The 115,343-nt window shown below is 44.5% G+C and carries 102 protein-coding genes, 4 pseudogenes and 1 riboswitch (2 of these 107 running past the window's edge); of the genes and pseudogenes, 65 read left to right on the top strand and 41 right to left on the bottom strand.

Annotation, left to right across the window (positions count from 1 at the left end; all coding sequences use genetic code 11):
* The 5 genes from DCMF_RS19640 to DCMF_RS19660 all read right to left on the bottom strand — a co-directional run.
* Positions 1–3,452 carry the 5' portion of an S-layer homology domain-containing protein gene (locus DCMF_RS19640; protein WP_148135993.1) on the bottom strand. The gene continues 232 nt to the left of window position 1, outside the view, so the window shows 3,452 of its 3,684 coding nt (coding positions 1–3,452); its start codon is at positions 3,450–3,452; the stop codon falls past the left edge of the window.
* Between the two features lie 970 nt (positions 3,453–4,422).
* Positions 4,423–5,697, bottom strand: a complete 1,275-nt coding sequence (locus DCMF_RS19645; protein ID WP_148135994.1) for a GHKL domain-containing protein — start codon at positions 5,695–5,697, stop codon at positions 4,423–4,425.
* Positions 5,694–6,437, bottom strand: a complete 744-nt coding sequence (locus tag DCMF_RS19650; protein WP_148135995.1) for a LytR/AlgR family response regulator transcription factor — start codon at positions 6,435–6,437, stop codon at positions 5,694–5,696. Before DCMF_RS19650 ends, DCMF_RS19645 begins: the two co-directional genes overlap by 4 nt.
* Positions 6,438–6,441: 4 nt before the next feature.
* A complete protein-coding gene (locus tag DCMF_RS19655; protein WP_148135996.1) occupies positions 6,442–6,669 on the bottom strand; it encodes a helix-turn-helix domain-containing protein in 228 nt (75 codons plus the stop codon).
* Between the two features lie 180 nt (positions 6,670–6,849).
* Complete coding sequence (locus DCMF_RS19660; RefSeq protein WP_148135997.1) at positions 6,850–7,386, bottom strand: HAD family hydrolase; 537 nt, start codon at positions 7,384–7,386, stop codon at positions 6,850–6,852.
* 471 nt (positions 7,387–7,857) lie between these two features.
* On the opposite strand from DCMF_RS19660, the gene DCMF_RS19665 reads away from it, so the two are divergent.
* A complete protein-coding gene (locus tag DCMF_RS19665) occupies positions 7,858–8,220 on the top strand; it encodes an NHLP leader peptide family RiPP precursor (RefSeq protein WP_148135998.1) in 363 nt (120 codons plus the stop codon).
* 301 nt (positions 8,221–8,521) lie between these two features.
* Positions 8,522–9,895 (top strand): radical SAM/SPASM domain-containing protein, encoded by a 1,374-nt coding sequence (locus tag DCMF_RS19670; protein ID WP_148135999.1) that lies wholly within the window; start codon positions 8,522–8,524, stop codon positions 9,893–9,895.
* A 229-nt stretch (positions 9,896–10,124) separates the two neighbouring features.
* Here DCMF_RS19670 and DCMF_RS19675 read toward each other — a convergent pair whose 3' ends face one another.
* Positions 10,125–10,781, bottom strand: a complete 657-nt coding sequence (locus tag DCMF_RS19675) for an HAD family hydrolase (protein ID WP_214658746.1) — start codon at positions 10,779–10,781, stop codon at positions 10,125–10,127.
* 522 nt (positions 10,782–11,303) lie between these two features.
* Here DCMF_RS19675 and DCMF_RS19680 point away from each other — a divergent pair.
* From DCMF_RS19680 to DCMF_RS19690, 3 genes and pseudogenes are all read left to right on the top strand, one after another.
* On the top strand, positions 11,304–12,080 hold the full coding sequence (locus DCMF_RS19680) for a DUF169 domain-containing protein (RefSeq protein ID WP_148136001.1): 777 nt from the start codon (positions 11,304–11,306) through the stop codon (positions 12,078–12,080).
* A 200-nt stretch (positions 12,081–12,280) separates the two neighbouring features.
* A pseudogene (locus tag DCMF_RS19685) lies at positions 12,281–12,403 on the top strand (PEP/pyruvate-binding domain-containing protein); the annotation flags it as partial.
* Positions 12,404–12,581: 178 nt separating this feature from the next.
* Positions 12,582–13,136 carry a helix-turn-helix domain-containing protein gene (locus tag DCMF_RS19690; protein ID WP_148136003.1) on the top strand — a complete coding sequence of 185 codons (555 nt, stop codon included), beginning with the start codon at positions 12,582–12,584 and terminating at the stop codon, positions 13,134–13,136.
* A 168-nt stretch (positions 13,137–13,304) separates the two neighbouring features.
* On the opposite strand, the gene DCMF_RS19695 is transcribed toward DCMF_RS19690, so the two are convergent.
* The 7 genes from DCMF_RS19695 to DCMF_RS19725 form a co-directional block, all read right to left on the bottom strand.
* Entirely contained in the window at positions 13,305–14,369 is a 1,065-nt protein-coding gene (locus DCMF_RS19695) for an Ldh family oxidoreductase (RefSeq protein ID WP_148136004.1), read from the bottom strand.
* Between the two features lie 73 nt (positions 14,370–14,442).
* Positions 14,443–15,153: an ABC transporter ATP-binding protein gene (locus DCMF_RS19700; RefSeq protein WP_148136005.1), complete on the bottom strand. Its 711-nt coding sequence runs from the start codon at positions 15,151–15,153 to the stop codon at positions 14,443–14,445.
* Positions 15,154–15,156: 3 nt separating this feature from the next.
* Entirely contained in the window at positions 15,157–15,921 is a 765-nt protein-coding gene (locus DCMF_RS19705; protein WP_148137992.1) for an ABC transporter ATP-binding protein, read from the bottom strand.
* Positions 15,921–17,126: a branched-chain amino acid ABC transporter permease gene (locus DCMF_RS19710; RefSeq protein WP_148136006.1), complete on the bottom strand. Its 1,206-nt coding sequence runs from the start codon at positions 17,124–17,126 to the stop codon at positions 15,921–15,923. The genes DCMF_RS19705 and DCMF_RS19710 overlap by 1 nt, the downstream gene beginning before the upstream one ends.
* 30 nt (positions 17,127–17,156) lie before the next feature.
* Positions 17,157–18,080 carry a branched-chain amino acid ABC transporter permease gene (locus tag DCMF_RS19715; protein ID WP_148136007.1) on the bottom strand — a complete coding sequence of 308 codons (924 nt, stop codon included), beginning with the start codon at positions 18,078–18,080 and terminating at the stop codon, positions 17,157–17,159.
* Between the two features lie 65 nt (positions 18,081–18,145).
* Positions 18,146–19,375, bottom strand: a complete 1,230-nt coding sequence (locus DCMF_RS19720) for a branched-chain amino acid ABC transporter substrate-binding protein (RefSeq protein ID WP_214658748.1) — start codon at positions 19,373–19,375, stop codon at positions 18,146–18,148.
* Positions 19,376–19,635: 260 nt separating this feature from the next.
* On the bottom strand, positions 19,636–20,604 hold the full coding sequence (locus DCMF_RS19725) for a D-2-hydroxyacid dehydrogenase (RefSeq protein ID WP_148136009.1): 969 nt from the start codon (positions 20,602–20,604) through the stop codon (positions 19,636–19,638).
* Positions 20,605–21,333: 729 nt separating this feature from the next.
* Between DCMF_RS19725 and DCMF_RS19730 the strand changes: the two genes are divergently transcribed.
* From DCMF_RS19730 to DCMF_RS29330, 8 genes are all read left to right on the top strand, one after another.
* Positions 21,334–23,808: a molybdopterin-containing oxidoreductase family protein gene (locus DCMF_RS19730; protein WP_148136010.1), complete on the top strand. Its 2,475-nt coding sequence runs from the start codon at positions 21,334–21,336 to the stop codon at positions 23,806–23,808.
* Positions 23,808–25,949 carry an FAD-dependent oxidoreductase gene (locus DCMF_RS19735; RefSeq protein ID WP_148136011.1) on the top strand — a complete coding sequence of 714 codons (2,142 nt, stop codon included), beginning with the start codon at positions 23,808–23,810 and terminating at the stop codon, positions 25,947–25,949. The genes DCMF_RS19730 and DCMF_RS19735 overlap by 1 nt, the downstream gene beginning before the upstream one ends.
* 24 nt (positions 25,950–25,973) lie before the next feature.
* Positions 25,974–26,104, top strand: a riboswitch (molybdenum cofactor riboswitch).
* A gap of 139 nt (positions 26,105–26,243) precedes the next feature.
* Entirely contained in the window at positions 26,244–27,503 is a 1,260-nt protein-coding gene (locus DCMF_RS19740; RefSeq protein WP_148136012.1) for a molybdopterin molybdotransferase MoeA, read from the top strand.
* Between the two features lie 26 nt (positions 27,504–27,529).
* On the top strand, positions 27,530–27,676 hold the full coding sequence (locus tag DCMF_RS29325) for a hypothetical protein (protein WP_214658749.1): 147 nt from the start codon (positions 27,530–27,532) through the stop codon (positions 27,674–27,676).
* Between the two features lie 4 nt (positions 27,677–27,680).
* Positions 27,681–28,685: a DUF5050 domain-containing protein gene (locus DCMF_RS19745; protein ID WP_148136013.1), complete on the top strand. Its 1,005-nt coding sequence runs from the start codon at positions 27,681–27,683 to the stop codon at positions 28,683–28,685.
* Between the two features lie 244 nt (positions 28,686–28,929).
* Positions 28,930–29,952 (top strand): hypothetical protein, encoded by a 1,023-nt coding sequence (locus DCMF_RS19750; RefSeq protein ID WP_148136014.1) that lies wholly within the window; start codon positions 28,930–28,932, stop codon positions 29,950–29,952.
* A 70-nt stretch (positions 29,953–30,022) separates the two neighbouring features.
* A complete protein-coding gene (locus DCMF_RS19755) occupies positions 30,023–30,721 on the top strand; it encodes a TetR family transcriptional regulator (protein WP_236860071.1) in 699 nt (232 codons plus the stop codon).
* A 146-nt stretch (positions 30,722–30,867) separates the two neighbouring features.
* Positions 30,868–31,023, top strand: a complete 156-nt coding sequence (locus tag DCMF_RS29330; RefSeq protein ID WP_214658750.1) for a hypothetical protein — start codon at positions 30,868–30,870, stop codon at positions 31,021–31,023.
* Positions 31,024–31,094: 71 nt separating this feature from the next.
* Here DCMF_RS29330 and DCMF_RS19760 read toward each other — a convergent pair whose 3' ends face one another.
* From DCMF_RS19760 to DCMF_RS19805, 10 genes are all read right to left on the bottom strand, one after another.
* On the bottom strand, positions 31,095–31,472 hold the full coding sequence (locus DCMF_RS19760) for a hypothetical protein (protein WP_148136015.1): 378 nt from the start codon (positions 31,470–31,472) through the stop codon (positions 31,095–31,097).
* A 246-nt stretch (positions 31,473–31,718) separates the two neighbouring features.
* Entirely contained in the window at positions 31,719–32,009 is a 291-nt protein-coding gene (locus DCMF_RS19765) for a spore coat protein (protein WP_236860351.1), read from the bottom strand.
* 10 nt (positions 32,010–32,019) lie between these two features.
* Positions 32,020–32,238 carry a hypothetical protein gene (locus tag DCMF_RS19770; RefSeq protein ID WP_148136017.1) on the bottom strand — a complete coding sequence of 73 codons (219 nt, stop codon included), beginning with the start codon at positions 32,236–32,238 and terminating at the stop codon, positions 32,020–32,022.
* Between the two features lie 284 nt (positions 32,239–32,522).
* Positions 32,523–32,693 carry a hypothetical protein gene (locus DCMF_RS29335; RefSeq protein ID WP_214658751.1) on the bottom strand — a complete coding sequence of 57 codons (171 nt, stop codon included), beginning with the start codon at positions 32,691–32,693 and terminating at the stop codon, positions 32,523–32,525.
* A gap of 34 nt (positions 32,694–32,727) precedes the next feature.
* Positions 32,728–33,417, bottom strand: a complete 690-nt coding sequence (locus DCMF_RS19775) for a manganese catalase family protein (RefSeq protein ID WP_148136018.1) — start codon at positions 33,415–33,417, stop codon at positions 32,728–32,730.
* Positions 33,418–33,653: 236 nt separating this feature from the next.
* Positions 33,654–34,001 carry a DUF2512 family protein gene (locus tag DCMF_RS19780; RefSeq protein ID WP_148136019.1) on the bottom strand — a complete coding sequence of 116 codons (348 nt, stop codon included), beginning with the start codon at positions 33,999–34,001 and terminating at the stop codon, positions 33,654–33,656.
* 273 nt (positions 34,002–34,274) lie between these two features.
* Positions 34,275–35,108, bottom strand: coding sequence for a DUF5714 domain-containing protein (locus tag DCMF_RS19790; protein WP_349031372.1), 834 nt, complete (start codon positions 35,106–35,108; stop codon positions 34,275–34,277).
* A gap of 131 nt (positions 35,109–35,239) precedes the next feature.
* Positions 35,240–35,455, bottom strand: coding sequence for an ArsR/SmtB family transcription factor (locus DCMF_RS30525; protein WP_148136020.1), 216 nt, complete (start codon positions 35,453–35,455; stop codon positions 35,240–35,242).
* A gap of 325 nt (positions 35,456–35,780) precedes the next feature.
* Positions 35,781–37,976 carry a catalase/peroxidase HPI gene (gene katG, locus DCMF_RS19800; protein ID WP_148136021.1) on the bottom strand — a complete coding sequence of 732 codons (2,196 nt, stop codon included), beginning with the start codon at positions 37,974–37,976 and terminating at the stop codon, positions 35,781–35,783.
* Positions 37,977–38,204: 228 nt separating this feature from the next.
* Entirely contained in the window at positions 38,205–39,683 is a 1,479-nt protein-coding gene (locus DCMF_RS19805) for an ATP-binding response regulator (protein WP_214658753.1), read from the bottom strand.
* 342 nt (positions 39,684–40,025) lie between these two features.
* On the opposite strand from DCMF_RS19805, the gene DCMF_RS19810 reads away from it, so the two are divergent.
* The 5 genes from DCMF_RS19810 to DCMF_RS19830 all read left to right on the top strand — a co-directional run bounded on the left by DCMF_RS19810 (position 40,026) and on the right by DCMF_RS19830 (position 45,917).
* Positions 40,026–40,967 carry a DUF3231 family protein gene (locus DCMF_RS19810; RefSeq protein ID WP_214658754.1) on the top strand — a complete coding sequence of 314 codons (942 nt, stop codon included), beginning with the start codon at positions 40,026–40,028 and terminating at the stop codon, positions 40,965–40,967.
* 400 nt (positions 40,968–41,367) lie between these two features.
* Positions 41,368–43,011, top strand: coding sequence for a dihydroxy-acid dehydratase (ilvD, locus tag DCMF_RS19815; RefSeq protein ID WP_148136024.1), 1,644 nt, complete (start codon positions 41,368–41,370; stop codon positions 43,009–43,011).
* 328 nt (positions 43,012–43,339) lie between these two features.
* The gene (locus DCMF_RS19820) at positions 43,340–44,725 is read left to right on the top strand and encodes a L,D-transpeptidase (RefSeq protein ID WP_148136025.1); all 1,386 of its coding nucleotides are present in this window, start codon (positions 43,340–43,342) and stop codon (positions 44,723–44,725) included.
* A gap of 350 nt (positions 44,726–45,075) precedes the next feature.
* Positions 45,076–45,408, top strand: coding sequence for a PadR family transcriptional regulator (locus DCMF_RS19825; protein WP_148136026.1), 333 nt, complete (start codon positions 45,076–45,078; stop codon positions 45,406–45,408).
* Complete coding sequence (locus DCMF_RS19830; RefSeq protein WP_148136027.1) at positions 45,402–45,917, top strand: DUF2812 domain-containing protein; 516 nt, start codon at positions 45,402–45,404, stop codon at positions 45,915–45,917. Before DCMF_RS19825 ends, DCMF_RS19830 begins: the two co-directional genes overlap by 7 nt.
* A 146-nt stretch (positions 45,918–46,063) precedes the next feature.
* Here DCMF_RS19830 and DCMF_RS19835 read toward each other — a convergent pair.
* Positions 46,064–46,300 (bottom strand): annotated as a pseudogene (locus DCMF_RS19835) (NADP-specific glutamate dehydrogenase); the annotation flags it as partial.
* A 298-nt stretch (positions 46,301–46,598) separates the two neighbouring features.
* Here DCMF_RS19835 and DCMF_RS19840 point away from each other — a divergent pair.
* From DCMF_RS19840 to DCMF_RS19860, 5 genes and pseudogenes are all read left to right on the top strand, one after another.
* The gene (locus DCMF_RS19840; RefSeq protein ID WP_148136029.1) at positions 46,599–47,267 is read left to right on the top strand and encodes a corrinoid protein; all 669 of its coding nucleotides are present in this window, start codon (positions 46,599–46,601) and stop codon (positions 47,265–47,267) included.
* Positions 47,268–47,596: 329 nt separating this feature from the next.
* Positions 47,597–47,887, top strand: a complete 291-nt coding sequence (locus tag DCMF_RS19845) for a DUF1330 domain-containing protein (RefSeq protein ID WP_214658755.1) — start codon at positions 47,597–47,599, stop codon at positions 47,885–47,887.
* A gap of 167 nt (positions 47,888–48,054) precedes the next feature.
* Positions 48,055–48,750 carry an alpha/beta hydrolase gene (locus DCMF_RS19850; RefSeq protein ID WP_148136031.1) on the top strand — a complete coding sequence of 232 codons (696 nt, stop codon included), beginning with the start codon at positions 48,055–48,057 and terminating at the stop codon, positions 48,748–48,750.
* Between the two features lie 55 nt (positions 48,751–48,805).
* Positions 48,806–48,901 (top strand): annotated as a pseudogene (locus DCMF_RS19855) (class I SAM-dependent methyltransferase); the annotation flags it as partial.
* Positions 48,895–49,194: a transposase domain-containing protein gene (locus DCMF_RS19860; protein ID WP_148136032.1), complete on the top strand. Its 300-nt coding sequence runs from the start codon at positions 48,895–48,897 to the stop codon at positions 49,192–49,194. The pseudogene DCMF_RS19855 and the gene DCMF_RS19860, both read left to right, overlap by 7 nt.
* Positions 49,195–49,497: 303 nt before the next feature.
* Here DCMF_RS19860 and DCMF_RS19865 read toward each other — a convergent pair whose 3' ends face one another.
* From DCMF_RS19865 to DCMF_RS19880, 4 genes are all read right to left on the bottom strand, one after another.
* Positions 49,498–50,940 (bottom strand): aldehyde dehydrogenase family protein, encoded by a 1,443-nt coding sequence (locus tag DCMF_RS19865; RefSeq protein WP_148136033.1) that lies wholly within the window; start codon positions 50,938–50,940, stop codon positions 49,498–49,500.
* Between the two features lie 186 nt (positions 50,941–51,126).
* Complete coding sequence (locus tag DCMF_RS19870) at positions 51,127–51,867, bottom strand: cyclase family protein (RefSeq protein WP_214658756.1); 741 nt, start codon at positions 51,865–51,867, stop codon at positions 51,127–51,129.
* Between the two features lie 321 nt (positions 51,868–52,188).
* Positions 52,189–53,760: a BCCT family transporter gene (locus DCMF_RS19875; protein WP_148136035.1), complete on the bottom strand. Its 1,572-nt coding sequence runs from the start codon at positions 53,758–53,760 to the stop codon at positions 52,189–52,191.
* A 115-nt stretch (positions 53,761–53,875) separates the two neighbouring features.
* Positions 53,876–55,312, bottom strand: coding sequence for a trimethylamine methyltransferase family protein (locus DCMF_RS19880; protein ID WP_148136036.1), 1,437 nt, complete (start codon positions 55,310–55,312; stop codon positions 53,876–53,878).
* 556 nt (positions 55,313–55,868) lie between these two features.
* Here DCMF_RS19880 and DCMF_RS19885 point away from each other — a divergent pair.
* The 20 genes from DCMF_RS19885 (at position 55,869) to DCMF_RS19975 (ending at position 78,036) form a co-directional block, all read left to right on the top strand.
* Positions 55,869–56,429: an RNA polymerase sigma factor gene (locus tag DCMF_RS19885; RefSeq protein ID WP_148136037.1), complete on the top strand. Its 561-nt coding sequence runs from the start codon at positions 55,869–55,871 to the stop codon at positions 56,427–56,429.
* A 492-nt stretch (positions 56,430–56,921) separates the two neighbouring features.
* The gene (locus tag DCMF_RS19890; RefSeq protein ID WP_214658757.1) at positions 56,922–59,210 is read left to right on the top strand and encodes an MrcB family domain-containing protein; all 2,289 of its coding nucleotides are present in this window, start codon (positions 56,922–56,924) and stop codon (positions 59,208–59,210) included.
* Positions 59,185–61,611, top strand: coding sequence for a restriction endonuclease-like protein (locus DCMF_RS19895; protein ID WP_148136038.1), 2,427 nt, complete (start codon positions 59,185–59,187; stop codon positions 61,609–61,611). The genes DCMF_RS19890 and DCMF_RS19895 overlap by 26 nt, the downstream gene beginning before the upstream one ends.
* Before the next feature lie 708 nt (positions 61,612–62,319).
* Positions 62,320–62,790, top strand: coding sequence for a toll/interleukin-1 receptor domain-containing protein (locus DCMF_RS19900; RefSeq protein ID WP_148136039.1), 471 nt, complete (start codon positions 62,320–62,322; stop codon positions 62,788–62,790).
* 17 nt (positions 62,791–62,807) lie between these two features.
* Positions 62,808–63,218, top strand: a complete 411-nt coding sequence (locus DCMF_RS19905) for a TIR domain-containing protein (protein ID WP_148136040.1) — start codon at positions 62,808–62,810, stop codon at positions 63,216–63,218.
* A gap of 70 nt (positions 63,219–63,288) precedes the next feature.
* A complete protein-coding gene (locus tag DCMF_RS19910) occupies positions 63,289–63,834 on the top strand; it encodes a hypothetical protein (RefSeq protein WP_148136041.1) in 546 nt (181 codons plus the stop codon).
* Between the two features lie 138 nt (positions 63,835–63,972).
* Positions 63,973–65,247 carry an IS110 family RNA-guided transposase gene (locus DCMF_RS19915; RefSeq protein WP_148136042.1) on the top strand — a complete coding sequence of 425 codons (1,275 nt, stop codon included), beginning with the start codon at positions 63,973–63,975 and terminating at the stop codon, positions 65,245–65,247.
* 250 nt (positions 65,248–65,497) lie between these two features.
* Positions 65,498–65,638 carry a hypothetical protein gene (locus DCMF_RS29340; protein ID WP_214658758.1) on the top strand — a complete coding sequence of 47 codons (141 nt, stop codon included), beginning with the start codon at positions 65,498–65,500 and terminating at the stop codon, positions 65,636–65,638.
* 48 nt (positions 65,639–65,686) lie between these two features.
* On the top strand, positions 65,687–66,172 hold the full coding sequence (locus DCMF_RS19920) for a RipA family octameric membrane protein (protein ID WP_148136043.1): 486 nt from the start codon (positions 65,687–65,689) through the stop codon (positions 66,170–66,172).
* A 462-nt stretch (positions 66,173–66,634) separates the two neighbouring features.
* Complete coding sequence (locus tag DCMF_RS19925; RefSeq protein WP_214658759.1) at positions 66,635–67,549, top strand: DNA-methyltransferase; 915 nt, start codon at positions 66,635–66,637, stop codon at positions 67,547–67,549.
* Positions 67,533–68,393, top strand: coding sequence for a DNA-methyltransferase (locus DCMF_RS19930; RefSeq protein ID WP_148136045.1), 861 nt, complete (start codon positions 67,533–67,535; stop codon positions 68,391–68,393). Before DCMF_RS19925 ends, DCMF_RS19930 begins: the two co-directional genes overlap by 17 nt.
* Positions 68,386–68,916 carry a hypothetical protein gene (locus DCMF_RS19935; RefSeq protein WP_148136046.1) on the top strand — a complete coding sequence of 177 codons (531 nt, stop codon included), beginning with the start codon at positions 68,386–68,388 and terminating at the stop codon, positions 68,914–68,916. Before DCMF_RS19930 ends, DCMF_RS19935 begins: the two co-directional genes overlap by 8 nt.
* Positions 68,913–71,024 carry a DEAD/DEAH box helicase family protein gene (locus DCMF_RS19940; RefSeq protein WP_148136047.1) on the top strand — a complete coding sequence of 704 codons (2,112 nt, stop codon included), beginning with the start codon at positions 68,913–68,915 and terminating at the stop codon, positions 71,022–71,024. The genes DCMF_RS19935 and DCMF_RS19940 overlap by 4 nt, the downstream gene beginning before the upstream one ends.
* A complete protein-coding gene (locus DCMF_RS19945) occupies positions 71,014–71,229 on the top strand; it encodes a DNA modification system-associated small protein (RefSeq protein ID WP_148136048.1) in 216 nt (71 codons plus the stop codon). Before DCMF_RS19940 ends, DCMF_RS19945 begins: the two co-directional genes overlap by 11 nt.
* Position 71,230: 1 nt before the next feature.
* Positions 71,231–73,246: an AAA family ATPase gene (locus DCMF_RS19950; protein WP_148136049.1), complete on the top strand. Its 2,016-nt coding sequence runs from the start codon at positions 71,231–71,233 to the stop codon at positions 73,244–73,246.
* Complete coding sequence (locus DCMF_RS19955; RefSeq protein WP_148136050.1) at positions 73,243–73,602, top strand: hypothetical protein; 360 nt, start codon at positions 73,243–73,245, stop codon at positions 73,600–73,602. The genes DCMF_RS19950 and DCMF_RS19955 overlap by 4 nt, the downstream gene beginning before the upstream one ends.
* Positions 73,603–73,737: 135 nt before the next feature.
* Positions 73,738–74,097, top strand: a complete 360-nt coding sequence (locus DCMF_RS19960) for a helix-turn-helix domain-containing protein (protein WP_257790980.1) — start codon at positions 73,738–73,740, stop codon at positions 74,095–74,097.
* Positions 74,098–74,676: 579 nt separating this feature from the next.
* The gene (locus DCMF_RS19965) at positions 74,677–75,627 is read left to right on the top strand and encodes a DUF4747 family protein (RefSeq protein WP_148136052.1); all 951 of its coding nucleotides are present in this window, start codon (positions 74,677–74,679) and stop codon (positions 75,625–75,627) included.
* A 139-nt stretch (positions 75,628–75,766) separates the two neighbouring features.
* Positions 75,767–76,372 carry a hypothetical protein gene (locus DCMF_RS19970; protein WP_214658760.1) on the top strand — a complete coding sequence of 202 codons (606 nt, stop codon included), beginning with the start codon at positions 75,767–75,769 and terminating at the stop codon, positions 76,370–76,372.
* A 446-nt stretch (positions 76,373–76,818) separates the two neighbouring features.
* Positions 76,819–78,036, top strand: a complete 1,218-nt coding sequence (locus tag DCMF_RS19975) for an IS256 family transposase (RefSeq protein ID WP_148136054.1) — start codon at positions 76,819–76,821, stop codon at positions 78,034–78,036.
* Positions 78,037–78,346: 310 nt separating this feature from the next.
* On the opposite strand, the gene DCMF_RS19980 is transcribed toward DCMF_RS19975, so the two are convergent.
* The 6 genes from DCMF_RS19980 to DCMF_RS20005 all read right to left on the bottom strand — a co-directional run bounded on the left by DCMF_RS19980 (position 78,347) and on the right by DCMF_RS20005 (position 82,395).
* Entirely contained in the window at positions 78,347–78,856 is a 510-nt protein-coding gene (locus DCMF_RS19980) for a type II secretion system protein (protein ID WP_148136055.1), read from the bottom strand.
* 3 nt (positions 78,857–78,859) lie between these two features.
* Entirely contained in the window at positions 78,860–79,225 is a 366-nt protein-coding gene (locus tag DCMF_RS19985; protein ID WP_148136056.1) for a prepilin-type N-terminal cleavage/methylation domain-containing protein, read from the bottom strand.
* A 1-nt stretch (position 79,226) separates the two neighbouring features.
* Positions 79,227–80,471 (bottom strand): hypothetical protein, encoded by a 1,245-nt coding sequence (locus tag DCMF_RS19990; protein ID WP_148136057.1) that lies wholly within the window; start codon positions 80,469–80,471, stop codon positions 79,227–79,229.
* A complete protein-coding gene (locus tag DCMF_RS19995) occupies positions 80,471–80,854 on the bottom strand; it encodes a hypothetical protein (RefSeq protein WP_148136058.1) in 384 nt (127 codons plus the stop codon). Before DCMF_RS19995 ends, DCMF_RS19990 begins: the two co-directional genes overlap by 1 nt.
* Before the next feature lie 57 nt (positions 80,855–80,911).
* Positions 80,912–81,316, bottom strand: coding sequence for a signal peptidase II (locus DCMF_RS20000; RefSeq protein WP_148136059.1), 405 nt, complete (start codon positions 81,314–81,316; stop codon positions 80,912–80,914).
* A 740-nt stretch (positions 81,317–82,056) separates the two neighbouring features.
* Positions 82,057–82,395, bottom strand: a complete 339-nt coding sequence (locus DCMF_RS20005) for a helix-turn-helix domain-containing protein (protein ID WP_148136060.1) — start codon at positions 82,393–82,395, stop codon at positions 82,057–82,059.
* 172 nt (positions 82,396–82,567) lie between these two features.
* Between DCMF_RS20005 and DCMF_RS20010 the strand changes: the two genes are divergently transcribed.
* The 4 genes from DCMF_RS20010 to prfH all read left to right on the top strand — a co-directional run bounded on the left by DCMF_RS20010 (position 82,568) and on the right by prfH (position 86,562).
* Complete coding sequence (locus DCMF_RS20010; RefSeq protein ID WP_148136061.1) at positions 82,568–83,242, top strand: GGDEF domain-containing protein; 675 nt, start codon at positions 82,568–82,570, stop codon at positions 83,240–83,242.
* 53 nt (positions 83,243–83,295) lie between these two features.
* On the top strand, positions 83,296–84,399 hold the full coding sequence (locus tag DCMF_RS20015; RefSeq protein ID WP_148136062.1) for a two-component system sensor histidine kinase NtrB: 1,104 nt from the start codon (positions 83,296–83,298) through the stop codon (positions 84,397–84,399).
* Between the two features lie 497 nt (positions 84,400–84,896).
* Positions 84,897–85,964: an RNA ligase RtcB family protein gene (locus DCMF_RS20020; protein ID WP_148136063.1), complete on the top strand. Its 1,068-nt coding sequence runs from the start codon at positions 84,897–84,899 to the stop codon at positions 85,962–85,964.
* A 4-nt stretch (positions 85,965–85,968) separates the two neighbouring features.
* Complete coding sequence (gene prfH / locus DCMF_RS20025) at positions 85,969–86,562, top strand: peptide chain release factor H (RefSeq protein ID WP_148136064.1); 594 nt, start codon at positions 85,969–85,971, stop codon at positions 86,560–86,562.
* A gap of 84 nt (positions 86,563–86,646) precedes the next feature.
* Here prfH and DCMF_RS20030 read toward each other — a convergent pair whose 3' ends face one another.
* A complete protein-coding gene (locus DCMF_RS20030; RefSeq protein WP_148136065.1) occupies positions 86,647–87,324 on the bottom strand; it encodes an endonuclease/exonuclease/phosphatase family protein in 678 nt (225 codons plus the stop codon).
* 386 nt (positions 87,325–87,710) lie between these two features.
* Between DCMF_RS20030 and DCMF_RS20035 the strand changes: the two genes are divergently transcribed.
* Positions 87,711–88,271, top strand: coding sequence for a hypothetical protein (locus DCMF_RS20035; RefSeq protein ID WP_236860073.1), 561 nt, complete (start codon positions 87,711–87,713; stop codon positions 88,269–88,271).
* 84 nt (positions 88,272–88,355) lie between these two features.
* Here the strand turns inward: DCMF_RS20035 and DCMF_RS20040 are convergent, their stop codons facing one another.
* Positions 88,356–89,111, bottom strand: coding sequence for a LexA family protein (locus DCMF_RS20040; protein ID WP_148136066.1), 756 nt, complete (start codon positions 89,109–89,111; stop codon positions 88,356–88,358).
* Between the two features lie 171 nt (positions 89,112–89,282).
* Between DCMF_RS20040 and DCMF_RS20045 the strand changes: the two genes are divergently transcribed.
* Positions 89,283–89,489 (top strand): helix-turn-helix domain-containing protein, encoded by a 207-nt coding sequence (locus DCMF_RS20045; protein ID WP_148136067.1) that lies wholly within the window; start codon positions 89,283–89,285, stop codon positions 89,487–89,489.
* A 543-nt stretch (positions 89,490–90,032) separates the two neighbouring features.
* Here DCMF_RS20045 and DCMF_RS20050 read toward each other — a convergent pair.
* Positions 90,033–90,341 (bottom strand): helix-turn-helix domain-containing protein, encoded by a 309-nt coding sequence (locus DCMF_RS20050; protein ID WP_214658761.1) that lies wholly within the window; start codon positions 90,339–90,341, stop codon positions 90,033–90,035.
* Between the two features lie 129 nt (positions 90,342–90,470).
* Between DCMF_RS20050 and DCMF_RS20055 the strand changes: the two genes are divergently transcribed.
* The 8 genes from DCMF_RS20055 to DCMF_RS20090 all read left to right on the top strand — a co-directional run bounded on the left by DCMF_RS20055 (position 90,471) and on the right by DCMF_RS20090 (position 103,011).
* The gene (locus tag DCMF_RS20055) at positions 90,471–90,677 is read left to right on the top strand and encodes a helix-turn-helix domain-containing protein (protein ID WP_148136069.1); all 207 of its coding nucleotides are present in this window, start codon (positions 90,471–90,473) and stop codon (positions 90,675–90,677) included.
* A 271-nt stretch (positions 90,678–90,948) separates the two neighbouring features.
* Positions 90,949–91,677, top strand: a complete 729-nt coding sequence (locus DCMF_RS20060; protein ID WP_236860074.1) for an isochorismatase family protein — start codon at positions 90,949–90,951, stop codon at positions 91,675–91,677.
* A 50-nt stretch (positions 91,678–91,727) separates the two neighbouring features.
* Entirely contained in the window at positions 91,728–92,369 is a 642-nt protein-coding gene (locus DCMF_RS20065) for an isochorismatase family protein (protein ID WP_148136070.1), read from the top strand.
* A gap of 180 nt (positions 92,370–92,549) precedes the next feature.
* Entirely contained in the window at positions 92,550–92,780 is a 231-nt protein-coding gene (locus DCMF_RS20070) for a hypothetical protein (RefSeq protein WP_148136071.1), read from the top strand.
* A 91-nt stretch (positions 92,781–92,871) separates the two neighbouring features.
* Positions 92,872–94,398, top strand: a complete 1,527-nt coding sequence (locus tag DCMF_RS20075) for a sodium:solute symporter family protein (protein WP_148136072.1) — start codon at positions 92,872–92,874, stop codon at positions 94,396–94,398.
* Between the two features lie 1,370 nt (positions 94,399–95,768).
* Positions 95,769–100,025 carry a hypothetical protein gene (locus DCMF_RS20080; RefSeq protein WP_148136073.1) on the top strand — a complete coding sequence of 1,419 codons (4,257 nt, stop codon included), beginning with the start codon at positions 95,769–95,771 and terminating at the stop codon, positions 100,023–100,025.
* Between the two features lie 125 nt (positions 100,026–100,150).
* Positions 100,151–102,103 carry an S-layer homology domain-containing protein gene (locus DCMF_RS20085; protein WP_148136074.1) on the top strand — a complete coding sequence of 651 codons (1,953 nt, stop codon included), beginning with the start codon at positions 100,151–100,153 and terminating at the stop codon, positions 102,101–102,103.
* Positions 102,104–102,504: 401 nt separating this feature from the next.
* The gene (locus DCMF_RS20090) at positions 102,505–103,011 is read left to right on the top strand and encodes a GNAT family N-acetyltransferase (RefSeq protein WP_214658762.1); all 507 of its coding nucleotides are present in this window, start codon (positions 102,505–102,507) and stop codon (positions 103,009–103,011) included.
* 75 nt (positions 103,012–103,086) lie between these two features.
* Here the strand turns inward: DCMF_RS20090 and DCMF_RS20095 are convergent, their stop codons facing one another.
* Positions 103,087–103,689, bottom strand: a complete 603-nt coding sequence (locus tag DCMF_RS20095; protein WP_148136075.1) for a pentapeptide repeat-containing protein — start codon at positions 103,687–103,689, stop codon at positions 103,087–103,089.
* Positions 103,690–104,054: 365 nt separating this feature from the next.
* Here DCMF_RS20095 and lepB point away from each other — a divergent pair, with 365 nt between their 5' ends.
* Entirely contained in the window at positions 104,055–104,483 is a 429-nt protein-coding gene (lepB, locus tag DCMF_RS20105) for a signal peptidase I (RefSeq protein WP_335582439.1), read from the top strand.
* A gap of 112 nt (positions 104,484–104,595) precedes the next feature.
* Here lepB and DCMF_RS30145 read toward each other — a convergent pair whose 3' ends face one another.
* Positions 104,596–104,730 carry a hypothetical protein gene (locus tag DCMF_RS30145; protein WP_257790929.1) on the bottom strand — a complete coding sequence of 45 codons (135 nt, stop codon included), beginning with the start codon at positions 104,728–104,730 and terminating at the stop codon, positions 104,596–104,598.
* Between the two features lie 262 nt (positions 104,731–104,992).
* Here DCMF_RS30145 and DCMF_RS20110 point away from each other — a divergent pair, with 262 nt between their 5' ends.
* From DCMF_RS20110 to DCMF_RS20130, 5 genes are all read left to right on the top strand, one after another.
* Positions 104,993–108,793 carry an RCC1 domain-containing protein gene (locus tag DCMF_RS20110; protein ID WP_214658763.1) on the top strand — a complete coding sequence of 1,267 codons (3,801 nt, stop codon included), beginning with the start codon at positions 104,993–104,995 and terminating at the stop codon, positions 108,791–108,793.
* A gap of 19 nt (positions 108,794–108,812) precedes the next feature.
* On the top strand, positions 108,813–109,883 hold the full coding sequence (locus DCMF_RS20115; protein WP_148136078.1) for an Ig-like domain-containing domain: 1,071 nt from the start codon (positions 108,813–108,815) through the stop codon (positions 109,881–109,883).
* Positions 109,884–109,992: 109 nt separating this feature from the next.
* Positions 109,993–110,115, top strand: a complete 123-nt coding sequence (locus DCMF_RS20120) for a bacteriocin (RefSeq protein WP_148136079.1) — start codon at positions 109,993–109,995, stop codon at positions 110,113–110,115.
* Positions 110,116–110,130: 15 nt separating this feature from the next.
* A complete protein-coding gene (locus DCMF_RS20125) occupies positions 110,131–111,231 on the top strand; it encodes an S-layer homology domain-containing protein (protein WP_148136080.1) in 1,101 nt (366 codons plus the stop codon).
* Positions 111,232–111,658: 427 nt separating this feature from the next.
* The gene (locus DCMF_RS20130; protein ID WP_214658764.1) at positions 111,659–112,942 is read left to right on the top strand and encodes a sigma 54-interacting transcriptional regulator; all 1,284 of its coding nucleotides are present in this window, start codon (positions 111,659–111,661) and stop codon (positions 112,940–112,942) included.
* Between the two features lie 18 nt (positions 112,943–112,960).
* Here DCMF_RS20130 and DCMF_RS29770 read toward each other — a convergent pair.
* Positions 112,961–113,614, bottom strand: a pseudogene (locus DCMF_RS29770) (NAD(P)-dependent oxidoreductase); the annotation flags it as partial.
* A 233-nt stretch (positions 113,615–113,847) separates the two neighbouring features.
* Here DCMF_RS29770 and DCMF_RS20140 point away from each other — a divergent pair.
* Both DCMF_RS20140 and DCMF_RS20145 read left to right on the top strand, forming a co-directional pair.
* Entirely contained in the window at positions 113,848–114,258 is a 411-nt protein-coding gene (locus DCMF_RS20140; protein ID WP_148136083.1) for a helix-turn-helix domain-containing protein, read from the top strand.
* 46 nt (positions 114,259–114,304) lie between these two features.
* The gene (locus DCMF_RS20145) at positions 114,305–115,066 is read left to right on the top strand and encodes an REP-associated tyrosine transposase (RefSeq protein ID WP_148136084.1); all 762 of its coding nucleotides are present in this window, start codon (positions 114,305–114,307) and stop codon (positions 115,064–115,066) included.
* A gap of 210 nt (positions 115,067–115,276) precedes the next feature.
* Here DCMF_RS20145 and DCMF_RS20150 read toward each other — a convergent pair whose 3' ends face one another.
* On the bottom strand, positions 115,277–115,343 hold the 3' end of the coding sequence (locus DCMF_RS20150; protein ID WP_148136085.1) for a hypothetical protein. The gene runs 407 nt beyond the window's last position; only the last 67 of its 474 coding nucleotides appear in the window; its start codon lies beyond the right edge, outside the window — the gene reads right to left on this strand; the stop codon is at positions 115,277–115,279.

Here is a 115,343-nt window from a genome sequence, read left to right on the forward strand (position 1 = left end):
ACAATTGGCTTGCCGTTTTCGTAGTACATCCATTTTCCGCTGTCATTCATCACCCAGCCTTGGGCCGTGTCGCTGTTGATGGCAAGCTCAATGAAGCGTTTGAGCACCGCTGAAACCTCGGCGCGGGTGGCATCGCCCTGCGGATCAAAAAAGTTGCCGGTCTTGCCGTTGATGATACCGGACATCTGCACCCGGCGCACGGCATCCTTGGCCCAGCTGCTAATTCTGACGCCGTCAGCAAAGGTGTTTTCCGTATGAACGGCAGGAAGTTGGAAGCCAATCACCGTGGCGTATCGGTCTATCATTACCGCCATCTGCTCGCGGGTGATGATAGCGTCCGGTGCGTATTTTCCACCGCCGATGCCATTCACGATGCTGTTTTTATTTGCCCACTCCACATAGCCCATGTAATAGGCGTCGTCGGAAACGTCGGAAAAGCTGCTCTGCTTGCAACTGCTCACGTCGGCCTGGGCCAGCCGCCCCAGCGCGGTCACAAACATTCCCCTTGTGATGGGCAAATCGGGACCGAACTTGCCGCTCCCGGTGCCGGTGAACAATCCTCTATTCACCACAAACAAAATATCGTCTTTGGCCCAGTGACTGTCAATATCACTGAACGTAGGCGCGCCGGGCTTGTAAGCCACGCCGTAGGTGGAGAAATGGTCGGTGGCGAAGATCGCCAGCTTTCGGGTGGCGTCGTAGCTGGACTGCGTGAGCCAAGTCACCTTGCCGCCCTCGTCCACATAGACCACGGCGATGTTGCCTGTCTGCTCATTTTTACCGAGGGTGTAGGGAATGCCCACATACACATTACCCGTGCCGAAGCTGCTCATGATTCTACCGCCGTAGGTCAGCGTCAGGTCAAACACCGGGCGGCTGCCGATGGCGGCCTTTGCCTCGGCGGACAGCACGGCGGCAGGCTTCGCGGTTATCTGTGCATCCATGCCGGCGGTGCTTTGGATGGCACCGATGGCGGCCTTGTCAAAGCTGATTTCGATTGCACTCGAATTGATCTTTAATTCCACCACGCGCTCTTTCACAAGCGTGTCCTGTACGACCTTTGGGAGGTTGACAGTGAGACTCTTGGTGGCCGCCGGAGTATTCACCGTCAGCTCGGCCACGATGCCGTTTTCTTTAACGCCCTGCTGCGCGGCAATTTGCTGCGCGGTCTTGAGAATTTCGTTTAGTTTGTCCTGCGTGACGGTCATGGTGGCGTTGCCCTTGCTGTCGCTGCTGGATGGGGCTTCCGCCGGCACGGTGACCACCGTTTCCGGCTTGTTATCCACAGGCGGGGTGTAGGAATCGCCGTCGGAATGCGTGCTGCCGCCTGTCTGGATGGTATAGGCTGCCGTCGCCACGCCGCTGTCCTCCATACCGGATTTGGCGGCAATGGCCTGGATGGTGGTCGTGGCGCTCACTGAAATTGGCGTGGTATATTTGATACTGTCTGTGGTGGGCGTGGTGCCGTTCGTTGTGTAGTAAATATCCGCGCCCGTTGTTGCGCAGGAAATTGTGACGTTCTGTGCGGCGGAATAGGTTCCACCCGCCGGGCTGAAGGTCGGGGTGGCGACGCTTTCCATCTCCGCGCCAAAGATGGGATAGCCATTGTTGACGCCGGACTTCATGATCCACGTCTGGTAATCGCCGGGCGCGGCCTGTGCCTCCACCCAGCCGTTGAGGGCGGTCAAAAGATTACTGCCATAGAGCAGGCCGTGTTCCGGATACCCGGTTCCCGCATTCTCATCCGTAGTGGCGGCCAGCGCGCCGGCGGTGTCAAAGATGCCGCAATTGTAAATAAGGCCATTGTACTGCACGCAGGTGTCTGCGGTGCCGGTCTTCCAATAGCTGCTGTAAACGCTGCCGGTGCTGTTACTGCCGACGATTCCGGCGGAAAAGCCGGCGAGACCGGCAGCGCCGGTTACTGTGCCGACGTTATAGCAGTTGCTGATGCGCTCCCAACTGTCGCCGTAATTATTCCCCGCAATGCCGCCCACATTGGCGATGCCCGACGAGGTGGCACTGAGCGTGCCTGAGTTGTAGCAGTTTTCTACCACCGCGTTGATGTCCTCGTGGTTTTCATCACCAGACTTTTGCCCCACAATGCCGCCTAAATAGGCCAGGCCGATTTGTCCATCGCCACCCGTAACATCAGCCGTCAGCGCCCCGGTGTTGGCGCAGTTTTTGATGGAAGAGCTGCCAGTGAGCAGCTCCATATCCCCAACGATACCGCCCGCAAAGGTCATGTTAACTCCATTGACGGTTATCGCGCCGCCGTTGGAGCAACCATCAATTCTTACATTGTCGCCAGCAAAGGCGGCGATTCCCGCGGCGGCGAAAGAGGCCGCAATGTCGGCTGTGATTTGCACCTCACTGTGGCAGTTGGTAATGGTGGTGTCTGATGCCATGCCGACGATGCCTGCCGCGAAGCCGGGGTTCTCCTCCACCCAATCGCTCGCTACTTCCGTTACAGTGATGCTGCCGCTGACCGTGAGGTTTTCAATGACAGCACCGCTGACAGAGCCGAACAGCCCCGCAAGCTGCACATTATTGGCAAAGTTCATGCCGGAAATAGTATGCCCCTGGCCGTCAAAGGTGCCGGAGAAGGGGATAAGGTTACCATCCTCGTCGATAGAGCCGACGGGCGTCCATTGAAAGCCAGAGACATCGATGTCGGCGTCCAGCTTGACGGTGTAGGCAAGATAAGCCTCGCCGCTCGCTGACCAGAACGCAGCGCCCTTGGCGGTTTTGATGGTAAGGGTGGTGCCGTCAATGGTGTAATCGGTGGCGCTGCCTGCATCTGCCGCGTACTCCGCCGCCGTGGGAGGTGTGATGGCCGCTCGCCCCTGTATTCCCACAATCACATTAATTTGCGGCAGCTCTACACCAGTGGCAAGGACATAGCCCTCCGGCAGTTCAGCGGTAAAGATAACATTGCCGTCTTTGTCGGAGTTGAAGTCTTTGTTGCTTTGCCATGAGACGGAGATCGTCTCTGTCTCATGGGTGGTAGCGGTGGATGTCTTTTCCTCCGTTCCTCCCTCGTCCGCGTTGGACGGAGACGCGACCGCGTTTTCGGACACGGAGGTTTCTTCTTCGGTATCTGTCACTTCCTCACTTTCGCTCGGCGTAGCGGTATCCTCGCCCATGATTCCGCCGGAATCCCTTACATCATCTTCGGAGGGTGTTGTAACGGTGCTTGTTCGCTCCATGGTCACACCCAACTCGTCGGGGAGGTTGAGATCCTCCACAGATGTACCCTTCTCAACCGACAAGGCATAGGTATATCCGTCAAACGGAACGGATCTTTCAAAGTTACCGCCCAACTCGTCGAACGCGGTAATTCTGCCGACAGAGCCCACGTTAACGGTATCGCACTCGGCGGCAAAGACGGTGGCCGGCAGCATGGTAAACACCATGCGAACTACCAGCAGTATGCTTAAGAATTTTCGTTCCATTTTTTCCCATTCTCCTTTCGCTTTTTTGGGGGGAGTAGCGCACACCTACATCCAGGGTGTGGGATTTGTCTTGGTGAAAATCCGCATAGATGCAGTACCGACATTCCTTCGCCGTTGCGCCGCCTCTTGGCGTGAACGCCGGATATTGCCGGCGCGGCCACACGTTGCCGTCCCGGTTGCGGGGCGCCAAGAGACCGGTCTTTCTTACGGAACCGCCACAATACGGCCATCTCCATAAGGCTCCTCATACAGGGAAGTGTTCTGTAAATAGCCATCAGTCAGGAAACTTAGCAGGGCGTCGAAGTCCAGCCCCACGTCCGCCTCCAGCACGGGACAGCCGGCAAACATGGAATAGCCGCCGCAGCCCGCAGCGCCCGGCGCAGCGATTTTCTGTCGTTAGCACTGCCGGCGCAGATGACAATGTGCATCGGCAACTCCTCCTTCCGTTTGAAATGGGTGTTTATCTTTTAAATTTGCAAAGGCCCTGCTGGTGAACATCTGGGTTCTCACGATTGAATTGTCCGTATGCGCAGTACCAGCATTGATGGATTTGAATCATGCTGCCATCCCGCGCTCTCCAAAAGGAGCAGCCGTCCCGTGTGTCGATGTGAATCGCTCTGAGTTTCTGCTCAACCTCGCTCGTTCGGTCTGTTAAAATGTTCATATTACAAGCCTCCCGACTTTCTTATAGATGGATCATGAGCCGAACTGTAAACATACTGTGCGCTTGCCTGAACGTGATGATATCTCCATGAGTTTCAATCATTTCTGCAACACTCCTTGTTCCGATCCCGCCGCCGGGCTGGCCGGCGGCAGCCCATAGGCATACTCTGATAAATGCAGGGTAGCATTTTGCGACAAGCCTGCGGACGATCCTGCGTGAAACGTCCTAATTTTTCGTAAAATGTCATTTAAGCACGAAAAAAGCGCCTCTCGACCAAATTGGTCAAGAGGCGCCGTAAGTTCAAGTTTAACTCAGAGGCAAGAACATTTGGGTGACAAACACGTCGCCCTCTTGAAAAAAACGTAGCATTCCGCCGTACCGCTGCACAATGGTGGTGGTACTCCTAGTACCGGTGCCGCCGCCTTCCTTAGTGGTGAAAGGCAGCCCCTTCTCGTCAAAGTCGGTCTGGACCGCCACACTGTTGCGCAGCTCCAGCCGCAGGACTCCGTCGTCCGCCAGCACGGTCAGGGCGATAAAACCGCCGCTACCCACCTTTTCGCAGGACTCGCAGGCGTTTTCCAGGAGGTTTCCAAACAGCTCGCCGGTCTCCGGTGCGGTGAGGGGTAGCTTTTCCGGTACATCGGCATCAGGAGAAAAGGAGACACCGCCGTTCTCCGCCCGGCGGGCATAGAGTCGTAGAACCGCGTTGACCACCGGATTTTTGCAGTATTGCTTCAGTGCTGCCTCTGTGATGTGGGCATCGTGTTGGAGCAGATATTCCTTTGCTCCCTCCACGTCCCCGCGCTCTAGATAGTCCGCCAGCAAGGCGTTGTGGTGCCGCAGGTCGTGGCGGTTCTGCTTGGCCAGATTCACAAAAGCCTCCTGTGAGGACAACTCCGTCTGCAACAGCTCCTGCCGGGCGTCGGAACGCAGCTTTTCCTCCCGCAGGGTATGCTCCTGGGAAATGGTGGACAGGGAATGACAGACCGAGGCGTAGGCGGCAATCGCAATGGCGGTGATCAGTAGCAATGGGATCGCCTGGGTGGTCAGGGTCGCCACAATATCGTCGCTGGTGGCGACAAAATAGGTATAGGTAGCCCACACAGTCAGGGCCACATAGAAGAAGACGCTCCAATGCTCCACCATCTGGCGGTAGAGGGGACGCACCTTGAACCGCAGCAACCAGTAAAAAAGCAAAAACAATACCAGCCGTATCGCTACATTGGCGTAGGGAGGATAGGGCAGATGCCTCGATCCGATAAAGCTGAGCACGATGACCATATCGCTGACGTTCTGAATGGTGATATAGCTGAACAGCCACTGCATGAAGGTATCCTTGAACAGGGGCTTGACAGCGAAGCACAGCACGGCGAACAGCACCATGTCAATCTTGGCCAACAGGGTCAGAGTGCCATTGAGGTAACAATAGACGGCGGTGCCCAGATCGGCGCTCAGGATTCCCAGCATGGCCAAACGGGTCACTTTCTTCCCGTACTTTGGCTGCAACAGAGAGAGCATCAGCACCACGTTTCCGGTCGTACTGACAAGGGCTCTCAGAAAATCCGGTAAAAGCTCGCTCATGTCCGACCTCCTTTGGGAAATAGATAGGCGAAGTATCGATCCGAAAATTCCCGGAAGGCGCCCCGCGCCAGGGGGATCGTCTGGCCGGAGCGCATGATAATTGCCTTGGGCTCCACGGTTCGGATAGCTTTTTGATTGACGATGTAGCCTTTACAAGGGCTGACGAATTGCCCCGGCGACAGCTCCTCCAGCTCGGAGAGAAGCTGCGAGAGGGATTCCCGGGCCTCCTCGCTACCCCCGTCTTTCAAAAAGACGACCTGGGTGTGGTTACGGCTCTCGATCCAGAGAATTTCATTCAGTTCAAGTGCTCGCGTTCCTCCGCCAGTTAGCCTCAGCGCAACCTTTGGAACCTGCCCTGCGGCGAAGGGCACCATGGCCCGGTCCATCGCCTCGCCGAACTGCGCCTGAGTGAAGGGCTTCACCAGGTAGTGAGCTGCCTTGAGGGCGAAGGCCTCCACAGCGAACTCATCGCTGGTGGTCAGGAAGATAATTTCACTTTTGTCCTTGCGCCTTCGGATTTCCGCGGCCACCCGGGTCCCGTCGATACCGGGCATGCACACATCCAGAAGCAAGATATCGAAGCCGCCGGTCTTGTCCAGACTTTCTAGAAAGATAAGGGGGTTGTCGTATGTAAAAATCTCGGTCTGCTCATCTGGATATGCTCCAAAATATTGCTCCGCAGCGGTTTTAATTTTTGCTAGCTGATCTGGTAAATCGTCACAGATTGCGATACGCAGCATAGCTTCACTCCTCACGGCCATGGTCGCGTCCGCTCCCGTTGGCTTCTTTCCTTTTGATGTATCGCTTGGATTTGACTCTGGCATCAGCGGGCTTTTCGGCATTAGCCGGAATCACCCAGCTCCGACCGACCATCTGGGCGTCGGGAATCCGTCCTTCGCTGCAAAGGATCGCAACACGTCTGGGTGAAATTCCCCAAATTTTGGCGGCCTGTTTCGCGCTCATCAGCTCCATACGCTGCCTCCTGTCAAAGCCATAGGCGAGTTTTGGGTCGATAATAGCAGAATTTTATTCTACTAATTATATTCTAATGTCTGAATAATATCAACAAATAATGTCACGGGGACAGGTCCCTTGACATTAATTTGCGATATGCGCGTCATTTGTAATGTCACGGGGACAGGTCCCTTGACATTAATTTGCGATATGCGCGTCATTTGTGCTGTCGGACAGGGCATACAAAAGATCTCTGAGCTCCGACACTTCATGGAAGAGATAGTCAGGATGGGAGTGAGTCAAAACCTCTGCACTGTGCCATCCCCAGGTCACGCCGCTGGTGACATCAACGCCACCAGCGTGAGCTTCCAGAATATCGCCTGAGGTATCACCGATGAAATATGTTTTTTCTCCGGGAAAAAGTGCTTTGACATAACTGATCTTTTTGGCCTTGCTCTTTTCTGCTTCGAATCCAAGGATTTCCCGGATTCCTTCGATTTGGTGGTGTTTCAGCATGGCCGCCACTGCTATGGAGGAATTAGAAGTAACGATATATGAAGGGAACCGTTGTGCCGTTGCCGTCATGATCTCCGGAATCCCGGGAAAAACCGGGATTTGACAGTTCTGTTCCTTAATCGTTTTTTCAAAAATACCTGTGGCAGCCTCAACCTTTTTGAGATCTATTCCGGCTTTCGCACATTCTTCATAGTAATTGCCTTCACAAAGCCTTGCAATGTTATTTCAGGAAAGTCTAAACAGATAAATTTCTGCCGCCATATCCCGTTTGAATAAATTCAAACGATGGATATGTTTCCGCATACGGCACACGTGGAGAGTATAATTCTGATGACGAATAGTGGCTCTAAGGGCAAATAAGGCATGTCAGCCACTATATGTAGTGGTATTTCGTTTAGAATGAATGATGGGGATATGTCGTGGCATGAGATAGAAGATAGCAACATGGTAAAGTTCTCATTTGATTATCCGGAAAACTGGAAATCTAATAAGTACAGGGTTTTTTACATAGGAACAAATTTTTAGCAGGAATTTTATTTGACAAAGAAGAACTTGTTACAGCAAAAATTTTACAGAAAAATTGTGTAATGAAAACCTGCCACAACGTATTAACATTTAGAAAGCCATAAGCCAAAGTAGCCGGAACGAAAGAAAATGAAAAGAAATAAATAAATATGGAGGTAACCAAAAATGAAGAGAAACGAAAAGAAACAAATGAACCGCAAAGATTTTGAGGAACAACTTATCAAGAAGGCGCAATCAGACAAAGAATTCAAGAAAGCATTGGTGGATAATCCCAAAGAAACTCTTGGACAATTAGGCGTTCGGATTTTTGAAGATGTCGAGGTTAAAGTCGTTGAGGAATCGGCTAAGGTTGTATATCTGGTGTTGCCGCAAAATCTTATAGAGTTGACTGACGAACAATTGGAGGGAGTCGCCGGAGGCGGGTGTGGATCATACGTAGCCGGGATGTGCACGCAGAATTTCACGATGGATAGTTGTACGGGTTGGTGGTGTAATTATGCTGGTTGTTTGGTGGGGAATGAAGGATGAAAATGGTTACCGGGTGTTACGTTGAAGCACATAACCGTATGCCGGCCAATCCATAATTCTCGGCAAGCCCTTCGGGTTGTGGATTCCATCAGGTAGCGGACATGATTACTATAATACAAACCGCATTCAGCTTAGACCCATACTTGTCGATAGCCCGTTGAATGGCGTATAGCAAGACATCCCGTCATTAAAGTTTATTTAACATGGACGATCTGTTATTGCAACGGACGGTGATGTGGTAGCAAAATCCTTCCTTGCGATATTTTTTTAATATTATGAAGTTCCTAAGGAGCTGAAATTAATGAAACCATCTATATATAACTTTATTTGGCCCACTGACGATCCCAGGAAGGTAATGCTTTTTAACAGTTTGACCACTTCACTGGCCGAGGTGGAGAATCTTCACATAGATCTGTTGAACCTTCCGCAGTTTGACTATGATAGCTTACCTGTAGACACGAAGCAATTTATCGACGGACTGAAACAGGGAGGATTCGTTCTGGACGACGAAGCTGATGAGCTGAAAATACTGAAATTTACCTATAACAGCAACAAATACAATCGGCTGGGGATGGCTCTTACCATTGCCCCCACCCTGCGCTGTAATTTTGCTTGTACCTATTGCTATGAACAGTCAGGGAAAAGCCAGGACAAGCGGGATGGACAAAATGCTTTCATGCCGGAAAAAGTACAGCAAGGATTACTCAAATATATCGAACGGGCGGCCAAAACAGTAAAAAGCGTATTTATCACCTGGTATGGCGGAGAGCCGCTCTTGGGCAAAGAAATCATCTTCAACCTGACGCGGAAAATAATCGCCATCACCGAAGAAAACAAAATTACTTACTTTGCTGGAATGATTACCAACGGCTACCTGCTTACGAAAGACCCGGACATGGTACAAAAGCTAAAAGACAGCCGTATCAGGTCTTTCCAAATTACGCTTGACGGGCCACCTGAAGTTCATAACAGCCGTAGGATGCTTAAGGGCAATAGCGGCCCAACCTTCGATCAAGTTCTGGAAGGGATCAAGCTGCTAACGGCTAATGAACTGGCAGTATCTCTACGAGTTAATGTAGACCGTTCTAATATGGACGGCGCCTTAAAGATTCTGGATATCCTGGAGGAAAACAATCTAAAGGATATCCCCATCCAACTGGGCCGTATTTCGGCAGACACGGCGGGCTGCAAGTCCATTGAAAGCTCCTGTGCGACTATGGAAGAATTCACCGTATTGAATAAGACTTTCCACGGGACCTTGCGGCAAAGAGGCTTCAAAACAGGTCAAAAGCCTTATTATCCCCATATTGCCCATACCTGTGGAGCTAACCGGATGAACGCTTTTGTACTCGATCCGGACGGCGACATGTACAAGTGCTGGTCGGAAATCGGCCACAAGCCGGCTCGTATCGGTAACATTGTGGACATTGAGCAACGGAGCAAGCAGGAACGTATGAATGAAATCCGCTGGCTGACCTGGGAGCCTTTCGAGTATGAGGACTGTGTAAAATGCAAGATGCTGCCCATTTGCATGGGAAGCTGCGCCTACCGGGCAATGTTCGTCAACAAAGATAGGCCGGATTGCGCAGAGTGGAAATACAGCCTGGAGCATTACATCCGGGCACGGTTTGATTGGGAGAAGGAAATCAAGATGGCTGGTGAAAAATCACAATAATTGTTTTTGACAGTTAAAATACGCTGTAGCCTACTCGTCAGGCTACCCGACAGTATTTGCTGTCTAATTCTGACTTTACCGGCATGCTGCTGTCCCCCAGAGGCTTTCGCATGAGGTTAGTCGGTTGTCTTACATCGCATCGCAGGAGCGATGATTTCTGGAAATATATATGAAGCACACAACGTGCGCACTGAAAGAAGGGAATGTCACGGGGACAGGTCCCTTGACATTAATTTGCGATATGTGCGTCATTTGTGCTGTCGGACAGGGCATACAAAAAATCTCTGAGCTCCGACACTTCATGGAAGAGATAGTCAGGATGGGAGTAAGTCAAAACCTCGGCACTGTGCCATCCCCAGGTCACGCCGATGGTGACATCAACGCCACCGGCGTGAGCTTCCAGAATATCGCCTGAGGTATCGCCGATGAAATATGTTTTTTCTCCGGGAAAAAGTGCTTTGACATAGCTGATCTTTTTGGCCTTGCTTTTTTCTGCTTCGAATCCAAGGATTTCCCGGATTCCTTCGATTTGGTGGTGTTTCAGCATGGCCGCCACCGCTATGGAGGAATTAGAGGTAACGATATATGAAGGGAACTGTTGCGCTGTTGCCGTCATGATCTCCGGAATCCCGGGAAAAACCGGGATTTGACAGTTCCGGTCCTTAATCGTTTTTTCAAAAATACCTGTGGCAGCCTCAACCTTTTTGAGATCTATTCCGGCTTTCACACATTCTTCATAGTAATTGCCTTCACAAAGCCTTGCCAGGTCCTCATAGGTCCGGATTTGTTCGATTCCTGCCTCCTGGCACGCGGCGGTATAATATTTCCCTTCAATCTCCATGGAATTAACCAAAACACCATCATAGTCCCAAAGTATTAGCGCCATTATCTTCATCTCCCGCAATAATTCATATTTTTACCGCTAAAAGCGGCTTTCCTGTCCAAGCAGCCCGTTCTCTAATCGAAACGATAGATTCGGTATGTAAATGACTGTGTTGTTCCACCAGGATCTTAAGGTATTACTTCAACGACAATAAAAATTATCCTGTTTCCGGAAGAATTATCCCGGCAAAATTAGGAGAACCCTCTGGTGTTCTCCCCTGGGAGGGAGGCAGGATAACTTTGGGGAAATAAGCGAAAAATAACGGAAAATATGAGAGGACTGACTTAATCTGGAAGGAGAAAAATAAAGTGACGGAGAAATATGAGGCAGTTATAAATGAAAATAACGCTACATACTTTGCCAAACCATGATCTATCGGGGATCAGGCAGTCAGAATGCACAGATCAGTGACATTGGCATTAAGGAAAGGACAGCAGGTTGAAGGTGAGTTTAACGGATCTGCTGCCGGATCTGATCCGGTTCTAAAACCTTACTATTTAACTAAAAAACGAGGGGTGAATCAAAATGAAAAGTAAGATCGCGGAGGCTGTTAATCTGAGGTATTCTCCTGTCGCTCTCGTATTCACTGATGAGAAACCGGCAGAAGCCCTTCAATTCAAGGAAGGCCGCCGGGGCTGTATCATCAGTATGCTGCAAGCGGCAGGGAAGGGGCGGACGGCTGTTTTTGACCGGAAGACGGTGGGCTGCGGCGGCGGTGGTGTAGGCCTGGGATTCAGCACCTTCAGCAATTTCCCGGGGGGTATTGAATATTTCCTGTCTCACGGCAATAAAGAATTCTGCGCCAGCGAAACGGGCAAAAAAATCCTCGAGAATATGCCTGCCTTGGCTCATGGGGAAGCGTACAAGAAAACTCCCGAATATGCAAAATCATTTGCGGAGGCCCTTCCTTATTGCGATGTTCCTACTGAGTACTTGGTGTTCAAGCCGCTGGAAAAGCTTTTGCCGGGGGAAAAACCGGAAGTCGTGATTTTCTTGGCTGCGCCGGACCAGATTTCCGCTTTGGTGGTGCTGGCCAACTACGCCCGGTATGGCGGCGACAATGTCATCGTTCCCTGGGGAGCGGGATGCCACAGCATCGGCATTATCCCTTTAAACGAAGGGAAAGCGGAGAACCCCAAGGGAGTTATCGGCCTCACCGATATTTCCGCCCGCAAACATGTGGAAAAGGATATCCTTTCCTTCAGCGTCCCTTACCGGATGTTTCTTGAAATGGAAAGCAACGTGGAAGAGAGTTTCCTCACCCGGGAGGAATGGCTGGAAATAAAAGAAAGAAACAAATAGAAGGAGACCTTCCATAGAGAAATATGAGCCGTTTTCAACATAACATTATGTCTTAGGCAATATAGAGGCGGAACTCAAAAGAGAGGACAGTGAGACATTAAGAAAGCAGCGTCACTGTGGACGCTCTCTATTGGCTTTGAACAAGAAAACCACATCGAAACCGGTGTGGTTTTTTGCTGCCCTCAATGAGATGCTCCATTGCCTATGCCGTACGTTCCAGCGCCACAGCGGAGGATCTGCCGGCGGCCTCCTTTGCCGGACAGCAGGAGACGTATTTAAACATGATTGGAAAAGACGCCATCTTGCAGCATATCAGCAAGTGTTGCTATCCTCCTATCCATGGTGACATTTTCTCACGATAATTGAGAGGGTGACAATATCACGCGTTATACATAAAAATATATAACGAATACTGGATTTAAATTAATTGACATGTTAAAATTATTTAAAACTAAATAATTAATGATACCACACGCATAATAAGACCCGGGGGCTGATAAAATGCTGGAACAGACAAGTAAACGCATCCAGGAATTACGCAAAGAAAAAAATATGACCATCACTGCTCTGGCGAATGCCGCCGATACCTCCCGAAGCCTGATCAGCCAGATCGAAGGCGGTTATACCTGCCCTTCTTTACAAACTCTGGAAAAGATCGTCAAAGCGCTTGACACCACCTTAAGCGACTTCTTTAAAGTTGACAGTCAGGAAACGGAAGAAAACGATTTTGTCGTCAAAGCCGATAAAAGGCAAATACGGTACCTGCCTGACTCTCAAAACACTTATTATCTGCTTTCCGAAGCAGTTCATCAGAACATCGAATTCCTTCTGACCGATTATCCGCCCCACTCCGACGTCGATTCCTATGAATATTTCGCTCATGAAGGACTGGAATTTTTCTGGATCGTGGAAGGCCAGATCCATCTCACCGTAGACGGCAAAACCTCGGTTCTGAATAAAGGAGACAGCGGCTGCTTCAATTCCCGGCTCCAGCACCGTTATGTCAATCAAAGCGACACCTGTGCCCAATTAGTTCTTTTCTCCGTAAAAGAATAGGAAGACCCTCCGCCGGAAGGCCCGGGAATAACGATTAGGGATTATCATAATCACCACACAAATGTAATTGAACCAAAAGGCCGCAGGCCTCTCAATTTTGAGAGGCCCGCAGCTTGCTAGGGGTATAAAATTTATAACTTACAAGATTATTTTTGGATAGGGAGCTGTTTAAAGCCTACTTTTGACTGTTAATTCCTGAGCATAGGCATTCAGTTCGTCAATTAAGCCTACCGGCAAAGGAATACCATCTACCAAACGAGTACACTTGGTGTTGTACTCTATTTCCCCGGGCAAGAAGGCTTCTTTAACCCCAGGAGCTACCGGAGCAGTCTTAATTTGTCTGATCAGTTCTTCAACATTAGCCAAAAATTTTTCCAAGTTTGTGAAGGCACTGATATTAATAGCCATAAACATATGCCCCACTTTTTGTTGATTCAGGAAATCATTAAACGGAGATTTAACATCTTCGCCAAAACCCGAACCCATTAGGATGCCGGCCAAAATGTCTACCGCTAAGGCAAAACTGTAGCCTTTAGGACCGGAAAAAGGCAGTAACGCACCACCATCAAGTGCCTCGTTAGGATCGGTAGTAACATTTCCTATTTTATCGGTTGCCCAACCCAGAGGAATACTTTCACCTTTTTTCTGTGCCAATACTATTTTCCCTATCGCTGCGGCGCTCATAGCCATATCTATCACAATATCCGGTTTATTGCCACCTGGGATAGCGATAGACAAGGGATTGTTGCCTACCACAGCTTTGGCCCCGCCAGGAGCAGCCATCAAAGGCTCGGTATTACTGCAAGAGATACCCAGCATCCGCCGCTCTGCCGCCATCATGGAATAGTAGGCTGCCGTACCGAAATGGTTACTGTTGCGCACCCCCACCATACTAATAGTGGATACACCGGCCTTTTCTATGGCCTTTTGCATTGCGTACACACTGGCAGGCTGCCCCATGCCGTTGCCCGCATCTAAAACAGCCATATTATCATTTTCCTTGATTAGGTTGACTCGGGCCAAAGGATCGATCAACCCGGTCTTTACCCTGTTCAAATACATTGGTATCCTAATGACACCATGCGTATTTAGACCGCGCAAATCCGCTTCGATAAGGCTGTCGGCAATCAATTGAGCACTTTCCTCTTCAAACCCCGTACAAAGGAAACACTCCAGAGCAAAACTCAAAAGCTTTTGATGATTGATAGTCACCAAAGTTGCTTTATCCTGCATACTAAAACCTCTATTCTTGAGCAAAATTTAAAACCGGGATGGCAAACTTAAAAAAATCCTATTAATTAAATGCTTAGTCTACACACAAATAAGACTTCTGAACAAAGTCATCGTTATAGAGTTCTTCCGAGGTGCCTTGCACAATGATACTTCCTTTTTGCAGCACATATCCCCGTTCAACTACCGATAATGCTTTTTGGGCATTTTGTTCGATAATCAGCAAGGCAATATTTTTTTCTTTTTTAATATTTTGAATTACTGTAAATACTTCATTAACTGTAGCCGGAGCAAGACCTAAAGAAGGCTCGTCCATAAGCATCACCTGGGGATTCGCTAATAATGCCCTGGCTACACCCAGCATTTTTCTTTCCCCACCGCTTAAGGTACCGGCTTTTTGGTGTATCCGTTTTTCGATCCAGGGGAAAATCTTAAATACCTCTTTCACTCTTTCCTGGATCTTAGCTTTATCCTCTTCATAATAGGCTCCCATGAGGAGGTTGTTTTCCAAGGATAGCTTGGGAAACAAACCTTCCCGTTCGGGGACAATGGCAATACCGGATTTGATGATCTGATGGGGCGGTAATTTACTGATCACCTGACCATTGAATACTACCTCGCCGGAAACAGGTTTTACCATTCCCAAGATCGTTTTCAATAAAGTTGTTTTTCCGGCCCCGTTAGCCCCCAATAAACATACGGCTTCCCCAGCCTCAAGATTAATGCTGACATTCATAAGTATCGGGATTTGTCCATATTGGGTTGAAACATTTTTTAGTTCTAACATTTCTCAGCCTCCTAAGTAAGCCGTACAGACCTTTTCGTTTTGGGAAACCTCCGAAAAAGTACCTTCTGCAATTTTCTTTCCGGCATTCAAACAAACAACTCTGTTGCTGATCTTTGAAATAACGGACATATCATGCTCGATGATAATAATGCTCATTTTATTGCCTTGTGTCCGAATCTTACCGATATCATTAATCATTTGGTGAGTTTCTTCCGTATTCAACCCTGCGGTCGGCTCGTCAAGCAGCAGCAAGTCAGGGTTTCCTACAATTGCCCGGGCTATCTCAATTCTCCGTCTGTCAATCAAAGGCAGAGTAGAAATCAATTCATAGGCATGACTTACCAGTCCAGGATTAAAATAGGACATTACTTCATAACACCGGCTGATACCTTCATGGATCTCCTGCAGGCTAACCGAAGGTCGAAAAACGGTTTGCCACCATTTGGTTTTTTGCTGGCAATACAATCCCAGCAGCATATTATCGATTACACTCAGGTTTAAACATAGACGATTGGTTTGAAAGGTGCGGGCAATCCCTTTACTCCTTACCTGGTTGGGACCCAAGCTGGTAATATCCTCATCATTTAATAACACCTTACCGCTGCTAGCCCTGTAAATACCGCTGATAATATTCAATAATGTTGTTTTGCCGGATCCATTAGGACCAATCAAACCTAGGACCTCATCACCAATTTCGAGATCAACGCTATCGACAGCCTTTAATCCGCCAAAATTAATGCCTACCTTTTCGGTTTTTAATACACTCATCAGTGGCTTCCCCCTCTGTCTACTGCCGAATTTGCCTTGGCATTATTCTCCAACCCCGGTATTCCTTTTTTCGGATATAACCTAATCCTTTTAGGCAATAGTCCCTTGGGACGGAGTATGAGGATGACAATCAAAATAAGCGAATACATCAGCAAACGGAGATTGGCAAAGTCCCGTAATTTCTCGTCCAGCATCGTTAAGAACAGGGCGCCTACGACAACACCGATAACGTTATCGGTACCACCAAGGACAACCATACAAATGATAATCAACGAAACACTAAAGTCAAAGTTTTCAGCCCCAATAAAACTTGTATAATGGGCATATATGCCACCGGCTAAACCGGCAAAAACAGCGCCCAGGCAAAAAGCCAACATTTGGGTACTGGTTAAATTAACACCCTGACAAGAAGCAACAACCGGATCCTGGTCAATAGCATTCCAAGCAATACCTATCCGTGATCTGGCTATCCGGCTGGAAAATACAATAGCTAAAGCTAACAATAGATAAACCAGGTATAAATAATTTACTTGGTATGGCATCTGAAGGCCAAACAGATTTAACGGTGAGCGTAAAGAGTAACCAAAAATTTCGTATGAAGGGATATTGGGAACACCATTAGGCCCACCGATCCAGTCAATATTTACTATGAGTAAGGTAAACATCAACTGCAAGGCCATGGTTACTAAGGATAAATAATATCCCCGGGCTTTTAAAGCCGGATAACCGACAATCAGGCCCAACAAAGTCGCCGAAACCAACGCAAGCAAGGTACCTATCCAGGGAGATACCCCGAATTTTGTAGACAAAATAGCGGTGGTATAGGCGCCAATCCCATAAAAAGCAGCAGTTGCAAAATTGATCTGGCCAATACCGCCAATCTGGAAATTCAACCCTAAAGCCACGATACTGAATATACCTGCCATAATCATAATGTGTAAAGTATAGTTATTCCCTTCCGCCAAAAACGGGAGAAATAGGATAAATAAAACAAATATTAAAGCGCTGATCGCCCTGTTTTTTTCTAATATCTTTATTGCTAGCTCCATCCAGCCTTTTCTTTCAGAAAAGGTGATCATTACCACCGCCAAAGCCAATAAAATGATTGCCAAAAGTAAAGTCGATTTAAGAATGATAAAAAGGAATAAACATGTACCTATAGTGATTAATGCAGCTAAAATTTTGTCATTTAAATTAGTTGCCAAAATACACAGCCTCCTTGCTAATTTCCCGATTTACACTTTTTCAACCGTCTTCTTGCCAAGAATACCTTCGGGTTTGAAAAGGATAAACAGGACAACGATAAAAAATGCGGCAATACTTGCATAGGCAGTTCCGCCAGGGATAAAGGCACTAACACAAACCTCAACTACGGCAATAACTAAACTGCCGATGATGGCACCGTAAATACTGCCCAGGCCGCCGACAACAGCAACACAGAATCCTTTCATGCCATACATGGAACCCATGTCAAACCGCAAAGAACCATAGTAGGAAGCTGTTAAAAATCCGCCGATTCCCAACATGCACCCACCAATAATAAAGGTAAGAATAATCATCCTTTTCCAGTCGATCCCCACCATGATCGCGGCCTCTTTATTTTGCGATATGGCCTGGATAGATAAACCGGTCTTAGTTTTGTTTACAAACCAATAAAGCAGCAGAACAATTAACACCGTCACAGCGATAATGATAATATTGCGGTAGGATAGCATCGTATTGTTAAACATATAGCCTTCCGGCAATAGACTGGGAAATGCCTGAGGGTTACGGCCTTCCGGGTAGAAGATGCCCAACAGTTCACGGATAGCCATCCCGGCGGCAATGGTACTTAACAAAGAAGCATTAATATTTTTGCCTTCAAAAGGTACGATAACCGTACGATACATGAACGTAACCAGAAGGGCAGCAAAAGCGGCTCCAAGAATAATTACAATGATGTTACCTGCAAATTGCGGCAAGAAACCGTTTAATACAGCTGTTATTCCGGAAAGAGTAGCCAAACCCATAATGCAAAAAGCACCGGCAATAGCAATATCACCCAGGCAAAACACCACGATGTCCATAGCCCCAAAAAACAGCGAAAAACCGATCCCCACTAGGGCATATGTACAAGCTAACATTAGAGCGTTTAAAACCTGTGCCCCAATAATTTCCATTTGTTTTCCCCCTAAAATATTGGATGGGAACCGCAAATTTATGCGGCCCCCAACCAAGAAATAATTTATTTTGCTCCGGGAAGTTTTAATTCATTGGTAGCATATTTGGAATCGTCCCAAGCTACAAATTGTCCATCCTGTACCACATAGATCGTGGACAAAGAGTTGGTGGTCTGACCATTTTCGTCAAATGTGGTGGTGCCTAGCAAACCTTCATATTTAGTGGCAGCAATCTTTTCGGCAATTGCTTTACGGTCAGCTTTACCAACTTCTTTAATGGCTTGAATAATGATGTTGGCAGAATCATAGGAATATGCGCCATAAGCGCCGTAAGGATCCGAATATTTAGCGTCTTCGTAAGCTTTGATAAATTCGGGGCCGCCAGGCATTTTTTCGGTAGGCGCACCAGGTTGGGTTACTACAACGCCTTCAGCTGCTTTACCAGCAACTTCAACAAACTTAGGCGATACGATACCGGAAATACCGCACATCATCACGTCCTGTAAACCAACTTCATTCATCTGCTTGCGGATCAGAGCGGCTTCCATAATGTTACCGCCATAATACAAAGCGTCGATATCCTCGTTTTTAATCTTACTTAAAATGGGACGGAAGTCGGTAGAACCGTCGGTAATTTCATCCAAAGAAACGATCGTGCCGCCATCACGTTTTTCAACTTCGCTTCTCCAAGCTTCAGAATTAGCTTTCCCATAAACAGTAGTACTGGAGATAACGGCCCATTTCTTTAAACCAAGTTTGTCAATAACAAACGCGGCCAACGGAACGTTTTCCTGTACGGAAGTGGGGCAAACCCGGGTAATATAAGGCATATTCTCTTTGACAGTAAGCGAAGGTCCAATGGCCCCCCAAATGCAGTCGGCAATACTCGCAGAAATAAAGATCGGGTTAGTAGCTTCGGCACAACCGGTGTTCCAGTGACCGCTGACAGCTACGATAGACGGATCACTGACGATCTTCTGCGCAACAGAAGCAGCGGTTCCAGGGTTGGAAGCATCATCAAAGAATTCAACTTCCAAATTAACAGGCAGATCGCCGGAGGCATTGGCTTGTTTTACAGCCAGGTCAAAGGTATTACGGGGGCCAATCCCCTCGGTGGCGTTAGAGCCGGTCAATGGGCCGATAAAAGCAATTTTGACTGTTTCTTTTTCCCCCTGTGCCGCATTATCCCCGGTTCCTTCATTAGCAGCATCTTTAGAACCACATGCGGTCAAGATAAGAGCCATCATCATCAAAAGGCATACCAGCATAAATATTTTGTTTCTTTTCGTTTTCATAAGCATTTTCCTCCCCCTTTAATACTCCTAATCTACGGTGATACGTTAAACCAACGAAGCAAAACATCCGAAAATTTTTCCAAACATACCCCCTTTCCAATAAATATAATGCTCCCATAAGATGAGACACAAATTGGGGGATTAAGATCATCAATATTTGAATGACAAAAGGCTTCATGTATCTGTTTGCCATCATCGACCGGGACAGTCGGCGCATCATTGACTTTGGGTTTTCCTGCACCATGAAACAACTATTAAATTTAATAACCTTTTATTTTGTCAAACATATACAGCAGCTCCATGCCATTAAGATAACGCTTGATATTTTCTTTCAGTAACCGGCAGGTATATAAAATATCATGATCGCCGGTAGCTGCGCAGTGGGGCGAGAGAATAATATTGGGAAAGTCCCACAATTCACTCGTTGCAGGTAAAGGTTCTTCTTCGAATACATCTATACCGGCAGCGGCTATTTTACCTTGTTTTAAGGCCTGAACCAAGGCACTTTCCCTGATCAGCTTACCGCGGGCCGCATTGATAATAATCGCGCCCGGTTTCATTTGATCAAACTGTTCCGTATCAATGATATACTCGGTTTCCTGCGTACAGGGGAGCATGAGAATTATAATATCGCTATCCTTTAAGAAGGCGTTGAATTCACCCGGAAAATACAATTTGTTTAATTTATCGTCTTTAACATTTAAGGACCGGACATAAGCATTGATCTTAACATTAAAACCGTTCAGTCTTTGGGCAATCTCTTTGCCTATATTGCCATATCCGGCAATACCTACGGTTTTCCCTGCCAAAGAACCCATCAGGTTCCAGGTTCGATCCCGGTCCCAGGCATGTGCTTGTCTGTTGCGCTCCAGATGGGGGATATGGCGGGTTAAAGCCAGTATAAACGCCAAAACATGTTCGGCGACAGAGACGTCCCAAATCCCGGCGCCTTTGGTCAATACTGCCTGATGGGGATAACCGGACTTTAAGAAGGCATCCACACCGGTGGTAGTTGATTGCACCCATTTGATATTCTTGCCCAAATCAAGGACAAGTTTAGCCACTTGCGGGCTATACTTAGTACCCAACATAACTAATATTTCCGCATCCGGCAACTCCTGGGCCAATTCCTCAAGGGTACATGGATAAACAAAATCCACTTGCGGAAACTCTTTTTCCAGATCGTTAAACTGATTGTCCTGCTGATAAAAGCCCATGATAGTTTTCAATGCTATATGCCTCCTTCTAAGAAAAAAAGTGTAATAAATAAGGAAAATTTAATTTATTCCCTAACGGGTAATTATTTTTTTTCAGGCAGAAGGCTAACTGCAAATCAGCAACCAGGGATGCCTGTTTGCTGCCTATGTTATTTTTCGATGTAACACCCTGCTCTTTACCGAACTAGGTATTTATAATATTTTTTATTAGGCCGTCAGTATATATAATGATTTGTTAGCCTAGCTAACAAAAATATACTTGAGAAGTTTGCTTTTGTCAATAATTTTTCCATATTATTATGATTATTTGGGATATTTATAATATTCCCGTCGTCAAGACACAAAGCAAAGATTTTTAAGTAAATTTCCTTAAAAAAACGCTCTATTCTAATATTGTCAAGGGCTCACTATTTTTTCTTATTGATGTTCCTAGTATCACTTATTTTTTCGATTTTGTGTCTCACCTTCTGGCAGCATAGACAAATATCCTAAATTGTCCAATTATATTGTTTTAAAAAATTATTGACAAAAGCGAACCACTCAAGTATATTTTTGTTAGTCTGACTAACAAATTATTATATATACTGACGGATTTATAAGAAAATACCATCAATATCTCTTCTGAATAATTATTGGTTACGGCAGCCGATTCTGTCGCCCAACTAACCTAAAAGATGGTTAAAAAATGCAGGTTATCCGCCTATTAAATAGGGATATTTGACAAAAGAGGAGTGAGTGTACATGGATATGAAATGTAAAACCCAGCACAAAGATGATGGAAGTACTTTTTATACAGCTTGCCGTTGCAATTGTGGCGGCAGCTATCAATGTATTATTAAGGCTAATGTGAAAGATGGCAAAGTTATTTCCGTGGAACCGGATGACCGATACAACTACAACTGTGGCCGTGAAGACGCTTATATGGAGGAGGAAGACCTGCAAAAAGTGCGCATCCAGCGCCGTCCTTGCGTGGTGGGATTAACTTGGCATAAGTATGCTCAGCTGCCCGAGCGTATCCTATACCCTCTTAAACGTAAGGAGGGGACGGAGCGGGGCGCGGGCGAATATGAACGGATTACCTGGGATGAGGCGCTCGACACGATCGCTTCCAAAATGATAGAATCACGGGAAAAATACGGTCCTTTATCGATTATCAGTCCGTATATGCCCAATGAAACTTATGAGCGTATTATGTCCTATTGGGGCGCAGGCGCAGAGGGCTGGGGCTGGTGCTCTTACGACGCTGCCCGTTTGATGGCTCAAATGATAACGGGCGGAGAGGGCTGGGAAGTGCAAAACTGGTCCTCCAGTTCAGGAGCGGATATGCTGACGCACAGTAAAGCGATTGTGCTTTGGGGCTGTGATCCCACCGTAGGTCACCAAGGACCGGCCCATGCTTTCGCTTGGTACATAAAATTGGCCCGGGAGCGTGGTAAGCCGGTTATTATCATTGACCCCCGTTACAGTATGGCGGTTCGTACATTGGCAGATCAGTGGATTCCGATCAAACCGGGTACTGATGTCGCTATAATGATGGGAATGGCGTACACACTCTTTGAGGCAGATACCTATGATAAAAAGTTTATTGAAAAATATGTAGAGCCGGTCGGTTTTCAGAAATTCAAAGATTATATTATGGGCAATGGGGATGATAAAACGCCGAAAACACCGGAATGGGCAGCCGAAAAATGCGGCGTACCTGCTGAAACCATCAGAGCTTTGGCTCATTTTGTTTGGGATAATGAACCTTGCTGGACTTACGCGCATTGGTCACTGAGCCGTAAGAGTCAAGGTGAGCAAGTGATATCCACCTTTGCCGCGCTCCAGGCTATGCTGGGCAATTGGGGCAAGCCTGGCGGCGGTCCCGCCATTCACCCGGGCGGCCAGGTACAGGATCTGCCCATGGGCTATTTTAGCACCACTTATAGTGAACCCGGACCTTATAAAGTGCCGAAGCTTTTCCGCAGCCACTATTGGGCGCAGGCTGTTTTGCTGCTTGACGACTATAAAAGCGGTAAGATCAGCGCTGAGGAATATATGAGTTCCGTCGGTTGGCGGGCGGATAAGAGTCTGGTGGATCAATTCAATCCCCGTTTTCTTTTCTGGGGCGGCGGCAGTAAACCCCATGCTTCTAACCATCTGGTTACTGCATGTGATACTGCCAGCGATCAGATTAAAGCGATCAATAAAATGGATTTTATTATTACCGCCCATAGTATTATGACGCCTACTGTCCGTTATGCAGACATTATTCTTCCGGTACAGGATTGGATCTGGGAAGGAAGCGACGTCAGCCGTACAGCGCCTTATGGTGTATTTGAGGCGGTTCAAGGGAATCCCGGCGTCGTCGAGCCTCCGGGAGAAACAAAGCAATGGGTTTGGATTTATGTAGAGATCTGCAAAAGGTTGGGTGTTGATCCTAAAAACTTCTTTAGATACTATACCGGAAAGCGCAGTTGGGAAGAAGACTGGGAAAACGGATTGCGTGAAATGTACCATGATGTTGAAGAGTATTATAAGGGAAGAGGCAAAACGATTCCGACTTATGATAACTTCCAGAATGGTGAATTTCTCAACTGTGATGAACTGGAAGATCAACCGTTGACCGGTTTTGTGCCTCAGATGAAGGAAAATAAGCCGTTTAAGACTCCTTCCGGTAAGATTGAGTTTTATTACCCCTTGTTTGAAGACGAAAGCCAAAGAGGGAAGAGCGAACACTATACTTTTGACGGCAAGCTGATTGATAACCTGCCGGCGGATTGGAAGGATATGCCCTCGTCCCCCGAGTATAAGGTTGGCCGTCATGGTATGGATGATCCGAAGTCGAAGGAATATCCTATTATGTTGCTTACCTCGCACAGCCGTTATCGTGTTCACTATGTACACTGGATTAATCCTTGGCTGCGCGGACATGTATACAGGCACAGAGTCTGGATCAATGCGGTTGACGCGGCAAAGCGCGGCATCAAAGATAACGATAAGATACTTGTTTACAACGATCGCGGGAAAATAATCATGCCTGCTTATGTTACGAGCCGTATTATGCCCGGGACGGCTTTAATCCATCAGGGCGGCAATTATGAGCCGGATGAAAACGGCATCGATAGGGGAGCCTCGCCGAATACCTTATTAGGTGGGGATAAGGCAAGTAACTTTACACCCGCCCGCGCTACAAATCTGGTGCAGATTGAGAAGTATGAGGAGGCGAATGTGTAATGCAGCAATACGGATTCTTTATCGATACCAGCCGCTGTACCGGTTGCAATGCTTGCGTAATTGCCTGCAAGCAGTATAAAGATGTTCCGCCCGGGCCCGCAAAGCCGATCAGGGTTTATCAATGGGAAAAAGGCGTTTTTCCGGATATTGATGTTCGCGCACTGCCCATTATGTGCTTCCATTGCGCTAAACCGCGTTGTATGGAAGCTTGTGAACATCATGCGATTTATAAGGACGAGACCTACGGCGCCGTACTTGTCGATCCTGCCAAGTGTCAAGGCGACAGAAACTGTTTTAACGCTTGTCCCTATGGTTCGCCTCAGTTTTTGAGCGATGCCCCGTCGGAAAAGATGCTGAAATGTGATATGTGTATTGACCGCCTGAAAGACGGGAAAAAGCCTCTCTGTGTTTTGAGTTGTTCGTTGCGTGCCCTTGACTTTGGCTTAATAAAAGATATGAAAGAAAAATATGGTGAAGGCGCGGGAAAATATATTATTCAAGATGCTCCGGCCCCTTGCCGTGATGCTTGTCCTGCCAGAGTGGACATTGAGAGTTATATGGACTTAACAGAAAAAGGCGAGTACACAAAAGCCCTTGAAGTTTGTCTTGAGGTTACGCCTTTCGCGGGTATCTTAGGCCGGGTATGTACCCATTCCTGTGAAATTGACTGCTTCCGCGGCCGCTTCGATGATGCGACCGCCATTCGGGAAACGAAACGCTTTCTGGCGGATTACGATGCCTCTGCAGGTAAGGCAACGCTGCCGCAATGTGCGCCGGCAAACGGCAAGAATGTTGCCGTCGTGGGCGGCGGACCGGCCGGTCTGTCCTGTGCCTACGCACTTGCACAAAAGGGTTATGGCGTGACCATTTTTGAGCAATCCGAAGAAATGGGCGGTATGATGCGTTACGGGATTCCTGCTTACCGGCTTCCCCGTGCGGTACTAAAACGAGAAATTGATCTCATTAAAGAATTAGACGTAAAGTTCGTAAATAATCACCGTATCAGCGACTTGTCCGAATTTGCCGATTATGATGCCGTTTTTGTTGCTACCGGCGCAGGTAAGGGGATTTCCCTTTCTTTACCGGGAAGCGATAGTAAAGGTATTCGTACCGCTGTCGACTTTCTCCGCGATGTAAATACGGGCATCTTAAAAACCGTAAAGGATGAAGTGGTTGTCATCGGCGGCGGCAGCGTCGCCATGGATGCCGCGCGTACCGCACTGCGCATGGGTGCACCTCACGTTCATCTGGTATGTTTGGAGAGCAGCGACTATAAAGACAAGGAGCCTATGCCCGCGCAAGAGATGGAAGTGAAAGAAGCAAGGGAAGAAGGTATTATCATTCATGATAAGCATGGGGTACAAAGCTTTGATGTGGCTAACGGAGCGGTAAGGGCTGTCAACTGTGTAAGATGTTTATCCGTAATGGATGAAAACGGAAAATTTGCGCCCTGCTATGCAAAGGGAGACGCCGTATTACGATTGTCTGCCGGGCTGGTACTGGTGGCATTGGGACAATGTCCTTCAGAAGCGGCGTATCCAATTGGCTTGCCAAGAGATGAGAGTCAGCGCATTGCGATGCGGGGAAATTTCCAAACAGAGGACCCGCGCATATTTGCAGGCGGCGACTTGCTGACAGGTACTACGGATATTATTACCGCGGTAGCCGTTGGCAACGAGACGGCAGAGAGCATCCATCGCTATTGCCAGGGACTTTCCGTGGATGAAAACCGCCGTATGATTCCCAACAGTTCTCGTTCACACGTGGAGAAAAAGAGCATGTCTTCGAGCTGTCGCGCCGCATCAGAAAGATGTAAAGACTTTGACGAAGTATGCCTTGGCTTTAATGACGCGGAATGTGCCGAACAGAGTGGGCGTTGTCTCCATTGCGGAGAGATGAAACCATCTGCCGTCATTCGCCGGCAGCAACCAAAAAAGAATATCCTTCCCTGGAATAAGGAAGAGGCGATGCAACTTTGGGCAAAACGTCATAGTGAAAACGGAGAAGCGCTGCCGGATGTATTCGAAAGCATCAAGGATGTCCTTGATCCGGAGGAGCTGCCTGCATATGGCCGCGGCCGGCTTATGCTCAGAGTTTCTACCAGTGAGGAAAAGTTGTTCTATACAACGGATGACGAATAATAATTGCCAATATGGAATAAGGATAAACGATAATTTCTCCGAGCCTTATGATCCTAAGGCGGGAGCTATGGATCTAAGGCCTGGGCTCAAGCCCACAGAGTAATAGAAGAAATTCTATTGCTTGCTTTTTGCGAAGGAGGTGCACAAAAGATAGTTTTTCTTGTTAAGATGACTATCTCTTTTGCCTGCATGTCCGTGCAGGCATTTTTTTTGTTTACATTAAGGTTGTCATCTCCTCCCCGGGAAAAGCCTTGAAAAAACGGCCGTTTAGTATTGAGAAAGGAGTGATTTGGGATGCGAATCGGTGTTTCATTGGAAGAAGCTCAGGAGATGCTTCTGCAAAAAGCAAATATGGTAGAAGAAGGCTCTGTTTCATTGATGGGAGCATTGGGGAGAGTACTGAGTCAGAATATCAGAGCAAGGGAAAATCTTCCTGCTTTTCATAAGTCGCCCTTAGACGGTTATGCTTTGATCGCTAAAGATGTAGAACAAGCAAAACCATCTCATCCGGTTGCTCTGGAAGTAATTGAAGAAGTCCGGGCTGGTTTTGTTCCGAAGCAAAAAATAACCCCTGGAACTACAATAAAAGTGATGACGGGATCCCCTCTTCCGGAAGGAGCGGATACGGTCATTAAATATGAAGATGTGAAAAGGACGGGAAACTCAATTTATCTCTCGTTCCCCTTAAAACCGGGAAGCAATGTTATTTACGCCGGTGAAGATGTGAAAAAAGACGAAATAGTCGCCTTAAAAGGAACAGTAATTACTCCCTCTCTGGTAGGTTTGTTGGCCGGATTAGGCATAGCGGAAGTTCCGGTTCTCCGAAAAGTAAGGATTGCTATTATCAGTACGGGGGACGAGTTAATCGATCCGGCTAAAGAACCCTGCCCGGGAAAAATATACAACAGCAGCCTTTATAACCTGGCGGCTTTATGTGGGGAATTAGGAGCCGATCCAATTGTCATGGGCATTGTTCCCGATGAAAAAGAGTTGATTTCCGGACACATTGTAAAGAGCTTGGAAGCCGCCGACATTTTGATTACAACGGGAGGAGTCTCGGTAGGGGACTTTGATGTCGTCCAGGACGCCTTACGGCAAGCGGGGGCAAATATGATTTTTTGGAAAGTATCCATGAAGCCCGGTTCACCTATCCTTGCGGCGGAAAAAGACAAAAAGATCATTATCGGCTTGTCGGGAAACCCTGCGGCGGCTCTTGTTACCTTTGATTTGATTGCAGTGCCGGTGATTAAAAAAATGATGGGCTTAAACCGGCGGATGCCGCCTCGGGTTACGGCAGTCTTAGCAGATAATTTTTTGAAATCCAGCCCCCAAAGAAGATTTTTAAGGGGAAAACTACAGGCTATCAACGGGACACATTACGTAAAACTAACCGGTGAACAGGGAAACGGTATTTTAAAGTCAATGATTAATTGCAATGCCCTGATCGACGTCCCCGCAGGAAGCGGACCGCTGTGTGCAGGCCAAGAAATTTCAGCGATAATTGTGGGAAATATTAGTGACACTTTTTTCGAAATGGAGAAAGAGATTAGCTAGATTGTTAGCTCATAAGGGGCAGAACTGTGGCAATCAGCGGAATAATTCTGTTTTTTTATCCCCATTACAATTACATAAATGCTAAATATTTGAAGAAAATAGCTCGCTATGGTAAAATGAAATATACAAAAACAGCTATGACAGTAAAATCTAGAAAAATGGGAGGGATGTGATTCAATGAAATTACTGAAAAAGAAAAACCATGTACAAAGCATGGCTATTACTGTTCTCTTTTTTCTGCTTGCTTTAAGTACGCAGTTATCTATTTCATTTGCTGATAGCGCGCCTATTAATATGGAGAATAGGGAATTTATAACTCAATTTGATGACTGGATTTACTTTTCAAGTACGTCGGATAAGGGCAGATTGTATAAAATGAAAACAGACTCCTCGAACCGGATGAAGTTAAGTGATGATAGTATAGAAAGTATGATAATACAAAATGACTGGATTTTCTATATTGCAAACGGAAATATATATAAGATAAGCAAGGATGGCAAGTATAGGAGTGTCCTATATAACGAGCACGATGTCATACCTCATAAATTGATAATTAAATATGATAAGATTTTTTTCCAGGATGAGGAGTTTGGTCTATACCAAATGAACTTAGACGGTAAAGAATTAAAAAATATCGTTAATGTGGAAAATATTTCTTCATGGACAATACTTGACCATGTGATCTACTATAGTGTACCTGAAGAGTTTGACGACAACGGAAATGCAATTAAATCGCCAATATACACGGTAAAGCTGGAGGGGTATGGAAACACCCTTAAAGTTGGCGAAACATCAAAGCTGACTGATGATGGCGGTAATTATATAAATGTTATTTGGTTTGGCGACGGACAGGACCGGGTTTACTATAGCAACATTTCGGACAAAGGCAGATTGTATATGATCAAAGCCGATGGAACCGGAAAAACAAAACTGACGGACCATACGGTAAGCAATATCAGGGTCGGTGGATTCTGGATCTACTATAGTAATAATTCTGACAAATCAAAGCTTTATAGGATAACTATCGTCGGCACAGTGAATTCACGGCTGATTCATGCGTACACAAAATATATAAATGTTTATAGCGATAATATTTACTATTTGTCAGATAGTAATTCTTCAAAGATTGATAAGTTATACAGGATAAAGACCGACTTATCCGGCAAGATTGAATTCAAATAGGGATTAACTTACGCCTTAAGAATCACGGAATCACGGGGACGATCCTATTGATTCGATTCATTAGAATCAATAGGACCGTCCCCGTGTGATTCCGTGTACTTGGGCAAATCCGGGTTGACACGGGAGGTTCTGCATGCTAAAATTTGATCAAACGATCAATGATTTATTTAAGTGATCAAAAAAACTACGATAAAATGGTAATCCCTTATTTGTATTGATTATGGTAATAATACGGAGGAGAGTAATGGGAAATAAAATTGCGTCCCAAGACCTATCGAAGCCCGGGGGGAAGCGGTCCGGGCTCTTCCTTCCACGTACCGCTCCCGTACTCGGGCTGTGCTTCCTCGCTCCGCTGGTGGGAGAGTACCTGCTTGGCAACATTTCCATTCAGGATATCTGGGCCTTGCCCTTTCTTGCCCCCATGTACGGAGGCGGTGCGCTTCTCATCCGCGAGACGACGCGCCGTACCGGGCGCGGCTGGCCGACCATCATTTTCCTTGGCCTGGCCTACGGTTTAATCGAAGCAGGCCTGATTGACCAGTCTCTCTTCAACCCGTCTTTCGAAGGTCACGACTTCCAGAGTGCTGCGTACATCCCGGTACTGGGCATTAGTGCTTATAATGGGCTGGCTTTTCTCGCCGGACACGCAGTTTGGAGCATCGGGGTGCCCATTGCCCTGGTCGAGACACTCGTGCCCGGGAGAAGCACAAGACCATGGCTGGGCAAGGCGGGACTGCTAATCACCGGCGGCCTGTATCTCCTTGGTTCTGTTTTCCTCTTTCGTAACATACAGGAAGAAGAACAATTCCTGGCATCGGCGCCGCAGCTGATTGGGGCGGCCGTTGTTGCCCTGGTACTGATCGGCATTGCCTTCGCACTCGGGAGGCGGCCTCACCCGAAGACCGGCGGGCGGACACCCCATTCATGGCAGGTAGGCATACTGTCGTTCGTGATATCCAGCCTCTTCTTCGCGGCAAGCGAAAGCTGGATGGGCGTGGCTATTAAACTCTTCCTGCTTGCCGTAATCACTGCCCTGATCACCCGATGGTCACGGCGTCAGGGCTGGGGGCCGGCCCACCGGCTTGCACTGGCCGGGGGTGCCCTGCTCACCTATGCCTGGGGCGGGTTTATCCTCACGATGCTGCTGGGGCGAACGGAGATTATCCACTTCATCGGCAATGGGATCTTTGCCTCCGGCGCGGTGGTGTTGCTGATCATCGCAGCACGCAGAATCTGTCATATTCAGTCTGAAAACATGGAGTTATGACGGCAGTCTTTGTTCTGGTCACACTGCGAAGTAGGATCGGCAGTTTAGAAAAAACACCCGGGGAGAAGAAATGATGAACGAAAAAAAGACGGATGAAAAACTATCCTTCATTACCGAGGCAAGACGCGCCCAAATCATCGATGCCGCCATTACCACCCTGGATGAAATCGGTTATGTCAACGCCAGTCTTGCCCAAATAGCAAAAAGAGCCGGTATCAGTACGGCGCTGATCTCTTACCATTTTAAAGACAAAAATGATCTCATGGACCATACTTTGATGACGCTGTTAGAGGGCGCCACTTCCTATGTATTGGACAGGACAAAAGCCGCGAACACGGCCCGGGAGAAACTGCATATATACATTGCATCAAGCCTTGCGCACCAGGGCACCCATCCCAAGCACAATACCGCCCTCCTGGAGATTATATTTAATGCCCGCACATCCGAGAACGTTCCTTATTATAAGTTGGGCGACAACGAAGAGGAACCGGTGATCCTTGAGCTTCAGCAGATATTGCGCGATGGCCAAACCAAAGGTGAATTTGGGGAGTTCAATGTTTACGTCATGGCCAATGCCATCCAGGGAGCGATTGGGGAATATCTGTTTAACCGGAATATTGCTGCAAAGGCGGACCTGGAATCCTATTGCGCCGAACTGATCAAAATATTTGATAAAGCAACATCTCCGGACCGATTTATCCAGTCTTACATGGATAGAAGCGATTCTGACAAAGAAAAAAACCGACCCTTCCATCCGGTTCAACGATGAAAAGAGGGGTAAAATCAGACCTGATGTTGCAGGCATAAGGGTACACAGGGAACACGTATATTTAATACCCAAGGGGAGTAATCTGCCTTTTATCCCCAAAGGGAAAGTGTTTTGATTTAGCTAAACTGAAAGTATATGGAGTGGTTATGATGAAGAAGAAAAAAGTTAAATTGGTACAAGGACCAAGAAATTTCTGGACCATTAATCCCAAGACCCGGGTGCATGATAATGACATTAAAAGGAACAAAAAGAAGCTGCGGGAGGAAGGGAAGAAAATAGCCAAGGATTTGGGGGATTCTTAAATTTTGGTTTTTGACTTTGGATATTCTGTTTTGCTGCATTCACCCCAAATATATTAGAAACTGAGCAGCGATCAACTAGGTTCGGAACCTATTTGATGGCCAAGAATCTCTTCGATCCTCTTTTGGATTTTTCCCAGGTCCAGCCCTGCTTCTTTTTTTATACTATTCCTGAGCATGGAGCCAATTTTATCAATATCATCAAGAATATCCTGGAGCAACTCAAAGGCAGCTATCGCCTCCAGGGTTTCCCGAGGGGTTTCAACAATGTTGGAAACAATGGCATTTTCCGTGCGGGACGCAGTGATTGGATATGGGACTTCTTCCACATATACCTTAGTTCTGCGACCAGGACCCCTTTCATCTTCAATTGGTTCCAGTGCGATTATTTTATCTGAACGAACAAATTTACCGTAACCAAGGGGTACAATATAATTTTCTCGAATTTCCAAAAAGATTCCCTCCTTGAGACAAAACTAATTAGTTGGAGCTTTCTAATCCCGTATCAATAAGGACCCACTCACCAGTTTCTGAATTAGAACCACCCACAATAAAAGCGTTTTAAAGCATTAGTATATCTGAATAATTGCTTGAGATGTGGTTGTCATTTGCGATAACTGATTGACCATCTCATTAATCATCATAAGGCCTCCAGTCGAATATTATTAAACGACCCCGGTACAAACCGGGGTGTTCCGTTAAGCGTGTTTTGAGGTAACTTTTGTGGAGTCGGATACTACCTCTTGTAATTGACTCTTTGGGTCGCCATAAGCTTGATACCAGCCGCGTTCAATTGCAAGATTTGTCAGAGCCTCATGGGATTGGGTAATTTGTGTGCAGAACCCTGAAAAAAGGTGGCGCACTTCCGGTGTGGCTGATTCCAACGTTGCCATTAAGTAACCGGATGCAGATGCTTTTGAACTCCCCATCATGCTTAAAGCTACATACTTGTCATCAGTTAATGAATTATTTCCGAAAAGGTCTTTCATCGGTCCCAATTTATTGCACCTCCCCAAGAGAAACTACTTGATTTTCCTGTAGAAACTGTTGCATAGATCTAATCCTTGCTTCAGCAGTCTGGATTCCGGACTCACAGGCACTTTTCAGTTTTTGATCGGAGATCAGCGGTTGCATAGTTTTTAGGCTAACCAGTCCAGTAGTTTCAGCTGTTAACATTTCTCTAAGAGAAAGCATTTCTCCCGGTGTTAAATCACGCATAAAATTCCTCCCTAATCATGATGAAGATATTTTTCCCTTCAAACCATAAACCATTCTATACAATTTTTGGAAGGCAACGACTCTATTTTAATAAAAAATCTAAAGTTTTAGTTACCATGTTCTTAAAATCACTAACATGCTTGATGATTGGCATGCTCAAAAAATATAATATTTTCATATTATATTTTTATATTAATTACCTCGCCTCCCTATAAATAAGAAGTCCCCGTGATCAAACGGAGACTTCCTTTTTATTACCTTACCAATTAAATCGGCTAACCTTATTAATAATCCTCGTTGGACCCGTCCACTAGCTTACAGGAATCAGTATTGCAAGAATTACCACAAACAGGACAGGTGGAATTTCCGTTGTCCTCCGGCTCAAACATGCGACCGCATTTGGAACATTTGTAAAATAGCTCAGTATTATCCGCTATTTCGTACTGGTCCGCCATCTCGTACCTCCCTCAACGGGTCTTAGCAGAATCTCTAATGTTGGGGCGGGTTCTGGGGCTCGTTAAAGGAAGGATGCTGGGGGTTATGCAATTGATTTCCAATGAAATTTCCCGGGGTGGATAGATTAAAGTATAACCGGGCATCCTTATCAACGCCCCAGTCCCGGTTAGAACCGGTATCCTCGATCTTTTGGAAACAATCCCGGAACATGGTATTGTGGGCTTCTTCTCTGTTAAGTAAGAAATCGATCATTTGCCGGACATGTTTGTCATTTATTTGCCTGTGCAGATATTCATAAACCACCTTTGCCCTTTGTTCCGCAGCAATGTTGGAGAGCAAATCGGCCGGGAGGTCACCGGTAACATTTACGTAAGCCGCCGTCCAAAGTTCTCCTGAAGCATTCGTAAGCATGGGATTTAAACCTGATAAGACGTGTGCTTCAATATTGCCGATAGAAGCAGCCGGCGCTTGAAGATCATGACCGTTTAACATGTTAATGGCGGTAGCAACCATTTCCATGTGGCTCAGTTCTTCGGACGCAATGTCTAAAAAAATGTCCTTGATCGCCTGATCCTTGATGCGGAAGCTTTGGGAAATATACTGCATCGCTGCTTTCAGTTCACCCTGAGGTCCACCCAGCTGCTCTTGAAGCATGACAGCATACGTGGGGTTCGGCCTCTCAACATTGACAATCTCCAAAAGCTGTTTTTCATGTTTAAACATCCAAATTACCTCCTGCAGTCTTTTTAGATAGAATCCTCTATCACTGGTATCCGGGACTTAGAGAAATAGGTGCCCTCGACCAGGCACCTATTCCTCAAAAACAGAGAAGTATAACTTGCACCACGTTATTATTTTTACTCAAAATAATTTAGTTATGCAAAAAATTCAGCCGGAAAAAGTACAAAACCTGCAAGGGGCACTTGCAGGCCTTGTAAACTGAAAGGAGACAACCAGATCTATTTAGCCGATAAAAAATTTGGAACAAGTTTATGGAAAAACCATTCCCCTGCAGCCAGAACCAGGGCTGCCAGTGCTGCATCAAAAAAGGAAATTTCCGCGTTTCTGTATACCCAATCAAAGGCATATATTGTGACCAGTGCCAGACCAAAATCTGCGACGGTAGCAATTGTATTGTTTGACATGGGAAGAATCAAAAGATCCCCTATTAGGTAGGCCAAGACCGTGACAACTACACTGACGATAAGAATCTGCCCAAAAGTTAAATCAGAAAGTAAGTTCAATACTATCTCCAGAGCTATAGCAATGATGCCAAATTTGATTAAGACCGCGGTAAGATGTTTCAATCTACTTTTCACCTCCTAATTCTTGGGTATAAGTTACCCTGAGAAAAAGAATAATATTCAGGGAAAACAAATAACCCCCCAAAAAGGAGGTGAAATATGCATGCCGTCCCAAAACTTAGCTCTTCATGAAATGCTCGAGCTCCATGAGATCTAAATTTAAAACTACCTGCATTAACAAGTCGGCGGCCATGGCCAATATTACCAACGATCAGCAGTTGCGGTCACTATTACAACAGGATGTGGAGAACGGTAAAACACAGATTAGTAATCTAATCATGATGATCCAAGGAAAACAATTTTAGGAAGGATACTGCCTGCCTCATCCAGCTTATAATATGGGCATTTCTCCATTCGGCAGCCGTGAGGATGGCGTGCCGTATAGGTGCAGTCCATGTTTTTGTCTGCACTGGCTAAGGAAACATTAAAGAACCTTTGCGCGTATTCAACAGCCTTATCCAGAGAAACCCTGACAAAGGCCTTACAGCAGCACGGGCCAGTAAGCGAGGAGATGGCATGAATGATATCCCCAACAACGGTCATGGTCTGAGATGTTTCCTGGTCTTTGGGACACGCTGCTCCTAGTATAACGCTAAAACAGGCTCCGATGGCCGGAGCAATGCCGCAGACGCCAGTTAATCCGCAATATCCGCCAATAGCTTGTTTTTTCGTTCTTTGCAAGGCCTCCCGGATATGATCGTTGGTTACTTTTAGTGTTCCTTCGTTTTTAAGTGAAATAAGGAATGCTCCAGCGGCGATCCAGGCATTTTCACAACCCAACATGGGGACCCTTTTATGACGCATCAACTGCTCTGCAATCGTAAAGGGATTCTTTTCAGATGACGTTTCAATATTATGTAAAATAAATTCAAAAAGATCTTTTCCGTGGCAATCGTCACACACATAATGCTCACTTGGACAACAAATGTTCCCAATTTCCGTTTTTCCACATTTATTACAGGTCATTTCCCTGCCCATGCTTAAGTATGCCAGCGGCTGACCGCAAATTTGACAATGCTCCGTATTGATCTCCATAGGATGCTGACCAGCATCTTTCTTCGGTCCTCAGCAACTTTCTGCGGTATGAGCAGCGTTTGACATTTCAACCATAACAATCACCGCGCCTTTCTCTTTCTGTAATTAGGGAAACTACAACAGGATTAAATCACTATTCACCGTCGGATAGTCCGCAAAAAACTTCTAGAGTCTTGTATAATCTTCCAGATTACCGGGTTAATTACTCAGTAATAATTAAAGCTTGCACGACTTTCCGCACGCGTTATCCCAATCTTGGTTAAGACCTTTAAATGGTGCGATGCCAAGGGCTGCGAAAGACCAGCTAACTTCGCAATATCATTGACGCTTTTGCATTCTAAAGAAAGGACTTCGAGTATCTTTAGCCTGTTAGCGTCTGCCAAAGCTTTAAAAAATGTTTGCTCTTCGATGTAATTTCCCATATATACACCTGTTCATTTTTTTTTAAGAATAACATAAACGATTGTTTATATCAATGATTATTTATATAGAAAAATAGCTTGTATGACCCAACTAAGCTGAGGTTAATAAAGCCTTCGGAAAAAGTATCTTAATTTGACAGAGTCATACCTTAGAAGGTAGAGGATTCATTGAACAAAAATGGAAGGGGCAGAAAATCTACCCCTTCCAAAATACCAATGCTTATTTTTTAAATTTTTCAATCTCTTCTTCGACTTCTTGTGCGCCTTTTTCTCCTTGCTTTGTCTATTTCAAGTGAAAAGCAGGCATAGTTGTTTATACTCCTACTTAAGCAAGGTCGAAATGATCCGCATTCATCACCTTGTTCCAGGCAGACACAAAGTCATGCAAGAACTTATCCTGAGAGTCTTCACACGCATAAACTTCGGCAATGGCCCGAAGCTGTGAGTTTGATCCGAAAATAAGATCAACACGGGTACCGGTCCACTTTAATTCGCCTGTTGCGCGGTCATGGCCCTCGAACACGTTTTCGTCTTCCGCAATTGGTTTCCAAACCGTGTTCATGTCCAGAAGATTCACAAAGAAATCATTGGTGAGGGACTCCGGCCTCTTAGTGAAGACGCCATGCTGAGACTTTCCGTAATTGGCATTTAGGACGCGCATACCGCCAACCAGAACTGTCATTTCTGGAGCGGTCAATGTCAGCAGTTGCGCACGATCAACCAGCAGTTCCTCTGCTGATACGGAAAATTTGGCTTTCAGGTAGTTGCGGAACCCATCTGCAACCGGTTCGAGCACGGAGAATGATTTAACGTCGGTCTGCTCCTGAGATGCATCCATACGTCCCGGTGTAAAAGGAACGATCAAGTTGTGACCGGCATTCTTTGCGGCCTGCTCGATCCCTGCGCATCCGCCAAGGACGATCAGGTCGGCTAGGGAAACCTTCTTTTGGCCTGGCTGCGCACTGTTGAACTCAGTCTGGATTTTTGCAAGGACCTGAAGCACCGTATGCAATTGAGCCGGCTGGTTGACTTCCCAATCTTTCTGCGGTGCAAGACGGATGCGTGCCCCGTTTGCCCCGCCGCGCATATCGGAGCCGCGGAACGTGGATGCTGAAGCCCAGGCAGTTGAGACCAGTTGGGAGACAGACAAGCCGGAATCAATGATTTTCCCTTTGAGTTCTTCGATATCCGGCGCGTTGATCAGTTCATGATCGACTGCAGGCACCGGGTCTTGCCAGATTAATTCTTCCGCAGGAACCTCCGGACCGAGATAGCGTGAACGTGGACCCATATCACGGTGGGTCAATTTGAACCATGCACGGGCGAAGGCATCCGCAAATTCTGCGGGGTTTTGCTGATAGCGCCGGGCAATCGGTTCATAGACAGGATCGTAGCGAAGGGAAAGATCCGCTGTGGTCATCATCGGCCGATGCTTCTTAGATGGGTTATGTGCATCAACGACCATGTCCTCTGGGACGACATCCTTGGCCAGCCACTGATGGGCACCGGCCGGGCTCTTGACCAGTTCCCATTCGTATTTAAACAGCGTGTTCAAATAACCCATGTCCCATTTGGTTGGGTTCGGCTTCCAAGCGCCCTCGATACCACTGCCGATCGTATCGCCGCCTTTGCCGCTGCCGAAACTGCTTTTCCAGCCGAGGCCCTGTTCCGCGATGGGAGCTGCCTCGGGTTCCGGTCCCACATGGGTTGCAGGGCCGGCACCGTGGCATTTTCCAAAGGTGTGCCCGCCGGCGACCAGGGCGACAGTTTCTTCATCGTTCATGGCCATACGGGCGAAGGTCTCCCGAACATCACGGCCGGAGGCCACAGGATCCGGGTTGCCGTTCGGTCCTTCCGGGTTCACGTAGATCAGCCCCATCTGCACGGCGGCGAGAGGATTGTCGAGATCCCGGTCACCGGAGTAGCGCTTGTCGCCCAACCACTCGCTCTCGGCACCCCAATATACGTCCTCTTCCGGCTCCCATACGTCCACGCGTCCGCCGGCGAAACCGAACATTTTGAGACCCATTGATTCAAAAGCACAGTTCCCGGCGAGAACCATCAGGTCAGCCCATGAGATTTTCCTGCCATATTTCTTCTTGATCGGCCAAAGCAAACGGCGTGCTTTGTCCAGGTTAACATTGTCAGGCCAGCTGTTGAGGGGGGCAAATCGTTGAGTGCCGGAACCTGCGCCACCACGGCCATCGCCCATGCGATATGTACCTGCACTGTGCCAAGCCATCCGGATAAAGAACGGCCCGTAGTGACCGTAATCAGCAGGCCACCAGCTCTGAGAGTTGGTCATGAGCGCATACAGGTCTTCCTTGACGGCCTTCAGATCAAGCTTTTTGAATTCTTCAGCATAGTTGAAATCCTTATCCATCGGATTGCTTAAATCTGAGTGCTGATGAAGAATCTTAAGGTTGAGCTGGTTAGGCCACCAGTCCCTGTTAGAGGTGCCGCCACCGGCAATGGCCTTTTTGGTTTTTCCCGTTATGGGGCATTTTGTTTCTTCCTGCATTAACTTACCTCCTTCAAAAATTTTTTTTTGTTACTACCTTGAATCATAGAGATATTGAGTAACTATGGTGGATCAACAGAATGGAGGGTTATTGATAACAGTTACTATTATAAATTATATCCTTTGATTAAATAGCATACAACAATAAAAAAAAATGGAAATTCGCTAGGTAATATAAATGTTAGGAATAATTAAAAAGTTAGGGAGATCGTTAATTCTTAAAAGATCCTAGAGATCCGGTTGCTTTATCCTCTCTTTAAACAATACTGAAATGGTTGTTCCGTTATTGCCGGTCACTACCTCTATTGAAGCATTATTCTTTTCTGCAATGTTATAGCAGATGAATAAACCTAAACCGGTACCGTTTTCCTTGGTAGTAAGAAAGGGCGTGCCTAGGTTTTGGAGTATTTTTTTGTCCATCCCTTTACCATGGTCCTGTACTGACAAAACTACCTTACCATTTTCTTTGAAAGTTCGGATGGTTAGGCCATCACCTTCGCTTGACGCATCCAATCCATTGCGGACCAGATTTAAAATGAGTTGGCGAATGTCATTACCATTTATAACCGAATTGGGAATATCGCCCAAGTCTATTTCCACAAACATATTGTTCATGAGGGCTTCACCTTGAATTAAGGGAGCTATGCTTTGGATGATCCTGTTAAGGCTTTCTTCTCCGGCTTCTGATGTTTTATCTTTAGCCAAAGTCAAGAAGCCTGAGATAATAGAACCGGCTCGATCCAATTCATCAAGCATTAACTCAAAATATTCCTGATACTGTGCAAAATCGTTATTGGAATTAAGCAACTGCAAAAATCCCCACACAGTGGTCATAGGATTTCTAATCTCATGAGCAATTCCTGCCGCCATCTGCCCAACCAAGTTTAATTTGTCGAGGCGCGCCATCTGCTCTTCTATGCGTTTACTTTCGGTAATATCCCTAAATACCATAACCACACCGATAACTTCACCGTTGGTGCTTCGAATAGGAGCGGCAGAATCAGCAATGGAAAGCGTTTCACCATTCTTAGTAATAAGTCCGGTATGATTTGCTAGGCCAATAATAAAACCCTCTTTGATTACCCTATCTACAGGAATCTCAGCGGGTTCAAGACTTATTTCGTTAAATATTCTAAATATATGATTTATCGGTTTGCCGGTGGCCTCTTCTATTGAATAGCCGGTTATCTGTACAGCTACAGGATTTATAAAGGTGACAGTGCCGTTAATATCAGTTGTTATCACAGCATCTCCGATACTTGATAGGGTGACGCGTAACCATTCTTTCTGATCCATGATGTCCTTATCCGCCTGTATATGCATATTATTTAAAATAGCATCAGTAATTTCACTTTTTACCGAGGGGATAAATTGATTCGGGTTGTCCGAATAAATATTTTTGAAAATCCCATGTTTAACGGTTTTAACGTGACGTTCTTGACCGATTTTTTCAGATAAGATGAGGCAAGGGAAATCCAAACCGCTTTCTTCAATAATCTTCATAAACGACAGTTCATCAAACTGCCCGGTACTGATATCGACGATGACAATATCCCAGGGACCATCCTTTAAGGCAGAAACAAGATCTTCAGTGGAATGTACCCTTTTGTACGTTTGGTGATAACCATTACTATGAAGAGCTTTTAAGGCTACAAGCGAATTCTCCTCTGATTCTTCCACCAACAAAAGTCTAAGTGAGTCAATCATAGCAATTCCCCCCATAAGTCATATTTTGCCTCGCCTTTTGGAAATACAGTTTTCAGGTTTGAGCTATACATATTTCCATAAGGTATCCCATCAATCCTCTATTTCTTGGGCAATATTGTATGTGCTGGTAGAAATACTTTATATTTCCGTTCTGCAAATTACATAATATTCCATAAAAAAATAATAGAAGATACAGGATAATATTACTTGAATCGACAAAATCTAAACGTTGACAGAGTTAAATTAAGATTAGTTAGCGACTACGCGCCACATTCGAAAGAGATTTTACTCATGATTGAAACAGAGGTGTTAGATTTGCTTTTTAAAAAAAAGGCACCTAAGATGTTAGATACTCAAGAGGCTTTTAATCTTTGGGATATGCTGCGCACCCGGTATGACAGTATGGAGCAGATCCAGGTATTTCAAAATTTTATTCATGATACGGATTTTAATATATTAGTTAAGGTGACCCTTTATGGGTCCTTTGAAAAACAGATAAATGAGCTGGAAAAGCTCATGAACGATTATGGTTTGAGCTTGCCCCGGAGACCGCCAAAAAGTGTTCGTACACCGGCCAACACGGAAGCAATTGAGGACCGTTTTGTGGCCACTATCTTAATGACCCTGCTTCAAGAGAATATCAGTATGCATCTGCGGGCCACTAGGAGTTCTTTAACTTCCGACGATCTCCGAAAGGTATTTGCAAAATACTTAAAGAGTGAAATGGAGATCTACAATAAAGCCGTAAAATATATCAAGCTCAAGGGATGGTTTGGAACACCGCCTATCTATTTGCCGGATCAATCGGATGTACAGGAAAAATTGGACTCCGGCGAAGCCTTTCACCTATGGGATCACCTGACGGCCAGGTATGATACTCTGGAAACTACGCAAATTTTTAAAAATTTTGCCCATGACCCCGATTTTGCTACCATTCTTTTAATGGGCTTTGCTGGTGTTTTACAAAAACAAATTAACATCTTAGAGAAGGAAATGGATCATTTTAGTTTGCCGTTGACGGACAGACCCCCTAAAAGCATCAAATCCATCACGAATCAAGATGCTCTTGAGGATGAATGGATGTACCGTTGTATTTTTACCGGGATGCAGTTCATGATTGAGCTCCATGCTACGGCACTGAAACAGAATGCGACAAACGACCGCCTTAGGAGTGTATATGAAGAGTTCCTCTGGGAAGAATTAGATACGCTTGATCATTGGATTAAATATGGCAAAGCCAAAGGTTGGCTGCGCCACGCCCCAATGTATAAGACGTCATCCTAAGTGAAAGTCGTTTATGCTTCGCAAATGTTTAAAGAAATGTCGGAGGGGCAGAACCGGAAGGGGCGCACGTTTGAGGGGCGTGTGGGATAGAGGCTTCGTGGTGCATTCCACGGGGCTTTTTTGTTATTGATAAGCTTTAAGGATGTCATTATTATTAAAAGAGAAGTTATAAACATGATTAGCGGATGAGGTGGATGCATTCAGAAAAATGTTTTGGGCGGATCTTTTATTGGCACTGCCCTGCGTGAGGATCTGTACGCGGTTATCCGGCCATTGTGCCCCGGATTTCTTGCAGCGAGGTACATATTGCCGGTTTCAATCATTTGGGGGCAGAAGCTGATGATCAATGGAAAAACGGGTTGGTTGGCCGGTAAAATATTGAATGAAAGGATACTAAAAAATGGTCAATAAATTTTGGGATGGGCCGGAGGCGGCGCATCGGAGGGTGGTTTATAAAGGCGCCGGTTATTCCGACAGCGATATTCGGAATAAGCCTCATATAGGGATTGCCAATACTTACGCGGAAAATAGTCCTGCCCATATTCAAATGCGTACTTTGGCAGATGCGGTCAAGCAGGGTATCTGGGAAGCCGGCGGTGTGCCGGTGGAATTCGGCGTTCCTTCTACTTGCGGCAATGTTGCCATCGGTACCGAAATGATGCGCTATGAACTGGCAGGGCGGGATGCTGTGGCCATGAGTATCGAATTTGTTGCCAGCGTGCACCAGTTTGATGGAATGGTGATGTTAGCCTGTTGTGACAATATTATTCCAGGCACTATTTTAGCAGCGATACGGAAGAACATCCCTTCTATAGTACTAACCGGTGGCCCTATGTTTCCGGGAAACTATCAGAATAAGCCCATTATCACACCGGATGTGAATGTTGGTGTGTTTGCCGATACCATTCCGGAAGATTTTTGCGCTATGGAAGATGCTGCTTGTCCCGGTATCGGCGTTTGTGCTGTGATGGGGACTGCCAATACCATGCAGATTTTAGCCGAGGCTTTGGGTTTGTCTCTGCCAGGCAGCGCTACTATTCCTGCCGCCTTGGCAGATAGGGTGCGCGCAGCCCGTGAATCCGGCCGTCAGGCGGTACGGCTTGCCAAAGAAGGAATCAGGCCCCGGGATATTATCACCAAGGCTGCCTTGGACAATGCGACAACAGTGGATCTGGGTATTGGCGGGTCCAGTAATGCAGTCTTACATATATTGGCCATTGCCTATGAATTGGGTATTCCTTATTCCCTGGATGAATTTGATAAACGTAATCATGTTCCCTGTATTTGCGGAGTGCGTTCTGCCGGGCCTTATTCCGTTGTTGATTTGCATTTTGCCGGCGGAGTTCCCGCCGTGGAAAAGATTCTGGAACCCTATTTGGACACCGGTGTCAGAAATATCGCCGGCACCATCCTGCACGATGTGATCAAGGATGTTCAGCCTGTTTTGGGCGGCGTTTTGCGGCCTTTGGATCAGCCTTGGCATACTTGCTCCGGGATTACAGTTTTAAAAGGAAATCTTGCGCAAAACGGGGCGGTTATCCGCACCACCGGGGTACCGGAAAATATGCTGAAATTTTCCGGCCCGGCCCGGGTTTTCAATAGTGATCATGAATCTTTCTTGGCGATCACCAACGGGAAAATCAAGGCGGGAGACATTATTGTATTGCGCTATGAGGGAGTTAAGGGTTCGCCGGGGATGAATGAATTGATGCAATCCACCGATGCTTTGGTGGCTCTGGGTTTGGACGATTCCGTGGGTTTGATCAGCGATGGCCGCTTCTCCGGCTTCAATCATGGGCCCATTGTCGGGCATATTTCTCCCGAAGCGATGGAAGGCGGTAATCTGGCTTTTGTGGAAGAAGGCGATCTGATTACTGTGGATTGTTTCCAGAAAGAATTGACTCTTCATGTTTCCGATGAAGTGTTGGCTGTGCGGCGTAACCATTGGCAAAAACCTCAGCCTAAGATTACCAAAGGGATGATGGCTTTATATGCAGCTACGGCAAGACCGTCTCACGAAGGCGGAGCAATGCAGAATTGGTAGCCTCGTCCCCTTGGCGCTTATCCGATAATGACAAAATGTCAAATCAATCTCAAAAGGAACCCAGGTAGCTTTACCAACATCATAGCCTTAAAAATGCTCAAACCGGTACTTTAAACCAGTATCGGTTTTTTTTATCCCTTTTTCAACCACTTCCCTGGTGCTTTCCTATATCAGAAATGGAAAAGATTGACCGGCATCTTTGTGCACCTGGGTTTTTTAGGGGACATGACGTTCCGGTCAATCTATAGCAACACTGAATACATAATTGATAATGATTTGAGAAGGATATATCTTAAGGATTTTATAAAATACTGGAGTGAGGATACTGATGAATAGGAAAATCACGATATTATTAGCGTTCGTTGCACTAATTGTGGTATCAAGTTATGTATATTTGAGCACTGTGCCTCCATCTCCCCAACGACAGCCGTTAAGCCCCTCAGAGAACTTGCCTGGAGAAGATAAACTAGCCAAATCCGACAAGGAGGATGTGGAGGAGAATATCAACGGCTACAGCCTTGAAGAGGACCTAAGGATCAACCAAACCACAGAGGAGGAGGAAGAAAATAGAATATCCGGCCTTAGTCAGCAGCAGCAAGCACAGTTGATGAAAAAAATAGAGCCCAACAAGATGAACACAGTACTTCATGAGTACAACACTTCTCTGCCTAAAGGAATTAATAATAAAGTGCAGTACTTTTACTATAACATTTCCTACGATTATTTCCTTATTACAGCAGAAAATGGTGCCGATATCCGGGAAAACCCTGCGGCCGACTCCACCGTTGTTGCCAGGGTAGAGAATCTGGATAAGGTGTCCTTGCTTCAGCGGGCTGAAGGTAAAGAATTTCAGGGTTCAAATATTTGGTACAGGGTAGCATGTAAAAAAGACAATCAAACAAAAGAAGGCTATCTGCACGCATCAACAGGTACCCCCAGGGCCTTCCGGTTTGACAAAATGCTGGCTGCGGTAAACCAGCTGAAGCAGCAGCTGGCCCAGGGGGAATTACACTTTATCAGCAACTATAAGAATCAGAACGGTGCCCCCCCTAAAAAGGGTGACGCTGCAATAGATGAGTATGGATACCGGTTTTATCACAGTGCTCCCGCATACCTGCGGGCAGATACCGGCAGCGAATTCCGGTATATACCGGACGGAATCCTGGTGCGAATATTAGATGAGACAGATGAGTTTTATCATGTTAATGTTCCTACTTTTGGGGGAAATTACTATGTGCCGAAAAAGTACATTGACCGGGCTGCCACATTAAGCTGGTTGAACCATGTGGTTGTAGTTGACAGAAATCAGCAAAACGAGGCTTCCTTTAAAGTAGGTGAAAACAGTCTCGACCTTGTTTCATATACTTTGGCTACTACAGGAATACCAAGCGATTTCTCCTTTGAAACTACCCTGGGCAGTTACAAGGCCATTGAAAAAAAAGACCGGTTTGAATATATCCAAAAGGGTACTGAAGAAATTGGGGGTTACGCGCCCTTTGCCATACGTTTTACCGGTGGGGCTTACATTCACGGTGTTCCTGTGGAATATGAGGTAAAGGACGGTGAGAAGGTGGATCCCGGGACGATAGAATATCTCCATACCATTGGTACAACTCCTCGCTCAAATATGTGTGTGCGCAATTATACCAGTCATGCAAAATTCCTTTATAACTGGATGGACATCAAAAACGGCGCTGTTATTGTTATAGAATGATGTCAGGAAACTTTTACTCAAAGCAGTCCCTCTGGGTTGTAAGGGGGGGGCGGGGCTGTTGACAACATCCCAAATTTACGGTGACGTAAGTTAGGGGTGTTTTTTATTGCCTAAAATGTGATGCCGTGAGGTGATTTCATCAGTGCGAAGTTGCTGTCCGCGGTATTTTTATGCCCATTTTTACAACCCGGACTACTTGGCAAATTTTGAATTCTTCCAGTGCCGTTAGGCGGGGCACAAGAGGCGGTTCTTCGATTTGCATAATAGTTTATTAAACAAATCGTTGACAGATATATCATAATACGATATATTTAATATATCGGCAGACGATATAAGAGAGGTTGATAGATTTGGATAATAGCTCACCTTTGACCGAGGCATTATTTTATATTTTGTTGGCTGTGCGAAGGCCGAATCATGGATATGGAATAATTCAGAATGTCAGTGAAATGACAAGCGGCAGGGTCTTGTTAGGCCCAGGAACATTGTATGGTGCGATTAACTCCATGCTTACGAAAGGTTGGATCAGTTTATATAGTGAGGATAAAGAATCTAGAAAGAAAAAAGAATATTTGATTACGGGTATGGGAAGAGAAGTATTCAAAAATGAAGTTAAGAGGTTAAAGGAACTTCTTGAGAATGCTGAAAAGATCGATGAACAAGAGGGGATGAAAAAATGCTAAAATTCAAACTATACTATGATAAAGATGCTGAAGAAGAGTGGCTCCAGAAAATGTCTTCAGAAGGGTGGGCATTAAAAAAATTCTTTCTGGGGTTTTATACTTTTGAGCCATGTGAGCCTGGAGAATATAATTACCAGATAGATTTACTTGATAATTGGAGCGGTAATAAAGCAGATTATGCCTCTTTTATGGAGGACCTGGGAGTAGAAGTTATTGATCAATGGTGGCGCTGGGTCTATTTAAGAAAAAAGGCAGTAGATGGTCCATTTGAAATGTATACGGATGTAAATTCAAAAATTGCTTTATACAGTAAGATTCTTAATTTTTTCAAGATCTTTTTAGTTATCGAGTCCATTTGTTTCTTCATAGAGTTCGCGGCCACAATAAGAACAGGTTACTTTATGTTCGGGGTATTTTCAGTTTTGCTTGGGGCAATTTCTTTGGCGATGTTAAAGATGGTTTGGAAATGCAAATGGAAAATTGAACAATTAGAACAAGAAGAAATATAGGGATGAAGGCAGAACGTCCCCTATTTCGAGTCCCGCCCGCCGGACCACATAAATTCTGATAGAGGAACTCTGGTTGATTAGAAGCCAGGGTTTCTTTTTGCTTTGTAACGTAAATTCCTTATGTAAATCTTACATTTATTTTCCCTTTAAATGAAGCCTTGATCCAGCATGGCCTGGGCCACTTTCGGAAAGCCGGCGATATTGGCCCCTGCCACAAAATTACCTTCCATTCCGTAGTCAGCGGCAGCTTTTTTGGATGCCTGGAGAATGCCGGTCATGATATCCTTGAGGCGCTGGTCGACTTCTTCAAAGGTCCAGGAAAGATGGAGGCTGTTTTGAGACATTTCCAGTCTGGAAGTGGCTACCCCTCCCTCATGTAGGGCTATTAATGGAAGCTCAGGTATTATCGTTCTGGCATGTGGATTGAGAACTTAGCTGCCTTATTTAGATATCCGGGCAATGCTGGCGATAGTAAAGGGAATGGAAGCCAGTAGTTAAATTTATATTTCAAGACTCAACAAGAGTATTACCACAGTTAGTAAGGATAACCTCCTGACTATCTTGATTGCTAATGACGTATTCATAGAGGGGATTAGGAGCAAACCGCATAAAGTGCCCAAGCATTAATATCTTAAGAAGATAGGATATAAAAATGAAAACATATGATGGAGGAAAATAATAATGAGAAAGAAAGAAGAATTATTGCGGTCTCTTTCTGATTGTGTCAAAGATATGGAAGATGAACAAGTTGTTGCAGTAGCGGAAGAGTATATTACCACCGGTTATCCTGCCTTGGACGGGATTTTACACGGATTAGTAGACGGGATGCAAAAAGCGGCCGCCCTGTATGAAGCAGAAGAATATTTTATCCCAGAGCTTCTGCTCTGCTCTGATGCCATGTATAATGGTTTAGCCGTTTTACGGCCGCATATCCAGCAAACAACGCAGGAAGTTAAGCACAAAATCGTTATCGGCGTTGTGGAAGGGGATATTCATGATATCGGCAAAAACTTGGTGCGCATCATGCTCGAATCCGCTGGGTACGAAATGTTTGATTTAGGCCGGGACGTTCCCTTGCGTGATTTTGTTAACAAAGCCAAGGAAGTAAATGCCGACATCATTGCCTTGTCTACTTTAATGTCCACTACTATGCCAGGTATGGCCAAAGTTATTGATATGTTAAAGACCGAAGGAATCAGGAACAATGTAAAAGTCATTATTGGCGGTGGCCCCATCGCCCCGGCCTTTGCCAAAAAAATCGGTGCTGACGGCTATTCCTCCAATGCTCTAGATGCAGTGAAGTTGGCAGACCGCTTGATGGGTAAAGAAGCGGCAGCAAAAGAGGCATAGAGAATTATGGAATATACGCAGAAAGAGGCTTTTTGCCACTTAAACCGCCATGCATATTGCGCAATGTGAAATAATTTTGAGACTGGGCAAAGATGAGAGAATGTCGGCTTTTATCCCGATGTTCTCTTTTCATATATATGATCTCATAAGATTAATGCAAATAATTCGGAGGAAATATAGGGAACCTGTGGAATTCTTAAATGAAATAAACTTTGGAAATTTGAAAGTGAAGGCCAGGGATGCCATTAGTTAAGGTTAATCCCAATTTTTTTAATAATGATGCTCAGACTAATTTTGTCCCGGAAACTCATACAAGGGAGGGATCAGTTATGGCTGCATATCTTGTTGTCAGAGTGGATATCAAGAATTGGGAGGAATACAAAAAGTATTTGAATGTTACTCCAGCAATAATTGAGAAGTATGGCGGAAAAGCTCTTGTTCGAGCAGGAGAAATGGTAACACTTGAAGGCCCGGAAGAAACAAGAAGAATTGTGATTCTTGAGTTTCCTACTATGGAGAGAGCCAAGGAATGGTACAATTCTGAGGAATACCAAGAGGCAAAGAAACTGCGTGAAGGGGCGGCAATCGGCGAAATCATAGCAATTGAAGGCATAGAATAGCGGTCATATTTAAGATAACCCCCTGCACAGACATATTTCAGAAACAACTTTGAGTGAAAAAGAAATCTGGACAGACGATCATTCAAACAGTGTCTCGTAACCGTCAGAAAACAGATAAATGTAAAATTCTCTTTATCTATATTATTTGGGCATCAGTAGGAGGGCCTATGGAAGTATTAAAAATTCAGGGCATTCCCGCCATCGTTTACGGAAAGTCTTCAGAAAAGCTGTTCATGTTCATTCACGGTAAGAACGGATACAAAGAAGAAGCGGAGCCGTTTGCTGCAATTGCCTGCCGGAAGGGTTATCAGGTCCTGAGCTTTGATTTGCCGGAACATGGTGAACGCAGGAACGAAACAGATACTTTCAATCCTTGGCACGCGGTTCCGGAATTCAAGTGTATCCTATCCAATGCAATGGACAGATGGGATCATATTAGTGTTCGCGCAAACAGTATCGGCGCCTATTTCTCTATGCTCAGCTTTACAAAAGAATTAATTGATCTTTGCCTGTTTGTATCACCTATTTTGGATATGGAGCAGTTGATCAGCAATCTGATGAAATGGTCCGGCGTTACGGAAGAACATCTAAAAGATCAAAGAATCATCCCTGCAAATTTCGGAGAAACGCTGTCGTGGGAGTATCTGAGTTATGTCCGGAGACACCGGATTGCAGAATGGGATGTTCCGACGTCAATTTTGTATGGCACGGCGGACAATCTAATAGAAAAGAAAACTGTAGACGCTTTTGTGGAGCAATTTGATTGTAAACTGATGGTAATGTCTGGTGGCGAGCATTGGTTTCACACACCGGAACAACTGAAAGTGCTTGAGCGGTGGACAAATGATTCTATACCCGATTGACGTCATGTAAGTGCCGTATTATCCATATTAAGTTATGTAATGGGTGTGATAAAATTTGAAAGAAAACAAATATGACGACAAGCTATTTTTTGAAAAGTACAGCCAAATGGACCGCTCCGTGAAAGGGCTTGCGGGAGCAGGAGAATGGGAGCCGAGAGAAGCATCCGTCCCTTTGACCAGGGAAGGGCCAACTGGATGACCATCAAGACCAATCGGGGTGGCAGCAGTGCGGCCATCTACAGCGTGGTGCAGACCGCATTGGCAAACAATCTGAAAGTCTATGATTATCTGGTGTATCTGTTCAAGGAGATGCCGAACTCCGATCTGAACAATCATCCGGAACGGATTGACCGATTTGTCCCCTGGTCAAAACAACTTCCGGCAAATTGCTACCAAGGGCAATCCCTATATAAAATCCATTCTATGTCAGGTCGCATGGGCTGATGTCCGCTGCCGGGGTTCGAGTTTTTCGTCTCGGTTTTGGTCACATCAAGGGAAATTGGGTAAAAAGAAAGCCATTATTGCTGTAGCGAGAAAAATTTTAGCACTGATACACAGATTACTAAAATTTGGAGGGTTCTACGACCCAGTAGTAGCATCAAGCTAATTCAATCGCTGAGCAATAACGGCTATCTATTTTTAGCATAAGTTCCTGTCTTTCCCAAGAAGATGTTATTTTTTGTTGCCCATTTTTGGACCGCGTAACCATTCTGTTTTCATATTAACCGTCCCTATTGCTTCTATACCTTATTTGGTATTCAGTACAGATTTTAGCACATATGTTTTGACTTGGCTCATTTCTTCCAGAGTACAAGAAACCCCTTCCCGTCCTATACCGCTCATCTTGCATCCACCAAAAGGCATTTCCACATGACGGTAATTACAGCCTCCATTAATAACGACAGCACCACTCTTCAGTCTTGAGGCCACTTCAATCGCCTTCGATATATCTGCTGACATAATCCCGTTTTGTAGGCCATATTTCGTTTGATTGGCAATCCGGATCGCTTCTTCACCAGATGAAAATTCAATGATTGGAAAAACCGGCCCAAACACCTCTAGATCCTTAGAGATATCCATTTCCGGTGTAACATCGGTTAATACGGTCGGTGGGAAGAAGGTCTTATTAAATCTTTTTCCCCCATAAATACATTTTGCACCTTGCTCAATGGTATGTTTTATCCCTTCCTCCACCTGTATCGCTGCTTTTTCACTAATCAGGCAGCCCATTTCCGTACAGGGATCCAGGGGATCTCCAATCACAAGTTTACTTAATCTATTTACTAAAGCATTGGTGAATTTCTCCTTTATTTGCTCGTGTACAAGAAATCGTTTGCTCGCACAACACATTTGACCCGCGTTGCCGGCCCTGGTCCGGACTGCCTCTTCAACAGCTGATGCCAGATCGGCGTCTTCAAAAATAATGAAGGCATCGTTCCCCCCTAGTTCCAAAAAAACCCGATGTAAATACTTCGCCGCATCTTTTGCTATTTCCATGCCTACTTCTGTACTCCCGGTCAGGCTAACCCCATTGATCATTGGGTTGTCCACCAGCCATTTGCCCACTGTGGAACCTTTACCGGTTACTATCTGTAGTGCATTTCCGGGAACGCCGCATTCCAAAAGTATTTCCGACAATCGGAGGGCCGTTAAAGGATTATCCGAGGCCGGTTTGACGATCACCCCATTGCCGCAGGCCAATGCAGGGGCCACCTTCTGAGCAAAGAGATTGGCCGGAAAATTAAAAGGAACGATACATACTATCACGCCCAGCGGTTCTCTTCTGGTAAAGGAGATGTCCTTTTCCATTCCTTCATGAATGTCGGGCATCACCTGCCCATACAGGTGATTGGCCTTTTCCGCGAAACTTTTAAATATTAAAGAAGTATTGCTAATTTCTTTTTCCGCTTCTTTAATGGTTTTTCCCGTTTCACTGCTCAATAGAGTTGCCAGCTCATCCCTTTGCTGTTTAATCCGATCCGCACATTTAGCAAGGACAGCGGTACGCACATATAAAGATAAAGACGCCCATTCTTTTTGCCCCTTTCCAGCATGATGCAGGCAATTGGCAACATCCTCCTTTGTAGCATTGGGAACTGTATCTAAAAACTTTTGAGTCGCCGGGTTGACAACCATGATTTCTTCTCCCGACTTGGCATTAACCCACTCTCCGCCAATTAGCATTTTCATAAATGACACCTCCCAACATAAAACCTTTTCAATATCCTTAGGGTTAAACACTGCCGCTCACCGACGGCATACACGATGCGCCGTCGGAAGCGGCTGCCTCTAGGGCACCAGTAAATTTACATTTTTATTAACATACCGTACGCACCTTGCAACCGGGCTTTTCCAAATATAATTTTGACCATGAGATCAATCGACATCTTCGATTGCAATAACGCGGCACTGAGCCCCGTCGGCGCCCACGATTTTTAACGGTAAAGCGACCAACAATACTCTGGGTTTGGAAATAGCTGCAAGATTGGTCAGCCATTCAATCAGAATAATATTATTGGGCAAAAATTTGTAATGATTAGGGCATAACTCTTTATTAGGCAGTAACGCACCGCAATGTTCACAGGGAACCACCGGCGGAATATCTGTCATAAAATCCTGAGCCAATGCCACGATTTTTTTGGAAATCAGCCAATCAGCCGCATCCGGCGCCAGCCAAATCATTTTCTCCCAAAAGAGCTTTTGGCCAAAAGCCTTATCGGTCCAACCGGTACGAATAATAACCGTATCACCCGGCCGTACCTCAGCGCCGGATTCCTCCAAATCCTTAGCAAAAACCCCCTCGCCGGGCTGTTTATGGAGCATATCAATCACTACAGCTTCATTTACCAATTGAGTAAGGGGAACCTTTTCATTGGTGATACCATTGACATCAAAATGAGCCGGAGCATCATAATGGGTAAAAGCCTGGGTAGTTGATTCATATCGCTGGACAAAGGTCCCATCTTTTTCCACAGTGGCAATTGTTTCGATTCTTGTCGGTACGGCTTCACCGCCATATACCAAAGCCCGTGGGAACTGGATCCATGCGCCTTTTGAGGGGACAATATCCAAACTTAAATCGATCATTTTTTTCCCTTCAAGAATGTTTTTCATCATTATTTCTCCTTTCATAATGGGGTAATATGGTAATACTGCCTTACAAATATTGAACTTTTTTGAAGATATAACCCTCCTTTCATATATTTCAACACATAAATAAGCGTATTATTTACATGTTTTTATCTACACCAAGTTTTTATCTACACAATGTTAGACAAAATAAACCATGGAAATACTTCATCATTACTTAAAATAATATAAAGGTACCCCTTTCAGCCTAGCGGTCCGGCAGACATGCCGGGAAAAACAAAAATGCAGGCGCACCACTCCGCCTGCATTAAAAGTAAGATCTTTACATAAAACCACAATTAAAAACATTTATGCTTTTGTTGTAAACAATGATTTTATGCGGGTGCCAATATGCTGTGTTTCTGGAAGATTTCCTTTTTCGTATAACACATCATTTTGAAAAGCTTTAACCATGGACCACGCGTACACTACTATCGCAAAGGAAATGGGTAAGCCTCCGGCTATCACTGCTGTCTGCAGCATTGGTAGGCCGCCAGATGTCATGAGGATGATACATATTATGCCTAACGAACTTCCCATCAAAATTTTCATGCCATTAGCCGGGTTTAAATTCCCTTTACTCATAATCATACCTAAAACAACAGCCGCAGCATCCGCTCCTGTAACAAAAAATATCACAATACTGATGATAACAATGATCCCTATGAAAACATGAAACGGTAAGGTACTCAGCAATGCAAAAATGCCCGCGCTATAGTCTTTTTGAACTAATGCCCCAATATTAGCGCCTTTAAATATTTCTGCATAAAGCGCATTGCCTCCCAGTAGTGTAAACCAAATAAACGTAAATACAAGAGGTACAATCATCACACCGAAAACCAGTTGCCGTACAGTCCGTCCCCGTGATATTCTGGCAATAAACAGACCTTGCCATATATTAAAACTTATAGACCAGGCGAAATAAAATACTGTCCACCACCCTAACCAGGGACCTTGCTTAACCGGGTCTGTGTAGAATGACATCCAAAGAAAATTCTGGAGATAGGAACCAATCGTATTAGTGAACAGGTTTAAAATAAATTTCGTTGGACCAAATAAGAAAAAGAAAGCTATTAATCCAAACATCAACCACGTATTAACTTCGCAAATAATTTTAATCCCGCGGGTGACACCTCTAACAGCTGAATAAACAAACATAACGGTAACTGCGGCAGTGATCCCTATTGCAACCGTGTTGTTAAAAGGTATCCCGAATAACTCGTTCATACCATATTTAATCATCATTACACCAGTACCTAAAGCTGTGGCCTGGCTAAAGATAATTGCAATGGCCGTGAAAATATTTATTACTTTGCCCCAAAATGTGTTTTCCGGATTATCCCCCAAGACTCCGATTAACCCTGTTGCTGTTGTCATCGGCCTGCCCAGCCTATAGGCGAAGTATGCTATCGGTAATGCTACAACAGCACCACCGGACCAAACGCTTGCCCCCCAATGAAATATCGTTACGCGCATTGCTACTTCCGCCGCCTCAGGTGTTGCTGCCGCTATTCCGTAAGGAGGATCTAAGTAATGCATCAAAGGCTCCGCTACGCCCCAAAAAATTAATCCCACACCTACACCAGCGCTGAATAACATTGACCAATAGGCAAAATCACTGTATTCCGGTTTTTCATGGTCTTTACCAAGCTTAATTCTGCCAAAGCGGCTTAAAGAGCACCATGCACAAAACATCACATATCCTGCTGTCACAAATAAGTACCACCAGCTAAAGTTCGAAACAGTAAAATTAAAGGCACCATTAGCTAATGCACCGAGTAATTCTGTATTAAATAGTCCCAAAGCTGTCAATATGATCACAAATAACAATGTGACAGTAAAAACCGGCGTGTCGATTACTCCTAAGAATTTGTTTTTCATGGAAATACCCCCTTAATTGTTAAGGTAGTGCCAAAGGCCACATGAAAGGCTTTAATCTTTTTTCATAAAAATTCCCCCCTCCGTATCATGTTTTTAATCATATTGTCTAAGAAATTTAGCCATTTATTACCATGCTTATATATTGCCTCAATTCTTTATCAAGTGCTTCATCAATCATTGATTCCGGGGAGCTATCAAGTATCTCTTTGCACTTCCTGTTCGCTCTATCCATTACATCTTCAGAACCTGCGTCTTTCCAAGTCGCATATGATTCCCAGTCTGATATGCCGGGCATCCATATTTGCCGAAAATGCGCAAGGGTATCCTGGTGGGTCAAATAAGAGCCACCAGGCCCCACTTCCTTAATCAGATCCAGGGATAACGCCTTTTCAGAGGTGTCCACCCCTTGCACAATCCGTTTCATTCTTTCAAACAGTTCTATATCAATAAGTAACTTCTCGAACGAGGTTGTTGTCCAGTTATCTAAACACCCCAAAGACAACCCAAAAAGATGGACCCCTGCCAGGGTAGCCAACATCATATTTTGCATGGTTTCATATCCCGCCTGGCAGTTTACAGTTTTTGCATTGTTTCCTCCACAAAGTGTTCTGGTGGGCAGATGGTATAAAGCTTGACCCAACTGACAATTAGCTATATTAATTAACATTGCCTCTGGCGAAGCATAGTTCGCGTTTGCCCTTTTCATATCTGCAACCGATGCCATCGGGGTATATACCACAGGATTTCCAGGGTTCATCAATTGAATTAGGACAATTCCCGCCAGGATTTCTGCATTTACTAATACTGATGTCCCAAAAAGGCTTAAAGGACCGGTTATTCCAGCCATTGGCGCACTATAAAGATGAATTGGCTGGTTTCGCTTTACATATTCACTGATCACACCTAGTACATCAGCAGGATAAGTAAGAGGACTTATCGGCCCGCAAATATTGGCTAAACAATAATTTTTTTTCAAATAATCTTTGGCGCCTACAGCTATTTCAAACATATCCATTATTTGCGAAACTTCGGATACCACATATCCCTCTGTATGGGTACAGTAAGGGAAAAAAGGTTTATCAGTATGTTTTAATGCTACATAAGTAAAATAAAGGTGCTTTACCCTTTTATCTATATCCGCCGGATCCCCCGGGTTGCCTCCTACTACACTTACCGCATCACTTGCCTGATAGATTTTTTGGGCAGTTACACAATCCTCCAGTGTACACTTTCTGCGGAACTTCCCTTCTTGAATATATATTAGGCCTTGGGTTGCATGTACATGAAACCCTTTACCTACAATTAGAGAATGAGTATCGTTTCTCGCACGCCATTTAAATTGACTAGGACACTTTTCTAAGGCATCCTCAACCATTTTGGGTGAAAGATAGACAATATTACCATTCACTTTAGCACCGTGATGTTTAAACCTTTCTATTGCTTCTTCAGAAAGGAAAACGACTCCTATTTCCTGAAGAATTTTCAATGATGCCTCATGCACCCTTGTCAAATCCTCTTTAGACAAGACTTCAATTTTATTTATTAATGTCATAATCAGGGCCTCCTTTTTAATATTACTAATTCGTTTTAACCCCAATGCAAAAAAGGAACTCGAACCTTTAAACGGACGTTGCTATAATAATAACAAATCCATCTTACGGCTGACTTCCTTCCTCTTTGACTTTCTATTATCCTGCAAAACCCCTTTACGCTGTCCTTAAAGTTTCTGATGAAAACTGTAACCAAAACAATTAATTTACTTTCCGCGGTTACTGACAGTGAATTTCGTCTTAACCTATTATATTAGACAACAGAAAGAACTAAATTACTTCAAAGTTAATCATTGATTTTAAATTTTTCCGTTTTTAAGTACCATATAGATACTATCGTTGCTATACTTCAAAAATCGTGTCGAAAAATAAAGTATTGCTTTTTCACCCTTCTTATCCCAATTTTATAACCTGTAAAAAGGGAATGAAAACTAACATAAACAATAATTTGGTGTTATAATAATATGGAAATAGGCGCCCTGCAAATATTCTGACAGATTCAAAATCATAATTCTCTTTCTTCATATCGACATGATTATCATAGGGAGTTGAGGTCTAATGTTGACGTCAGAGGATAATCAAAATCAAGATAATGAATTTGTATATCGTACTTTGGCTGGGGACATTACTGCTTTTAATCAACTTACGTGCAAATACCAAAAGTATATCGAAAATCTTATGATAAGAATGGGTTGCCTCCCTGAGGATGCCAAAGGACTAACTCAGTCGGTTTTACTCCAGGCATATTGTAGTTTAAGTAGTTTTAAAAAAGAATCCAAATTCAGTACTTGGTTACATGCAATTGCCTTAAACAAATGCAGGAATTGGCAGCGTAAACATTCAAAAGCAAAAAGATTTCAGACTTACATAATTAGTACACTCTGTGATAACGATGCTTCGCCTGAAAACAAATACTTGGAAAAAGAGTTTATTACACAGTTTAGAAAAGCGCTTAATTTACTGCCTCCCAAATACAAACAGGTTCTTGAAATGTTTTATTTTGCCGATTTTTCTTATCAAGAGATTGCTGACAAGCTGGGTTCCAGCCCCCGGACAATCGAAACCCGGCTCTACCGAGCTAGAAAGATGCTAAAAGATAAACTCAGTTCCATTAATTAAAAAACGAAGCGCCAGGGACGGTTAACATATGCCAAGGTGACGGGGGTGTCGACAACACCTCAAATTTACGGTGACGGAAGTTAGGGTTTTTTTTAATTTCCAACCAATTGTTTAAAGGAGACTGGGGCCGGTAAATATAGCGATAACGCGATTGTCAACAACCCCGTCTCCCTGGCATTCCGTACATCAAGAAGAATAAAAATTCTTATCAAATCGGTAAAAACCGAGAACCAGGAAGATGCAATAGAAGACATAACATTAAGAACGTTCCCTGTTACATATTTATGGAAATAAAGGGATTATCGGCAACTCCGTGATTCCCCTATTGTTTTCATAGAAAAAGTCAAACCGGCCGGGCAAGAGATGCCGGTTTTTATTTTGCCCTTTAGGCGAAAATTTGATTTGCTGGTGTAATTTACTAGAAAAAGGCAGGAAATTGCAGAAAATTAGAGAAATAGGGAATTAGTTACACCTTGTGTGATGATTGATTCTATGACCAACGGTGGTGAGACAGTGAAACTTCCTCAATTTTACGATTATATAGGTCCCGAAAATAGTCTCTCAGGGTATCAACGTTCCTATAAATTAGTCTTAATGATTGCCTTTCTTGAAGGTATGGACGCTGAAGGCAAAATCCTATTAAATGATTTAGCCCGACAGTTTAAAGAATTCTATATTGAGCGAAAAAAGCAGGGATTACTGGCTGATATTAATCCGGACCCTGCGATTGCCAATGTGGAAAAAGCCAGTCTCTCACAAATCATATCCGTGATCCGGTACAATCCCTTGAATGCTTACCGCTCAAAAGGAATTCTTTATGTTGAATCAGAGGGTAATAGAGAAATCGTTGTAATGGATCGAGAAATTTTTTCTGAGATCACACCTGCTGAAAAAGAAAAGCTAATCTCGCTTTTGGAAAATAAACTGAAACACTACTACTCTTGGGATAACCAGAGGGAGAACGTATCAATGGACACTGACACCTTTAAAGGTTATTTGCAAAAGGTCATGGATGAGTATCTTAGTGCTAGTAGCCAACCATTTGCCGGACATGCGATGGGAGAACTATTACGTAAGATCATCCCAGGTTATATTGAAAAACTTACATTTATTAATAAAAGTCGCTATAAAGTAAATGGTTCTATTGGTAAGGGAAGTTGGACAAAGTATCCCTGGATTGCAGTTTTAGATAGGAATATCACTGAAACTACGCAAAATGGGGTTTATATTGTCTATCTTTTTTCTGAAGATATGCAGAGATGCTATTTAACCTTAAATCAAGGGTTTACAAAGCTTAAAAATGAGATAGGAAAACCAGGTGCCCTGAAGAAAATGCAAGACATCAAAACCGTGATAAGAAGCAAAGTAGATATGCGTGGTTTTAATACTGATAGCAATATAACGCTGGGAAATGAGTTCTACGAACAGTGTACGATTTGTTATCGGCTCTACCAGACAGGAAACCTGCCTCATGATCGAGAGCTAATCAGTGATCTTGACCTGATGATGCAAATCTATAAGGATTACTATGCATATTGTGTGGGAAACAAACCTGATGAATCTGAAAAACCGGAGATAGGTGAGACTGAAAAACAAAGTGGGATAATAGAAGAACCGGAAACTCCGGAGATGATCAGTGACTATATCGTTAAGGACGATATTGATCAAATCCATCTATTTTTTGAAAGCAAAGGTTTTGTATATGACAAGTCACTGCTGAAAAATTTCTATCTAGCTTTAAAGGCGAAACCTTTTGTGATCCTTGCGGGCACTTCCGGCACGGGAAAAAGCCGCTTAGTAAGACTTTTTGCCGAAGCCCTCAATGCGACACCTGAAAATAGAAGGTTTAAACTGATCGCTGTTCGACCAGATTGGTCTGATTCTACAGATTTGTTGGGTTATCGTGACCTTAATGGGAGATTCCATCCCGGACCATTGACCACCTTTTTAAACGAAGCACGAAAAAATAGTGCACTCCCTTATTTTCTTTGCCTTGATGAAATGAATCTCGCCAGGGTGGAGTATTATTTTAGCGACGTGCTCTCTGCCATGGAGACACGAAGAATTGATGAAGAGGGAAATTTCCGCACTGATACCTTAATAAGTAGTGAATCTTTTGCTGGTGATGAGGAAGCAAGGCATAAATATGGTGCTCTCTATCTCCCGGACAATGTCTATATCGTGGGTACCGTGAATATGGACGAAACTACTTTCCCTTTCAGTAAAAAGGTTCTTGACAGAGCCAATACCATCGAATTCTCTCAAATAGATTTACAATTAATGCCGTCCCAAACAGTAGCTCCTGTTTTAGGACGGACCCTCCATAATTCCTTTATGAAAGGACAATTCCTGACCCTGAGTGATTGTATGACAAGTGACGAAATCATCAGCCAAACCATTGGTGAATTAATGCGGATCAACCGAGCATTGAATATAGCAGGATTACAGGTGGGCTACCGCATTCGGGACGAGGTTTGCTTCTATACCATTTATAATGAGATGTTTGAGCTACTACCTTTTGCCCATGCCATGGATTTCCTGCTTTTACAGAAGATCTTGCCGCGCATACAGGGAAGTAGCAGTGCCATCAAACGTACCTTGATTGACCTATTTAAAATATGTATTGGCAATGATAGCGCAACCTTGAACCCGGAAGATATCAGTGTGTACGAAAATATGCAACAATCTCTACCAAATGCCATCTATCGCTTTTCAGCAGAAAAACTTGTCTTTATGATGCGGAGGTACGAAGAAGATGGATTCACCTCCTATTGGCTCTAACGCACAAGAATTAATTTATATTCAAACATCGACCTTTGACTTGACGATGAAAGGCAAACCCTGCCACCCCAAAGCAGAGATGTTGGGAAGGCCTGGTCAATCATGTTTTTCGGTATGGAGTAATGAACCCTTTGCATTCTACTCCTGGGCATCTCAAGAAACCATAGATAATCCCCTTAGCCCTGGAAGGCATGACATCCCAATAGTGCCCCTGTTCTTTGAACATCAAGATATTGAGATGATCCTGGAAAAGAAAAAGGAGATTGAGCTGACATTTTATCATGAATCTCCCTTGTTTCAGAATAAAATTACTCCTGTCGGCAGAAGCGGAAAGATCCTGTCTGGAGTGATAAACTTTGGATGTGAGGTTGGTTTTTCAAATCTTATTTTTAAAGTGGATGGACTGGAAGTGCTCTCTATCACCTTAGAGGTATTTCCCTCCAAAATTGATTATCGAAATGACTACCTGGCAATTCTCCGGGACGTAAATGATGAAATACACAACTTGGCCTATGATTTTCTTAAACGAACCTATCTCTGGTCTGGGTTACGTGATGAATATGGTAACAGTCAGACTGAATTCTATAGCATTTTTAAAACCATCTTTCAGCGTTTTCTCCAATCAACTGATGTAGTTTTGCGTGCTCCCTATCATGTATTGCAACAGAATATGGAGATTGTGCCGCCCCATCGTGCGAAACAAATTACCAATGCTACTTTACGCTATATGGAAAAACACCAGCAAAGTTCCCACTTCCAAAATGGGCATTTTATTCCCCAAAAAGTCTTGAGTGTACGGAAGCAGATGAGATTTGATACCTTTGAAAACCGAATGGTCAAGCATATGCTACTTTCTGTGATTCGTCGCCTGGAGCAACTTCGTGTTCAAAGCAGAGACAGGGGAGAGACATTGTTGAACCAGCTGAGCGGCATGATAACCCAGCTAAGACGACGGGTCGATCACAGTTTTTTACGAGAGGTAGGAAATCTGCATACTTCAAATGCCCTATCATTGGTCTTCCATGCCGCCCCAGGGTATCGGGAGCTATATAAATACTATCTAATGCTATTCAAGGGGATTGCCTTAACGGGAGATTTATTTCGGATATCCATGAAAGATCTTGCTGTTTTGTATGAGTACTGGTGCTTTATCAAGCTGGGAAGTCTGCTGCGTGAGAAGCATGAACTGATCCAACAGGATCTTTTGCGAGTTGATCATAATGGCTTATTTGTTACGATTAAAAAGGGCCGACGAGCCCAGATCCGTTTTAGAAATAAGAAAAATGGTGAGATATACACACTTGCCTATAACCCCCGATATGCTGCTATCCCTCTCCAACGACCAGACAATGTGCTTTGTTTGGAAAAACGTCAGTCTGATGTGCAGTATCAATACATCTTTGATGCTAAGTATCGGATCAATCCAGCATTGGAAGGAACGGGATACTATTCGCAATATGGACACCCAGGCCCCGAAGAAGACGATATTAATGCCATGCACCGATACAGGGATGCCATTGTAGCCGAGCAGGATGCCCAAATGTGGCGTAATCTTTTTGGAGCGTATGTGCTGTTTCCCTATAATAATGAAGAATTGTATCGAAATCACCGTATGTATAAAAGTATAGAAAAGGCAAACATAGGGGGTCTTCCGTTCTTGCCCGGTACAACGGGTATGGTCCGGGAAATGATTGATGGTTTAATAACCATTTCACCAAAATCAGTTCTGGATACAGCTATTTTGCCCGGGGGAATTGAAGAATGCTGGCAGGAGATTGATTTTAATATTAAAGATGTTCTTGTTGGGGCGCTCAGAGGTCCGGAACAATTAGATGTTTGTTTACGATACGGATTTTACCATATCCCCTATAAGCGCTTAAATAAAGAACGTATTGGAGTACGATTTATCGCTCTATATCAGTCAAAGGAGCTTTTTAGGGATAGTGCCGGTATCTCATACTTTGGAGAAATTATAAAATGGGAGGTAATTCCGAGAAACCAAATTACTGAACTACCTTCAGTATCGGATGAGTTATATATAAAATACACCGTTCGAGAATGGGTAAAACGAGATAAGCCAATACAACCCAAGGAATACGGCGTACGATCCCATTTATATACCAATTATAAAATATTTGAGCGTGCAGAGCAGATACCGGAACTATGTATTCGTTCAGCGACGGAGTATAGGTTGTATTTAGAACTGAAGAGAATTACTAATCAAGTTAGTATGAAAGTAAATAGGGATCAGGTCCAGAATTTTGCCATAGAAGATGGGCGAATTTGGTTGGAAGAAGGCAATTTAATTATTGCCAAGTCTGGACATATAAAGATGATTTCAGTACAGGATTTTAAGAAAAGGCCGGGTGCCGCTGTACGGAGTATTTGTGAAACTGGGTAACCGATCATGATAAGATATTTAGCATAAGTAAAACCGTTTCCTTAGTACTCCCCCAGATTAAGGAAGTACAAAATGCCTATTTTAAAATCTATATTTGTATTTATAACTGAACGGTTTTCACTATTTGAAAATGTTTTTTTATAATTATATTGCTATGCGATAATAGGGGCAATTGCGTTTTCTATTGCATTTGAAATGGTCGGCAAATTATATCGATTAGATATAATTGATGGAAGCATGATTGGCAGCCTACTTCATTGGGCGATTAGATTCATTGTTTTTGTGGCGCTATTTTTATTGGGATCGTTTGTAATTTGGATTGTTAAGCTAATAACTGCAGTTCCTATATGGCTGTGGTTTACCTTGCTTGTAGTTGGGCTGATTAGCGTTATCATACATAGCTATAAAGAAAGTATCAAGGGGACCGAGTGATTCTTAATTACCTAATTTGACCATAAGTATAGCTGCAGCATATCCACGCATCACTTGTAGAGGTTCCTAACTCATTTGTTATAACTGATTTTCGGAAAAGAGTGTCAACCCCGTCCCCGAGACACCCTGGAGTTCGCGGCAACAATAAGAACAGGTATTATGATGTAAATCTGTTATATTGTGAAAAAATTTTACAGACTACCAATTTTCGACATTTATTATCTACACAAAATATTATAATTAGATAAAATATATATTTTTGTGAGGTGATTTGCATTGAAAGTTTTTATTTCTCATAAACGTGAAGATAATGCTACGGCTCTAGAAATTCAATCGCGACTCCGTTTTTTAAAAGTAGATGCTTATCTAGATATTCTTGAAGGTGATCTCCTTTTAAAAGGGGAAAAACTTACTGCTCATATAAAAGAAAACTTGAATTCATGCACAGATTTATTAGCTGTTATATCACCTATCACTCAGGAATCGTGGTGGGTACCTTTTGAGATTGGAATGGCTGCACAAAATGACTTTCCTATAGTTAGCTATATCAAGGATTATGTACGAATTCCAGATTATCTGAGTTATTGGCCAAAATTAAAAAGCTATTTAGACCTAAACAAATATGTCGAAGCAAGAATAAAGACTGATAAAGAACTTATTTTAGAAAAATCATATCCATTACAAAAATATGCTTCTAAGGAATCTCCTACAGAGAAGTTCTATAAGAACTTGAGATCAATATTGTAAAAGGAGGTATGCTAGCAATGGCTGATCCAAGAGCATTTATTAGTTTTGATTTTGACCATAATGAAAATGAGAAGATTTTGTTTTTAGGACAAAGCAAAAACTCCAAGACACCATTTAATATACAAGATTGGTCTGCTAAGTCTGCTATGCCACAGAGTCAATGGGAAAAGATTGTTGAAGAGAAAATAAGTAAATGTAATATGTTAATTGTTCTTGTAGGAAAATATATGGCAAGCGCTACAGGTGTTGCTAAAGAAATAAGAATGGCAAAAGATAATAATGTTCCTATTTTTGGAGTATATGTTGGTGGGAGTAATTCTCAAAGTAATTTGCCTACTGGATTGCAAAGGAATCGTACAATTTCGTGGGATTGGGATTCAATAGCATCTGCTATAAAACAAGTTATGGAAGAAGGAAAAAATTCATAGAATTATAATATGTAGATTTATTTCCATAGGTTTCTAAATATATAACTTATTTATTAAGGAAGAGGATTTTATGAATATTCCTGCTTTTTTGAGCTATCCACAGCCATATTTAAAAAAGCAGTTTGATTTTATGAACTATATAAAAAGGTACCTATTAGATAGAGGTATAGAAACCAGGACATTGGGAGTTACTGATTATGATATGGAAGAACCTCTTACTGCAATAAGACGTCTAATGCTTGAATCTAATGGCCTTTTAACAATAGCGTTTAGAAGAGCACAGATAGAGAAGGGTACTGGCAAGCCTAATCCTGACATTGAAAGTGTAAGAGAGTACTCTCTAGACAATAAGTGGCTAACAAGTCCTTATTGCCATATAGAGCCTGCTATGGCTTTTCAAATTGGTTTACCAATTTTGATTTTTAGAGAAGAAGGAGTAATTGCTGATGGCATTCTTGAAAAGGGAGTAACAGGAACATACCTACCCGAGTTTAACCTTGATTATGGCGTAGACAAATACTTTGAATCTGAAGAATGGAAGCAACTAATTGGCAAATGGGAGTGTTATGTTCGAAATGTTGCGATAAAAAAAGGGTGCCCACCAAAATTGTATTAGAGATAGCTGTATAATGATTAGGGAGCATTCCTGTAACGAAAATTGTTGAACTTTGAAAAAGAAGACGCCTGGCAATAAAATAGTATTGTGCTGATCCAGCCAAGAAAGGCACAAAACTATATACTGGAGGCGTCATATATGAAGCGTACACAAAATGAAAAGATTTTGCAAATCAAAAATGAAACACTTGTGGTCGGGATTGACATTGGAAAGAACAACCATTATGCAAGGGCTTTTGATTACAGAGGAATGGAACTAGCAAAACTCCTGCGATTCAGCAACACCAAACAGGGCTATGAAGCCCTCAATGACTGGATGCGTAAAATAATGCAGGAGAATAACAAGACCGAGAGCACAGTGGGGTTTGAGCCTACAGGGCACTACTGGTTCACGCTAGGCGATCACCTACAGAAAGAAGGCCACCGGTTAGGAATTATAAATCCATTTCACGTAAAATGCACAAAAGAGCTGGATGATAACAGTCCGACCAAAAATGACCACAAAGATCCAAAGACCATAGCAATGCTGGTCAAGGACGGAAGATTTCGGGATGTATACATACCGGAGGACCTTTTTCAGGAGCTTCGGGAAGCGGTACTTGAAAGAGAAAGACTATTGGAGCAGCTGATCAGGATAAGCAACCAGGTAATACGCTGGTTGGATATAAGGTTTCCAGAATTCAATGAGGTATTCAAGGATTGGAGCCGGAATGGGGCCTGGTTGGCATTAAAGCATTATCCAACACCAGCAAAGGTTGTTACGGCAGGAGCTACAGGCTTGATGAACACTTGGCGGCAAGAGATGAAGAAACCAAGTATCAAAAAGGCAGAAAGGCTTGTACAGGCCGCAGCCGAATCTATAGGGCGTACTTCTGGTTCAAAGGCTGCAGAAGCAGCTTTGCAAAATCTTTTGACACAGTATGAAATGATAAACCAGCAAAAACAGAATATAGAAAGACTAATGCAGGAACTGTTGTTAAAGATACCCAATGCATCGAAACTTGTGGACATAAAAGGAATCGGGATGGTGACGGCGGCTGTCATCGTCAGTGAAATTGGTGATATAAACCGGTTCCAAGATCCACGGCAGATACAGAAAATGGCGGGCTTGAGCCTGCGGGAGAACAGTTCAGGCAAGCATAAAGGAAAGACAACCATCAGCAAGCGAGGCCGTAAACGGCTGCGTGAAGGGTTGTTCAGGACTATCATCACAATGCTGGCAACAAATAAGGAATTCCGGACAATACACCAGAGGAATCTGAATCGAGAAAAGAATCCTTTGATCAAGATGGAGTCGATAGTAGCCCTTTGTGGCAAGCTGATACGAGTTATTTACGCAATACTGACCAAAGGAAATGACTATGATGCCGACAAAATGATGAATGACATGAACAGGTCGATGAAGGCTGCATAAGCCGCCGGAGGCAAAGCATGGAACTGGATTGCGAAGAAGCCTGAAGGCCGCAACAGGAGAGATATGCAATCCAGAGTATAAAACGAAAAAACACTTTTGCACATTGAAAAGGAAGAGCCGGGGCAGTCAAGTTGAATTTACCTTTAGGGCATAGACCCAGCTTGGGAGCATGATTGACGTTCCACCTCCAGGATAAGCAGGACGAAGGAATTAGGCACATTGATGCCGGAAGACATGGGAGGGTTGCTGCTTGGAGTTGATGTGGAATCCTGATGGCCGAGATAAAGAAAACACACGCGGTTTTATTTTCTCTGCCCGAATCTATACAACTACCAGCAATTATGCATTATCCAAAGGAAAGGCTCATTCACATCAAAATGAAAAACTATGAAAAATCAAGATATTTAAAGAAAACGAGAGTTTATTAAGGGAGGTTCCTATGCCCCACCAAGAAAATCAATGCAAGCTTTTTAATACTACGGAAGATCAGTATGGAGATTTATATAAGACTCACATTATTGAGCAATATAAACTTTATGTAGAGATGATGGATAGAGTAAGTCAAAGGAGAATGACCGCCAATACATTTTTTATTACGACAAACTCTGCTTTGTTAACGCTGTTTTCTTTATTTAAATCAACTGTATGTAATTGGGGCATACTCATATCAGCAGTCGGAATAATAATTACCCTTTCTTGGTATTACATAATAAATAGTTATAAACAGCTAAATACCGGCAAATTTAAGGTTATTCATGACTTGGAAACATGTCTCCCTATGTCTCTATATCATTATGAATGGAAAATTCTAGAGGAGGGTAAAAACCAAGAAAAATATTGGCCACTTTCTCATGTAGAATGCTATGTTCCTATAGCTTTTGGCATTATTTATTTGGTCCTATTTGTTGTAGGTATGGGACAATAAGGAGTTTTAAGTGATACGACTTAATTCTTACGGTCAATACCCAAGAATTGCGTGAGGATAAGTCAGGCTACCCCTATCCTTCCACTAACTATCGGCATACATTTATCCTAAAACCAAATGCACCCCCCCTGAAAAACTATCAAAGAAAAAATTTTGCCTCAAAACGGTCAACTTTTTGATTGACATTACTAGCAGGCTTTTATTGCACTTCCAGCCGATGAGGCACCATGCGTAGCGATTCGATCAGTGGCCTCTTCTAAGCGCGCCGGAGCGGATCACTGGGGACGTGCACACGGGGCGCAGGCATCTCTACGGCTTCCGTGTAAGCCTATCGTGTAATTCACTATTGAAGGGCACCCCCAGCCGGTGGTATAATATTCCTGTTATAGTCAGGATCGGACCCCAACACACAGAAACTACAAATAACCGCGCCGCAGTGCGTCGCGGGATGAGGTGTATCACTTGGCCAAGCATGACGTTAAGGACTTCGAAAACCGCTTCATCACAGGCGACTGCGGTGAGGTGCTAAAAGATATACCGGCGCAGAGCGTCGACCTCATACTCACATCACCGCCGTACGCTGATCGGCGGGACTACGGAAGCAAGGGCGCGGCACTGATCGCGCCTGACGAGTATATCGAGTGGTTCGCGCCGAAGGCGAAAGAGTTTTACCGCGTGCTGAAGGACGACGGGAGTTTCGTGCTCAACATAAGCGATAAGGTCGTCGAGAACTTCCAGCACCTGTACGTATTCAAGCTCGTCATATACCTCTGCGAAGAGGTCGGCTTCCATTACGTACGCGATTACATATGGCACAACACGGCCACACCGCCGAACGTCTTCTCGCGCGGCGGGCTCGGCCGCACGAAGAAGTCGCACGAGTACTGCTTCTGGTTCGCCAAGGGCGAGACGTGGACGTTCAACATGGACGCGATAAGAAGGCCGTACAGCAAGGATATGAAGAAGTTCCTCGATGGTAAGGGTAAAGGTGACCGCGCGCAGAACCAGCGACCGAGCACGCACAACTTCAACTGCGAGAAGGTTTGGGCGGATAACGGCGGCGCGGACCCGGGTACCGTCATAGAAGTCGGGAACACGAACAGCAACGATGCGTTTGCAAAGCTATGCCGTGAACGCGGCATCGGGCATCCGGCTCGCTTTCCGGAGAAGCTCGCCGAGTTCTTCATACTATCCGGTACGAACGAGGGCGCGCTCGTAATCGACCCGTTCTCGGGATCAGGCACGACCGCCGTGGTCGCGGCGAAGACCGGCAGGCGCTTCATCGGAATCGACTCGAACGCGGACTATAACGAGCTGGCGTCCGAAAGGATAGCCATGGAGACAGAAGGCGGTGACGGTTATGCTGGACAGGCTTGAGCAGGACGGCTTTGCAGCGGTCTGTTCTGACGGTGCGGCTGGTATGCTCGCGCTGTCGGATAAGTCCATAAAGCTCGTATACGGATCGCCGCCATATCCGAATGCCGAGCGTGACTACGGTGTGTGGAGGGCGCACGAGTATATCGAGAAGATGACCCCGTTTATTGATGCGGCCGTTCGGGGGCTCCGTGATGACGGCTTCATCGTGATCAACGTCAAGGCTAACCGCGAGAAGGCCACGTCGAAGGTCTCATCGAAGCGATCGCTCATCGTCGAGAAGCTCGCGATCCTCATGGAGGAGCAGTGGGGGCTTTCGTGCGTCGATATCGAGATATGGGTCAAGGAGAATCCCGCACCGACCGGACTGCGCGCCGCGTGTCAGGATGCGTATGAGCAGAACTTGTGGTTCTCGAAGGCTCCGAAATGGACGATCGACCTTGATGCGATCCGCAGGCCATACGAGTCGCACAGTGTGAAGACATACGGCGAGTACGAGTACAAGCCGCGCACCAACGGCAATACCTACGTGCGTAAGAACAAGACCATCGAGCCGCACCCTATTGGGGCACTGCCGAAGAACGTCATTAGCGGAGGAGTATCAGCGCGAATCGGAGATCATCAAGCGACGCAACCGCTATACCTTCCCGAAAAATACATTAAAGCGACGACCGAGAAAGGCGACCTCGTGGTCGATCCGTGGATGGGCACCGGCACGACCGGCGTCGCAGCGCTTCTACTCGACCGCAGGTTCATCGGCTTTGACGTCGTGCAGTCGTACGTCGATGAGGCCGAGCAGACGCTCCGGAAGGTCGGAGCGAACAGGCAGGTGACGCTTGATGTCTGAAGCCGCACCGCAGAGACTCAGCAAGCAGACATTAAACCACCTCTTCATCGAAGGCCTCGGGGTAAGCGTGAAGCAGCACAGCGGCGTCAATCCGCTTCTCGTGGATCTCATGCCGCCGTTTCCGCTACGGATCCGTGCGTACCTTTACAACTGCACTAACCCGCCCGGAGGCCGCGCACCGGACGAGTACAAGTTTCAGATTATACTGCCCGGGCAGCAGCGCAACACCCGCGGAATGCTCGACTACTCGGACGGAAGGACGCCCGTACTCGCGGCGTACGCACGGGTGACCGACGAAGTAAAAGGCGGCGTGTTCGTCTTGTGGGACCCATACAAGCACAAAGAATTCGCGTACAGCGCGAACATGCAGGTGCGCACCGACACGATCATCAGAGCGCTCTATGAGCCGGTCGCGTCAAGTGTGCGCGCCAACGGCGAGATCATCCTTGCAGCGCGGCCGGAGCATTTGACCGAGGCGCTGTGGATGCGCGTGGAGATCAGGCTAAAGGAGGCGACGTCATGAGCTTTGACAGCTTCGAGTTCAAGGCCTCATACAACAAGGCCGAAGATGACATCGCGGAAGGCTTCTACCTTCCGTGCATGCGGGCGTCTGTCAGGTACGACCGGATATCGGGCTTCTTCGGCAGCACGATCTACATCATCGCGTGGAGTGCACTAAAGGAGTTCATCATGCGCGGCGGCAGGATGCGGCTCATATGCTCGCCGTACATATCAGACGCCGACGAGGCCGCACTCGCAGAAGGCTACTCGGCGAGGAACAACGAATTGCTCGCGGATGCCATCAAGGAAGAGGTCGAGGCGCTATTCGCAAGTCCAGATCCCTCCGCTCCGGCGAGGCTTCTCGCGTATCTGGTCTCGGAAAAAATCATCGACGTAAAGATCGCCGTGCCGGGTGATAAGGCAGGCGCAGATGCGCGGCGAATGTTTCACGATAAGGTCGGAGTGTTCTCGGACGGTGCTCTGTCCGTGGGTTTTCGCGGGTCGATGAACGAGACGTTCAAAGGGCTTTCCTCTGACGGCAACATCGAGTCGATCGACGTCTTCCCAAGTTGGGCGGACGCAAGAGACCGAGAGCGTCTTGAGACGGCGGTGGGCTTCTTCGCGAGGCTGTGGGAAGGCGTCATACCTGGCGTAGCGGTCTACTCGTTCCCGTCTGACGTGAAGGCGGTACTGAAGGACAAAGCGAAGGGCGCGGACTGGGAGCAACTGCTTGAGGAGATCAAAGTAACGCAAAGCCTCGCAGCCAAGTGGAAGCCGGATAAGAGACCAGGCGGATACTCACCGAGAGAGCACCAGACGAACGCGCTCGAGGCGTGGACTGCCGCAGGCAGGCGCGGGGTATTCGAACACGCCACCGGCAGCGGCAAGACGTTCACGGCCATGTGCGCGATCCGCGACGCGTTCGGACGCGGTGAGACGGTCATAGTGCTCGTGCCGTCCCGCGACCTGCTCGGTCAGTGGTACGACGAGCTCACGAAGACGATCGGAGACATCAAGGTATACTATCTGCTCTGCGGCGACGGCCACACCGAGTGGCGGCACGGGAATACGCTCACATCGTGGACAAGCCCCGGATCCGGCCAGAACCGCGTGATCATATCGACGATGGATACGGCGGCATCGCCGGACTTTATCCGCAGAGTGGCGCAAGGGACGCACCTCTTCATTGTGGCGGACGAGGTGCACAGGCTCGGCAGTCCGGAGCGCCGGAAGATATTCGTGCTTGATACGGGTGCGAGGCTGGGACTCTCAGCCACACCGTGCAGGTACGGCGATCCTGTCGGCACGCAGGCGATCATGGACTACTTCGGTGGCATTATTCCCCCACCGTTTACGCTTGAGGACGCCATTCATGCAGGCGTGCTCACGAAGTACTTCTATCACCCTCAGAAGCTCTCGCTCACGAAGGCAGAGCAGGCGCGGTGGGATGAGATCACAGAAGAGGTCAGGAAGCTGCTCGCTCGGTCAAAAGGAGGCGTTGACATCGAATCGACCCCGCGTCTGAAGATGCTGATCATCAATAGGGCGCGAATCGTGAAAAACGCAGCGGGCAAAGTACCGCTCGCACTCGACGTGCTCCGGAAGAATTTCAAGGCGGGTCAGAAGTGGATCGTGTACTGTGACAACATCGATCAGCTGAAGGCCGTGCTGCATAGCGCGATGGCGGCAGGCTTCGACGCATACGAGTACTACGCGGGCATGGCGGGCGACCGTGACATGACGATTAGCTACTTCGAGGACAACGGAGGCGTGCTCGTGTCGATCAAGTGTCTCGACGAGGGCGTAGACATACCGTCAACCACGCACGCACTCATCCTCGCATCGTCGCAGAACCCGCGCGAGTTCATACAGAGGCGCGGCCGCATACTCAGACGCGCAAAGGGCAAGCACTTCGCGGAGCTTTACGACGCGATTACCATACCGGTCATGGCCGAAGGCGAGGACGAGAAGAGCCTGTCGATCATTACGGCCGAGCTATCACGAGCAATACAGTTCGGTGAGAGCGCTGAGAACTACTCGGGCTTCACCGACCTGAAGAATATAGCAGCGGAATTCCAGATCGATTTCAACACACTGAGGAACGGAGGGCTTGAAGACGATGATGAATAGCGTCGAAGTCGAAGAACTGCTTAAGGTGCTCGAAGCAGTCCGCGCGGAAAAGTACCCCGATATCCCCGCGGATCTGATCAAAGACATCGTGACTGCGCAGTTCGAGAATCAGGACAACCCGGAACAAGGTAGCCGGGTTACGAAAAAGCTCGTCGATGACTACATGAAAGATGTGAAGCTCGACGAAGCGAAAGCGGGGTGGTGATATGCTGCGTTTCACCAGTCTGACTGTCGAGGACTTCGGCCCGTTCAAGGGCAGCCAGACTATCGACTTCACGAACGAGAACGGCGTCATTATCACGTGGGGAAACAACGGACGCGGGAAGACGAAACTGCTCAACGCGTTCCGCTATGCCCTCTACGGCAAGTTCCAGAACCGGCGTGGAGCGAATGTCGAGTTGACGAAACTGTCGAACATCGAGAGCCATGAGGACGGCAGATACGGTTTCAAGGTCGTACTGCGCATGACGGACGGAGCGAACAACTACGAGCTCACAAGGCAGTATAAGCTCAGGGCGGGCGTCACGAAGCCGGTCAGAAATGACGACTACGAGCAGCACGTCTACCTGAAGAGGGAAGGCGCGATACTGCCCGCAGCAGAGGCCGACCACATACTGCGGCTCATCATGCCCGAGCAGGTCTCTCGATTCTTCCTTTTTGATGGCGAACTGCTGCAGGAATACGAGGATCTCATCATGGAGGACTCTGACGAGGGCGTAGCGATAAAGGGATCCATCGAGAACATACTCGGCATACCGGTGCTTACGAACGGTGCGGTGGCCACAGGAATGGCGCACGAGGATTGTCTGAGGGCCATGACGAGAGTCGCGAAGAGCAACCAGCAGACGGAGCAGATCGGTGCGATGATCGAGGCGTTCGAGGCACAGCTTCAGAAGCACGTCGACGAGTTCGAGCGGATGAAGAACGAGCTTACTGACGAGCTTGTGAAGAGGGCGCAACTGACCGGCGAGGCGGAGCAGAACGAGCACGTGCGCACACTGCTCACCAACATGAACGGTCTGGAACAGGCCATCGAGGAGAAGAAGGCACGCCGGGACGGGATCATGAGCCAGATCGTCGTCACAACGAAGAACGCATGGAAGGGTCTCGTCGGATCGCGTGTCACGTCCGTGCTTGATGGAGTCAAGGCAAGGGCGCAGGAACTAGAGGACAAGGAGAAGGCGCAGCAGATCGCGAGCGGCTTCGTCAAGGACATGAAGAAGGCGGTCAGCGAGAAACACTGCCACCTCTGCGAGCAGGATATCGAAGAAGGTCTGCTCGCGAAGATCGAGGAGCGTATCAAGAAAGCCAAGAGCAGCTATGGCGGGCTGTCAGCTGAAGAAGCCGCAGAACTCAAAGAACTGCAAGGACGCCGATCTGTGCTTGAGGGCATGCAGCTGCCGAGCGTGAAGGAGCGGCTCGAGGTGCTTGAGCAGCAGCTTACCGCCGTGCGGGTCGAGATAGGAAACAGCGAACGCGAATTAAAGAGCGTACGCGAAGAGCTTGAGCGGCACGGTGACATCAAGGATCTGTCGGCGGTAGCGGCCGAGAACCTCAGACAGCTGACCATCTGTCTCACGAAGATCGGCAACCTTGAGGAAGGCAAGAAGAAGGAGAGCGACCAGATAACAAGCATCAGAACCGCGATCGCCGGTCAGTATGCAAAGCTCGAGAAGCTGGCCACCGACTCCGACATGTTGCTCGCGAAGAAGAAAGCCGACCTGTGCGGACAGATCACGAGCATCTTCGAGGAGGGCATCAGCAAGTATCGCGACGAACTGAAGGCCAAAGTCGAGAAGGACGCGACCGACCTGTTTGTGCGCATCACGAACGACCCGGACTATGTGAAGCTGCTCATCAACGAGAACTACGGCCTCGAGATCGTTCACTCGACCGGCGTCGTCGTACCGCTTCGCTCGTCGGGCAACGAGCATATGGTCGCGCTCGCGTTGATCGGCGCGCTGCACAAGAACGCGCCGCTGCATGGACCCGTCATCATGGACTCGCCGTTCGGAAGGCTTGACCCGGTTCACAAACACAACATCACAGAAGCGCTGCCGGTGCTGTCCGATCAGGTCATACTGTTCGCCTACACCAGCGAGATCGATGAGCAGTTTGCACGGGACACGCTCGGACCCGCGCTGAAGAAGGAATACAGGCTCACACGCGTGACATCGTTCAATACACGCATCGAGCCGGAAACAGGAGGCGCATCGGCATGACAGACTTAGTCAACGTCCACCTCACGAAGGCGGCAAACGAGGTCGTGGAGAAGCTTGTGTCGACGGGCTGCTTCGACTTCGCGATTACGGCCGCGAAGTTCGCTATGGCATATGCAATAAAGAACCACTTCGGCGAGATCGACCCTGCTGCTTATCCGCTGTCCGACAGCGAAGGCAGTAACTATGGCGTCGGCACCGTCGACCCGGACGGTCAGCTTGCCGCCCTGCTCAGGGCTCTTTACCCGGAGACGACAACGCCGTACCTATACGCCCGCGCCCTCATGGTGTTCGGTCTCATGAAGCTCGGAGAGCGGATCGATCGTGAAGGCCTGCAGACGATCAGCGCACTCATGTGAAACATTTTTGCGGGGGTGTATTGACAAGCACCCTCGTGTGATGCTATATCACTGTTGACTGTAAGGATTGCGGTTAATTTGTGGTCTGACGCAAAACTCAAACAGAAAGGTAGTGAGGAAATGAAATCCGAGGATATGTCCTTGGGGGAGTTTCTCGTGAGTAAGCGTGAGGAAAAGGACGTCACGCTGCGCGAGCTTGCGCGTCTGATCGGCGTCTCAGCCCCGTTTCTTTCCGACGTGGAAAAAGGCCGCAGAGCGCCGCTCACAGCAGATAGGCTCGAGGCCGCAGCGTCGGCACTCCACCTATCGCCCGAAGAAAAGACACTGATGTACGACCTTGCCGGTAAACAGCGCGGCGCGATAGCGCCAGACCTGCCGGAGTACATCATCGAGCGAGACTACGTGAGTGCGGCGCTTCGGACGGCTCGCGACCTCGGCGCAGGCGAGGAAGAATGGAAGCAGTTCGTCGAAGAACTGAAGAAGCGGAGGCGCTAAAGCGCAGATGTATATCCCAGAATACGCTACAAACATGCAAGGCGTTCCCTACCTGAGCGGTGACGAGATCGACGGCATCGGCGAGAGGCTGATCGCTGACTTTAACCCGGACCTTCTGTCGAATTGATTTTGCCTGGCAAGGTGTTAAGGGGACATGATATAGTGGGCGGAAATCCCACTGAGTAAGATTTAGTAAATCACTCATAGCGAAAGAATCACTGGGACAGTCAATAATGTCATCAATTGAACTCAATAGGACCGTCTCAGTGTTTTCCCCGATAACAGACTACGCCTTGGGGATATAAAAAATTTTTTAGCACAAGCCCAAAAATAAGGTTTTACACTACATATTTATGAAAAATAAAAAGGCCGCTATCTCGCTTATATCAAGCGACTACGGCCATTTTTTTGTCGGTTTGGTGTAAAAGTAAGGGGTTAAAACCCATTTGTATTGACGTCAACACTAAAGACAAATTTTTCATATTTACCAAATTAAGCAGGAAAATGGAGATGAATGTAAAATAATGTAATAACGAAATCACATTACAAAAGTTTTTTGTAAAAGAAGGAGGATTATTGGTGCCCAAGTTATACTACGCAAAGGTAAATGTTAATTCAAACATATTCCAGGTTTATAGTGGTAAAACTAAAATCAAGGATATAATGAATAAACTTTATGTCCAGATTAATGATAAAGAGGAGTATCAAAAGAGTGATATTAGAACAATAGAAGACGAAGAGGGTAACTTGAAGCGAATTGAACTAAAAGAAACCTTCAATTTTTCGGATATAGATAAATTCAGTGACGGAGTAAAAAATATAATTACGGGTAAACTTGTTAGAAGATTTCCAATACATGCTGAGGAATTTGATCCCAAGACTAGAAAATCTGAAAAAGTCATGCATAGAAATAATTCAGCAAGTACTTTTTTTTATTTTGATTTAGATAACGAAATAATTACCTTTTGCGAAAAGCAGAAATTAGGGTATGCCCAGTTCCTTGATGCGTTTCAGAATCTATTAGATAAATTCACTGATGTAGGATTTGAGATTTTCTTGATTAAGGATCCATTTAGTATACGAGAAAGAGTTGAAAAAGCATACAAAATAAATAGAATTAAAGCTATTGTGATTCCTCCAAATGTAAATGAAGAATCACTAAAAAATTTGTATGACAAAGACATAGAAAAAATGGGAAAAGCAAATATTACAAAAAAAACAAGTATATTTGAAGTTAATTCCAAAAGTCAAAATGGAATAAACCCAAAGGCGACAATGGTTAGGACAGTATTAAATTTAAATGAAGCATATAAAACTTTCAGTGATGGGTATGGAAAACTTGAGGTAGATGGGTCTAATCGGGATGGGTCTAAGTTTCACTTTGACTCAGATGAGCATTCTCCATATCAAACTATAATTAATGAAGAGGAAAAAAAGTCTAAAATAGGTTTCATAGAAGCAAGTAAAAAGGGTATTGTTATTTTACGTACAAAGAGGACAATAGAAAGGTATGTTGGTAAGAGTGAATAATCAGAAAATGAATCATTATTCCTTTAGTCAGCTATATAAAAAGTCTTTTAAATGTAACCCATTATTTGACTTTAAAAAGTTCGAAGTATATTTCTCTCTATTCTGTGCACTTATTATTACAACTATAGGATATTTTTTTTTGTTAACTAATAATATCGATTCAATTAATGCCATAACACAAAATGTTTTACTAAATACTCTAATCGGGTTATTAGGATTGCTGGGGTTCATTGTTAGTGGACTTGCAATAATTGCTGGTACTATAGGTAATAAAGCCGCATATCAAATGGATAGGTTAGGTAAATTTGAATCATTAATTTCAATATTATTTAGTTTTTATTATATAGGTTTTGTTATTGGGATATTAATATTTATTTATTTTGTTTCTTTCTTTGTGTTTAATTTAAATATAGCTATTAATATTTGGGGTTACCTTTTGGTTGAATTTGTTTTGTCATATGGTTTTTTCTTTGCCGTGTTTTATTCAGTTTCACTGCTTGGAACCAGTTTGCATATTTTTGTGATCAATTACCTTTATTCAAAAGAAGATGAATCCGTAACCAGTATTAATAATCATATCTCTTTAATTAATCATAAAATTGATACGCTTACTTATATATTAGTTTCTAAGCTTAAAATAACGCAAGAAGAGTTTTATTCAACTCTTATAGATTGTATTAATAAGGACTGTCCGGTTAACAATAAAGAGGAAATCTTAAAAATGGTAAAGGAGTATTACAAATGAAATTAATAGATTTTTAGTAATGCATATTGAGGGTCCGCTGAACTTTCACCATTAGACCTAAGTTTGAGCATCTTTTTTCTATGGTTTTTGCCATACGTTATAACGAAGGATGGCAAAAAGGCGCTTACAAGTTATCCTAGAGAGCTAAAAGATTTGATACTGTAAAATTACGTAAGATTGTGTATTTTGATTTGCCGAGCTTTAATTTAATGAAAAACGGATTTACCGGGTAGCAGGCCCAAGTGTCACCATCTCCGGTCCCGCATCATCTGGGAAAACTAGATGAGATAAAATAAGAATCGTGGAGTTTCTTCACGATTCTTTAGGTTGTTTGTTATTAAAAATGCTCTTATTGAAAATGAAGTGAATGAAAAAAGCAATGTGCATTTGAGGACGTTTAAACTTTCGTGTAATTGGTAATAATAACCACAAAGGAGATGTTATCAATGAACGAAAGAGCAAATGAACTAGTAAAACTATTGGCGCAGGAATGCAGCAGCATGGAGGACATCCATACAATGCTGAAAAATCTGTTCAGCGGAACCATTGAGCAGATGCTGGAAGCAGAAATGGATGAGCATTTAGGATACGATAAGCACAGTCCGGCAGGAGATCTGAGCGGAAACAGCCGGAACGGCTACAACCAAAAAACGATTCAAACGCAAATGGGAAAGACGGAAATCAAGGTTCCGCGAGACCGAAACGGAGAATTTGAACCGCAGCTTATAGAGAAATATCAGACAAAATCTAACAATCTGGAGCAGCAAGTGATAGCCATGTACCAAAAAGGGATGTCTACCCGTGATATAGAGGCACACCTTCGTGATATATATGGGGTAGACGCATCACCGGCCCTGATCAGTCGCATTACAGACAAAATCATGCCGCAGCTGATGGAGTGGCAGTCAAGACCGTTGGAGAGCATATATCCTGTAACTTTCTTTGATGGAATTGTCTTCAAAGTGCGTAAGGACGCCAAGATCATCAACAAGTGTGCCTATACAGTATTAGGGATTAACATGGAAGGCAGGAAAGAGATATTAGGTATTTGGATCAGCGAAAATGAGAGTGCAAGCTTTTGGGCAACGGTGGTCAATGAGATGAAAAACCGGGGCATCAACGACATTTTCATTGCGTGTCATGACAATTTAAACGGATTATCGACGGCGATAAACAGCGTGTTCCCGAAGACAGAGCAACAGCTTTGTATCATCCACCAAATCAGAAACTCAACAAAGTATGTTTCCTATAAAGATTTAAAACCTATTATGGCGGATTTAAAGACAGTCTATCAGGCTCCCTGTGAGGAGGACGCCCTTTATCATCTTGAGGAATTTGGGGAGAAATGGGGCAAAAAATATCCTCAAATCTCAAAGTCATGGCGAGATAACTGGAGCGAGCTTTCGGTATATTTTAAGTATCCGGAGAATGTCAGAAGGCTGATTTATACGACAAATGCCGTAGAAGGATTTCATCGAATGCTCCGGAAATTTACCAAAACCAAGACCACCTTCCCCGGCGATGAGGCGCTCAAGAAATCAGTTTACCTATCTATTATGGAAATTGAGAAAAAATGGGGATTACCCATGCGCGATTGGGGAATAATAATGGGACAGATGTCTATTTTCTTTGAGGAACGTCTGTCGGGCAACAAAAGCGCATAGCTCTTCGGGGGCTCTGCCCCCGAAACCTCCGGAGTTTTTCGGGTTGGGAATCTAAGCAATGAAAAAGCAGCCCCTTTTAAGACTGCATTTTCCATTGCTTGAGTTCCACAGTCAGATCCTCAGGTTGCCCTCCGGCAGAGCCTTGTCCCTCTGGCTGTACTACAATTTTACCCATTATTGCAAGGTCTTAAACCTTGTTAGGGATAACTAATTACACGAAATATGAAACATTCCCGTGCATTTTTTGAAGTGCTTAACAATAATTGTAAAACGGGGCGGATAAATGGCATATGGGGTTTCCCTGGTCTTATCAAATTGCATTCCTCATTTTTACCTTTGTTTCAAGCGCTACGTCTTGCACACCTGTATCAGCAGTATCTATAACAATTTTTATGGTCACGACATTCTCATTCTCCGCAATATCAATTTCAAAATCTCCCACGTTATCAAGTAGTTTTTCGGAAGTACCGGGATCCGGAATGGCATCAAATGAAGAACTTGAAACCTTTCGGTATAGTGTGCCATTATCTAAAAAATATATGGTATTTTGGGTCCCATCCACAAACGCAATATTATCGTTTCTGTTTTCCAGTGTCTTTGCACTACTGGCATATCTCAGCCCTCCGTTCTTACCGGCAGGCCCATCAACTATCGCGTACATTATTTCTTGAACCTTGGCCTGATAATCTTCCTGGACAGTAGCTTTATTTTGCCGATCGTATCCACTTATGAATGTGTTAAATATCGGGATGGCAATTATTCCTAAAATGCAGATTACGATCACAATTTCCAATATTGTAAATCCCTTATCATTTCGCATTACTTAGTAACCACCTCGATATACGTAAAACTGATATTGGCCCAAATTCCTTCCATCTTTTTTCATACTAAGCACAACTTTTTTTATAAGAACGTCTCCTGTTTCATCGTCTTCTTCCTGGTCTGTAATATCTTCACGGAGTACATACTGACCAAAGCTTTTATCAGGTTCATCTTCAATGGAATCAAATTCCGCAACTTTTATCTCTTCTGCTCTTTCCTGCATATAGAAGGCAGCCTTATTGTAATCATCGGCCATGCGAACATGAATATAGCTTTGGGTAACCAATGAAAAAACAGGAACTAAGACAATAACAAGAAGGACCGTTGCGACAACTACTTCTATTAGGGTAAACCCCTTATCATTCATTTTATTGCTCCTTCCATGATATATGTCCTAGTTTTATTTTTTGATCGTCTTCTCCGCCTCCACTACTACCCTCTGAATTGGTTCCTTCATATATGAATGTTGAAGCATTTGATTCCATTTCGTTCCCCACATAAACATTTGACGAATCTTTAATCAAAAACGAAGATCCGTTATTAAGTTGTAGCTTCCCTTTAATGAAAAAACTCACATTGCCTTCTGCCAGAATAGAAGATCCGTTATTAACCTCTATTCCATTATCTATATAAATATTTGCCGGACCTGTAATTTTTAACGTACCACGATTTACCTGAATTTTGTTTAACCTATAATTACCAGATGACTGGTAATTCCCTTCCGAAGGAAACACCCGGTTTTCACCATTATTTATGTCGCTGAAACTTATATAAGAAGTTCCACTAGGAGCACTTGGAACAGCTGGGACGGATTCAATTGCAAATTGCAGGTTAAAAGGTGTGTAATTTTTATCCCAATATCTATTGACCGGATTATCGTTCCAACCTGTATCAGATTTTTTTATAGTTACAATTCCGTCATTATTGCTATTATTATTGGGAAATACAGTATTTCCATTTAGGTTTATTGCAGCCATAAGCGGGCTATAGGTTTTTGTCCCACTGTATGATGACATGGTTTCACATGTTATTGCACCTAATATATTACTATCTGTCGATACCTTTGACGCCGGGGCATAAATTCCCGCCTTAATGCTTGCTTGCCACGCAGAAACCTCATGATTTTGTGTAATCGTATTGCCATTTACATCTTTGTTCGGCAAATACGTGATTAGTCTGTCCGGTAAACCGGTTCCAAATTTTGCCGGATTACCGGTAGACAGCTTTCCCTGAACAAACATATTTAATCGGCCATCCGGATATGTAATATTAGCAGTATCAATCGTACCTCCATAAACACTAAGGTCTTTTTTTACAAAGAAATTGACAAACTGATGGGTTGGATTATTTACATATAATATTGCTCCATTATTATTTATGTTTATATCTTGATGGACGTAAAAAGTTGATGCATAGTTTACATCCATTGTAGTTCCTGCATTATTCATATTAATTGAGCCGGATACATAAACAGACGCTTTGTTTTTTAATTGGAACGCATGGGAGCCATTTAACTTTAGGTTACCGTTAACCACTAATTTTAGACTCTTTCCCTCTTCATCTTCTTCGCCATCATCTTCATCATCTCCATTTTCTACTCCCCCTGTTACCACTACCGTTCTTGTTCTTCCTCTTTTCTTGCTTCTGATTCAATCGTAACCAGTTTATCCGCTGCGTTATAATATATTTCCACTGAGTAACTTGATCCATCTGTAAAAAAATCGGTACTATGTGAAAATTCATCAATCAAAACATCAACATCTTCGTCTTCTCCTTCTTCTTCGCTTTCCGGTAAAACGGTTTCTCCATTTTCTATCCGATACAGAGCTTGATTAATCCCCGACTCCGCGACATACAGCGCCGCGTTTCGGTCCTGTAGAGCCATGGCGTTTTTGGCGTGATTCATCCCTAGGCTGGCCACAACCATGACAAACATACATAGAATCAAAATCATGATAACTGTATAAGCCAAGATAAATCCATGGTCATTTTTCATAATATTTATCGCGCTCCTATGTTCTTTCCATCTTGGCAGGTAATAATGAACTATTTCTCAGGAAACACCAAAGGAGTAAAAAACCCCTCCAATAAACAAGGATATATCAGGAAGATTCGTTGCTATCCCCCAACTGGGCAGTCCAATATAATCTATCACGTTGCCATAAAACAGCATGCTAAACCCATTTCCTAACAGGCCAGCTGTAAATAACCACTTACCCGTTTCCAACCGGAAGTCATGAAGTTTACCGCGGTAAATATGAAAAACCAGTATAAATATTAAATAAATAATAAAAATTGAATACCTGTTTCCTATAGGTATGTCATAATTTTTTATATATGGAGAAAAAGTAATTAGAGAAGATTCCAGAGAAGAAAAATATTTGTCTTCTACCAATCGAACCAATTGGTTGGCAAAAACAAAAATTGCGCAGAAAAGCATCCATCTTTTTTCCTTCATTTTTCACCACTTTTTCCTTTTTTTCGACTAAGTTAATTATTCTATAATATTCCATTCTAGTCAACAATTCTATTTCCATCTAATAAATCTTGTACAAAAATAAATGCCCCACTCCCAAAGGAGCAGGGCTCAAAGTTTATATAAATGCTAATTATCAAATACACAAAAGCATAAGAATGTAAGAACAATGAGAATGATAATCAGATCGATAATATCATCAAAAACATTTTCTTTCTTGCCAAGCAGTCCCAATGTAAGCCCTCCTTCCCTTTTTACCCTATTACATAATATGCATGTACAAGGAAAGGGGACACGCCCTAAAACGAAATTCTAAACGTTCTTTAAATTTATTGTTGGAATCTTCGAAAAGGGATTTAGAACAATTGTCAACATATTTCAAAAATGGATTCAGTATTTATATAGGCAGCGGTTTAGATTTTAGTTAATAATAATAAGTGGGCAAAATATAGTGAGAACGAAAATTACTAAAAATTAGTTTTCTCACAGCCTTCCCTTCCCGTAATTCATATATTGACATACATGACAGATAGGGCTGGTTATGGGATAGAGATATATCTGTTAGGCATCGAAACAGACATGACCTGTCTCTATATTTTTTATAACTACTAAACAAAACTGACACCGTTTGAAAAAACGGTGTCAGTCGGCTTCATCTGAAAATATTCTAAATAAGTCATTTCTTTATCTGTTAAGGAATGCGGTTCACCCTCCGGCTTTTGCTATGCCTTCCACCGTGACAGCACGTCCAGAAAGTCCAGCATCACTTTTTGGTTGTCTTTACTCAGATTGTTTATTCTGTTCATCAAGAGGGTTAAGGCCTCATTGTCCTTGTTTTCATAAGACGGCTGTAAATGCCGAAATACGTCTTCCAGTGTTATTTCAAAAGCAGCTGCAAGCTTTGCGACACTTTCCACAGTCATGCTTGTTTCCCCGCGTTCAATTTCGCCTAAATGGGAACGATGGATATTTGCCCGGTATGCCAGTTCTTCCTGGGTCCAATCCCGCTCCTTGCGTAAATTTCTGATTCTTTCACCAACTAATTTTATCACATCGTTCATCCTATTTTGTCACCTCTAAAAGAAAAATATCCTGTAATGGACAATCGTTCAACCAGTCAATGGATACATTGATGCATATATGACGGTTATAACCGTTGACATTCTAGAAAAATATCTCTATACTTGTATTTAATGGTAATACAAGACGGGTATAACGTGGGGGTTGCTTTAAATGAGTGAGTGTTTTTACCGGCTCGCTCCTATTATTTTAGCAGCAACAGGGTTGATTCTTGGTATTTGCGGCTATTTCATAGAAAATTATGCGGCAACCAATGTTCATCTGCTATTATGGTGGGGCGTTATATTTGCCCAAACCGTAGCAGGCGTAATTATAGGCATGGTTATCAAAAAACTGTATGAACATACAAGCAGTGACCCGTTGACCGGATTGCGCAACAGGCGCTATTTTTATCAAAGACTTGCTTGTGAAATGGAACGGATGAAAAGGACAAAGCTGCCCTTATCTCTGGCAATCATAGATGTAGACAATTTTAAAAGTATTAATGACACCTATGGGCACATAGAAGGGGACCGGGTTTTGATCGAACTGGCAAGCATTTTAAAAACCCATACCAGGGTAATTGACACGGTTGCCCGGTGGGGCGGAGAAGAATTTGCCATCATCCTTCCGGGTACCGGTATTGAAGGGGCAAAAGTATTTGCCGAAAGGATCAGAAATGTAGTAGAACACTCCAATTCATGCTGCAAAATCACTGTCTGCATAGGCCTTGCCTGCGCCACGGATAAAATGGAGGCGGACCGACTCGTCGTATTGACGGACCAGGCTTTGTATAAAGCAAAAGAGGAAAAAAATAAAGTTGTCAGTATGGAAAGGCCAAATGTGTGAAGCCCCCGCTGTAAGGCAGGGACTTTGTGTTTAATGTTAGTAAGGAGAGGGTTATGACTGACGTAATCTATGGAAATGGAGAGTTCTCCGGCCGAAGAAAAACGAATCCCAGAAAAGCGGATCAAGAAGTAAAATCCAAAAGGGGAAACAGCTTAAGGGAAGAGGCGCGGGAGGCTCTGGAAAGAATATCCGACGTTTTTTTTGCCCTTAACCGCCGGGGAGAATTTACTTATATCAACAGGCAGGCAGAAAAGTATTTTCAAAGAAGTTCCCGGGAACTCATGGGAAAGGAAATCTGGCAGCACTTTCCCCGGTTAAGGGAAACTTCGCTGAAAAAAAGCTGTGAGAAGGCATTTCGAGAGCAAAAAACTGTTGAGGTTGAGACAGATTTAGTGCTGCCGGACCGCTGGCTGGCCATGCGGATTTTTCCTTCGCGCCAGGGATTATCCATTTACTGCAGGGATATCACGGTAAGGAAAAAGATGGAGAAGGAAATGATTAAACTCGACCGGTTGAATACCGTGGGGGAAATAGCCGCCGGTATGGGGCATGAAATGAGAAATCCCATGACTTCCGTGCGGGGTTTTCTGGAGCTCTTGGCAGAAAAGGAGAGAAACGAAAAGAACCACGAAATATTCGATCTGATGATTGATGAACTAGACCGGTGCAATGCTATTATTACGAAGTTTCTTTTGCTCGCCAAAAATAGGGCTCTTCATTTAGAGGCCTGCAATCTAACCATGCTGGGGCGCAGTATGGAGCCGGTGCTGGCGGAGGACGCGGGAACGGCGGATAAAGGTGTAGTTTTTGACTTGGAAGATGTGCCTGACATACCCCTGGATAAATACGAAATCCGTCAGCTTATTTTGCAGTTAGCCCGCAATGGGTTGGACGCAATGCAGGCCGGCCAAACCCTGACCGTAAAAGTGTACCGGCAGGCGTCCAGTATTTTTCTGGAGGTTCAGGACATGGGGTCCGGGATTGATCCCGCTGTCATTGACCAAATTGGAACACCCTTTATCACCACGAAAGAAAATGGCACCGGATTAGGGTTGGCCATCTGCTATAGCATTGTGCAGAGGCATCAAGGAGAAATCTGGTTTGAGACCGGTCCCCGGGGGACAACATTTTTTGTCCGGTTTTATTTGTCGAATTGATTTTCCAGGCAAGGTGTCAAAGGGACAGGTAGTGAGGTTGAAAGAACACGGGGTAGATGAGACTATGGCGCAACGGTTGGTAAGCAGGAATCATGGGGATGGTCCTAGGGATGCTGTCATCTGGATTCAAGACGTCCCCGTGATTCACGGTGGTCAGTTCAGAGGACAGATGGGGGCAGGGACTGTTGCTTGAGCCTGAGCAGTGTAAGTAAGAACGCTTAAGGAAATCATTGACAAATGATTTCCTTAATCATAAAATAATATTGTTGCGTGTAAATAATATTAGGCAAAGGGGTGTTTACATATGTTGGTATGTAATAATGAGGTGACCGAAAACTAAATTTGCTAATTTTTAGACAACCATATGCCTAATATTTTTCAGAGGCACGATTTTGGTTATCGTGTTTTTTTGTTGCCTTTTTGAGGTTAAGTTACTAGCCGTGGGTTGTTTATCCACGGTATTTTTGTGCATTTTTTTAAATGAAAAGGAGAATTGAATGAGTAATACGTTATTGATCACCAGAGGAAAGAACTGGGTGGAGCATACTGCCATGATGCAGCTAAAAGGGCTGGCCAATTTAAAGGGCGTGGTTAAAGCTGTGGGACTTCCGGACCTCCATGCCGGAAAAACACCAATCGGTGTTGCGATCGTTTCGGAAGGTATCATTTACCCCCATATTATCGGTAATGATATTGGCTGCGGTATGGGACTGTTTAACACAGGTATCGAAAGAAAAAGGTTCAAGATGGACCGGTGGGTAACAAGGCTGAACCATATTCGCGAGCTTGCTGATCTTGAAACTGTTAACCCTTATGACGAACAAAGTCCTATTTATGATCTGGGGACCATTGGGAGTGGTAATCATTTTGCGGAATTTCAGGTTTTGCAGGAAGTGTTTGATCCGGCGGAATTTGAAAAACTCAATATCAGCAAAGATGATTTACTCCTGCTGATTCATAGCGGCTCAAGGGGATACGGGCAGAGTATATTGAGAGAGTTTAGTGATCCCCAGGGCTATTTGGTTGGCAGCATGGAAGCAAAATGCTATCTGAAAAAGCACCGGACTGCTCTTTTGTGGGCAGAACGCAACCGCATTGTTGTGGCAAATAAACTGATTGATTACCTGGGTTATGCTTCTCAAGCGGCAACTGTGATTGACTGCAAGCATAATTTTTTAGAACAAAAGGATCATTTGTTTATACACCGCAAAGGGGCTGTTTCTGCAGAGGTGGGAGCTGTGGTGATACCAGGATCGAGAGGATCTCTTACTTACATTGTGAGGCCAACTGATAAAGTAGAAGAATCGGCATATTCCCTTTCTCACGGAGCAGGCAGGAAATGGGCGAGGAGTCTGTGCAAGTCCCGGATTCGTGACAAATATGACAGAGACACCATCAGGGAAACAAAACTGAAAAGCTGGATTGTCTGTCATGATGCAGATTTGCTTTTTGAAGAAGCGCCGGAAGCATATAAAAACATTGATATGGTAATTGAGAGTCTTTTAGAGTTCGGATTAATTAAAATTGTCGCAGCGCTCAAACCGGTGCTGACTTATAAGGGGTGATTAAATGCTGATCCAAATTAGTTCAGGAAAAGGTCCGGCTGAATGTGAGCTGGCCGTAGGAAAGTTCCTGAAGGTTTTTATGCGGGAAATGAAAGGTGTAAAAATTGTCGAGGAAGTAAGGGGACAATATGCGGACTGCTTTAAATCGGTAGTGCTGTCGGTAGATGAAGATGTAAATTATCTGGACGGTACAATCAAATGGGTCGCCCAAAGCCCTTTCCGGCCAAAGCATAAACGTAAGAATTGGTTCATTGATCTTAGCATTTTTCAAGAACAGGCCCAGGTTGAATTTTCAGAAAAGCCTATCCGTTTTGAAACTTTTCGCTGTGGTGGGCATGGCGGTCAAAATGTGAATAAGGTGGAAACGGGAGTCCGGGCTGTTCATATACCAACAGGCCTTGCAGTTGTTGCAACAGAGGCCAGGACCCAGCATCTGAATAAAAAGCTTGCTTTAAACCGCCTAGCTGAAATTATTGCAAAACAACATACGGATGTACAAACACTGGCAAAACAAACTATGTGGATCCAGCATGAACTATTGGAACGGGGCAATCCTTTCAGAGTGTATAAGGGGATGGAGTTCAAGCGAATAAAGTAAGGTCTGCAAGGACATAGGATCGGAGCATTTTTCTTGACCGGTGTCAATGTTATAGCAAGCAGGCTTGAGTTATACCCTTGCTAATCAGATTAATACCTGTATGAGAACAGGATAATGATCGGAAAAACTGGAAGGTGCTACATGGTAATGTAAAACCTTTATAGACGGAGAAAGAAAAATATAATCGATTCTCTTATGCATAGGGATAAACGTAGGGATGTGTTCTTGCCTTGAAATTTGTGCAGCATCTATTAGGGGGGTGTCCTGTAGTTCCGGAGTTGTTGTATTAAAATCTCCCATAAGAATAACGGGAGGATGCAGTTGGGAAATATATTCCCTTATAAATTGAAATTGTTGATTGCGTTCTACTTTTGCTAAGCCTAAATGAGTATTTAATACATGTAACCTCTGGATTCCCAGGGAAAGAACAGTGTGCAGCAGGCCGCGCTGTTCTTTTTTGCTGGGTAAAAGAAAATGATGATTTTCTGAAATAGAAAGAGAAGTAAAGGTGGCTGTTCCATAATATCCTCCACCTAGAGGGACATTAGGAGCGAAGCTACAATACGTTTGCAAAGTATTGTTGATTTTGCTGACTTGATATCCTCTTTTTTCATTTTCATTTATTTCCTGAATACACATGACATTTGCTTGTGTGTTCTCCATATACCGGATTACATTATTGAAGGATGGCCGCATCCAGAGGTCTTTACCGCTGTGGATGTTATAGGTCATTAATTTCAAAATGTGTTCATTTTTATACATAGTGTTCTCCTTTGAAGCACGACTTGCTATTCTTGATATTTCATAGTATGTGCAAAATATTTAATGATGATAAAGTTGAATCTGTATGGATACCAAAGTTTTAATTGTTACAGGGAGGAAAAACTCTGGCAGGAGATTTCCTTAGCTTATTAAAAAAGCGGATTCGCATGATCCACGTATAAAAACAAGGAAACTGTGGATAAATGTAGAATTTATGGGAATATTATAGATAAATGCCTTTTAAGGGTTAGACTGATTACAGCCGGTAGTATTTCGGAAAGGAAGAAGATCTTGAAGTCTATCGCTTTCATCTTTATGTAAAGCAGGTATTGAAAGATAGCTTAAAAGAAAAGATTCAAAAGCATTTAGAAATGGGTGTGTGAATAATGGAATCTATTAATCATTTGTGGAATAGAGTCGGTTTGATCTCAAAATTGGCAAAAATGTCTCAAGGGGGTACAATGCAGTTCGGAAAAACTGCGGTGATGAAATATTTATTTATTCTTCAAGAGGTTTTTAAAGTGCCTTGCGGGTATAGTTTTTCTTTATATACCTATGGACCATATTGTGCCGATGTACTGTCTGATTTAGATTATACAGAGGCAATCGATGGAGTAAAAATATATAATATTGGGTCCGGTTATAGTATTGAACCTTCACAAAAAGCGGAAGAATATATAAAAAAAGCTAAAGATTTTTTAAATAAAAATGAAGGTAGTATTAACGAGGTAATGGAATTATTTAGTAAGATGACTGCGAGAGATCTGGAATTACGGTCTACTATAATTTATATTTATAAAAATTATTTGTCTAATAGATGGGAAATAAGCAGTACTGACATAGCAGCTGATGTAAGAGAACTTAAACCTCATTTTACTTTTGAAGAAGTACTGAGGGCGTTCGATCAATTGAAAATACTCAAGATATTTAATAAACTGAAAAGTTGATAGGTAAGAGAATATAATGTTTATTTTTGTCGAATTATCACAAACTACAAAAGACCTACTACTAATAAGTAGCAGGTCTTTTTCTTATCCTTTTTTTACCAATCCCAAAACCTCAATAGCCTTTTCTAAACTTTCTCCGTTAAATCCCATTTGAACACCTTTCTCAATAGCCTTGGTCCAACCTTTATCAGCTAATTCCTTATCCACCAAGTGATTTTTATATGTTAAAAAGCTTGGCGGCTTCTTAATCACCTTAACCAGTTGCCCAATTATCCGGTGATTGTCCGTTATTTTAATATCTTCATATGCCGGATTTGCTGCCCGGAGCACAAATTGTCCATTTTCCTGGATATAAAACTTTAGAGTCGCTTCACAATCGACATCCTGGACAATGGCAGCCACGATCATACCGTGTGAAGCGGTATCCACCTGGCGCATCAAGGCAAGATCCCCCTCATGAATTCCCACCCAGGACATCGAATCCCCCTTAACCCGGAGAGCAAAGTCTGCCTGTAATTCCGAAGGTATTTCAATTTCATCTTCCCGATTTTCCTGGGCTAGGATAAGGAGGCCAACGCGTATAGTGCCAAGAACAGGAATGACAAGTGAATGGATATTGAAATTCTTTATTAGGCGTTCTTCCGATCTACCAAGAAGGAAATCTAAGCTAACCTTAAAATAATCAGCAATTTTAATTTTTACTTCATCACTCGGAGTCCTTTGTCCGCTTTCATATTGAGACAATGTGGAATTCTCAATATTTAAGACTTTTGCTAAATGAATTTGGGTTAACTGTTTTTCTTCTCGTAATAGTCTAATTCTCTTCGCTAACGGTTCCATAGGGATTCCCCTTCTTTTCACAAGTTGTGAATCTAAATACAGTTTAACAAATATATAAAAAAGATAAACAATGTTTCACAAAATGAAAAACTAATTGTTGACATTTGCTAAGCGTGAATATAGACTATATTTATAAAGTTTCGCTAAATGTGAAGTAAAAGAGGTGATAATATGAAAACACTATCAGAAGTTCGAAAAGAAAAGAAAATTACCCAACTTGAAATGGCTGAGAAACTTGGCGTAGCAGTGTCAACATATAATATGTATGAGAATGGGGAGCGAAATATCCCAGAAAAAGTTGCATCAGGAATATCTAATGTTCTAGGAATTCACAAAAGTGATTTTTTTGTGCCCATTACTTTCACACTTAGCGAATAAACTTGCCAAAATAAGGCTAAAGCTAGCTAATATAATTGACATAAAATGGGATATTTAAACATGAGGAGGTGAGATGGGTGTAAAAATCGGAAGCTGAGAAACGCAAGGATGAGATATTTCATACCTTAAACAATTTTATTGGTCGTGTATCAAAAGGGTTTTTAGCTGCCTCCGTCAGGGAAATAAAAGCGTTGCCGGAGGTTGTAAATAGCCTAATTAAACTTATGGAAGACCAGGTAAAACCTTCTGACACTTTTAGTCTCAGACCAGCAGGTAAGGACGAAATGGTACAGGTTTTTGATCAACAAAAAGCTGAATTGATAGCTAAAACAACCGATGCGCATTAGTGGCAACAAAATTGTCTCAAATGTTAATAGAGTTCGATAGAAATCATATGGCTGTGGTGATTATGATTTCCAATGAAGGCCAAAAGCGAATAAGAGACTTTGAGCTTAATGATATCGGGATTGTTTGAATAGATACCTGACATCTCTCCGGTTGAGTATGGAGTGCCCTAAACATCAATTGTCCTTTTAAATAAATTTATTTTGTTATTTGCAATGTCTCAAGAAAATGCTGGAGCGCTTCCCGCTGGGTAGGGGTAAGCCTTTTGACGATCTCGATAATACTCCGAATATCAGGCGGTATGTCCGGAAGATCTTCAGCAAAGAATTCCGCCCATGAGATATTTAATGCCTGAAGTATTTTTTCGAGAGTATGAACCGTTGGTTGTTTTTTGCCTAATTCTATGTCGCTTAATCCAGCCTGGGAAACGCCGGAGAGTTTTGCAAGTTTATATTGGCTTATGTTTTGCTGGTTTCTCAAGTTTACTAACTTTCCCGAAATATTCAAAATATCCACCACCTAAAAATATATCGCTATAGCTATATTATCATATGTACTTTTTTCTTTAAATAATCGTTAGAGTTATTGACTATATATAACTAAGGCGATATATTATAAATAGCGGAGGTGATATAAATGTTTGCAATTAGGCTTAAGAGGTCCCGCACAAGCCATGGATGGAGCCAAGGGTATTTAGCTGAACTATCGGGGGTATCTCAGGCATATATAAGTGAGCTTGAGGCAGGAGAAAAACAACCTACTTTGCCGATTGTTGAAAAACTTGCCAAGGCTCTGGGGGTACATATAGCAGAGTTACTTGAGGAAGAAGCTGAAGATGGTTGATCAATTTATTCCAAGATATATGAAGAAGGCCTGGTATGAGACAAAGTAATCCCAAAACAAGCATTCTCGAAATGATATCCTGGAAACTTATCATTTCGCATCTTTGAGAGTTTTTGTTTGTTTTTTCGGTTATCCTCTTTTTTAGTCTTTTCCTTGGTATCCCAAAAAGCCTGATAATGTCCCGAAAAAATTTTTTCCTCTTACCCGTCAATTTCATCGTTAGTAAAAAAGTTGGGTGTGTTTAAACATATTCATCATATCGCTTATTATTGTGCGTAGTATACAAGTATACAACATAAATTTGTTTTCATTGACCAGTTATCCGGTTAATCAGGATACAGGTAATAAACAAAACGGAGGTATAAAAATGAAACAAGACGACTTGCAACAAATCTATCAGCGGGCTCAGTTGGGGTACCGTATCGGCTTTGGTGAGATGCCTGCCGTAGTGGTTGTGGATTTCTGCAAGGGATTTACCGACCCTTCCTATCCCCTGGGCGGAGATTTCAGCAAAGAGTTGGCCGCCACAGTAAAGCTTCTGAAGCTGGCGCGCAGCAAAAATATGCCGGTCGTGTTCACCACAGTCGGCTATCAGGCGCATTTGAAAGACGACGGCATCTGGTCGAAAAAGATTACCAGCCACAAACATCTGATGTTAAACAGCGAATTCATAGAGATTGATGGCAGGCTGAGCGTGGACCCGGAGTACGATACTGTGCTGATCAAAAAAGGCGCATCAGCCTTCTTTGGTACAAATTTAATTTCCATACTGATTTCTCAGGGTGTGGATACTGTCATCGTAGCCGGAGTCACTACCAGCGGCTGCGTTCGTGCTACAGTTGTGGACGCCTGCCAGTTCGGCTTCAGGACAATCGTCCCGGCTGATTGTGTCGGCGACCGCGCTGAGGCACCGCATCTGGCAAACTTGTTTGATATCGACAGTAAATACAGTGACGTAATGTCACTGAACGAGGTGCTTGAGCGCCTAGCCGCCTATTAGACCGAAGGGGCCAAGACACGCTGGAAGGCCAGAAGAAAAGGAGAGAAAAAATGTTGAATAATAGTATTCAGGATTTATATAAAAAATCCGGTATGAGCGGACGCGTAGGCTTTGGTAAAAGGCCGGCTATTTTGGTTGTCGATTTTGTGCAGGGTTTTACCTCCAAGGCCGGCTCGCCATTTGGCAGCGATTATATGGATAGCCACCTGGCGCACACGAGAGAACTTCTAGACGCGGCGCGGGTCAAGGATCTGCCCGTGGTTTTTTCCACGGAGGCATTCAGCGACAACATGAAAGATGCGGCGATCTGGTACAGCAAAATGCCCGGACTGAAACATCTGAAGATGAATGCGCCCAGTATGGAGGTGGATCACCGCCTCGGATACGATCCCAAGCGCGAGGTACTGCTGCTGAAAAAGACCGCCTCACCTTTCTTCGGCACAAATCTGGTCTCGATCTTTGTTTCCCAAAGGGTGGATACGGTAATAGTCACCGGTTGCACTACCAGCGGCTGCGTTCGTGCCGCAGTGAGTGATTCCTGCGCCTTTGGGTTCCGCACCATTATTGTACCCGAGTGCGTTGCCGACCGTGCTGAAGGGCCACATAATGCCAATATGCTGGATATGGGGGGCAAATACGGCGACATAGTCGGGCTTTCGGATGTGCTCAGGTATATCGGTTCTCTATCATAATTCTGGCTTTTATTGAAAATTCATTTGAGGGGAGGGTTGAGATTATTCTGTAGAAAGGAGGGTAGATTCTGTTAAATTTCTGTATACATGAATATAAGTATACATAATTTGATATCTATTAAAAGTTTTATTGCATTAAGAGTTGGCGCCTAAAAGGAAAAAAATAGGAGGTGTTCAAATATGTTTGATTACAGCTGGAGAATTTGGCCAAAAACTAAGAGAGGGAAAATGTGGGGTTCAATATTTACCCTATTTTGGATTTTCTTTATTTTCTTTCCTTGGGGAAAACTCGGCGTGGAGCCTTTAGCTTTTGGCTGGCTGCCAAATTGGCTGCTCGTGCTAATGGTTGTGCAGGTTATATATTTGACATTATGGTGGGTATTTATGAGGGAAAAGGAAAAAGAACTGTAATATAAAGCAATTGTGGCACAGGCATTAGAAAAAAATAAACAAAATAGCTTCACTGAAAACCTTATAAAAACAATGATACGGGGAGGGATTGATGATGAGTAGTACCACCATCGCATTACTTACAGTTACTGTTATCTATATTCTAATAATGTTAAGTATTGCATATATGGCTAATAAACGGGCTAAATCAGAAATAACGGATTATTTTGTTGGTTCGGGATCTTTTGGTACACTAGTTATTTTTTGGACGCTTTACGCCACACTTTTTAGCGCATGGACTTTTTTGGGGATGGCGGGAGGCGGATTTAAGCAAGGCCTGGGCTGGTGGGTACTAGCCTTAGCTGATATGAGCCTGGGATTTACCGGCCTTTATTTCGGCTCACGCCTATGGGTACTGGCACAAAAAAATAAGTATGTAACACCATCAGACTTTCTATCTGATCGGTATCAAAGCAATTTTGTCCGTTATTTAGTAGCAATAATGTCGTTAATTGCGGTTATTCCCCACGTTAGTATTCAAATTACTGGAATTGGAACTATTTACGAAGGTCTATCCCAAGGACAAATTTCTTTTAATACCGGTTTAGTTGTATTTCTCATCTTACTTACCATTACAACTGTCGTTGGCTTAAGATCGGTCGCCTGGTCGGATGTGTTACAAGGCATAATACTTTTTGTAGCCTTATGGATCGCCATGTTTAGTATCCTGGCATCGTCCGATGTAGGCGGGCTTACTTCGGTAGTACAAAAAATAATGAACACAAAACCGGAGTTATTGGGATTTCCGGGAGGAGGCGGATACTTTACCCAGAAAAACTGGATTGCCTGGTTCTTTATGCTGGGGCCGGCCATTGTTACCTATCCCCAAATGATTGTAAAATATTTTGGGGCAAAAAACTTGTTTGTTGTTTCAAATACATCTAAATTAATGCCGTATGCCATTCCATTAACAACTTTTCCAGTAGTTTTTTGCGGTTTGATTGGAGCTGCTGTCCTGCCGGAGCTTAGCAACCCTGATATGGTTATTCCCACCTTGCTGGCCACATACGTCCATCCAGCTGTAGCATCCATTTTAGGAATGGGAGCAATTGCAGCCGCTATGTCAACCGTAAGTGCCATTATGCTGGTAGCTTCTTCTATATTAATCAAAGATGTGATAGCCAGAATAAATCCTGATATGCCGGAAAAAAGACTGGTTTTCTGGGGCAGAGTATGTGTGATGTTCTGGGTGGGAGTTTGCTTGGTCCTGGGAATATGGAATCCAACCATGATTGCTTTAATGGGGGCTTACGCTCTTAGGGCAACCGGTTTAGCCTTTTTCATTCCTATTCTTGGGGCCCTTTTCTGGCCACGATCCACTAAGCAAGGGGTATGCGCAGCTATGGTTACGGGTTTTGTGGTTGGCGCTTTGACTTCATTTGTTTGGCCCACACCTTTTGGTTTTGATGCGGTATATTGGGGCTTTGCCGCGGAAGCCATAGTTTATTTTGCGGTTTCTTACGCTACAGCACCGCCTCCGGAGGCCCACTTGCGCCGGTTTTTTGATGATGTCGATGAAGCACTTAGCAAAACAAGAATAAAAGTTGCACAGGAAAAGCCAAGCGAGATTAAACTATAAATCGTAGATCCTTTGATTTTACCTGATTAAACAAATAAGCTAAAACCGGAAAGAGAATTAACTTTCCTCAAAAAAACGCCTAAACTAAAATGTTTATGCGTTTTTTTGCATTAAAACTCAACCTACTATCTCGCCAGTCCAGAGGATAAAAATATCATCTGTGGCAACTTCACAATATTTTTTGGTTCGCTATATTTGTGAGAATTCCTGTTAGATTGAACTAAGCAAAAGACCTTACAATATGGTAACAGTCAGACTGAGTTCTACAGCATTTTGAAAACCGTCGTTCAGCGTTTTCTCCAGTCAACTGATGTAGTTTTGCGTGCTCCGGAAAAATTTAGATTATATCAAATATGCTATAATCGGGTGGTTATGATTACCTAGTATAAAAAGTTTACTATAAACTAAAATTTAAGCTATTTTTTAAAAAATTTTAGTAAAATAAAGGAAAAATTTAGATTATATCGAATATGATATATACTCAAGCTAGAACCTAATTGTTTCATGATTTTCCAAAAAAAGGTCTTTGGCATTGTGTAAAATGTGAATCGCCAAATCAAAACTGACATCATAAGCACATTGTTTTGGATTAAATTAAACCTTTTCAGTCAAATTAGAGCTGCTTTACCATATAAAAGTTAGATTACCTAGTCACATTGAAAGAGAAGAAGCAGCTGGGTTGTTTCCATGGCACCAGCGTATTTTAATCGGGTCTGAATGTAATCCTTTAGTTCTTCTTTCTTCAAGCCCTGCAAGTGATATTTTACAGAAATGGGCCTGTTCCCACCGGGTTGACCGCGCCGCAGTTCAAACCTCGCGCATTTGATTTTCGGCACCACTTCGCATATGCAAACCTGAACCGCTGGGCTGAGCAAGGCAAAGACGTCAACGTAATGTTGGCGTTTTTAATAAGGTATATGGGGCAGCCAGTGGCAACACTGTGGCATCCTATAGGAATTGCCTAAATCGTTACGTTGACTGCCTTGAGTCAGAAAAGGACGCCAAACGTAAAGACATCAGCCTTAAAATGCTTGTTAGGGAAAACATTACGGGATCCGTTCTTTGTTTGGGTTTTAAGGCATCAAGACCAGGACGGAGATAGTCAGAGTACCATGAGGAAATGGTCTTTGGTGAATAATTAGATAATGGGTATCCGGTTTGGTATCCGTTTGAAAAGAAAAGAGGTGGTTTCAGGCATATGCGGCGGATCTAACGGCAGGGTTAGCCTTGTTCCCGGCAAACAAAAACGAGGCTGAAAATGGAGTTGCCGTCTCCAGAATAACAGGCTGCAAAAACTAAGGGGGCTTAAATTATTGGGGCAAAAGATGCAATTCTGGGATAAAATGTAATTCTGGGGGAGGATGGTACGAATGAAATCAAAAAAATATCAGCACTTAATCCTTTGCGCTATTTTTTTGTTATTATGCCTTATCGGAGTTACCGCTGCTTTTGCAGATGAGCTGGGCTTATCTGCTGCTTCATATAAGGTGGAATTCCTTTGGACCGACGGCGTAACCGTGATGGGCACACTGGACGTTAAAGACGGCGACTGTCTCGACGAAGCAGATATACCTGCAATCGACGCCAGCGGCACCAAAATCGTTACGAGCTGGCTTTTAGCGGATAGCGGCGAACCGTTCGATCTGCAAACGCCCATCCAACAGGACTACAGCCTGAAGCCCGGGGAAGTAGAGGATTATGTCCCGGAGACTCCTCTCGGCCTTATGCTGGACGAGCAGTCAGGTGATGCCGGCGTGGTGAGCGATGTTTATGGGGAAGTAGAGGATTATGTCCCGGAGGCTCCTCCCGGCCTTATGCTAGAGGAGCAGTCAGGTGATGTCAGCGTGGTGAGCTATGTTTACCTCATCACGGACAGGGAAATTGAGATCGGCTTCGATACGCCGATACTCGACTCCGCCGCTGCTGCCGCCACCTTTAAGGTTACGGTAGACGGCGAGGAAGTGGATTATGACTACCTCTCATATTTCGATTTTGGCTCTTATGAAACTGCGCCGGCGGTCAATATCCGCTTAAAGGATCCGCTGAATGTGGGTACGTTGAGTGGACGGACGGGAACCGCCGTGACGCCGAACTCGGGTACTTACACTACGCTTGGCCCTGCTGCCGCTGAACGGGTGAAGGTTGTCCTGATTGCCACCAGTGCGGAAACACAGGCCGTCTGGAAACCCTTCTACACCTATAGGCAAATAGGCCAAAAATCCAAAATCCATGCCACCGGCAACGCGGCTAACGGTACACTTGCTGCAAACGACTCGATCAAAGGCGTCGCCTATAACGGTGAGTACGTAATCAATTTCTGCGGCGAGGGCATCAACAAGATGACGGGCCGTGCGGAATTGCTGACTCAAAATGCCGTGGAAGCGGGTCTCTGCGTAAAGATTGTGGGCACGGATCAATCCGTGTACCAGGCTCCGGAATACCGTGAACTATATGTGTCCGGTGAAACCACCGACGCTTTTACCCGCACCCACATCGCCGGCACCTTGGATAAGCCGATCATCGTCACCACCGCTGATGATGTGATGCGTCAGGCCAGTACCGGCGAGATGGACAGGCCCAAAAGCGACCTCTTCTATATGGGCGAGGCGTTCGCGCGGCTGTTCTGGACGCTGGGTGTGGTGGAAGGCTGCCCGCGCACCCCCAGGAGTTTTATGAACGATTACGACGACTATAATTACGCGAAGCATATTGAGGATGCCTACAACCATGCCAAGGCCAACAATATGTGGGGTAATGGCACCACTAAGATGATGGAAAGCGCGGAGGATTACTTTACCTATGCCGCCATGGTGTGGTATGAATTTATCCCGGAATCTGCGGACGGCGCATGGCATTCCGAAGCCTTCCCGGTCAACACCCGTGAAGAGCTGAAAAGGTATGACCCGGATCTGTTCCGGCCGATGTGTGGTATATTCGGCGAATGGGAATATTTCTCCGGCCTCTCCAACCAGACCGCGGGCTTTGACACCGGCAGAGACGGCGTGCGGTCCGGCATGCCCTGGTTCTGGCATACCCAGGCGGATAATTACAACATCGACGGCGAAGAGTATGAAGAGCTGGAGATTGAGCACGTCTGGGTGATTTCCAGCAGCGAGGTCGAGGTTAAGTTCAACCGCGAGATTAAGGATATGACCGCGGCCTGTACCTCCAGTAACTGGCAGATAGAACGGAGCCTGGACGGCGGCGCCACCTGGACCCCCCTCAGCACCAACATCAGGGGAAGCTATTTATGGAAAGCCATTACCCTGTCGGCATCCAATCTGACCACCGGTACTTTCGGTGAGGGCTTCTCGGGCTTTACCCAGGAGGACCTCGATGAGCGCAGCGTGGCCAATGGCGGCTGGATACCGAATAGTCAGCAGCCCAGCGCCACCGCTCTGAAAAAGGGCGAATTTGTCGGTGTGGATGATGCGGTAGCGCGGGGCGCCGGCATCAACGGCATGATCAGAGTGCGATTCCTGGACAACACGCCCATCCGCGACTGGGACGGTAATGCACTAGCGAGCGATAATTACGGGGCGGAATTCCATCCCTGGGTAGGCAATGTCTACCGCAGCCCGCTCACCGGCGTTTACATTTACGCCGATACCGGGGTGTCGAAAAAGACGATTGAATTGGCGGGCTACTATTATGACTCCCAATGCGCCAATAACCAAACCATTACTTACCCCAACGCCTCCGGCGGAGCCCTCACCCCCGTCACGTTTGACCGGGTTGGCCAAAGGATTGCCGACTACGCCACAAGACAAAACGGCGGCATGAAGATCATCGCCGAAGGCCAGCATGCCATGCAGCAGTCGAGAAACCAGGAAAACAGCTCTTATCATAATGCTCTGTATGTGGAAGGCTGGGGCGGCACCAAATTCCAGGATGAAGCGGTCAATATAGAGCGCGACTACAGCTTAACCAGATACAAGAATGAGTTCCTCCTCTACCATGAAGGCGGGCACGGTGTAGACAGCTACACGGGCGGCAGCAGCTATGCTCCCTTTGTGTACACCGATATCACCTCTGCACATAACGCTGCGACCAGCTACGAGAATGGCCGGAGATGGTATGACGTTAACAATGTGGGCGCTTATTTGTCCTCCCGGGGCGAGTACGTCTCCACCGGCTCCACCTACTGGCATGGCACGATGCGCCAATCCAAGGACGGCACCAATGACGGCACCTGGACGCCCATCTGTAACCGTTGGACATTCTGGCGTTACGACCCATTTGGCTTCGAAGCCTTTAAGCGGCTCTACTTCGACGGCGATCTGGGCCTGTGGTACTGTGACGAAAACGGCGTTCCCCAATTCGGCAACCCCGAATACAGAGTGCTGCCCGGCGACTGGAAGTATCTGCAGTATGACGAAGAGCTTAATGAACGCCTCACGCTCCAATATGGGCTCCATGGAAACGGAGAAACCCTGAAGATCGACAGCGAAGACGCTTTGATCGCCTGGGGCTGCACTAACCCCATAACTTTGAACTACGACCCCTATACCGGCTATTCCAACCCGGACTTCAAGTGGGTATCCTGGGCCACAGCCAATATCTACGATATCACCTTGAAGGATGAACTCAACCCTGACTTCCCGAACAACAGGTATGACTTCAAAGGCGGCGTACACTACTTCCCGGAGGAGCCTACGAAGAGCTTTAACAATCCCTTCCTGGAGTATCCCTACGTGAAGAAGCCGGTCCGCTCGGCTGAAGACGAAGCCCTGATAGCGCCCGTGACCGGCGTGGCGAGCAATCTTGGCTTCTACAGCACCGCAGTGTTAAAATTCGATTTCAATCAGGAACTCACCGTCGATAACGTGCAGAGCAGCTTCATCGTGGAAGTCGATGGCGAGCGGATGCCCTTCCGTTTCTACTCCTACAAGGACGGCGAAGTGATGCTGCGCTTGCATTCGGCGGTGGAAGAGGAGCAGAAGGTCGAGCTCACCGTGGTGACCACGGGGCAAAAGATCCCGCTAGGCAGCGCTGGCGGCCTGACTCCTTCCGCAGCCATCAATGCGCAGGAAAAGGTGTATGTGTTAAACAACAAGCAGGTGGACTACGTGATCTCCATGGACGATGTCGAACGCGCCAATATGTTTGTCATTGAAGCTGATTTCGATACCGACTATCTGGATTTCGAGGATTACGAAATCGTGCTGCAGGTACCCACGGAGAGTGTGGAGCAAAGCTATGACGCAATTTCCGGCAAGTTTAAGCTCACCTTCTTCATTGCGAAACGGGACATGACCTACACGACCATAGCTCCGCAGGACGTGGCGGTAATTTCCCTGCGCGTGAAGGATAACGTGGCCTATGGAACGGAGCTGAAAGGCCTGCTGAATGATTTCAGCTTCACAGCAATCAGTGTTGATGGCAATACGACAAGCTCCCCCGATGTAACGATCACGAATCGGGAAGCAACGGTAATCGTCTCCGGACATAACCTGGACCTGAATGGCGATTACGAACTCACGTTAGAGGATATCGCCCTGGTAGTCTACCACTACTTCCTGATCGGTGAAGGCCATAGCATGTGGGAAGAGGCATCACGCTTTGATCTGGTGGGCAATGGTTTAATCGACACCATGGATATTATCGCGCTTTACAGATTGTTATAGCAAAGGTAAGCGGGTTAACGCAAACATATGAGTGTAACCGCTGCTGTGGGGCCGGCTGCCGCTCAGGCGTTTATCCAAGCGGCAGCCGCACCCCGGCGGTATTTTCCCAGAAGGAGGTATAACCCATGAAAAAGTGTTTTATCATGACACTAGTAATAATGGCTCTGTTCTTTTCGGCCGGCCAGGCCTTAGCCACCAACTCGTCGCCGTTAGATTACAGCGTTTCCTCTGCAAATGTTCTACTGGATCAGAACGGCAACGGCAGCTTTACCATCAGGGTAGAGGATTTTCAGCAACCATTTGTGGGGATGCAGTTTATAGTTGTGCCAAGTGCCGACGTGGAAATCGTATCAGTCAGTTACAATACAAATGTAACTCCCCCGGATACCTCTGGCCCGCAGGCAATCGCAGAAGGGTCGAACCGTCAGGGCATGGTATTTGCGTTTTCAAATATAAATCTTGGTGAAGAGCCTGATGAAGATAAATCGAAGGCGGACATTTTTAGCGGCGAGGTAACCTGCACCGTAGATGTGCGATACGTAGGTGATAAAGACGGTACAGGCAGCTTAGTGATTGATGAAATCAGTGCTCAGCGTTTCGAGACGGGCACGATTTATATGAGTACCGAAAAAACACCGATTACTTTAATTTTAAATAATGACCCACCGGATCCGGATACTTACAGAATTACCGTTGAATCCGTATCTGGCGGCACTATTACAGTCGTCCCCAGCAGTGGCCGGGCAAAAGAAGGAGAGACCGTTACCCTTTCCTTTAAAGCCAACAGCGGCTTCAAATTTGACGCATGGAAGGTAACAAGAGACGAAAGCAGTCAAGATGTGACGGTTACCGATAATAAATTCACCATGCCGGCGGAAAATGTGACGGTAACGGCAAAGTGTTCCTCCACTGGCGGCGGTTCCGGCGGCGGCGGTGGCGGCAGCGACGAGCCTGAAACACCGGACGATTCTGCTTCCACAGTTTCAGGTAACACGATCAGCGTACCGGTCAGCCCGGTTATAGACGGCAGTACGGCTGTCGTCACGCCGACTGATCTGCAGATAAGCAGTGCTTTACAAATGAAGAAAAGCGATAAGGAAAACATCATAAGCTTTGAAGTGATTGGGGCAGATGCCGGCACTGCTCATGAATTTACTTTGGAGCTCAGCCAATCTCAAAGCAATCTGCTGGCAGACGGTGTAGAAAAAGTAGCCTTCCGGACACCCGTAGGCACGGTAATAATGCCCAAAGAGGTATTAGAGCAAGCGAACGGCGGTTTGAAGCTGACTGTTAGCAAAGTTTCCGGTGAAACTGATACTTTTGAAGTGACATTACAGGACGAAAAAGGGATCATCACCCGGCTGAATGGCAGAACTACATTGGAGTTTCCCGTAACCAGGCCTGGGTCACCAACTGATGTTATGACACATAACGGGGAGATCATGAAGAACTCTGTGATCAGCGGGAGCAAAGGGTATGGTGTCACTACCGGATTCAGCAGATTTGCTGTTATCTCCAACCAGGTTAGTTTTACCGATACTGCTGATCATTGGGCAAAACAATACATTGCATTCTTAGCGGCAAGAAACATTATAAATGGTACAGCACCTAATAAATTTGCTCCCAACAATTACGTGACCAGAGCGGAATTTATCAAGATGCTGATCAATTCTATTGATGGCTTGGATGTTAAGAATGCCGCATCTGCCGGCTTTAACGATGTAAAAGAAGGCCAATGGTACAGCGATTTTATCAACTGGGCAGCAGGGAAAAAGATAGTCAGCGGTTACGAGGATGGGTCTTTTGGGATCAGTAAGCGTATCACCAGGCAGGAGATGGCAGTAATCATCGACCGGTTTGCCGCGGAGATGGCAATTGATCTGGATCCAACGCAAGCGCATACTGCCTTCGTGGACGACAGTAAGATTGCTCCATTTGCAAAAGACTCTGTGTACAAGATACAGCAGGTTGGTATTATTACAGGAAAGGGTAATAATACCTTTGACCCTGCAGGTAATGCTACCAGAGCGGAAGCTGCCAAGATGATTTCCGGTCTTATTGAGCTGCTGGTAAAATAGCTGAGTTAAATTGCAGATGCGAATAGCAGTATTAAGCAGGGACTATGATCCCTGCTTAATTTTTAAGCACTCACTTCCTCAATTTTGTAAGTTTTTCCTGACACTTTTTAGCTTTTCCAAAATCCATCAACCTTTGGAAAGGATATTAATTTTACTATTTGTCATCGAGGAATACCTCCTTCAATTCTTTGGTTAGCTGACAATCAGGAATGGCTTATACATTGGTAATATTACAGAAGAAAAGAGAGCGAATAGTAAGAATTTGTTGATTATGCAAAAATAGTTATGGTAACATTGGGTCATAAGGTGTTCCGGGGAAATTGACTGAACTACAAGGGTATTAGAGGATTTATTTGCGCTATGAATAATTCTGCTTTTAATAGAAAAAGGAGGGTGAAGTAATGACAAATATCGAAACAAAAATCCTTGGGTTTCGTCTGCGTTTTGCTCAAAGAGGAGATGTTCCCTTGATTGTAAAATACATTAGGGATCTAGCTGCCTATGAAGGGGAGTTAGACCAGGTCACCTGTACCTCAGAAGTATTGGAAAGGGACATGTTTGACCGGGGCGGTGCAGAAGCGCTGATTGGGGAGTTCAACGGGGTACCCGTAGGTTTTGCATTGTTTCATCCCACCTTTTCCACTTTTCTTGGGCGAAAGGGAATGGGGTTAGTTGATCTGTATATAGAACCTGAAATGCGAGGAAAGGGATTCGGTAAGACGATGTTATCCTACCTTGCTCAATTAGCGGTTGAAAGGGATTGCGGAAGACTGGAATGGCCATGTCATGATTGGAATGATCCTGCGATTAAACTATATAAAAAGTGGGGCGCATTTCCCATAAGCAATCTTAGGACTTATAGACTTTGTGATGAAGCCTTATCAGAGTTTTCAAAGAAGTGGCGATAATGAATTATAAGCGGGCATGCTTTATTTGCCCTAAAAAACCAGACAAATTTCTGTACGGCAAAATAGCAAAGCAGCTTAAATGACCGTTACTCCTAATATTTGGGCTATTCCTACCGCCTGAACCGTGTTTACTTTTGCCCCACGTAATTCTATATGTGTATCAGATACCATAATGCCATCAATCGTACAGTCTGATAAATCAATTCCCTTTAATGAAGTTTTAAAGAAATCGACACTTGTGAGATCCACTTTTCTGAGTCTCATCTTTTTGAATTTCACCTCAGACATAAAGGCTTCTCTAAAATTACAATCGTTAATAGAACAATTCTCCCAAAATGTATTAACGCAATTTGCATAATGAAAAGAACTTCTATCCAACTGAACTTCTTTAAAAACAGTCTGGTTAAAATTACTGCCATCAGCCTTGCTGTCTATGATTTTAGCGTTCTTCCAATAACTATTGGTGAATATACAATTAGAGAAATCACAATTTTCAAAAGTCGTATTATAAAAACCGACACCGGTAAAATCGCAAGCGGTAAATCGGCATTTATTAAATTGTACCAGCCTAAATTCCGTTTTGGAAACATCCAGTTCTGTAATCGTTTCATTTTCAAAGCATATTTCTTCTATGGAATTCTCGTCTAATTTTGCATCAAGAATTTTATCTTTTAACATAAATAGACCTCCAGATTTTGAATAAATTAAGTTACATCTTTAAACAAATATGACGACAAGTTATTTTTGAAAAATACAGCCAAATGGACCGCTCCGTGAAAGGGCTTACGGGAGCGGGCGGAGGGAAATAATTAGAAGGATGGGAAAAGCTTTGCCTTTATCTCCAGAAGGAAATAAAGGACTATTCCAATAACTATCAGTAATACAATTGCCCTGATCACTTTATTGCCCCTTTTCTGTTTTTAAGACTTGCCTGCCATAGGGCAGGTCTTTTTATGTTTCATGATCAAAGCGTTGGATAACCCATTCTCAGCAACAGTGTAAGCTCAAAACAAAACCAAGTCAATCTGGCCAGACAAATTCTCATACCGGGTCTTGGTCATCTGTATCTGCGCCAATGGTTCAAAGCGATAGTATTTATCATAGCCTTATTACTTGTCAGCTACTTCATAGGACGAGGAAATATTGTAATTTATAAAAATGAGAAGGATAAAATGCTTGTCAGCAGGGTAGCTGCACTTGAAGGAGAAACCATTGAGATAAAGGATGGAAGCGTATATATTAATGGGGCTATTACTGATGATTCCAAATTAATGAGTATTCACTATGATGGTTTAGGAACATATGGGATACCTGGTAGACCCTATAAGATACCTGATAACTCCATATTTGTTTTAGGAGATAATACGGTTAATAGCATAGATAGTAGGGTTAATGGGGCCATACCGGTGGAACAAGTCGTGGGTGTTGGTTACAAAATTATATGGCCATTTAAGAAAGAGGCAAAGATATAATTTCGCAAATAAAAGATATAATTCGTAAATATCGGTTACTCCCTCGAGTGCCGGTATTTTTATTTGCCCTAAAAACCAGACAAATTTCTGCACGGCAAAATAGCAAAGCATTTTAAACAACCCTTACTCCTAATATTTGGGCTATTTCTACCGCCTGGACCGTGTTTACTTTTGCCCCACGCAATTCTATATGTGTATCAGATACCATAATGCCATCAATTGTACAGTCTGATAAATCAATTCCCACCGGATATTCCCCTGCTCCATAGAGAAACTGCGCTCGCTCCGATTCACATCCGGCGGTAAGATCTTTATTCTTCCGCCCCTGCGAATAAATTAACGTAATTCACCAATAATCGACCTAATATGATATAATATTTAAGCTAAGGAACAAAATTCCAACAATTATTATAGTCTTACTTAGCGAAATTAGAGTCAGCTGCTGTTTCTTATCTCACTTGTAAACGAGGGAGCTTTGCTAATAACGGGCTTTGAAAGGAGATAAAATTTTGAAGAGAACCGGGAAAAAAGTATTGTTACTTAACTTGCTTATGTTTTTGGCAATTGCTGCTGCATTTTATGCCTCACCTATGTCTGCCGGGGCTTCCGAAACTGTATCCGGGGCGGTATACAACAGTTCTTCCCCGGATAATCAATACGGCATAGAAAGCATTCCCGGATACGGTGAGGACAGTTTATTGATAAAATTTAACGATACCGAGGTAACCAAAAACTATACATATTTTTATTTTGAAAATCCCCACCAAGTGATCACTTTTGCATATTATCTTGATCCGAATACCTTACCGTACAATTTGGAATTTTCCATATGTCAGGAAAACCAGGAAATTGGTTTTTACTATTATGGTTTATTTGATACGGAGGACTATTATGAGGTAGATTTAAAAGAGGGCCTGAACCGGTTTTCCGTCCAAGATAACTTCGGTTATCTTTCTGCTTATATTAATATTGTCTATATACCTCCCACAGCAAATGCCCAAAGAAGAGGCGAAATCATGCAGGCGGTGATAGATGCCGACGCTCAATCGGTGGATGAATACTCTTTTCTTGCCGCTGAAAGCACGATAAATGCTCAATTGGCCATTCCTTATGATAATTTTGAGGATAAAATTAGTCTCTCAGGAGTGTCAACACCACTCTCCATGGATAAATATTACAACCTCCTTTATACTGACCAGGACTCTGTACAATTCAACGTGGAAGTAAATGGTTCAGCCAAGGTGTTTATCGATGGGGTACAGGCGCAATCGCTGAACAGGGCCAAAGCCACTATTCCTCTGACCTTAAGTAAGTATTTTACCAAAATTGAGGTACAATATGAAACAACCAATAAAGACTACTATTTCTGCATTATAAAATTACCTCCGGGCCTCGATGCGGAATTTTATCAGGATATGGGTAGTAAAGCCAATGCTGCAAACGATCAATGCGTAGACCAAGCAAGTTATGACCAGAATATAGCTGATATGGAATTGTACATGGATCAGGTCATTAATGATCTGAGAATCATAAGGTTTACAGGTTTGGCTGGCAATCAGGACTTTGGTCAACCTTATCAAATCTACGCAACCGATCAACCCAGTTTAAAGGTGTCTACCTTTGCTAAAGAGCCGGCAACCATTATCTTTAATGGAGCCGATATTGGTAGCATAAACGGTATGTGGAAAGAGGCCAATCTTAATCTGAATAATGAAGGTAATGTCTTGGAAATCCAGTTTGGAAATGAAATCTATCAGATCTATCTTTTTGCCCTTATCAGCCAAGTAAGATCAGAGATCAAAACCGCTCTTTTCTCAGCAGCTGCAGAATCAAATGCCCATCTTTCGGATGAAGCAGATTATGAGCAAGCCATTGACAGACTGGCAGATATATACAATTGTAATCAGGAGGGGAAAGTAAAGAAGCTGGCCGCAGGCTATTCCCACTACCTGGCATTGTTGGAAGATGGAACTGTTGTCGCCTGGGATCAAAACGGGAATCTACTGGATGTACCCGAAACAGCAAATAAGGTTAAGGATATTGGTGCCGGTAATGATTATTCGGTGGCCTTAAAAGAGGACGGCACTTTGGTTGCCTGGGGCAGCATCATGACGGAGGTTTTAAATGTGCCGGCCGGCTTGAATAACGTCAGGACAATTTCCGCTGGACCATATTTTTGTCTCGCCCTAAAAAATGACGGTACCGTGGTGGAATGGGGTCCAATGATTAGTCAACTGCCTGCCGGACTGTCCCAGGTTAAAGCTATTTCCGCAGGCAAATATCATGCCTTGGCTTTAAAGGAAAACGGCACGGTAGTAGGCTGGGGCAGAAATGATTACGGGGAAATATCCATTCCTGCCGAGCTTACCAATATTCAAGCCATCTCCGCAGGAGAATATCTCAGTCTGCTGTTGAAAGCGGATGGTACGGTAGCTATTATCGATTATAACTATTCATCAAATTATCCAGCCTATCTTACCGGCGTTAAAGATATATTCTGTGGTGATCAGGATACAAACTATGCTATTTTAACCAACGGTGCGGTTAAGAGATTCACCGAGAGTGCTCTTTACTCCCCATACGAAATTGGGGATGTTGCCGGCAACGGGAAGAAAGCCCGGCAGATCGTAGCGACCAATAACAATTATTACCAGGATCCTTTAATCTTAATGGAAGACGGGACCGTATACAGTCCTCAGAATCATTATCAGCCAATTTTACAGAGTTTCATTAAAAAACATGCCAGTATCGGGCCTGTGGTGATCTCTAAGAGTCATTCCATCTTTTATTTTGAAAATCCAAACCAGACTTTAAATCTGATTTTCAACAGTGATTGTCAGGTCAATTTTAACGGACAGCTCATCAAAAGCTTTACAAATTCCTCGGAAGCCATACCGTTGGTTTTACTTCCGGGCAAAAATGATTTGGAAATGACCTTTTCCAATGGCGTTTTTAGCGATATCAAAAAAGTAGCTATATTTTACTTGCCTCCGGAAAACGGCGCTTTGTTCCGGCAGGCAGTGATAAATCAAGTGATTGCTGCGGATGCGGCAAGTATCGATGACAATAGTTTTCAAAACGGCATCAATAGCATTCTGAGTCTAAAAATACTGAGTTTAACTGAGTTAGGTTATATAATTAATAAGCCTTATGCGATTAGATTTAGCACGGCCGGCCAAATAAACCTGAGCTATGGGTTTGGCGGCAGCCTGGCGGTAAGTGTTAATGGCTCCCCTGCCGTTACAAGCAATGCCTTGTACGGCAATATTCCAATTTCACTGAATCTAGGACAGAATGAAATCATCGTTCAATATACCAAAGAGGGAACCCAAGCCTATAAAATATCTATTTTCTATCTGCCCTCCGAAAGCAGTTCTGTGCTGCGGGAAACCGTATCCAAAGCAATCATCGCAGCTGACGGGCGTGCGATAGATGAAGCATCGTATCAGCAGGAAGTAGCCGGTATCCCGTCAGCGAAAAATCTGTTTTTTGATTACCCAACCGCTGATTTGAACCGACATTTTTACATCCAGTACACCGAAAGTCATTATTACCATTTGGGAGTAGTTGCTTACGCTTCCGCCAAGGTTATACAGGATTTTGTAGAAATCACATCGTTTTCTCAAGATTATCAGTATTTATCCTTTGATCTCCACAACGGGGTTAATAATTTTGAGGTTCAGTTTGGGGCAGGGGCGACTCCAGCTGTTTACAAAATCTGCGTTTTTCGTATACCCGACGATGCAGAACCTGGTTTTCGGGCAAATATCTCCGCGGCAGTAGCAGCCGCCCAGCAAAAGAGTTTCGATCAAAACAGCTATAATATGGAAATAAAGGGGATCATTCAAAGAAATAAATATGTTGCCTTTACCAATTTTACCGGCAGCATGGATACGAATAGAAAATACCGCATTTTATATACCGAGGGATCCCAGCTTTCCATTCAGTGTTCCACGGCGGAACGTGCTGATGTCACCATGGTAAAAATGTCCAATGGATCCAGTATCGATGGATCGGAAAGCTATGTAGTAGGAGCTTCTACCGGTAATTTTACCATTCCGCTGGTAGAGGGCAGAAATGTACTGCAGATCAGTTTTACCGAATTTGGCGAAGTAACGACTTATTATTATGCGATATTCCGGGGATCTTCACAATTCGGGAGTCAGACGAAAAACAATATTATTAATGCCGTTATTAACGCAGATAATGCACTGGTCAATAACGACGGCCTTACTTATACCATTAAATTAGCAGACGTTTCCAATACGTATTTCTGGAATCTCAATTCCAATTGGTTCAAATGGCTGTAAATAGTGGAGGAATAACGGCATGAAAAGAAGCGGATTGATAATTATTTTAACCTTACTGATGATTACATTTTCTTTTTCCCGGGCAGCACAAGCAGCAACCGAGCTGGAATACTACGAGCAGGGAGTGGATCTGTTTAACCAGGGAAATTATGAAGAGGCTCTGCACAATTTTGAAGCCGCGGGCACGATAAATCCGCATGAATCCGTCTACTTTGATTGGCAAGGCTCATGCTTATATCATATGGTTGCTCTTGATGAAGCCTTGCTCGCTTTTGATAAGGCTTTGGCTTTAGAACCTTATTATACGACCTTCGAATACAAAGGGGTATGTCTGGCTGCCTTGGGCCGTCCGGAGGAAGCCCTGGAAGCCTTTAACGAAAGCATTGCCTTGTATCCCTATCAAAACAACTACTTCTGGAAGGCAGCGATTTTGCTGGATCTGCAAAGATTTGACCAAGCAGCCGGCACCTATCTTTCTGTTGTCGCTCTGAATGACACAGACAACGAAGCTAAAGCATTGGCTTATAATAATGCCAGCTATCTTCTGTACCTCAATCAAAATTACACTGAGGCGATGGAAGCAGTAGAGAACGGCCTGGCATTAGAACCGGACAAGTCCAATCTATACAAAAATAAAGGACTGATTTTAGAGGCACAGGGCAATTATCATGAGGCCTTGGAAAACTATAATGAAGCACTGGAAATTGATCCGAATAACCAGGCTGCCCTTACAGCTCAAAGGAACCTAATCGCAAGGCTAAACGGAGAAGAGCCGGACTCCACCGGAATGGTTGAATGGGAAGAAATAAAGCTATATGTCCCTTTAGACAAGGTTTGGACGATTACCTTCAACAGACCGGTCGATCTAGAATCTGCCCAAAATAATATTTATATCGCTGATGAAGAAAACAAGCATCTGAGTCTGAAGATAGAGGCCGGTAATGATGCCAATGAAATAACAGTTTCCTTAAGCGATGGACAAAGCTATGCGGCGGCTCAAAGATATACTCTGTTCGTTCCCGCAAATGTAAAAAGTGTTAACGGAGTAAAAATGATCAACGGAGTCAAGATGGATTTTTTCACAAAATAATGTAAAGTAATGGATTTTCAGATAATTTGTTTTACTTACTATAAAATTAGCCCTGCGTATATTTATAATTGGACCGGCAGGCTTTATAAAAAATGAAAGGGTGGAGAAAATGCGGGATGAAGTAACCAAAAAAGAGGGAGACATTCTTTCAGAAGAAGAGTTGGATCAGGTAACAGGAGGCATTGAACATCCTAAACCGCCAACTGCCCCCGGAAGCGGCGGTGGAATGTAGAAAGGAGCCGTAAAGTTGAAAAGGCAAAAAATTGGGCCATTATTTTATGTTTATCTATTTATTTCTGCATTTCTGGTTTTTGTCCCTGCCTTTGCTTATGCTGACGGATTTCAATACGAAAAAGAAGCACGAATCTTAAATGACTTGGGACTCTACCGGGGTATTTCAGAAGGAGAATTCAATCCTGATCTGGGTGCTGCACTTAATCGGGAAACAGGGATAGTGATGCTTATCAGGATCTTTGGCCTGGAAACTGAGGCTGCCAATATCACTAATGCCGATGAAATCCTTAGCAAATTCAGTGATGCCGGTGAAATTTCAGGCTGGGCTGAAGGTGCAGTTGCCTACGCAGTTCATAGTGGCTTGGTAATTGGTCTCCCGGACGGGACTTTTGGTGCTAAACAGCCATTAAATGGAAAAGCCTATTGTAGTCTAATTTTGCGTCAGCTTGGTTATACGCCTGATTATAATCAGGCGCCGGCTGAGTTGGCGGCTAAAGGCGGTATTTCACCAGAAGAGGTTCAATCATTTACCAATAAAGATTTAATCAAAGATGATTTGGTTGGAATTTCCTATGGGTGCCTGAAAGCAAACGATATAGAAGGAAAGAGTGTGCTCGAAAGCCTGGTCGCACTTGGTGTTGTTGACAACTCAGGAGTGGAAACAATCATGGCTAATTTACCTGATCTGCGTTCTGCTCTAGCAGGACCAGCACTAACGCCATCTGTGCCTCCCGCACCAACCGGATCTTCGTCTCATTCAGGTCATCCAGACGATAGGAAGAAACCGGTAGCCTCGCTTACCCAAAGGCAGGATAATGTTATAGTCGTGTGTTTTGATGAATCTGTCGTTTCTTCCACAAATAGGAATGGGGCCAAGAATTTGTCCAACTATAAGATATTAGGAGTTAATGGTAATTTTGTGGAAAATGCAGCTTCAATTTCGGAATCAGTACCCAATCTGGAATTTGAGGTAAGTTTTGATTCACTAACGAAAGGAAATTACGGCGAATTTACTGTCTGCATCACAGGAATCAGTGACCAATCCGGTAATATTATGGATGATTATCAACAAAAACTATCAATCATTCCTTTTTCCATTAAAACGATTCAATAATCTTCATGGCAGAGATATCGTTTGAAACAGGGGAATCACGGGGACGGTCCTAATGAGTTAAATTAGTAGCAGCAATAGGACCGTCTTCATGATTCCTCCTTTGGTTAGCTGACAATCAAGAATGGCCTATATATTGGTAATATTACAGAAGAAAAGGATGTAAATTTTGATCTGTTAATAAAGATGAACAAAAAAAGACCGGCCACTCATTGGCACAGGTCTTTTCCTTTATAGGACCGCCCCGCGATTCTTCTAATAAATATACACAGGCCTTTGTACTGAGACCATATATAGAAAAAAGACTGAACAGTCTAATAGGTCAATTAGGATCAATTTAGGAAAAATAAAATATATTCAAATTATTAAATCTATGTTTTATAATGAAATTAAACAACAGACAGCCCTTATTATGAAGGGGGACAACGCGATGAAGAAAAAGAGCCTGGCTGTTATTGCCTCGGACAGGAGAATCAAAAATTTCCTGGTGAAAACCATCGAAGAGGTGATCGGGAATGAGGTGATAATTGAAGGCTATTCTTTTGAAGAAGGCGTTACGGTGCCCCCAAAAGCCGATCTAGTACTCACTTCAGGGAAGTTTATCATGCCCCAGGTAAAACAAGTCTTCCCCACCAGTCCCATTATTGCCTGCCAGCGGGTCATCTCCGGCTATAATCTGGAGCAGGTGATGATGCTGCCCAAAGGGAAAAAGGTCCTGGTGATCAACCATCCCAAGTCCGTTACGGAAGAGACCATTGAGAATTTACAAAACTTAGGAATTACCCATTTGGACTATGTGCCTTATTGGAAGGGAAAACAGGTGGAGTACCATGAAATCGATGCGGCTGTTTCACCCGGGATGGGCCATTTGCTGCCCGAAAAAACCATCAACATTATTGATATCGGCGAGCGGACCATCACGATTCAGTCCTTCCTCGAAGTATTGCTGAAGCTGGATCTAAGTCTGAAATATGTGGAGATTTTTGAAAAAAGCTATATCCGGCTTTTGATGGAGGCAGCCAAAAAGATCAGGAAGGTGCTGAACCAGTCGGAGAGATTAAGAAAAAATCAAACCATCTTGCTCAATGAAATGGAAGAAGGAATTCTCTCCGTCAATGAACAAAACCAGGTGGTTATTTCTAACCCGGCCATGTCCCGCCTGTTTGGGTATTCCTCCGATTATCTGACGAATCAAAATATCCAGGAGATTATCAAGCGGTTGGAGAATGTGGAAGTGTTCCAGGATGATTCAAGCGATACCGAGAAATCATCCGACGTCATTTTCACCTACAACAGCAAACAGCTTGTTTGCAATAAAAGAACTGTGGAGATTGATAACGAAAGGCATTTTATCTATACCTTCCGAGAAGCGGCCCGTATCCAAAAGCTGGAGCAGGAAGTAAGAAGAAAGCTCTATGAGAAAGGTTATGTGGCCAAGCATACCTTTGACGATATCTGGGGCAATAACCAGTGGATACAGACGATTAAGGAGAAGGCTTACCGCTTTGCCCGCACCGAGGAGACCATTCTGATTACGGGAGAAAGCGGCACGGGCAAGGAATTGCTGGCCCAGGCCATCCACCGCAGCTCCTTAAGAAAAGACGGCCCTTTTGTCGCCATTAATTTCGCGGCGATCCCGGAAAATCTGGTGGAAAGCGAATTGTTCGGCTATCCCGCGGGAGACGTTGATGAGGATGGTGTTCTTTTTCATTAAAGCCAGTTCGTCCCTGCCAATCAGGTGTTTTGTCCGGGGTGAAAGAGGAACATGCAGGCTGATGATGTCCGCGTTTTTCAAGACATCTTCCAGGCTCAGATAGGTAATGCCCAACGCGGCCTCTTCCGGCCCGGGCAATCGTGTCCTGGTGTAATAGATGATTTTTGTGCCGAAAGCCCTGGAAAGCTGGGCCGTTATCTTTCCCGTATTTCCCATGCCGATCAGCCCATGGGTCTTGCCGTGCATCTCATAGGTTTCCAGGCGGTATTGCCATTTTGGCCATTCGCCCTTTTTGGTGGCATAATCCAGGATAGTCAGCTTGCGATACAAATTTAAGATCATGGCAATGGTGAACTCCGCCACGCTCTGGGAATTTCCGCCCGGCACATTGCTGACCGGTATTTTCCGGAGCGTTGCTGTTTGCACGTCAATATTATCCAGGCCGATGCCCAACCTTTGGATCATGCGCAAGGCTTTGGCCTTCTCCAGCATCTCGCCCGTGATTTTTGTCCCCGTAACTAAAAAGTAGTCAGCCTGGGCTAGGGCGGTCTCTTTTTGCCCCTCATTCATCTCGGCCCAGTAAAGGATTTCTAAGTTCAGCGCGTTAAAGGACTCGATCACTGCCGATAAAGCAGGATAAACCTCTTCAAAATACAACACTTTTGCCGACATTGCCTAGCTCCCTCCCCTTTCATCGCCTACTTGCGCTTTTGTTTCATAATTATCTTCCTATTAATTATAATACAATTATTTTAGCAAATAAAAGAGTTAAGTAGGCAGTTTCCAGTTTTGACCGTGTAAAATGAAAAGTTAAGTTCCGGTCTGTTTGTAAATATGGCATTTACCTTTGCACTAAATTCCGGTAGAATTTGGTGTGGTTGCCTGCCCGCAGGGAGGAGGAACAAATGGCAACGACACCAAAAGGAAATCACCAACATCTAATGCTCTCAGATAGGATATACATCGAACAGGGACTGGAGCGACGAATAAGCTTTAAAGACATTGCCAAATTCATTGCCAAAGATCCCACTACTATATCGAAAGAGATCCGCCGGCATCGTATTGAAAAGTCTCAACAACGGACTACTGCTTTGTGCATTCATCGGGACACCTGTACCAAAACCCATATGTGCAACAATCGGTACTGTAGTAAACTCTGCGGAAAATGTACACAACGGAGTTGCCAGAGGCATTGTGGAGATTACCAGGCCGCTTCCTGCCACCGACTGGAACGTGCGCCCTATGTATGCAACGGCTGCGGCATCGTCCTGAGCGCTTGGTTTGTTTTGTTATACCCTGAATTAATTATTCAATAATTCAAAACCTGCTAAGAATTCTCTTGACTTTTCTTAGCAGGTTTTTATGCCAAGAAAAGCCAGACAGAAAAGTGAAAGCGGGATATACCACATCATCATGAGGGGAATAAACCGTCAGAGCATTTTTGAAGATGGAGAAGATTGTGTAAAATTTATTCAGACAATACAGCAGTACAAAGAAAAAAGCGGTTATGCAATTTATGCATATTGTTTGATGGGAAATCATGTACACCTGTTAATAAAAACCGGTCAAGAGCCATTAGAGCAGATTATGCGCAGGATTTGCGGCAGCTATGTTTATTGGTACAACTCGAAATATCAAAGAATAGGAAACCTATTTCAAGACAGATTTAAGAGTGAACCGGTAGAAGATGATGCCTATTTTTTTGTTGTTTTGAGATATATTCATCAAAACCCGGTAAAAGCTGGGATGGTGGGGAGTATTGAGCAATACGAATGGAGCAGCTATAACGAATATTTATACAAAGCAATATTGGTTGATGTGGATTTTCCACTTAATATGTTTAGTGATGATAAAGAAAAGGCGTTAAAAAGATTTATGCAATATCATGAAGAAGAAAATGATGATGGATGCCTGGACCTGGAAGAAAAACAAAAGATATCGGATGAAGAAGCTAGGACGATCATTAAAAAAGTGTGCAAATTACAGAATGCTTCTGATGTTCAAAAGCTTGATATACATAGAAGAAATGCATATTTAAAAGAACTTAAAAAAGAGTTCGGTTTATCGGTCAGACAGATTGAAAGGCTTACCGGCATTAATAGGGGCATTGTTTTAAAAGCATAGTGGTGTCCACCTTTGTTTAATATAGATATTGACTAAGCCAAAGATATGTGAGCCTGTTCTTAGAGGGTCTGCAGGCATAATTATTCCGATTGGTTTTTTTATCGGCGCGAAACCTATGGGTATCCTTGAAAATTATCTTTAATCTCAAGCGAAGTGATTGTCAACAACCCCGTCCCCCTGACACCCTTGCCCTCTGACACCCTGACACCGTCATAAGTACCGGCGTAAATGCCGACGCCTCACTTTTTTCATATACTTTTTGACGATAAAAGAACTT

This window comes from Candidatus Formimonas warabiya (assembly GCF_002777255.1).
Classification (GTDB): Bacteria; Bacillota; Dehalobacteriia; order Dehalobacteriales; family Dehalobacteriaceae; genus Formimonas; species Formimonas warabiya.

What these genes read in the sequence shown, in the direction of transcription:
- DCMF_RS19645 (WP_148135994.1), bottom strand. Translation starts at nt 5,697, where the DNA reads ATGAGCGAGCTTTTACCGGATTTTCTGAGAGCCCTTGTCAGTACGACC.
- DCMF_RS19650 (WP_148135995.1), bottom strand. Translation starts at nt 6,437, where the DNA reads ATGCTGCGTATCGCAATCTGTGACGATTTACCAGATCAGCTAGCAAAA.
- DCMF_RS19655 (WP_148135996.1), bottom strand. Translation starts at nt 6,669, where the DNA reads ATGGAGCTGATGAGCGCGAAACAGGCCGCCAAAATTTGGGGAATTTCA.
- DCMF_RS19665 (WP_148135998.1), top strand. Translation starts at nt 7,858, where the DNA reads ATGAAGAGAAACGAAAAGAAACAAATGAACCGCAAAGATTTTGAGGAA.
- DCMF_RS19670 (WP_148135999.1), top strand. Translation starts at nt 8,522, where the DNA reads ATGAAACCATCTATATATAACTTTATTTGGCCCACTGACGATCCCAGG.
- DCMF_RS19675 (WP_214658746.1), bottom strand. Translation starts at nt 10,781, where the DNA reads ATGGCGCTAATACTTTGGGACTATGATGGTGTTTTGGTTAATTCCATG.
- DCMF_RS19680 (WP_148136001.1), top strand. Translation starts at nt 11,304, where the DNA reads ATGAAAAGTAAGATCGCGGAGGCTGTTAATCTGAGGTATTCTCCTGTC.
- DCMF_RS19690 (WP_148136003.1), top strand. Translation starts at nt 12,582, where the DNA reads ATGCTGGAACAGACAAGTAAACGCATCCAGGAATTACGCAAAGAAAAA.
- DCMF_RS19695 (WP_148136004.1), bottom strand. Translation starts at nt 14,369, where the DNA reads ATGCAGGATAAAGCAACTTTGGTGACTATCAATCATCAAAAGCTTTTG.
- DCMF_RS19700 (WP_148136005.1), bottom strand. Translation starts at nt 15,153, where the DNA reads ATGTTAGAACTAAAAAATGTTTCAACCCAATATGGACAAATCCCGATA.
- DCMF_RS19705 (WP_148137992.1), bottom strand. Translation starts at nt 15,921, where the DNA reads ATGAGTGTATTAAAAACCGAAAAGGTAGGCATTAATTTTGGCGGATTA.
- DCMF_RS19715 (WP_148136007.1), bottom strand. Translation starts at nt 18,080, where the DNA reads ATGGAAATTATTGGGGCACAGGTTTTAAACGCTCTAATGTTAGCTTGT.
- DCMF_RS19720 (WP_214658748.1), bottom strand. Translation starts at nt 19,375, where the DNA reads ATGAAAACGAAAAGAAACAAAATATTTATGCTGGTATGCCTTTTGATG.
- DCMF_RS19730 (WP_148136010.1), top strand. Translation starts at nt 21,334, where the DNA reads ATGGATATGAAATGTAAAACCCAGCACAAAGATGATGGAAGTACTTTT.
- DCMF_RS19735 (WP_148136011.1), top strand. Translation starts at nt 23,808, where the DNA reads ATGCAGCAATACGGATTCTTTATCGATACCAGCCGCTGTACCGGTTGC.
- DCMF_RS19740 (WP_148136012.1), top strand. Translation starts at nt 26,244, where the DNA reads ATGCGAATCGGTGTTTCATTGGAAGAAGCTCAGGAGATGCTTCTGCAA.
- DCMF_RS19745 (WP_148136013.1), top strand. Translation starts at nt 27,681, where the DNA reads ATGAAATTACTGAAAAAGAAAAACCATGTACAAAGCATGGCTATTACT.
- DCMF_RS19750 (WP_148136014.1), top strand. Translation starts at nt 28,930, where the DNA reads ATGGGAAATAAAATTGCGTCCCAAGACCTATCGAAGCCCGGGGGGAAG.
- DCMF_RS19755 (WP_236860071.1), top strand. Translation starts at nt 30,023, where the DNA reads ATGATGAACGAAAAAAAGACGGATGAAAAACTATCCTTCATTACCGAG.
- DCMF_RS29330 (WP_214658750.1), top strand. Translation starts at nt 30,868, where the DNA reads ATGATGAAGAAGAAAAAAGTTAAATTGGTACAAGGACCAAGAAATTTC.
- DCMF_RS19765 (WP_236860351.1), bottom strand. Translation starts at nt 32,009, where the DNA reads ATGAAAGACCTTTTCGGAAATAATTCATTAACTGATGACAAGTATGTA.
- DCMF_RS19770 (WP_148136017.1), bottom strand. Translation starts at nt 32,238, where the DNA reads ATGCGTGATTTAACACCGGGAGAAATGCTTTCTCTTAGAGAAATGTTA.
- DCMF_RS29335 (WP_214658751.1), bottom strand. Translation starts at nt 32,693, where the DNA reads ATGGCGGACCAGTACGAAATAGCGGATAATACTGAGCTATTTTACAAA.
- DCMF_RS19775 (WP_148136018.1), bottom strand. Translation starts at nt 33,417, where the DNA reads ATGTTTAAACATGAAAAACAGCTTTTGGAGATTGTCAATGTTGAGAGG.
- DCMF_RS30525 (WP_148136020.1), bottom strand. Translation starts at nt 35,455, where the DNA reads ATGGGAAATTACATCGAAGAGCAAACATTTTTTAAAGCTTTGGCAGAC.
- katG (WP_148136021.1), bottom strand. Translation starts at nt 37,976, where the DNA reads ATGCAGGAAGAAACAAAATGCCCCATAACGGGAAAAACCAAAAAGGCC.
- DCMF_RS19805 (WP_214658753.1), bottom strand. Translation starts at nt 39,683, where the DNA reads ATGATTGACTCACTTAGACTTTTGTTGGTGGAAGAATCAGAGGAGAAT.
- DCMF_RS19810 (WP_214658754.1), top strand. Translation starts at nt 40,026, where the DNA reads ATGTTAGATACTCAAGAGGCTTTTAATCTTTGGGATATGCTGCGCACC.
- ilvD (WP_148136024.1), top strand. Translation starts at nt 41,368, where the DNA reads ATGGTCAATAAATTTTGGGATGGGCCGGAGGCGGCGCATCGGAGGGTG.
- DCMF_RS19820 (WP_148136025.1), top strand. Translation starts at nt 43,340, where the DNA reads ATGAATAGGAAAATCACGATATTATTAGCGTTCGTTGCACTAATTGTG.
- DCMF_RS19830 (WP_148136027.1), top strand. Translation starts at nt 45,402, where the DNA reads ATGCTAAAATTCAAACTATACTATGATAAAGATGCTGAAGAAGAGTGG.
- DCMF_RS19840 (WP_148136029.1), top strand. Translation starts at nt 46,599, where the DNA reads ATGAGAAAGAAAGAAGAATTATTGCGGTCTCTTTCTGATTGTGTCAAA.
- DCMF_RS19845 (WP_214658755.1), top strand. Translation starts at nt 47,597, where the DNA reads ATGGCTGCATATCTTGTTGTCAGAGTGGATATCAAGAATTGGGAGGAA.
- DCMF_RS19850 (WP_148136031.1), top strand. Translation starts at nt 48,055, where the DNA reads ATGGAAGTATTAAAAATTCAGGGCATTCCCGCCATCGTTTACGGAAAG.
- DCMF_RS19860 (WP_148136032.1), top strand. Translation starts at nt 48,895, where the DNA reads ATGGGAGCCGAGAGAAGCATCCGTCCCTTTGACCAGGGAAGGGCCAAC.
- DCMF_RS19865 (WP_148136033.1), bottom strand. Translation starts at nt 50,940, where the DNA reads ATGAAAATGCTAATTGGCGGAGAGTGGGTTAATGCCAAGTCGGGAGAA.
- DCMF_RS19870 (WP_214658756.1), bottom strand. Translation starts at nt 51,867, where the DNA reads ATGATGAAAAACATTCTTGAAGGGAAAAAAATGATCGATTTAAGTTTG.
- DCMF_RS19875 (WP_148136035.1), bottom strand. Translation starts at nt 53,760, where the DNA reads ATGAAAAACAAATTCTTAGGAGTAATCGACACGCCGGTTTTTACTGTC.
- DCMF_RS19880 (WP_148136036.1), bottom strand. Translation starts at nt 55,312, where the DNA reads ATGACATTAATAAATAAAATTGAAGTCTTGTCTAAAGAGGATTTGACA.
- DCMF_RS19885 (WP_148136037.1), top strand. Translation starts at nt 55,869, where the DNA reads ATGTTGACGTCAGAGGATAATCAAAATCAAGATAATGAATTTGTATAT.
- DCMF_RS19890 (WP_214658757.1), top strand. Translation starts at nt 56,922, where the DNA reads ATGACCAACGGTGGTGAGACAGTGAAACTTCCTCAATTTTACGATTAT.
- DCMF_RS19895 (WP_148136038.1), top strand. Translation starts at nt 59,185, where the DNA reads ATGGATTCACCTCCTATTGGCTCTAACGCACAAGAATTAATTTATATT.
- DCMF_RS19905 (WP_148136040.1), top strand. Translation starts at nt 62,808, where the DNA reads ATGGCTGATCCAAGAGCATTTATTAGTTTTGATTTTGACCATAATGAA.
- DCMF_RS19910 (WP_148136041.1), top strand. Translation starts at nt 63,289, where the DNA reads ATGAATATTCCTGCTTTTTTGAGCTATCCACAGCCATATTTAAAAAAG.
- DCMF_RS19915 (WP_148136042.1), top strand. Translation starts at nt 63,973, where the DNA reads ATGAAGCGTACACAAAATGAAAAGATTTTGCAAATCAAAAATGAAACA.
- DCMF_RS19920 (WP_148136043.1), top strand. Translation starts at nt 65,687, where the DNA reads ATGCCCCACCAAGAAAATCAATGCAAGCTTTTTAATACTACGGAAGAT.
- DCMF_RS19930 (WP_148136045.1), top strand. Translation starts at nt 67,533, where the DNA reads ATGCTGGACAGGCTTGAGCAGGACGGCTTTGCAGCGGTCTGTTCTGAC.
- DCMF_RS19935 (WP_148136046.1), top strand. Translation starts at nt 68,386, where the DNA reads ATGTCTGAAGCCGCACCGCAGAGACTCAGCAAGCAGACATTAAACCAC.
- DCMF_RS19940 (WP_148136047.1), top strand. Translation starts at nt 68,913, where the DNA reads ATGAGCTTTGACAGCTTCGAGTTCAAGGCCTCATACAACAAGGCCGAA.
- DCMF_RS19945 (WP_148136048.1), top strand. Translation starts at nt 71,014, where the DNA reads ATGATGAATAGCGTCGAAGTCGAAGAACTGCTTAAGGTGCTCGAAGCA.
- DCMF_RS19950 (WP_148136049.1), top strand. Translation starts at nt 71,231, where the DNA reads ATGCTGCGTTTCACCAGTCTGACTGTCGAGGACTTCGGCCCGTTCAAG.
- DCMF_RS19955 (WP_148136050.1), top strand. Translation starts at nt 73,243, where the DNA reads ATGACAGACTTAGTCAACGTCCACCTCACGAAGGCGGCAAACGAGGTC.
- DCMF_RS19960 (WP_257790980.1), top strand. Translation starts at nt 73,738, where the DNA reads ATGTCCTTGGGGGAGTTTCTCGTGAGTAAGCGTGAGGAAAAGGACGTC.
- DCMF_RS19975 (WP_148136054.1), top strand. Translation starts at nt 76,819, where the DNA reads ATGAACGAAAGAGCAAATGAACTAGTAAAACTATTGGCGCAGGAATGC.
- DCMF_RS19980 (WP_148136055.1), bottom strand. Translation starts at nt 78,856, where the DNA reads ATGCGAAATGATAAGGGATTTACAATATTGGAAATTGTGATCGTAATC.
- DCMF_RS19985 (WP_148136056.1), bottom strand. Translation starts at nt 79,225, where the DNA reads ATGAATGATAAGGGGTTTACCCTAATAGAAGTAGTTGTCGCAACGGTC.
- DCMF_RS19995 (WP_148136058.1), bottom strand. Translation starts at nt 80,854, where the DNA reads ATGAAAAATGACCATGGATTTATCTTGGCTTATACAGTTATCATGATT.
- DCMF_RS20000 (WP_148136059.1), bottom strand. Translation starts at nt 81,316, where the DNA reads ATGAAGGAAAAAAGATGGATGCTTTTCTGCGCAATTTTTGTTTTTGCC.
- DCMF_RS20005 (WP_148136060.1), bottom strand. Translation starts at nt 82,395, where the DNA reads ATGAACGATGTGATAAAATTAGTTGGTGAAAGAATCAGAAATTTACGC.
- DCMF_RS20010 (WP_148136061.1), top strand. Translation starts at nt 82,568, where the DNA reads ATGAGTGAGTGTTTTTACCGGCTCGCTCCTATTATTTTAGCAGCAACA.
- DCMF_RS20015 (WP_148136062.1), top strand. Translation starts at nt 83,296, where the DNA reads ATGACTGACGTAATCTATGGAAATGGAGAGTTCTCCGGCCGAAGAAAA.
- DCMF_RS20020 (WP_148136063.1), top strand. Translation starts at nt 84,897, where the DNA reads ATGAGTAATACGTTATTGATCACCAGAGGAAAGAACTGGGTGGAGCAT.
- prfH (WP_148136064.1), top strand. Translation starts at nt 85,969, where the DNA reads ATGCTGATCCAAATTAGTTCAGGAAAAGGTCCGGCTGAATGTGAGCTG.
- DCMF_RS20030 (WP_148136065.1), bottom strand. Translation starts at nt 87,324, where the DNA reads ATGTATAAAAATGAACACATTTTGAAATTAATGACCTATAACATCCAC.
- DCMF_RS20035 (WP_236860073.1), top strand. Translation starts at nt 87,711, where the DNA reads ATGGAATCTATTAATCATTTGTGGAATAGAGTCGGTTTGATCTCAAAA.
- DCMF_RS20040 (WP_148136066.1), bottom strand. Translation starts at nt 89,111, where the DNA reads ATGGAACCGTTAGCGAAGAGAATTAGACTATTACGAGAAGAAAAACAG.
- DCMF_RS20045 (WP_148136067.1), top strand. Translation starts at nt 89,283, where the DNA reads ATGAAAACACTATCAGAAGTTCGAAAAGAAAAGAAAATTACCCAACTT.
- DCMF_RS20055 (WP_148136069.1), top strand. Translation starts at nt 90,471, where the DNA reads ATGTTTGCAATTAGGCTTAAGAGGTCCCGCACAAGCCATGGATGGAGC.
- DCMF_RS20065 (WP_148136070.1), top strand. Translation starts at nt 91,728, where the DNA reads ATGTTGAATAATAGTATTCAGGATTTATATAAAAAATCCGGTATGAGC.
- DCMF_RS20070 (WP_148136071.1), top strand. Translation starts at nt 92,550, where the DNA reads ATGTTTGATTACAGCTGGAGAATTTGGCCAAAAACTAAGAGAGGGAAA.
- DCMF_RS20075 (WP_148136072.1), top strand. Translation starts at nt 92,872, where the DNA reads ATGATGAGTAGTACCACCATCGCATTACTTACAGTTACTGTTATCTAT.
- DCMF_RS20080 (WP_148136073.1), top strand. Translation starts at nt 95,769, where the DNA reads ATGAAATCAAAAAAATATCAGCACTTAATCCTTTGCGCTATTTTTTTG.
- DCMF_RS20085 (WP_148136074.1), top strand. Translation starts at nt 100,151, where the DNA reads ATGAAAAAGTGTTTTATCATGACACTAGTAATAATGGCTCTGTTCTTT.
- DCMF_RS20090 (WP_214658762.1), top strand. Translation starts at nt 102,505, where the DNA reads ATGACAAATATCGAAACAAAAATCCTTGGGTTTCGTCTGCGTTTTGCT.
- DCMF_RS20095 (WP_148136075.1), bottom strand. Translation starts at nt 103,689, where the DNA reads ATGTTAAAAGATAAAATTCTTGATGCAAAATTAGACGAGAATTCCATA.
- DCMF_RS20115 (WP_148136078.1), top strand. Translation starts at nt 108,813, where the DNA reads ATGAAAAGAAGCGGATTGATAATTATTTTAACCTTACTGATGATTACA.
- DCMF_RS20120 (WP_148136079.1), top strand. Translation starts at nt 109,993, where the DNA reads ATGCGGGATGAAGTAACCAAAAAAGAGGGAGACATTCTTTCAGAAGAA.
- DCMF_RS20130 (WP_214658764.1), top strand. Translation starts at nt 111,659, where the DNA reads ATGAAGAAAAAGAGCCTGGCTGTTATTGCCTCGGACAGGAGAATCAAA.
- DCMF_RS20140 (WP_148136083.1), top strand. Translation starts at nt 113,848, where the DNA reads ATGGCAACGACACCAAAAGGAAATCACCAACATCTAATGCTCTCAGAT.
- DCMF_RS20145 (WP_148136084.1), top strand. Translation starts at nt 114,305, where the DNA reads ATGCCAAGAAAAGCCAGACAGAAAAGTGAAAGCGGGATATACCACATC.